We start from the raw sequence: 114,184 nt of genomic DNA, 5'->3' as shown, positions 1-114,184 counted from the left end.
GCCAACCGCCTGCTGCGTCGCGTGCGCGACTGGGCGGAGGTGCACGGCACCGGCCGCGCCAACCTCGAGGCGGCCCGGGAGGCGCTCGCCGTGTACGAGGTCGACGAGCGCGGCCTCGACCGGCTCGACCGCGCCGTGCTCAAGGCGCTGTGCACGCGGTTCGCCGGCGGTCCCGTGGGCCTGTCCACGCTCGCCGTCACCGTGGGCGAGGAGACCGAGACCGTCGAGACCGTCGCGGAGCCGTTCCTGGTCCGCGAGGGCCTCATGAGCCGCACCCCGCGCGGCCGCATCGCGACCGCCGACGCGTGGCTGCACCTGGGTCTCAAGCCGCCCGCGGACGCGATCGGCGGCGAATCGGGCGGCCGCCTCTTCGACTGACACGGCCCGGGGTCACCGGGTGCCGCGCCAGCCTGGCTAGAATCACTCGGGGCTCAAGCGAGCCGAGACCGTGAGGATTCCTGTGGCACGTGTGAAGAACGAGGCGCGTCGTGCGCTGACCTGGCTGGGCGCGATCATCGTCGTGCTCTACGGCACCCTGGCGCTGGGGGTGGTGTTCGGCAACGCGTCCTGGACGCCCAACCTGGCGCTCGACCTGGCCGGCGGCCGCGAGATCGTGCTCGCGCCCGTGCTGGCCGACGGCGCCGAGCAGACCATCGACCAGGCCGACCTCGACCAGGCCGTCGACATCATCCGCCGCCGCATCGACGCGTCCGGCGTCGCCGAGGCGGAGATCAGCACGCAGGGCCAGAACATCGTGGTCGCGCTGCCCGGCAACCCGTCCGAGGAGACGGTGGACCTGGTGCGCCAGAGCGCGCAGCTGCAGTTCCGCCCCGTGCTGGTCTCGGGCTCCCCGCTGCCGACCACCACCAGCGACGCCTCGGCCTCGGCCACGCCGGAGCCCAGCGCCTCGCCGTCCGCGGATGAGACCGCCGAGCCTGCCGGTTCCGCCACCCCCGAGCCGAGCGCCAGCGCGAGCGCCGACGCGGCGACCCCTGCCGAGGGCACCGACCCCTCGTCGCTCGAGTGGATCACCGAGGACGTGCAGGCGAAGTACGACGCGCTCGACTGCACCGCCGCCGAGAACCTCTCGGGCGTCACCCCCGGCGACCCGGCCCTCGCGGACGTCGCGTGCGACCAGGACGGCCTCGCGAAGTACATCATGGGCCCCGTCGAGATGGACGGCACCGACGTCGCCACGGCGACCTCCGGCCCCGAGTACAACTCGGCCGGCACGCTCACCGGCCGCTACGAGGTCCGCCTCGAGCTCACCAACGACGGCGCCAAGAAGTTCGCCGACACCACCGGCCGCATCAAGGACTTCGAGTCGCCCCGCGACCAGTTCGCGATGGTGCTCGACGGCGTCGTGATCTCCGCTCCCGCCGTGTCGACCACCATCACCGGCGGCCAGGCCTCGATCACGGGCAACTTCACGCAGGAGTCCGCCGAGCAGCTGGCCAACCAGCTGAAGTTCGGCGCGCTGCCCATGACGCTCGAGGTGCAGTCGGAGCAGCAGATCTCCGCGACGCTCGGCGCCGACCAGCTGCAGAAGGGTCTGATCGCCGGCGCGATCGGCCTGTTGCTGGTGGTCATCTACTCGCTGATCCAGTACCGCGCGCTCGGCTTCGTCACGGTCGGCTCGCTCGTCATCGCCGGAGCGATCACGTACGGGCTCATCGCGCTGCTGTCGTGGGTGATCGGCTACCGCCTGTCGCTCGCCGGCGTCGCCGGCCTGATCGTCGCGATCGGTGTGACCGCGGACTCCTTCATCGTGTACTTCGAACGCGTGAGGGACGAGCTGCGCGAGGGACGGTCGCTGCAGGCCGCGATCGATCACGGCTGGCGTCGCGCCCGCCGCACCATCCTCGCCTCGGACGCGATCAACGTGCTCGCGGCCGTGGTGCTCTACCTCCTCGCGGTCGGCGGCGTGCGCGGCTTCGCGTTCACGCTGGGTCTCACCACCCTGGTCGACGTCCTGGTGGTGTTCCTCTTCACCCACCCGATCCTCATGCTCATGGGGAAGCGGCCGTTCTTCGCCCGCGGTCACAAGTGGTCGGGCCTCGATCCGCGCCAGCTGGGACGCGACACCATGTACAAGGGCCGCGGACGCATCGTCACCGGCCAGCCCACGCTCGCCGAGCGCAAGGCCGCGGCCGCCGGCATCGTCGCGCCCGCGGCGGCCGCCACCGCGACCGACACCGACGACGACGCCCGCCCCGAGGGGGAGGAGACCCGATGAAGCTCAACCTGGCCGAGTGGGGCAACAAGCTGCACTCCGGGGAGAAGACCTACCCGATCGTCGCCCAGCGCAAGCGCTGGTTCATCGTGTCCGGCGTGCTCGTCGCGCTGTCGCTGGTGGCGCTGTTCACGAAGGGGCTCAACGCCGGCATCGACTTCGTCGGCGGCACCGAGTTCCGCGTCACCGAGACGTCGATCACCGAGCCCGCCGAGGCGCAGGCCGTGATCGAGGAGCTCGCGCCCGACGCCACCGCGCGCGTCACCATCCTCGGTGACAACGACGTCCGCATCCAGATCGGCGTGGTCGACATCGAGACCGGTCGTGAGATCACGTCCGCCCTGGCGGAGGCCTACGACGTCCCCGAGGACCAGGTCAGCTTCACGCAGATCGGCCCCACGTGGGGCGCGTCCGTGGGCAAGGCGGCGGTCCAGTCGCTGATCGTGTTCCTCGTGCTCGTCGGCATCGTGATGTCGCTGTACTTCCGCGCCTGGCGCATGGCGGTGGCGGCGCTCGTGGCGCTCGCGCACGACCTCATCATCACGGTCGGCGTGTACGCGCTGATCGGCTTCGAGGTCACCCCGGCGTCCGTGATCGGATTCCTCACCATCCTCGGCTACTCGCTGTACGACACGGTGGTGGTGTTCGACAAGATCCGCGAGAACACGCAGCACCTCACGTCGCAGCACCGCTACACGTACGACGAGCTCGCGAACCTGGGCCTCAACCAGACCCTGGTGCGCTCCATCAACACGTCCGTGGTGGCGCTGCTGCCGGTGTCCGCGATCCTGTTCATCGGCTCGTTCCTTCTCGGTGCGGGCACGCTCAAGGACATCTCGCTCGCGCTGTTCGTCGGCATGGCGGTCGGCACGTACTCGTCGATCTTCGTGGCGACGCCGGTCGAGGTCGCGCTGCGCGACTACGAGCCCAAGATCGTCGAGCACACGCGGCAGGTTCTCGCGCTGCGGGCCTCGGGCGAGACGGACGTGGCGATCTCCGACACCGGCGACGTGCGCGTGGGCGCGGTCAACCGCGGCAGCCACCAGGGCGCCGCGGCGCAGCCCAAGCGCAAGAAGCGCAAGGCCTGACACGGGGTCTCCACCCCGGCCGAAGGTGAGGGGGACGATGCGGCGACCGCCGCATCGTCCCCCTTCCGTCGTCTTTGGTACAGAATGCGGACGTGTCGGGGTGTCGGGCCGCGCGGATAGACTGTCGGTCTACCAGCCTCGGAGGTGCGCGTGACAGAGACCCGTCCCTCGACCGGCACGCTCGGGCTCGGATTCCTGCGCCGGGGGAGCCGGGAGGCCAGCGCGATCGACGGCGTGCTCGACACGTATCGCCGGATGTATCCGCGCGGACGGACGGGGCTGATCGAGCGCGCCTACAAGGTCGCCGAGGAGGCGCACCGCGGCCAGAAGCGCAAGAGCGGCGAGCCCTACATCACCCACCCGATCGCGGTGGCGCAGATCATCGCGGACCTGGGCATGACGGACTCGGTGATCGCGGCGGCGCTGCTGCATGACGTGGTCGAGGACACGGAGTTCTCGCTCGAGCGCATGCAGCAGGAGTTCGGCGACGAGGTCGCGATGATCGTCGACGGCGTCACCAAGCTCGACAAGGTCACGTACGGGGACGCCGCGCAGGCGGAGACCGTGCGCAAGATGGTCGTCGCGATGGCCAAGGACATCCGCGTGCTGCTGCTCAAGCTGTGCGACCGGCTCCACAACGCGCGCACCTGGAAGTACGTCGCGCCGGAGTCCGCGCGCAAGAAGGCGCAGGAGACGCTCGAGATCTACGCCCCGCTCGCGCACCGCATGGGCCTCAACGCGATCAAGTGGGAGCTCGAGGACCTCAGCTTCCAGACCCTGTACCCGAAGATCTACCAGGAGATCGTCGACGTCGTCACGGAGCGGGCGCCCGAGCGCGAGAAGTACCTCGCGCAGGTTCGCGCGGAGATCGAGAAGGACCTCCGCGGCATGAAGATCAAGGGCGAGATCACCGGTCGCCCCAAGCACTACTACTCGGTGTATCAGAAGATGATCGTGCGGGGTCGCGACCTCAACGACATCTACGACCTGGTGGGGATCCGCATCCTGGTCGAGACGGTCCGCGACTGCTACGCCGTGCTGGGCGCGATGCACGCCAGGTACCAGCCCGTCCCGGGCCGGTTCAAGGACTACATCGCGATGCCCAAGTTCAACCTGTACCAGTCGCTGCACACCACGGTGATCGGTCCCACGGGCAAGCCGGTGGAGCTGCAGATCCGCACCTACGACATGCACCGCCGCGCCGAGTACGGCCTGGCCGCGCACTGGCGCTACAAGGAGACCGCGAAGACCGGCGTCACGTCGCGCGGCGGCGGTGAGATGGGCTGGCTGCGCCAGATCGCGGACTGGCAGCAGGAGACCGCGGACCCGACCGAGTTCCTCGACAGCCTCCGGGGCGAGATCTCCAAGGCCGAGGTCTACGTGTTCACGCCGCGCGGCAAGCTGCTGTCGCTGCCCCAGGGCGCCACGCCGGTGGACTTCGCGTACGCGGTCCACACCGAGGTGGGCCACAAGACCATCGGCGCCAAGGTCAACGGCCGGCTGGTGCCGCTCGACTCGACGCTCGAGAACGGCGACACCGTCGAGGTGCTCACCACGTCCGACGAGAACGCGCACCCCAAGCGCGACTGGCTCGAGTTCGTGCAGTCCACGCGCGCCCGCAACAAGATCCGCCAGTGGTTCACGCGCGAGCGGCGCGAGGAGTCCATCGAGACCGGGCGCGACATGCTCGCCCGCGCGATCCGCCGTCAGCAGCTGCCCATGCAGCGCCTCATGAGCCGTCCCACGCTCCTCGCCCTCGCGAAGGAGATGCACTACGAGGACGTCGACTCGCTGTACGCCGCGATCGGCGAGCACAAGGAGCAGGCGGCCGACGTGGTCGCGCGGATGACCGATGCCGTGGGTGGTCAGGAGGGCGCGGACGAGGACCTCACCGAGATCACCCGCCCCGGGCTGCCGCCGGCACGCGCCGCGCGTCGTGGAGACCCCGGAGTGTCCGTGCACGGGCTCACCGACGTGGTGGTCAAGCTCGCACGCTGCTGCACGCCCGTGCCCGGCGACCCGATCCAGGGCTTCATCACCCGCGGCTCCGGCGTCTCGGTGCACCGTGCGGACTGCGACAACCTCGCGCAGCTGAACAACCAGAGCGAGCGGCTCATCGACGTCGAGTGGACCGGGCACTCCGCCGGCACGTTCCTGGTGCAGATCGAGGTCGAGGCGCTCGACCGCAACCGCCTGCTCTCGGACGTCACGCAGGTGCTGTCCGACCACCACGTCAACATCCTGTCCGCGAACGTGTCGACCACCCGCGACCGCGTCGCGATGTCGAGCTTCCAGTTCGAGATGGCGGACCCGTCGCACCTGGGCGCGATCCTGTCCGCGGTGCGCCGCATCGACGGCGTCTACGACGCGCGCCGCATCACGGGGACCAAGCGGCCCTGATCGCCTCCACCAGCCCGGCGACGCGCGCGTAGCCGGCGCTCGAGCGCGCGTCGTGACGCAGGGCCGCCTCGAGGTCCGCGGGGGCGAGGCGGCCGCGGGCGACCGCTCCGGCCACCGTGTGCAGCGCCGCGTGGGGCGGCTCCCACCGCAGCGCGTCGACGCATGCGCGCGCCGGGGGAGCGAGGCGCAGCCCGCCCTCGACCGTCGCTCCCAGGCGCGCCGTCGGGCCCGAGTGGAGCCGCACCGCGGTGCTCGCCGGGCGGTAGAGCCCCCGGACACCCACCGCGTGCCACCCGGCCGGGGCATCGTCCCTCCAGCAGTGCACCCACAGCGCCGCGAGGCCGGTCAGGACCACGTGCGTGGGGACCCGGTCGGCGGCGGCGAGCGCGCGCAGGCCGGGGGAGTCGGGGATGTCGGCGGGACGGGCGACCCCGGGCAGGAGGTGCGCCAGGTGACGGTCGCGCAGCAGGCGTGCGAAGGCGGCGGGACCGACGTCGTCAGGTCGCACCAGGATCATCACCCCAGGGTCCCGTGCCGGGGCCGGGCAGGCGACCCCCTGTGGACGGCGCCCGCTGCCGACGCCGGCTGCACTGATCCACACAGGAAACGCACTCATCCACCTAGATGCGCCAGATCCGCTTGAAGCTGTCTCGGTGAACGGTCACATCGCGGAGGCTGTGTGGATGAGCAATCGCGGAAGCGGGGAAGCAGCGAGGCCCGCCACCTTGCGGTGACGGGCCTCGGAGCCTGGACGATGCGCGGGTTGCGCGGGTTACGCGAGCCCCTCGATCTGGGTGAGCCACTGCCGGCGGGCCGCCAGCGACTCCTCGAGCTTCTTGGTGTCCTTGCCCTTGGCCTTCGCCTCGGCGATCTCGGCCTCGAGCGCCGCGATCGCGGAGCCCAGCTGCGCCGCCGCGCCCGAGGCGCGCGCCTCGAGCTCGGGGTTGCGCGAGTTCCACTCCGCGTCCTCGGCGTCTCGGACGGCCTTCTCGACGGCGCCCATGCGCTTGGACAGGCGCGCGATGTCGGCGCGCGGGACGCGGCCCGCGGCCTCGAAGCGGTCCTGGATGGGGCGGAGCGCCTGCTTGGTGGCGTTGAGGTCCTTGATGGGCAGAAGCGCCTCGGCCTCGGCCACGGCGGCCTCCTTGGCGTCGACGTTGCCCGACAGCGCCTCGTCCTCCGCGTCGGCCGCACCGCGGCGGGCCTCGAAGAACGAGTCCTGTGCGTTCTGGAACCTCTTCCACAGCGCGTCGTCGACGGAGCGGCGGCCCCGGCCGGCGGTGCGCCACTCGTTCATGAGGTCGCGGAAGCCGCGTGCGCCGGTGTCCCAGTCGGTGGTCTGGGCGAGCGACTCGGCCTTCGCGACCAGCTCCTCCTTGCGGCCCGCGACGTCCGCGTTGGACCGGTCGAGCTCCGCGAAGTGGTGCTTGCGGGCCTTCTCGAACGCGGACCGCGCGTGCGTGAAGCGCGTCCACAGGGCGCGCTCGACGTCCTTGGGGATGCGTGCGCCGGAGCGCTGCGCCTCCTTCCACGCGTCGAGCAGCCCGCGCAGGGTGGCGGTGTCGTTCTTCCAGTGGACCTGCGTCTCGGGCTTCGCGGCGAGCGCCTCGGCCGTCGACACGATCTCCTCGCGCGAGGCCACGGCGGCCTCGCGGGCCACGCGACGCTCCTCCTGGATGCGCGTACGCGTCTCCTCGGCTTCCGCCTTCACCGCGGCGTAGCGCTCGACCAGCGTGTCGAGGTCGCCCACCACGCTCACCGGGGTGAGGACAGCCTCGATCGAGGCGATCGACTCGTCGATGTCCTTGGGGGAGAGCTCCGCGGAGGACAGGCGGGCGTGGAAACGCTCCACCGACGCCTCGAGCTCGAAGAACGCGTGCGCGTAGGGCTTGAGGGCCTCGTCGTCCTCGGCGGGACCGACCTCGACGCGCTCCTCGGCGATGATCACGTACGCCTTGCCGTCCTCGACCAGGCCGTGCGCGAGCGCCTCCTCGAAGCGCTCCTCCGGCACCTCCGCGGCGACCGGCACCACCACGACCGTGTGCGTCGCCTGCTTGGCGACGGCGACCGGCGACGGGGCCTTGAACGCGCCCGGCTTGGGAGCGCGCGGCTTCGGGCCCTTCTTCGCGGGGGACGATGCGGCGGGCGCCTCCTCCTCGGCTGCGGGCTCCTCCGCGGGAGCCTCGGCCTCGGCAGGGGCGTCTGCGACCTCGGCAGGCGCCTCCTCGACGGGAGCCTCGGCGGCGACCTCGACGGTCTCGGTCACCTCCGCCACGGCCTCGGGGGTGGGCTGGGACGCGGCCTCGGGGGCCTCGGTCTTCGGCGCCGGAGCGTCGGACGACTCGGTCATGAGACGGATACCTCGTTCACGATGACGGACATTGCGGGGGCACCGTCGGTGTCCCCGGTGATGGTGCCTGCTTCGGCAACACGCTCAACACTAGCGTTTCCGGCCACCACCTGGCCGAGCACCGTATAGCCGCCCGCCGCGTCGGACGGGATGGTGGAGTCCTGGTAGACGATGAAGAACTGGCTTCCCATCGACTCGCCGTCGCCGCCCACGCGCGCCATCGCGACGGTGCCGGCGGGGTAGACATCGTCCGCCGGGGCGTTCTCGACGGGGCCGTAGCGGTAGCCGGGGCCGCCGGTGCCGGTGCCCGTCGGGTCGCCGCACTGGAGCACGTAGATGCCCGCGGTGGTGAGGCGGTGGCAGCCGGTGCCGTCGAAGTAGCCGTCCTCGGCGAGCTTGATGAAGCTCGCGACCGCCTGCGGGGCCGCGGCGCCGTCGAGCTCGATCTCGATATCGCCCTGGTTGGTCGCAAGGGTCGCGGTCCAGGTGCGGTCCTCCGCGTAGGACGGGTCCGGGGGCTCGGGGGAGACCGCCCAGCCGGACTCGAGCTCGACCTCGTCGTCGGTGGTCGCGGTGGCGGTCGACTCCGTGGCGGAGGCGGCCTTCTTCGCCTGCTGGTTGCTGTGGACCGCCGTGAGGATCACCGCGAGCCCGCCGCCGAGCACCAGCGCGACGATCGTGACGATCGCGGTGATGCGGATGGTCCGCTCGCGCTTGCGCTGCTTCGCGGCGATCCGTGCCTCGTACGCGTGCTGCTTCTTGGCCGCCTGCGCCTTGGCCTGCTTCTTGTTGGTCATCGAGTCGTCCTCATCCCGGTGATGTGCCAGGTCAGTCTAGGGCGGGCGCATGCGGAACAATGGCGGGCATGGCACGCGTGCAACCCCTCTCCGGATTCCCCGAATGGTCCCCGCAGGAGCGCCTTGTCGAGGCGCACGTCCTCGCGACGCTGCGCGAGGTGTTCGCGCTGCACGGCTTCGGTGAGATCGAGACCCGTGCGGTGGAGCCGGTGGACCGTCTCGCAGGCGATTCGGACGCGTCGAAGGAGATCTACGCGATCGGTCGCCTCAACGCCGACGAGCAGGCCGGTCGCGAGGCCAAGCTGGGCCTGCACTTCGACCTCACGGTGCCGTTCGCGCGGTACGTCGAGGAGAACCAGGGCCGCCTGCAGTTCCCGTTCCGGCGCTTCCAGATCCAGAAGGTGTGGCGCGGCGAGCGCCCGCAGGAGGGCCGATTCCGCGAGTTCTACCAGGCCGACATCGACGTGGTGGGGCGGGACACCCTGCCCGAGCACCTCGAGGCCGAGGTCGCGATCGTCATGGCCCGCGCCCTGCGCGCACTGCCGCTGCCTCCCGCGCGCATGCACCTCAACAACCGCGCGCTGGTCGAGGGCTTCTACCGGGGCGTCGGCATCGCGGACGTCGCGGGCGCGCTGCGCAGCGTCGACAAGCTCGACAAGATCGGCCCCGACGGCGTGCGCGAGGAGCTCCACGGCAAGGGCGTCAGCCCCGAGGCCGTCGACGCGATCCTCGAGCTCGCCGCGATCCAGACGCCCGACGGCTCCTTCCTCGACCTGGTCGAGGCGCTGTGGGACCACAGCCCGATCGTCGAGGAGGCGGACGATGCGCGGGCCCAGTTCGATCGCGGCGCCCGGTCACTCGCGGCGCTGGTGGACGCGGTCAACACCGCCGTCCCCGAGACCGCGATCGCGGACCTCCGGATCGCGCGCGGCCTCGACTACTACACGGGCGCCGTCTACGAGACCGTCCTGGACGGTCACGAGGACCTCGGCTCGATCTGCTCCGGCGGCCGCTACGACTCGCTGGTCGCCGGCGGCGGCTTCCCCGGCGTCGGCATGTCGATCGGCGTGAGCCGCCTGGTGAGCCGCATGCTCGGCGCGGGCCTCGCGACCGCGTCCCGCTCCGTGCCGCAGGCCGTCCTGGTCGCCGTCACCGACGAGGAGCACCGCGCCGCGTCCACGGCGATCGCGGATCGCCTCCGCGCCCGCGGCATCGCCACCGAGGTGTCGCCCAACGCCGCCAAGTTCGGCAAGCAGATCCAGTACGCGGACCGCCGCGGCATCCCGTTCGTGTGGTTCCCTGCCGCCGGCGACGGCACGTCGCCCGACGGCGAGGTCAAGGACATCCGCTCGGGCGACCAGGTCCCCGCCGACGCCGACGCCTGGGCGCCCCCGACCGAGGACCTGAACCCGCGCATCGTCCGCGGCTAGACTGAGGTCCGCTCTTCACAACCCCGCGCTACCCGCGCGTAAGAAAGGCAAGCAACTTGCTCCGCACGCATCTCGCTGGAAACCTGCGCGCCGCCGACGCCGGCGCCACCGTCACCCTCGCCGGGTGGGTGGGCCGTCGCCGCGATCACGGCGGCGTCGCGTTCATCGACCTGCGTGACGCGTCGGGCCTCGCGCAGCTGGTGATCCGCGAGGAGGTCGCGCACGCGCTGCGCACCGAGTACGTCATCCAGGTCACCGGCGAGGTGCGCCTGCGCCCCGAGGGCTCGTCGAACCCCAACATGCCGTCCGGCGAGATCGAGGTCGACGTCAAGGACGTGACCATCCTCAACGAGTCCGCGCCCACGCCGTTCCCGATCGACGAGCACGTCACCGTCGGCGAGGAGGCGCGCCTCAAGCACCGCTACCTGGACCTCCGCCGCCCGCAGCCGCGCGAGAACATCGTGCTGCGCTCGAAGGTCAACCAGGCCGCGCGCCGCGTGCTCGAGCGTCACGACTTCCTCGAGATCGAGACCCCGACCCTCACGCGCTCCACCCCCGAGGGCGCCCGTGACTTCCTGGTGCCCGCGCGCCTGTCGCCCGGCTCCTGGTACGCGCTGCCCCAGTCGCCGCAGCTGTTCAAGCAGCTGCTCATGGTCGCCGGTATGGAGCGGTACTACCAGATCGCCCGCTGCTACCGCGACGAGGACTTCCGGGCGGACCGCCAGCCCGAGTTCACGCAGCTCGACATCGAGATGAGCTTCGTCGACCAGGACGACGTGATCGCGCTGGGCGAGGAGCTGGTCCGCGAGCTGTGGTCGCTCATCGGCTACGAGGTGCCGCTGCCCATCCCGCGCCTCACCTACAACGACGCCATGGCCCGCTTCGGCTCCGACAAGCCGGACCTGCGCTTCGGGCTCGAGCTCACCGAGCTCACGTCCTACTTCGCCGAGACGCCGTTCCGCGTGTTCCAGGCCGAGTACGTGGGCGCCGTGGTCATGCCCGGCGGCGCCTCGCAGCCCCGCAAGACCCTCGACGCGTGGCAGGAGTGGGCCAAGCAGCGCGGCGCCCGCGGCCTCGCGTACGTGCTGGTGCAGGAGGACGGCACGCTCGGCGGCCCCGTCGCCAAGAACCTCTCCGAGGCGGAGCTTGCCGGCCTGGCGGAGGCCGTGGGCGCCAACCCCGGTGACTGCATCTTCTTCGCCGCCGGCAAGACCGGTGCCTCGCGTGCGCTGCTCGGCGCCGCGCGCAACGAGATCGCCAAGCGTGTGGGTCTGATCGACGAGGACCGCTTCGAGTTCTGCTGGGTGGTCGACGCCCCGCTGTTCAAGCCGGTCGACGTGGACGACGACGACGTGGCGCTCGGCCACTCCGCCTGGACCGCCGTGCACCACGCGTTCACGAGCCCCAAGCCGGAGTTCATGGACACCTTCGACACGGACCCGGGCCCGGCGCTCGCCTACGCGTACGACATCGTCTGCAACGGCAACGAGATCGGCGGCGGCTCCATCCGTATCCACCGTCAGGACGTGCAGCAGCGCGTGTTCACGGTGATGGGCATCGGCGAGGAGGAGGCGCAGGAGAAGTTCGGCTTCCTGCTCGACGCGTTCCAGTACGGCGCCCCGCCGCACGGCGGCATCGCGCTCGGCTGGGACCGCGTGACGGCGCTGCTCGCCAAGGCGGACTCCATCCGCGACGTCATCGCGTTCCCCAAGTCCGGCGGCGGCTACGACCCGCTCACCGCGGCCCCGGCGCCCATCACGCCGGAGCAGCGCAAGGAGGCCGGCGTCGACGCCAAGCCCGAGGCCACGGGCGAGAAGGCGGAGAAGGCCGAGGCCGTCGAGGCGTAGCCTTCGTCAGCCGTGCGCGAGGGCGGGATCCCGATCCGGGGTCCCGCCCTCGTCGCGTCTGCGGACGGTGCGCGGGTTCAGCGGGTCGGGAGAGGAGCGGGCACCCCGTCGGGCTCAGCGGCGGCGGGACGATGGGCGGGCGGAGTGTGAGTGGCGGTGCGGCCGTCGCGCGACGAGCCAGAAGGCCGCGACGCCCACAGCACCCCGCCGATCACCAGCACGCCGCCGGCGAGCTCGCCGAGCCCCGGCTGCTCGCCGAGCACCAGCCACGCGGTGGCGATGCCGACCACCGGGACGAGCATCGAGAACGGCGCCACGGTGCCCGCGGGGTAGCGGGCCATCAGCCATACCCAGATGCCGGAGCCCAGCAAGGTGCCGAGCAGCACCGTGTACGCGAGCCCGATCCACGCGGGCACGGCCGCGGCGGTGAGCGAGGTGGCCAGCGAGTCGCCGATCGCCTCCGGTCCCTCGAGCGCGAGGGACAGCGCAAGCATCGGCAGCGGCGGCACCACCGACATCCACAGCACCAGGTGCAGTGGCTTGGGTGCCCGCGCCTGACGGGAGGCGAGGTTGCCGAACGCCCAGCCGAGCGCGCCGAGCAGGACCAGGAGGAACGGGCCCACCGGTGCGGACGTGCCGTAGCTGAGGCCCACGGCGACGAGCCCGACCGTGGCGACGGCGACGCCCGTGAGGCTCCGTCCGCCCAGCCGCTCGCGCAGCAGCATCCCGCCCAGCACCACGGTGAACGGCGCAGAGGCCTGCAGGACGAGCGACGCGAGCCCGGTGGGGAAGCCCGCCTCCATCCCGAGGTAGAGGAACAGGAACTGCAGCGTCCCGAAACCGAGCCCGTAGAGCAGCAGCCATCGCAGCGGCACCTGCGGGCGGGGGACCAGCAGCACGGTCGGGATCGCGATGATCGCGAAGCGCAGCGCCACCAGGAACATCGGCGGGAACTGGCCGAGCGAGGCGTGGATCGCGAGGAAGTTGATCCCCCAGAGCACGGCGACGAGGACGGCGAGGGCGACGTGGCGGGCGGGCATGGCGCCAGTCTGGGATGACCTTCGTTGAAGAACAAGCGAGTAGTTGCGCACCCAAGGTTTAGGCTTCCTACATGGAGGTCCGTCATCTGGAGCTGCTGCGCGAGCTCAAGCAGCGCGGCACGCTGCTCGCCGTCGCGGAGGCGACGTTCCGCACGCCCTCGGCGCTGTCGCAGCAGCTGCGCACCGCGGAGAGGGAGCTGGGCGTGGCGCTGGTCGAGCCGGCGTCCCGCGGGCTGCGCCTCACGTGGGCGGGGGAGATCCTTGCCTCCGGCGCGGACGACGTGCTGGCCGCGCTCGCCCGCGTGCAGGCGACGCTCGACGCGGGACGGGGAGAGCCGAGCGGCCTGGTGCGGATCGGCACCCTGCCGAGCGCGGGCGCCGCGTTGCTGCCGCGCGTGTTGGCCCGGCTCGCCGGGACCCAGTTGCGGATCGAGGTCGAGGACTTCGACCTCGCCGAGGCGGACTACGCGGCGCGCACCCTCGACCACGACCTGGTGATCGCGCACAGCCTCGCGGCGGACGTGCCCCAGGGTGCCGAGGGGTTGTTCGCCCAGGTGGTCGCCCGCGAACCGATCGACGTCGCGGTGCCTGCCGCGCATCGGCTCGCAGGCCGCGCCCGGCTTGCGCCCGCGGACGTCGCAGACGAACGCTGGATCGCCGTGCCCCGCGGGTTCCCCTTCGCGACGGTCCTCGAGTCCGTCGAGGCCGCGACCGGTGCCACGCTCGAGCGGATGGTCGAGGTCCGCGACAACCGCCTGGTGGAGTCGCTGGTGGGCGAGGGGCTCGGCGTCGCGCTGCTGCCGCGCTTCTCGACACCCGACTCGGAGGCCTACCGGCTGATCCCGCTGACGGGCGTGCGGGCGACGCGTGCGATCGTCGCGATCGGCCGGCCGGACCGCGTCGAGCGCCGCGCCGTACGGGCGGTGCTGGACCTGCTTGCAGAGGTGGGTGGCGAACTCGGCTGAGGGACGCGTCAGTGCCGCACGCCGATGCGCGCGTGCAGGCGCCGCAGCGGGCCCGGCGCCCACCAGTTCCAGTCGCCCAGCAGCGTCATGGTCGCGGGGACCAGGAACATGCGCACCACGGTCGCGTCGAGCAGCACGGCGAAGGCGAGGCCCACGCCGACCTCCTTGATCATCAGCAGCTCGCCCAGCGCGAAGCCCAGGAACACCAGCACGATCACCGCGGCCGCAGACGTGATGATGCGCCCCGAGCGCTGCAGACCCTTGCGCACGGCGGCGTCGTTGTCCTCGCCCGCGTCGACGTACTCCTTGACGCGCGCGAGCAGGAAGACCTCGTAGTCCATCGCGAGCCCGAACCCGAACGCGGCGATGATGACCGCGACGTACGTCTCGATGCCGCCCGTCGAGCTGAATCCGAGCGTGCCCTCGAGGTGGCCCTCACCGAAGATCCATGTCACCACGCCCAGCGTCGCGGCGAGCGAGAGCGAGTTGATGAGCAGCGTCTTCACGGGCACCAGGAGGGACCCGGTCATGAGGAACAGCAGCACCAGCGTCGCGACGACCACCAGCGCGCCGGCGAGCAGCGCGCCCTCGATGATCGCGTCGAGGAAGTCGATCTGGGTGGCCGCGACGCCGCCCACGTGGACCTCGACGGGCGCCTCCAGCGCGCGGATGTCCTCCACCGCGGCCACCGCCTCCGGGCCCGAGGGGTCGGTGACGTCGAGCCGCACCCCGATGAACGTCTCGCCACCCTGGACCAGGGGCGCGTCGATCGCACGGACGCCGTCGACCGCCGCGACCTGGTCTAGGTAGCCGTCGAGCTCCCCGGCGTCCGACAGCGTGTGGATCCAGATCGCGGGCTCGCCCAGGTCCGGGAAGCCCTCGCGGAACGCGGTGACGAACTCCCGCCGCTCGTTGTCCGCGGGCAGCGCCTCGATGTCGGAGTTGCGCAGCGTGATGCCGAGCACGGGGCTCGCCAGCGCGAGCAGCAGCCCGACGGATGCGATCACCACCAGCCACGGCCGACGTTGCCCCCACGCCGCGAGGCGCGAGAACGCGCCCTCCTCGCGGTCCACGTTCGAGGTGGTGACGAGAATCCTGCGGAACCCGGGCACCCGCGCCAGCAGCCCCGGCTTCGCGATCCGGGGAGCGAGCAGGTACAGGACCGCGGGCACGATCGTGAGGGCCGCGACCATCGCCGTGGTCACCACGCCCACCGCGGCGCCGCCGATGCCCTCCATGATCACCGGGTCGAACAGCAGCAGCCCGCCCACCGAGATCGCGACCACGATCCCCGAGAACGTCACGGTGCGGCCGGCGGTCGCCATGGTGAGCTCGATCGCCTTGTCGCGCGCCTCGCGCGGGTCCCCGCCGATGCGGTGCAGCTCCTCGCGGAAGCGCGACACGATGAGCAGCCCGTAGTCGATCGACAGGCCGATGCCCAGCACGGACACCACGTTGACCGCGCTCTGGTCGAGGTCGAGCAGGAACGAGAACCCGTACAGCACCGCGAGCCCGCCCGCGATCGACGCGATGGCCCCGGTGAGCGGCGTGGCGGCGGCGAGGAAGCCCCCGAACACGAACACCATCACCACCAGCGCAGCGGGCAGCGCGATCATCTCCCCGGTGAGGAGGTCGTCCTCGAGCTGGCCGGTGAAGTCCTCGAACACCAGCGGGTTCGACGAGGTCGCCACGGTGACATCGGGGTTGCTGGCCCGCATCTCGTCGACACCGTCGGCGACGATCGCCGCGACGTCCTGGTGCGTCTCCAGCGGATCCTCGTCACCGAAGGACGTGAAGCCGACGTCGATGAGGAAGCCCGTGCCGTCCGCGTCGACCAGCGCGGCCGCCTGCGCGGCCGGGTCCGTATCACCGTCGCCTCGGGCGGACGATGCCGCGGCCGGGTCGAACGCGGGCCCCGGCACCGCGCCGAACGGCGAGGAGACCATCGTCACCCCGTCGATCTCGGCGATCCGCGCCGAGGCTTCCTCGACCGCGGAGGCGACCGCGGCATCGTCCATCGCCACGTTCATCACGTACGAGGTGACGCCCGGCCCCACCGAGGAGTCGGAGGTCCGCTCGAAGGCCTCGTAGACCTCCCACGAGTCGGAGCCGTCGACCAGCGGCGGGCCCGTGGTGACGCGCTGGAAGAGGCCCTCGCCGTTCACGCCGATGGTCGCGAGCGCGTAGAAGCCCAGCGTGCCCACCACCGCGAGCACGACCACCAGGCGTGGGGCCCGGGCGATCAGCCGCCCGACCCGAGCGAATCCCCCCATGGCACACAGGTTAGGCGGGCCCTCCGACAGCCGCGAGGGGCGCGACGTGAGATGCGTCTCTCTCGGGGTGTGAGGCTGGACTCGTCCGATTTGTCAGGCTACCTTCTCGAAACCAAGGGCCGGAGAGGGCGGCCCCCGCGAGACGCCAGGGGAGGGCTCAGGCGTCACAACGGAAGGAATCGATGTTGACCATCACCTCTGCACGCCCGACGCGCCACCGCGCGACCGGGCTGATCGCCGGCCTGCTGGTCACCGCCAGCCTCGCCGCCGGCACCAGCGCGACGGCCGCCGCCCCCGCGGCGACGCAGACCGGCACCCAGGCGGGCACCTCGGTGGCCTCCGCGGTGGTGCCCACCGTGAACAACGCGACCCTGACCGCGGGCCAGAAGGTCTGGGTCACGGGCACCGCGCTGAAGCTGCGTAACGGGCCGTCCAACGACAATCGCGTCAAGGTGGTCGCCTACAGGGGCGCGCAGGCCACCTTCACGGGCCAGACCAAGGGCCGCTGGACCCAGGTGCAGCTCGGCGGCACCAAGGCGTGGACGCCCGAGGCGTACCTCACCGCCAACCAGCCGAACCCCAAGAAGATCAAGGTCGGCGTGACCGCGCAGAACCTGGGCCTTCGCGCGGGACCGGGCAGCGGCTACGACGTCAAGGTCACCGCGAAGTTCGGCACCATCGGCAAGTTCACCCGCATCCAGCGCAACGGCTGGTGGCTGGTCAAGGTCAACGACACGTTCGCGTGGACCCCGCAGAAGTTTCTGAGCGTCGGCGGCGTGTTCAACGTCGACAAGATCATGAACGTCGCGCACAACGAGGTCGGCTACCGCGAGCCGTCGTGGCGCAACAACAAGTACAACACCTGGATCAACGGCGACTACGCGTGGTGCGCCGTCTTTGTCGAGTGGGTGTTCGAGCACGCCGACTACCCGGCTGGGGTGCCGTACAAGAAGCACTTCGACCAGTACGTCGCACGGCTCCGTGAGGCGGGCGTGCTCGACACGACGCCCACCGCGGGCGAGATCCGCAAGGGCGACGTGGTCCTGGTCGACTGGTATCCGTACAACGGGCCCACGCACACCGGGATCGTCGACCACGTGTCGGGCGACTCCATCTGGCTGGTCGAGGGCAACACCACCGACGGCACCGGCGCGACCGGTCGCGGCGTCTTCTACCGCCAGCGAGCGATGGTCGACATCCACGCCGTCTACCGTCCCACCGAGTTCGCGAAGTGGAACGCGCTCAAGTAACCGCGCTTCTCTGATCGGCGGGCGTCGCACCCTTCGGGGTGCGGCGCCCGTCGTCGTTCCGGGGGACGATGCGGTGGTCACCTGGCTGTCGGTGCCACCGCCTACGCTGGGCGCATGGATCTGTTCGACGCGGCGCGCACGGACGTGTCGGGCGTCCCCGTGACGCTCGGCAACGCGCCCCTCGCGGTGCGGATGCGGCCGCGCAGCCTCGACGAGGTGGTGGGGCAGACGCACCTGCTGTCCGACGGCTCGCCGCTGCGCAGGCTCATCGGGGAGTCCGCTCCCGCGACGTCCGTGGTCTTGTGGGGGCCGCCCGGCACGGGCAAGACCACGCTCGCGTACCTGGTGGCCGGCAATCGCCGGTTCGTCGAGCTGTCCGCCGTGACCGCGGGCGTCAAGGACGTGCGGGCGGTGGTAGAGGACTCGAAGCGCCGCATCGCGACCGGCGAGCGCGAGACCGTCCTGTTCATCGACGAGATCCACCGCTTCACGCGCTCCCAGCAGGATGCGCTGCTGCCCGCGGTGGAGAACCGTTGGGTCACGCTCATCGGCGCGACCACGGAGAACCCGAGCTTCTCCGTGGTGGGGCCGCTGCTGTCGCGCTCGCTGCTGCTGGTGCTGCAGCCGCTCGCGGCCGCGGACATCGCGGCGCTGATCGCGCGCGCCGTGGAGGACCCGCGCGGCCTGGATGGCTCGGTGACGGTGGACGATGCGGCGGTTCAGCACATCCTGCGCGTCGCCGGGGCGGACGCCAGGAAGGCGCTCACGCTCCTCGAGTCGATCGCGGGCGCCGCCGGCGCCGACGGTGTGGTGACCGCGGAGCTGGCTGAGGCGACCATGGACGCCGCGCTGGTGGCCTACGACAAGTCGGGCGACCAGCACTACGACGTCATCAGCGCCTTCATCAAGTCGGTGCGCGGCTCCGACGTCGACGCCGCGCTGCACTACCTGGCGCGCATGGTGGTGGCGGGGGAGGACCCCCGCTTCATCGCCCGGCGCCTGGTGATCCTCGCCGCCGAGGACATCGGCATGGCGGACCCCCAAGGGCTCGTGATCGCCCAGGCCGCCGCGGACGCGGTGAGCTTCATCGGGATGCCCGAGGGGCGCATCGTCCTGGCGGAGGCGACCACGTACCTGGCGAGCGCGCCCAAGTCCAACCGGTCGTACCGGGCCATCGACGCGGCGATCGCAGACGTGCGGGCCGGCAAGGCGGGCGTGGTGCCGGAGCACCTGCGCGACGCGCACTACGCGGGAGCCGAGCGGCTGGGCCATGGGCAGACGTACCTGTACGCCCACGACGCCCCGCACGGGGTGGCGGCGCAGGAGTACCTGCCGGAGTCGTTGCGCGGCTCGCGCTACTACGAGCCGACCGATCACGGTTACGAGCGGGCGCTGGGGGAGCGGCTGGGGACCATCCGCAGGCTGCTGGGGCGCGGTCAGTAGCCCTCGGGCTTGGAGTCCTTGCCGTCGAGCCAGAGGTGGTCCTTCGGGTCGGAGTGCGTGCCGCCCGAGTTCACGTGCTTGTCCGAGATCTGGGGGCCCTTGGTGATGACGTGCACCATCGCCATCGCGTGCCCGCGGCCCAGGTCGTAGTCCTCCTTGAGCCACTCGACTATCGGGGTGGCCTTGGTGCCGGGCCCGAAGCCCCTCTCGGTGGCGAGGTCCAGCAGCTGGCGGGGCGTGAGGCCCGTCTTGGTCTCGACCGCGTCGAGGTACGCCTGGAATGACATGGGAGGATCGTAGACACGTCGCTGACTTCCCCGCAGGATGTCGAGATGCCTGGAAACCGTCGGTGTGTTCCCCATAGCAGGGTGGCTGTGGTGCTGGTATAGTTGTGGAGCCCTCGCGGACGGTTGGCTGCTGTCGCCGCGAACTCAGCAAATAACGATCATTTCTCCGGTCGCATCCGCGCGCCCGGAGAGCTGTGAAGGAAATCATGACCTCTGTTCAGAAGGCACGTCGCCAGGTCCGCCTGTCGCGCAGCCTCGGGATCGCCCTGACCCCGAAGGCCGTCAAGCACTTCGAGAAGCGCCCGTACCCCCCGGGTGAGCACGGCCGCACCGCCCGCCGCAAGGAGAGCGACTACGCCGTGCGTCTGCGCGAGAAGCAGCGTCTTCGCGCGCAGTACGGCCTTCGCGAGAAGCAGATGACCTCGACCTACGCCGAGGCGAAGAAGGAGTCCGGTCTGACCGGTGAGGCCTTCGTCGAGCTTCTCGAGATGCGCCTTGACGCCCTCGTGCTCCGTGCGGGCTTCGCTCGCACGATCCTTCAGGCGCGTCAGTCGGTCCTGCACCGCCACATCCTCGTGGACGGCAAGATCGTCGACCGCCCGTCGTTCCGCGTGAAGCCCGGCCAGACCATCCAGGTCAAGCCCAAGGCCGTCACGCTGGAGCCGTACATGGCCGCCGCCGCCGGCGCGCACCGTGACGTGCTCCCGCAGGTGCCCGAGTACCTCGACGTCACGCTCGAGAAGCTCACGGCCCGCCTGGTCCGTCGCCCGAAGCGCGCCGAGGTCCCCGTGACCTGCGACGTGCAGCTGGTCGTCGAGTACTACGCTCGCTAAGGCGCACCGGTGAGGCCCTGACGGGCCCCACCAGCAGTGGCCGCGGTGCGCTGCCCCTCGGGGCCGTGCACCGCGGCTTTTCTGCACCACGCAGGGCATCTCGCAGAGGTGGGGCGCCGCAGCCCCCGGACAACGAAGGACACAGGACAGGCATGCAGACTGCTGAGATCGCGAAGCGGTGGGTCGACTACTTCGCGAAGTACGACCACCACATCCAGCCGAGCGCCTCGCTCGTGTCGCCCGACCCCTCCCTGCTCTTCACCGTCGCCGGCATGGTGCCGTTCATCCCGTACATCATCGGGACGGACACCTCCCCGTACCCGCGCATCGCCTCCGTCCAGAAGTGCATCCGCACCAAGGACATCGAGGAGGTCGGCAAGACCACCCGCCACGGCACGTTCTTCCAGATGCTGGGCAACTTCTCCTTCGGCGACTACTTCAAGGAAGGCGCCATCAACCTCGCCCACGAGTTCCTCACGGGACCCGAGAGCGAGGGCAACCTCGGCTTCGACCTCGACCGCTTCTGGGTCACCATCTGGAACGAGGACCAGGAGGCCTACAGCCACCTCGTCAACGTGGGCGTCGACCCCTCCCACATCGTGAAGCTCACGCGCGAGGAGAACTTCTGGGACACCGGCCAGCCCGGTCCCGCCGGCCCGTGCGCGGAGTGGCACTACGACCGCGGACCCGAGTTCGGCCCCGAGGCCGTGGGCGGCACCGTCGACCCCGGCGGCGACCGCTACCTCGAGATCTGGAACCTCGTGTTCGACCAGTTCCTGCGCGGCGAGGGCGCCGGCAAGGACTACCCGCTGATCCGCGAGCTCGACCAGAAGGCGATCGACACCGGCGCCGGCCTCGAGCGCATCGCGTACCTCAAGCAGGGCGTCGCTAACATGTACGAGATCGACGAGGTCTACCCCGTGATCGCCCGTGCCCAGGAGCTGTCGGGCAAGACGTACGGCGCGGACGGCACCGACGACGTCCGCATGCGCGTGGTCGCGGACCACGTGCGCTCCGCGCTCATGCTGATCGGCGACGGAGTCACCCCCGGCAACGAGGGCCGCGGCTACGTGCTGCGCCGCCTCATCCGCCGCTCCGTGCGCGCCATGAAGCTGCTGGGCGTCGACGAGCGCACCATGCCCGAGCTGCTGCCGCTGTCTCTCGACGCGATGAGCGCCACCTACCCCGAGCTCGCCGCGAACCGCGACAAGATCGAGGCCGTCGCCTACACCGAGGAGGACGCCTTCCGTCGCACCCTCGCGCAGGGCACCACCATCTTCGACGTCGCCGTCGAGAAGGCGAAGAAGGCGGGCACGCCTGCGCTGTCCGGCTCGGACGCGTTCACGCTGCACGACACGTACGGCTTCCCCATCGACATCACCCTCGAGATGGCGTCCGAGCAGGGCGTCCAGGTGGACGAGGCGAAGTTCCGCGAGCTCATGCGCGAGCAGAAGGAGCGGGCACGGGCCGATGCCAAGGCCAAGAAGGGCGGCCACGCGGACGTGGGCGTCTACCAGGGCCTCAAGGAGGACCAGGGCGCCACGGAGTTCCGCGCGTACCAGGAGCTGGTCACCGCCACGGAGATCACGGCCCTGATCAAGGACGGCGTGACCGTCCCGGTCGCGTCCGAGGGCGAGACCGTCGAGGTCATCCTTCCTCAGACCCCGTTCTATGCGGAGTCCGGCGGCCAGGAGGCGGACTCGGGCGTGATCCGCTCCGCGCACGGCACGCTCGAGGTCATCGACGTGCAGCGCCCCATCAAGGGCCTGATCGTGCACACCTGCAACGTGGTCGAGGGCCAGGTCGCCCAGGGCGACCAGGTGTCCGCCGAGGTGGACCCCGACTGGCGCATCGGCGCCCGTCAGGCGCACTCCGGCACGCACATCCTGCACGCCGCGCTCCGCGAGGTGCTGGGCCCCGACGCGCTGCAGTCCGGCTCCTACAACAAGCCCGGCTACCTGCGCCTCGACTTCTCCTGGCCCTCGGCGCTCACGGCCGAGACCCGCTCGGAGATCGAGGAGGTCACCAACCGTGCCATCCGCGCCGACCACGGTGTCAGCGCGCACTACATGAGCCTGCCCGAGGCCAAGGACTGGGGCGCCGTCGCGCTGTTCGGCGAGACGTACGACGAGACGGTCCGCGTCATCGAGATCGGTGGCCGCTGGTCGCGCGAGCTCTGCGGCGGCACGCACGTCGAGCACTCCAGCCAGGTGGGCATGGTCGCGCTGTCCGGCGAGTCCTCCGTGGGCTCCGGCTCGCGTCGCATCGAGGCGTTCGTGGGCATCGAGGCGTTCCAGAAGCTCGCCTCCGAGCGCGCGTTGGTGTCCGAGCTCACCACCACCCTCAAGGTGCAGCCGGGCGAGCTGCGCGGCCGCGTCGAGAAGCTCCTCGAGCGCCTCGCCGAGGCGGAGGGCCAGCTCAAGGGCTACCGCCAGCAGGCCATGGCGCAGGTCGCCGCCGAGCTCGTGGGCAAGGCCGCGGACGTCAACGGCACCCGCGTGGTCACCCACGTGTCCACCAACGCCGCCGACGCGGACGACCTCCGCACGCTCGTCACCGACGTGCGCGCCCGCCTGGGCGAGTCCACGCCCGCGGTGGTCGCCATCGCGGCGGAGATCGGCGGCCGGCCGCAGATCGTGATCGCCACGAACGCCCCGGCGCGCGACGCCGGACTGAAGGCGGGAGACCTGGTGAAGGGCGCATCGTCCCTTCTGGGCGGCGGTGGCGGCGGCAAGCCGGACCTCGCGCAGGGCGGCGGCCAGGACGTCACCCAGATCCCTGCGGCGCTCGAGGGCGTCACCGCGACCGTGGCGGCGCGTGGTTAGGGGCGCACGCCTCGGGGTCGACGTCGGCACCGTCCGCATCGGCGTGGCGGCGTCCGACCCCGACGGCCTCATGGCGTTCCCCGTCGACACGGTGAAGCGTGGCGACGGGGACGCCGAGGCCATCGCGGCGATCGCCGACGAGCGCGGCGTGATCCGCGTGTTCGTCGGCCTGCCGCGCAAGCTGTCCGGGCAGGAGGGGACCAGCGCGGAGGACGCGCGGGCCTTCGCCGCCCGGCTCGCGGAACTCACGTCCGCGGATGTTCGTTTGATCGACGAGCGTTTCTCCACCGCGACCGCGTCCCAGGCGATGCGCAGCGCGGGCCGCAATGCCAAGAAGCAGCGGCAGGTGATCGACCAGGCCGCCGCCGTGGTGATCCTGGAGAACGCCTTGGACGTTGACAAGAACGGTAACCTCGAGGCAGTGACCATCGAGGTTCCGCGCAAGGGGAATGATGACTGACCTTTTCGAGGCCGAGGCGACCACCACCACGTCTCTTGACCTGCGCCGGCTGCAGCGCCAGAAGCGCCGCGCCGCGCGCCGCCGGATGACGCTGCTGGTGACCGCCGTCGCCGTGGTGCTGTTCGCCATCGGCGGCTCGATCGCGTTCAACTTCCTGGGCAGCTTCGAGTCCACCGACACGGCCGTCGCCGACTACGAGGGCGCGGGCCAGGGCAACATCCAGGTGGTCATCGAGAGCGGCGCCACCGGCGCGGACATGGCCGCGACGCTGTACGACGCGGGCGTCATCGCCTCGGAGCAGGCGTTCCTCACCGCGTGGAACGACAACCCGGACTCGGCGTCGATCATCCCCGGCTATTACTTCATGCACAAGGAGATGAAGGCCGAGTACGCGCTCGCCGCGCTGCTCGACCCGACCAACCGCGACGTGCGGTCGATCACCATCCCCGAGGGCAAGGCGCTGGACTACTACTACCAGCAGATCGCGAACCTCACCGGCTCCTCCAAGGCCGACGTCAAGGCCGCCGCGAAGGACACCGACGCGCTGGGCCTGCCGGCCGAGGCCGAGGGCAACCTCGAGGGCTGGCTGTTCCCGTCCACGTACGAGTTCACCCCCGGCGTCACCCCGCAGGAGGTGATGGCGAAGATGATCCAGCAGACCATCACGGTTCTCGACAAGCACGGCGTGGCCGCCGAGGACCGCGAGCAGGTGCTCACCGTGGCATCGCTGGTGGAGCGCGAGGCGAAGCTGGACGAGGACCGCCCGATCATCGCGTCGGTCATCTACAACCGCCTGGACCAGGGCATGAAGCTCGAGCTCGACTCGACCGTCAAGTACCTCACGCAGACCGAGGGCGTGTGGACGTCGGACGACGAGCGCGCCACGGACTCGCCGTACAACACCTACATGTACGAGGGACTTCCCCCGGGCCCCATCGCGGGTGCCGGTGAGGCTTCCATCGAGGCGGCGGTCAACCCCGCCGAGACGGACTACCTGTTCTTCGTGACGGTCAACCTCGACACGGGTGAGACCAAGTACGCGTCCGAGTACTCCGACCACCTCGCGAACGTCCAGGAGCTCCAGGACTGGGCCGCGGCCAACTCCGACTCGTAGTGGGAGGGGTTCGCCGGGCCGGCGTGCTCGGCCACCCGATCGCGCATTCGCTGTCCCCGGTGCTGCACCGGGCGGCGTACGCGTCGCTCGGGTTGGAGTGGGAGTACGACGCGTACGACGTTCCCTCGGGTGGCCTCGCTTCGTTCGTGGCCGGGATGGACGATGCCTGGGCTGGGTTGTCGCTGACCATGCCCCTGAAGGTGGAGGCCTTGCCGCTCATGGACTTCACGGAGTCCATGGCGAAGCTGGTGGGCGCCATCAACACGGTGCTGGTGCAGTCCGTGGGCGGAGGCCGGCAGCTGGTCGGCGCCAACACCGACGTGTGGGGGATCCAGGCGGCGTTCAAGGAGGCCGGGGTCTCCGGTGCTGGTTCCGGGCTGATCATCGGCGGGGGAGCGACGGCGACCTCCGCTCTGGCCGCGTTCGGGGCCCTCGGCGTGACGGCGCCGTACGTGGCGGTGCGGTCGAGGGGTCGGGCCGGCGGGCTGTTGCGCGCGGCGACCAAGATGGGGGTCACCCCGCGGTTCGTGTCGCTATCCGATATTCCGGAGGTCATGCGCCTCGCGGACGTCGTGATGTCCACGGTGCCGGCCGAGGCCGGGGCGACCGTGGCATCGTCCCTTTCCGATATTCGCGAAGGCGCGGCGCTGCTTGACGCTATTTATCACCCGCTTATCACTCCGCTCGGGGAGCGATTCTCAGCGCTCGGCGGAATTCGCATCGGCGGTGAGCGGATGCTGCTCCATCAGGCCGCTGAGCAGGTGCGACTCATGACGGGTCGCGCGGCGCCTCTCGACGCGATGGAGAGCGCCCTCGCAGCTTCTTTGCGGAGTTAGTCACTTCAGCATTCGCGACGCTGTGCCGATGGTAGGTTCGGCACACTTTCCGTCGCGGCATGAGGGAGCATCGATGAAGCAGCTGGGGACCATCCTGCTCGAGGATGGTGCGCTCACCGAGGACCAGCTGGTCGACGCGATCGACGAGCAGAAGGAGCGGGGACAGTCCCTCGGGCGGACGCTCGTCGAGATGGGCTACATCTCCGAGGGCCAGTTGGTGCGCGCGCTCGCCACGCAGGTGGGCATGGAGTTCGTCGAGCTCGGGGACTACCCGGTGGACCGCGCGGCCGTCGCCCTGGTGCCGGGCGCGGTGTGCCGTCGCCACATGGCGCTGCCGATCGCGATGGGCGACGGGCTGATCCACGTCGCGATGTCGAACCCCGGCAACGTGGTCGCGGTGGACGACATCAGCACCATCACGAAGATGCGCGTCATCCCCGTGGTGGCCGCGCACGACGATGTCGCCGCGGCGATCGCGCGCTACGTGCGCTCCGACGCGGAGATGGAGGACCTGCAGGAGTCGATCGAGACCGAGGCATCGCTCGACAACGAGGACCTGAGCTCCGCGGCGGACGACGACGCGCCGATTGTGCGCTTCGTCAACCTGCTCATCACGCAGGCCGTGCAGGACCGCGCCTCGGACATCCACATCGAGCCGGCGGAGCACGATCTGCGCGTCCGCTACCGCATCGACGGCGTGCTGCACGAGATGCAGCGGGCGCCCAAGGCGATCACCGGCGGCGTGATCTCGCGCCTCAAGATCATGTCGGACATCGACATCGCCGAACGGCGCAAGCCGCAGGATGGCCGCCTCTCGGTCAACCACGAGGGTCGCAAGATCGACCTCCGCGTGGCCACCCTTCCCACGGTGTGGGGAGAGAAGGTCGTCATGCGAATTCTGGACAATTCGACCGCGCGGCTCGCGCTCGAGGACCTCGGAATTCGCGAGAACAACCAGCGGATCTACGCCGGCGCGTACCAGAAGCCGTACGGCATGATCCTTGTGACCGGGCCCACGGGTTCCGGAAAGTCGACCACGTTGTACGCGACGCTCAACCAGATCTCGAAGCCCGAGGTCAACGTCATCACCGTCGAGGACCCGGTCGAATACCGCATCCCGGGCATCAACCAGGTGCAGGTGAACCCCAAGGCGGGACTCACGTTCGCGGCCGCGCTGCGCTCGATCCTGCGTGCCGACCCGGACGTGGTGCTGGTGGGTGAGGTGCGTGACGGCGAGACCGCGCAGATCGCGATCGAGGCGGCGCTCACCGGTCACCTGGTGCTGTCGACCCTTCACACCAACGACGCGCCGTCGGCGATGACACGCCTGATAGAGATGGACATCGAGCCGTTCCTGGTGGGCTCCGCGATCGACTGCGTGGTCGCTCAGCGACTCGCGCGGCGCCTGTGCGACCACTGCGCGGTGGAGCACCGGATCGACCCGCACGACCTGCCGCCGGCGATCAAGTGGAACCCGAACCAGTCGATCCCGCCGATCCTGCGGCCAGAGGGCTGCCAGCGGTGCTCCAACACCGGCTACCGGGGACGTGTGGCGCTGCACGAGATCATGCCGATCAACGAGGAGATCGAGCGGCTCACGGTCGCGCGTGCGTCGTCGGCGGAGATCGCGAATGCAGCTGTCGATGCGGGCATGGAGACGCTCATCCAAGACGGCTGGGCGAAGGTGATGGACGGCACGACGTCCCTGGAGGAATTGCTCCGTGTCGTGAAATAAGTCACATCACTACAGACACGCGGGGAATGTGCCGATATTTCTATGCGAAGGAAGCGCTAGATTTTGCTTCCAGCTGAGGGAGGAAAAGTGAACGAGTTCACGCCTGGGGAGCCCTGGCGGCCCACGCCGCCGCCCGCCGCGCAGCCTGCTGTCCCGCCGGCCGCGGCGTCCGTTCCTCCTGTCGCGTCCGCTCCTTCCAACGGTCAGGGTGCGCCGAGTGTTCCCGCCCCCGCACTTTCTCCGCAAGCCGCTCCGGCTGCGCCCGTGCTTCCGACCGGACCGTCGCTCCACTCCGACTCCCGCGGGACCGCGACCCGCCGCGCGCCGTTCCTCGAGGAGCGTCGGCCGATGGCCGCGGCGCCCGGCGCATCGGCTCCGCAGTCGATGCAGCAGCCGCCGGCCCCGCAGACTCCTCCGATCCCGGCACCCGCGCCCGTGGGCGTCGCCGCCGGCGGCGCGTCCGACCCGGCAGCCGCGTTCGCCGCCGCCGCCCAGGAGCACCTGGGCGGTCCCCGGTCCTTCATGCCGATGGACGACTCTGTCCGCGAGCCGGAGGTCAAGCAGGCGCCCGAGCCCAAGAAGCCGGCGGCGCCCGTGACCCCGGGTGGCGCCCGTGTCGGCGCGAACAACCAGCGCCAGGAGGGCGACCTCGACATCAACGCCGCGCTGCGGGCGATGATCGCGGCGAAGGCCTCCGACCTTCACCTCACCACGGGTGTGCCGCCCATGATCCGCCTTGACGGCGGTCTCACGCCTCTCGAGGGCTTCGGGCGGCTGACGCCGGAGAGCCTGCACCGGTCGCTCTTCGGAATCCTGACCCAGGCGCAGCGCGAGAAGTTCGAGGAGGAGCTCGAGCTCGACTTCTCGTACTCGGTGGTGGGGGAGTCCCGCTTCCGCGTGAACCTGTACCGCCAGCGCGACTCTCTCGGTGCCGCGTTCCGCGTGATCCCCTACGAGATCAAACCGCTCGAGGCGCTCGGCATCCCCGAGGTCGTCTCGAACTTCGCGCAGCTGCCGCGTGGCCTGGTGCTCGTCACGGGTCCGACGGGTTCGGGCAAGTCCACGACGCTCGCGTCGCTGGTGGACCTCGCGAACCGGTCGCGTGCCGCGCACATCATGACGGTCGAGGACCCGATCGAGTTCCTGCACCGTCACAAGAAGTCGATCGTCAACCAGCGCGAGGTCGGCGCGGACACCCGGTCCTTCGGCAAGGCGCTCAAGCACGTGCTGCGTCAGGACCCGGACATCATCCTCATCGGTGAGATGCGCGACCTCGAGACCATCTCAGTGGCGCTCACCGCCGCCGAGACGGGTCACCTGGTGTTCGCGACGCTGCACACGCAGTCCGCGCCGCAGACCATGGACCGCATCATCGACGTCTTCCCGCCGGAGCAGCAGGGACAGGTGCGCACGCAGCTGGCCGCCGCCATCCAGGGCGTGCTGTGCCAGACGCTCCTCAAGCGCGCCGACGGCCCCGGCCGTGCGGTCGCCGTCGAGATCATGGTCGCCACCCCCGGCATCCGGAACCTCATCCGCGAGGGCAAGACGCACCAGATCTTCACCTCGATGCAGGGTGGCGCGTCGCAGGGCATGCAGACCATGGACTACCACCTCGCCGAGCTGGTGAAGTCGGGCAAGGTCGACTACGAGAACGCGGTCGAGATGGCGCAGTCCTTCGAAGAGTTCAACCGCCTCTGCGGCCGGCACGGACGGTAGGGGAGCGAGCCATGGCAACCGCGACCAAGTCCGCGACCCAGAAGTTCACGTACACGATCCGTGACGCGCAGGGGAAGACGCGCACCGACGAGATGGAAGCGCCGTCGTCGCAGGCGGTGGCTTCACGCTTGCGCGAGCGTGGGTTCACCGTGCTGCACGTCGAAGACGCAACGGCGAAGGGTCTCAACGCCGAGATCAAGATCCCCGGCCTCGGGGAGAAGATCGGCCTCAAGGACATCGCGATCATGTCGCGCCAGCTCGCGACCATGATCTCTGCGGGCCTGTCGCTGCTACGCGCGATGCAGATCCTCACCGAGCAGACTGAGAACAAGGCGCTGCAGAAGGTGTTGGGTGAGGTTCGTTCCGACGTCGAGACTGGAAAGTCGTTTTCCGTGGCGCTGGCGCGTCACCCGGAGACCTTCCCCCCGATCATGATCAACATGGTCAAGGCCGGCGAGCTTGGCGGTTTCCTTGACCAGGTGCTCGTGTCGATCGCGGTGAACTTCGAGAAGGAAGTGGCGCTCCGCGGCAAGATCAAGTCGGCGATGACGTACCCGGTGGTCGTGTTTTGCATCGCGATTCTCGCCGTTGCCGCGATGCTGCTGTTCATCGTGCCGGTGTTCGCCGACATGTTTGAAGGACTCGGCGGTGAGCTGCCGCTTCCGACGCAGATCTTGGTGTGGCTGTCGTCGATTCTCAAGATTGCCACAGTTCCGCTGGTCATCGGTTTGGTGGCGTTCTCGATGTGGTGGCGCAAGAACAAGCATCGTCGTGAGATCCGCGTGAAGGTCGAACCGGTTTACCTCAAGGTGCCCGTGTTCGGACCTCTGCTGCAGAAGATCGCCGTTGCTCGATTCACTCGCAACTTCGGGTCGATGATTCGCTCAGGCGTACCGATCCTGCAAGCGCTCGACATAGTCGGCCAAGCATCGGGCAACATCGTCATCGAGGACGCCACCAAGGCGGTTCAGGACTCCGTGCGACGCGGTGATTCGCTTGCAGGTCCGCTCACGCAGCACAGCGTGTTTCCTCCGATGGTGGTGCAGATGATCGCGGTGGGCGAGGACACGGGCGCGCTCGACGTGATGCTGGACAAAGTCGCGGATTTCTACGACCAGGAGGTCGAGTCGACCACCGAGCAACTGACGAGCCTGATCGAGCCGATCATGATTGCGTTCCTCGGCGGCATGATCGGCGGCATGGTGATCGCGCTCTATATGCCCATCTTCAAGGTCTTCGATCTGATCGGGTAACAAGCTTCCGTCCGGTTCGCCGAACGGTGGATGAGATGGCTCTGAGGGGTTATCTCGCATCAACAACTAGAGAAGACAATCAGAAAGGGAGGGAGCATCATGCTCGCTCGCATCCGCAAGGCAATGGAGGAGAAGGACGACAAGGGCTTCACCCTCGTCGAACTCCTCGTCGTCATCATCATCATCGGTATCCTCGCTGCCGTCGCGATCCCGCTGTACCTCAACCAGCAGGCAAAGGCCCGCGACGCGGCAGTCAAGTCCGACCTGAAGAACGCCCAGATCGAGGTCGCAAGCCAGCTCGTCGACCACCCGACGGCTGCGACGATCGACATCTCGTCGTTCAAGGAGTCGCCTGGCGTTTCTGTTGCCAACAGCGTGGCGATCACCTCCGCTAGCTTCTGCATCACGGGCTCCAACCCGCAGGGTGACAAGAAGAACTTCGCCATTGACGAGACCGGCACGCTGTTCGAGGGCGCGACGACCTGCGCGTAGTTCTTGGCAGTTGACTGTTGCGGGGGCTCGCGCTTCGGCCGAGCCCCCGCAACCCCACTAGATTCGAAAGTGGTGTGGCATGAGATCCCTATTGAGATCTGATCGTGGCCTGGGTTTGGCCGAAGTCATGGTCGCCATGCTCATCCTGATGATCATCATGCTCGCTATTCTTTCCCTGCTCATTAGTGCGTTCCGGGCCGTTGCTGAGAACTCGACGCATGCGACGGCTGCGGAGCTTGCCCAGCAGAGACTCGAGCTCGCGCGCACCCAGGCTGTCGCAGGTTCGTGTGCCAACCTCGAGACCGTTGTCGAGCCAGCGGTGACCACGACCGACGGTCGGGGCGTTCCGTTGACGGTGACGGCAACCGTGAAGGACGGCAAGAACCCCGCCAATGACTGTGTCCAAGTCGGAGACGTCAAACTCGATCCGAAGCTGACCCTCGTGACCGTCACGGTCACCACAACGGACCCCAACTTCACCAACCCGATTGTTGAGACTTCGTCCAACATCTATGTCAGGTTCGAGGAATGATGCGCCCGGAACCCCGCAACGAAGCGGGCTTTACCCTTGCCGAACTCATCATCTACATGATGCTGCTGATCCTCATGCTGGGTATCGGCGCAACTCTGCTTATTCGAACGATCACAGTCCAGCGTGACACTATGGGTGCCGCGGATGCCAACGAAGTTGGACAGTTGGCCTTCAAGGAGATCGAGACCGACATCCGCAACGCGCAATGGGCGACTATCGGACACGGCGGTTCTGTGCTGGTTCTGCAGACCGTCGTCGCCGACAGCGCAACCAGTCTGATTCCCCGGTGCGTGGGCTATTACGTCTCACCGGGCACGGGGGAGCTCCGCCGGACGGTGCTGTCCACCAACACTCAGACTCACGAGGCCCTGATCTCTGCGACGAGCGCCCTTGACACCGTCACCGCGGATTGGAGCCCGAAGCGGGACAGCTTCTCAAAGTCCGGTACGCGCGCGTTCGGTACGGTCGACGGCGTTGTCGCCGTCTCGAAACTCGTCTCGATATCGATGCAGATCGAAACCGGCAATAGTCATAAGCCCGTCGAGTTCAAGAAAAGCGTCGCGCTCCGGCCCAAGGCCGGCACGTCGATCTTCTGCGGATAGGACAACGGACATGTTGAGGAAACTGCGCGCGAGGGGTGCCGGTGAGAGCACCGAGAGCGGCATGGCCATGGTCATGGTGCTCGGCATCATGCTCGTCGGTGCGATCATCACCACCACGCTGGCGTTCGTCATCATGTTCAACTCTCAGCGCACGGTCATCAATCGTGCCGAGGAGCGTGCTCTCGCCAGCGCCGATGCAGCGATCGACCTAGTGCATTCGATGGTGGCCGGTGCGACATATGCGGAACTTCACAATGTGTGCGACCTGGCCGACCTCACCATCAACGGCGACACCGTCGCCATCGACCTCGAGTACGTCGTGACGCGCGGCACGTCTACGTACACGCTCGACTGCCCGCTCGCGACCGACATCACCAGCTATCTGACGGTGACAGCGGATGCCGTGACGGATCCCCAGGGCCTCGAGGAGGACTCGATCGAGCGCACGGTCGTCGCCCGATTCACCCCGACCCCGCCCGAGGTGACGCTCGACAAGGCGATCTTCTCCGAGTCGACCACGACCCTCCGCAACGGCAGCATGCTGATCGAGTCCTCGCCCGACAAGGCCGATGCCCACATCTATTCGAATGGCGGCATCACGTGCTCGACCAATGAGGAGATCGAGGGCTCCGTGATCGCGGCGCACGGTGATGTCAACCTCGACAACACGTGCAAGATCTACTCGAACGTGTGGGCCTCGGGCAAGGTCAAGCTCGCCTCTTCGTCGGCGTGGATCGATGGTGATGTGTACTCCGCGGACACGACCCCGGAGTGGGCGGTCGAGATCCGCAACTCGGGTGCGTACATCTCGGGCTCGGTGCTGGCCAACGGCGGGATCTACCTCACCAACAGCTCCGTTACGAATGGTGGCGCGATCTGGGGCAATGCCTACTCCTACCAGGGCGGCATCACGCTGAACAATGGCTCGGAGATCCGCGGCAGCGCTCTCGCCGCCACCAACCTCAACTTGGAGAACGGATCCAAGGTCGGCGTCTACGGGTGGGTGCGCAACGGCAACATCACGGGCGCGAACAACGGGAACACGATCGGCACCAGCGCCATCGCGTCGGGAACCATCTCGAACAAGGTGACGTCGCCGATTCTCAAGCCGAACACGACCACCTCGGTGCCCAACCCCATCTACCCGGCGGCGGTCTACCCCGACTCCGTCGGATACCCCGGCAAGATCCAGGTGCCTCCGCGCGAGGCCATGGCACGCGTCACGATGACGAGCGCCGACATCGCGCTGTGGGTCGCGGCCGGCTATCAGTACGAGCCGTACACCAACGCCTCGGATTGCACGGGCACACGTCCGGCGACCATCATCAACGGCGCGGCGCCCTCGGGCACGACCGGTCCACGCCTGATCTCCTTCGAGGGGTGCACGGGTCCCGTCCAGTTCAACAGCGCGGACCTGGTGCTCAAGTCCGACGTGGTGCTCGTGTCGAAGCAGGGCTTCAACTCGTCGAACCTCATGACGGTGCGCAGCTCCGTCGCGGACGAGGAGCGCCTCTTCTATCTGATCGTGCCCGCGGACTCTCCGAACGTGACGTGGTCGACCACGTCGACTTCGCAGGGGCAGCTGGTGCCCACCTGTGTGTCGGGCAAGTCGAACATCAGCGTCGACAAGTTGAAGTTCTTCGACATCGCGAGCTTCTTCTATACGCCCTGCACCTTCGAGTCCAAGAACGGCACCGATAGCGGCTCCGACGACCTCAAGGGCCAGATCTATGCCGGGTTCGTGGACATGAAGGTCGGGATGAACCTGCAGATGGATCCCATGCCTGTGCCGTCGCTCAAGACCAAGGACCCCGAGCCTGCGGACAAGACGAACATGCGTGTCGGGGCGCGGTTCGACGTTCACAACTGAATCAGCGATAGGGAATGACGGGAATCCTGACGGCGATCGCCGTCCTGTTCGGCCTGTTGCTCGGCTCGTTCGCGAACGTGCTGATCCACCGGGTACCGCTCGGGCTGTCGATCGTGTCGCCGCCGAGCGCGTGCCCGAGGTGCGGTACGCGCATCAAGGCGCGGCATAACGTCCCGGTGGTGGGGTGGCTGTGGCTGAGGGGACGATGCGCGGCTTGCGGCGCCCCTATCAGCGGCCGATACCCGTTGGTGGAGTTGGGCACCGGCGTCGCGTTCGGCCTCGTGACCTGGTTCTCGGGACCGGGTGCCACCACGTTCGCCCTGCTTGCTCTGGTGTATTTCGGGATCGTTCTTTCCGCGATCGATCTCGAGACGCGGCGGCTGCCGAACCCGTTGACCGCGGCGTTCGCCATCACAGCGTCGCTGGCGATCCTGGTGCCGGCGGCGTTCACCGGGGATTGGTCGCCGGCCCTCCGGGCGGTCACCGGAGCGGTGGCGCTCGGTCTGCTCTACGGGATCGCCTTCGTGGTCTACCCGAAGGGGATGGGATTCGGTGACGTCAAGCTCGCGCCCACCATCGGCGCGGTGCTCGCATTCCTGGGGTGGCCGCAGCTCGTGGTCGGCGCTTTCGCGGCGTTCGTCTGGGGAGCGGCGGTGGGCCTCGTGGTGATGGCGCGAAGCGGGCGGGGTCGAGGTGTCGCGATTCCATTCGGTCCGTGGATGTGCGTCGGTGCGGTGACGGGAGTGCTCGTCGGTCCGGCAATCGCAGAGTGGTATCTCGGGACAATTCTCGGGATCTGAGTTTGAGAAGGACCGCCCAACTGCCGATAGGCAGGGCGGTGGGAGAGGAAGGTGCAACATGGGGGCGAGAACTGTAGCGATTGACATCGGTACGGCGTCCGTTCGGGTGGTGGAGGTCGAGCTTGGCTCGGGCAAGGACCCGCGTGAGGGGGCGACGCTGCACGCGTTCGGCGAGGTGGCGGTGCCCGCGGGTGTGGTCCGCGATCGGACTATCCACGAGCCTTCCGCTCTCGCGGACGTGGTGCGCGAGGCGTTCGCCAAGGCGAAGCCGTCGACGAAGACGGTCACGATCGGTCTGGGACACCCCAGCATCGTGGTGCGCGAGGTGGACATCCCCGCCCAACCGATGCCTGAGATCCGACAGTCGCTCGCGTTCCAGGTCCAGGACCAGCTGCCCATGGCGGCCGACGAGGCGATCCTCGACTTCTATCCCACGCATGAATTCGACAGTCAGTCAGGTCCGACGCTGCGCGGACTGCTGATCGCCGCGCCCAAGGCGCTCGTGCGCGACGCCATCGAGGTCACCGAGAAGGCCGGCCTGGCCGTGTCCGTGGTCGACCACTCGGCGTTCGGGCTCTGCCGCGACCTGGTGCGCGGGCCAATGCTCGGCTCCAATGTCGCGATCGTCGACATCGGCGCGGAGACGACCACCGTGGTCATCGCTCAGTCGGGGGTCCCGCGCCTGGTGCGTGCGATCCCGCAGGCCGCGGGCGACGCGACCAAGGCGATCGCGCTGGCGCTCAAGGGCGCGGGCGCAGATGCCGAGATGGTGAAGCGCGAGATCGGCATGGACATGAACGTCCACCCCGAGCGGCGTGGTCTCGCCGAGGCGGCAGCGCACTCGCTTAACCCGCTCATCGAGGCCGTGCGCAACACGCTCGTGTACTTCGCGAGCTCCAACCCCGGCGGCGCCGTCGAGCGTGTGGTCCTGACCGGAGGCGGCAGCCAGCTGCGCGGCCTCGGTCAGTCGCTGGCTAGCGCCACGCGCCTTCCGGTCATGCTGGGCGAGCCGCTGGCCGGCATGAACCTGGGCAAGAAGGTCGATGCGACGCAGCTGCAGGGCCGCGAGTCGTCGCTGGCAGTGGCCGTCGGCCTCGGCATGAGGAGTGCGAAGTGAACGAGACCGCTCTCAAGTACGGTGCGCCCGGCCTCCCCGGCGTCAACCTGATCCCGGCGGAGATCGCCGAGCGCAAGAAGATGAACACCGTGCGAGGACTCGCGATCCTCGCCATCGTCGGCGCCGTCGCGCTGGCGGTGCTCGGCTATCTGGGTGCGCTTGCCGCAGCGGGGCTCGCTCAGGGTGAGCTCGACGATGCCGCCGCCACCGAGGCGACCTCGGTCGCGGCTCGCGACGCGAAGGCGTCGGTGTACACCGACGTCCTGGCGAGGGAGCAGCAGGAGTACGCGCTCGCCCAGGTGGGGTACGGCGAACTCAGCTACTCGGCCCTCACCGCCGCGTTCCAATCGGTCGCCAACGACTCGACGAGCTTCGACCAGATCGATGTCCTCGGCCCGAACGCCACGGCGCTCGGCACCGTCGACGACGACCTCTTCGGCGGAGGCGTGGGAGGCGTCACCTTCTCCGCGCGGGCCGAGAGCCTCGACGACGCCACCAAGCTGCTCGAGCGGCTCGAGGCGCTCCCGGGTATCGCGAACGTGCGTGGCACCTCTGAGGCCTACGAGGAGGACGGCGCAACTACGTACTACCGGGTGAGCGGCAGCGCGATCATCACCGACCTCAGGCTCACCGGGCGGCTCACTCCGGAGGGCTCGCTGTCCGGCGTCGACGCGGTGTCCATCGTCGCCGCGAACGGTAACGAGGCGACCGCCACGGCCGAGACCGAGGCTGCTGCCAGCGCCGAGCCGAGCCCCGCAGCCAGCACTGAGACCACGGAGGAGTGACATGCTGAACTCTCGTTACGCGCCCATCGTGATGCTCACCGTCCTGGGCATCATCGCGATCGGATTGCTCGCGTGGTTCCTCGCGATCAAGCCGCAGTTCGACAAGGCGTCGGACCTGCGGGCTCAGACGGACGCCGTCGTGGCCAATACTTCGCAGATCGACGCGCAGTCGGCGAAGCTCGACGAGTACGCCGCACTGCTCGCAGAGGATTCGGAGATCGAGTCGGCGGTCGCGCTCAACGCGCCCTCCGCAATCGACATCGATGGACTGCGCAACCGCGTGTGGGCCGCGCTCAAGTCGTCGAAGGCGGAGCTGGTGAGCTTCGAGCAGCAGCAATCCAGCGCCGTCGACGGCTGGCTCGCCGATTCCAGCGGGTTGGTCTCGACCCAGGTGGCGGCGCTGTTCAGCACCGGCCCTGTCGGGGCGACCGCGCCGGCGGAGACGGCCACCACGGACGCGCCCGATCCGACCGCCACGCAGGCCGCCACAACCACGACTACGTCGACGGGCTGGACCCCCGCCGTCACTGCGGTCGTCACCGACGGCCCGTTCGCCGGCGACATCCAGATGGTGCCGTTCACCATCGATATGGTCGGCAATCCGGAGGAGATCCGCAAGTTCATCGACGCGATGCAAGACCCGAAGGACCAGCTGTTCCAGATCTACGAGTACTCGTTGCTCGCGCGCCCCGCCGGTTCCGCCCCGATCCCCGGCGTGCATGACCCGGACGACGGTGACGTGCACGCGACCATCACGGCAGCGGTCTACGTCCTCAACCCCGACATGACCGTGGTGGACGAGGAGAAGCTGACCAAGCCGAACCCGGACAACGACGCGTTCTCGGAGAAGTCGGAAGCCAAGGAGCAGCCCGCGTCCTAGGACCCAGCTCATCGACGAAGGAGGGCCACCCAGCAGGGTGGCCCTCCTCCGCATCTCACCATCCGGACGGACCGTCCACTCGTGGAAGAATGACGCCCATGCTTCGATGGCTCACCGCAGGCGAATCCCATGGCCCCGCGCTGGTCGGCACCCTCGAGGGTCTGCCCGCCGGTGTCAACATCACCAGCAGCGAGATCCAGTCCGCGCTGGCCCGCCGCCGCCTGGGCGCTGGCCGCGGCGCGCGCATGCAGTTCGAGCAGGACCAGGTCACCATCCTCGGGGGCGTCCGCCACGGCGTCTCCCAGGGCGGTCCCGTCGCCGTCATGGTGGGTAACACCGAGTGGCCCAAGTGGGAAACCGTGATGAACGCGGACCCCGTGGACCCCGAGGAGCTCACCGGCGCCCGCGCCGCCGCCCTCACGCGTCCCCGCCCGGGCCACGCCGACCTGGTCGGCATGACCAAGTACGGCTTCGACGACGCCCGACCCGTGCTCGAGCGCGCCTCCGCTCGCGAAACCGCTGCGCGCGTCGCGCTCGGCCAGGTGGCGGAGAACTTCCTCGAGCAGGCCGCCGGCATCCGCCTGGTCGCGCACACGGTCCAGGTGGGCCCCGTCGCGGTCCCTGAGGACGCGCCGCTCCCGCCCGCCGACGCGACACCCGCGCTCGACGCCGACCCGATCCGCTGCTTCCACGCCGAGACCTCGCGCGCCATGCTCGCCGAGATCGACGACTGCCAGAAGGCTGGCGACACCCTCGGCGGCGTCGTCGAGGTCGTCGCCTACGGCGTGCCCGTCGGCCTCGGCAGCCACGTCCACTGGGACCGTCGCCTCGACGCGCGCCTCGCGGCCGCGCTCATGGGCATCCAGGCCATCAAGGGCGTCGAGGTCGGCGACGGCTTCCGCACCGCCGCCCGCCGCGGCTCCCAGGCCCACGACGAGATCGAGTACGGCGAGGACGGCGTCCAGCGCCGCACCAACCGTGCCGGCGGCGTCGAGGGCGGCATGACCAACGGCGAGCCCATGCGCGTCCGCGCCGCCATGAAGCCCATCAGCACGGTGCCGCGCGCGCTCGACACCATCGACACCGCGACCGGCGAGGCGGCCAAGGCCATCCACCAGCGTTCCGACGTGTGCGCGGTCGCGCCCGCGGCCGTCGTCGCGCAGGCGATGGTTGCCCTCACCCTCGCCGACTCGCTGCTGGAGAAGTTCGGCGGCGACTCGGTCGCCGAGGTGCGCCGCAACATCGACGCGTACGTCGCCCAGATCCCGGAGCACCTGAGCTGATGGCGCCCCGCGCGGTCCTGATCGGCCCGCCCGGCTCGGGCAAGTCCACTGTCGCCAAGGCGCTCGCGCGCCTGTGGCAGGTCGAGCGCCGCGACACCGACACCGACATCGAGCAGCGCGCCGGCAAGTCCATCCCCGACGTCTTCCTCGAGGACGGCGAGGCGACCTTCCGCTCCATCGAGCGGGAGGCCGTGGACGATGCGCTGCGCACCCACGACGGCGTCCTCGCCCTGGGCGGTGGCGCTGTTTTGGCGGCAGAGACCCAGGCGCTGCTCGAGGCGTACGCCGCGGAGGGCGGAGCGGTGGTGTTCCTCGACGTCTCCCTTGCCGCGGCTGCGCCGCGCGTCGGCCTCAACGCCTCCCGGCCGCTGCTCGTGGGAAACCCGCGCGCCCAGTGGGTTGCGCTCATGGACGCCCGCCGTCCCATCTACGAGCGCCTCGCGACCGTCACCATTCTCACGGACAAGACCAGCCCCACCGACGTCGCAGTCCGCATCGACGCGGAGCTGAAGGAGCGCGCATGAGCGTCCACCGCATCATCCCCGTCCCCACCAGCGCACCCTACGACGTGACGGTCGGGGAGAACCTGCTTCCTGACGTCGCCGCGGCGGTGCCAGAGACGGCCGCACGCGTGCTCGTGGTGACCGCCGCGCCGCTACGGCGCCATGTCGACAACCTCAAGGCGCTGCTCGACGCGCGTGGGCTCACCGTCGTCATCGCCGAGGTGCCCGACGCGGAGGAGGGCAAATCCGCCGAGGTGCTCGCGTTCTGCTGGGGCGTGCTCGGCAAGTCCGATTTCACCCGCAGCGATGTGGTGATCGGGTTCGGCGGGGGAGCGGTGACCGACCTTGCCGGGTTCGTGGCCGCCACCTGGCTTCGCGGTGTGGGCGTCATTCAGGTGCCCACCACGCTGCTCGCGATGGTCGACGCCGCGGTGGGCGGAAAGACCGGCATCAACACGACAGAGGGCAAGAACCTGGTGGGCGCGTTCCACGAGCCGCTCGCCGTGTTCTGCGACGTCCGCGCGCTCGACACGCTGCCGCGATACGACCTGGTCGCGGGCTTGGCCGAGGTGGTGAAGTGCGGCTTCATCAGGGATCAGCAGATCCTGGCGCTGGTCGAGGCGAACCTCGAGGCGCTGCGCGAGGGTGAGCTCGACGAGGTGCGCCCCGTGCTGGTCGAGCTGACCTCGCGAGCGATCCAGGTGAAGTCCGACGTGGTGGCGGCCGACCTCAAGGAGTCGTTCCTCCGCGAGATCCTCAACTACGGCCACACGTTCGGGCACGCGATCGAGTACACCGAGCGCTACCAGTGGCGCCACGGGTCCGCCGTGTCCGTGGGCATGGTCTTCGCCGCGGAACTCGCGCACCTGGCCGGGCGCCTGTCTGAGGACGAGGTCGAGCGCCACCGCGCGATCCTGTCCGGGCTTGGCCTGCCGATCAGCTACCCGGGCCACCGCTGGGACGCGCTGCTGACCGCGATGAAGCGCGACAAGAAGACCCGCGGCGACCTCCTGCGCTTCGTCATCCTCGCCGGGATCGGCAACCCGATCCGTCTCGAGGGCCCGGACCCGGCGCTCGTCCAGGGCGCTTACGCCGCCGTGTCCGACTGAACCGGGGCATCGTCCCCCGATAGGCTCGTCCGTATGAACGTCCTGGTGGTCAATGGTCCTAACCTGCGCAGGCTCGGCACGCGCGAGCCCGAGAAGTACGGCACCACCACCCACGACGAGCTCGCCGTCCTGGTGACCCAGTGGGGCGCGGACCTGCACCTCGACGTCGAGGTCCGCCAGTCCGACGACGAGGCCGACCTGGTCCACTGGATGCACGAGGCCGTCGACGCCGGCTGGCACGTGGTGCTCAACCCGGCGGCCTTCACGCACTACTCGTACGCCCTGCGCGACGCGTGCGCGCTCGTGTCCGCCGCGAGCCTGGCGCTGGTCGAGGTGCACCTCACCAACCCGCACACGCGCGAGGAGTTCCGCCACACGTCGGTGATCTCCGGCGTCGCTACCGGGACCATCGCAGGCTTCGGGGTCGAGGGCTACCGCCTGGCGCTCGAGGCCGTGGCGCGGCGCGTCGGCTAGAATCGTCTGCGGACTAATCCCAGAAACTTCTGTAAGGACACCCCTGTGGCGACTTCGAACGACATCAAGAACGGCTCCGTGCTCAACCTCGACGGCAACCTCTGGTCCGTCATCGAGTTCCAGCACGTGAAGCCCGGCAAGGGCGGCGCGTTCGTGCGCACCAAGCTGAAGAACGTGCTCACCGGCAAGGTGGTCGACAAGACGTTCAACGCCGGCGCCAAGGTCGAGTTCGAGACCGTCGACCGCCGCGACATGCAGTACCTGTACTTCGACGGCACGTCGTACATCTTCATGGACCCGCAGTCCTTCGACCAGATCCCCGTGTCCGCGGCCGTCATGGGCGACGCGACGGATTTCCTGCTCGAGAACGAGTCCGCGGTCATCGGCTCCAACAACGGCAACCCGATCTTCCTCGAGCTGCCTGCCTCCGTGGTGCTCGAGGTGACGTACACCGAGCCGGGCCTCCAGGGCGACCGCTCGTCGGGCGGCACCAAGCCCGCCACGCTCGAGACCGGCAAGGAGATCCAGGTGCCGCTGTTCCTCGAGCAGGGCACCAAGGTCAAGGTCAACACGTCGACCGGGGAGTACCTCGGTCGCGTCAACGACTGATTCGTTCGATCAAGCCCCCGCCGCGTGTATCCGTGCGGCGGGGGCTTGGTCGTCTCCGGGCGGCGTGCCGGTCCTAGCTCCCACTTCGCACGACGCTAGTGTCGCCGCATGTCTGTCCTGCCCATGCCTCTTGCGGACCCCGCCGCTCCAGATCGCCGCCGTCTCCTCGTGCGCCGACCTGACTTCGTCTGGGACCCGCCCACTTGGGTGCCGGTCCTCGCGGTTCTCGCGGCGATCGCGACCCATGTTTGGGTGACGTGGGGTGCCGATCATCCGATCATCGCGCTCGACGAGATCGTCATGCTCGGCAATTCTCGCGTCCTCGGCGGTGCGTCCCCCGACTGGGCCTTGTTCGGATCGGGCTACATGCCTGGTCTTGCGCTGCTCATGGCACCGGCATGGTGGTTCACCAGCGATCCGCTGCTCGTTTATCGGATCGGCGTGTGGATCACGGTGGCGCTTGCGGTCATCGCTATCGCCCCGATCTCCGCGCTCGTGCGGCGTTGTGGGATCAAGGGCAACGCCGCTGTGACCGTGTCCGCGGTCGTGATGATGGCGCCTGCGCGCGCGCTTATCTCGAACTATCTTTTCGCGGAGACACTCCTACTGACAGCCATTGCCTTGAGCCTCGTAGCTGCTGCACGCATGGCCGAGTCGCCCACGCTTGGACGCGGCTTGGTGTTCGGCTTGTCCGTGGGCGGAGTGATCCTGGCGCACGGTAGGGGTACCGCGATTGCCGTCGCGGCAGGACTCTGGTGTCTGATGAGGCTTCGACATCACTGGCGCTCGTCAATGGTCGCGGGCGTGACGGCAGTCGTGACGTCGCTCGGCTCGTACGCGGTCTACCTCGCGGTTTCCGATCGATTGCTTCTCGCCGACCATCGCGTGGACGCAACGTTTGGCGGACTTCTCGACCGACCGTGGGGTGCGACGCTCGGCGCGTTGGTAGGCGAGTTCTGGTACATGTGTTTGGCCTGGCCGGCAATCGCGGCCGCGGGCCTTGTATTCGCTGCAGCGCGTGGAAGGCGAGGGTCGGGCTTTGAGGCCTACCTGGTTCTCTCTGTTGTTGCTATGGCGACCATGAGTGCCATCGCCCTCAATATGCAGGCTCCGCGCCACGACGCTTGGTTCTACGGAAGGTACTGCGATCCGCTGTGGACCATCCTCGCCGCAATGGGCCTCGGTGTGATTGTCCGGCTCCGGTGGGGAGCCTTCTCCGCAACGGTCCTCGGAGTGGCAACGGTGATCTCAGCCACGTTCCTGCTGTTGACGGTGCCGATGATCTCGGTCGACACCGAATGGATCGACATGCACATCCTAGGTGTGTCGCCGTGGCTCAACCTCAATACCTTTGCCGAAGGCGGGCAGCAGGAATGGCCTCTGCTCGTGGGCGTGACGATCACGCTCACCGCCTTGGTCCTTGCGGTCGCGCACTTCCGCGCGATAGTTGTGCCCGTCGTCGCGGCTCTTTTCATGCTGCTCTCGATGGCGCACGACTCGATCGCGATCGATGTGCGTGATGGTTCGCGACCTGCTGATGCAAGCGTGAGCGGTCTTTCGGACCTTCCGGCTGCAGTGCCCATCGGAGCGTCTGCCGACCTCGGCACTCTCATCAATGGGCTGATATTCAATTCCGGCGATCACCCGGTAGAGGTCGTGGATGTGGATGACATTCCCGTCGGCATTGAAGTCGTCTACACGAGCAGTTCTGACGCACGTCCCTACTACGACGGCGCGGAGGCGCTGATTCCGAGCATCGGCGCATCGATGCTCGCCTGGGTTTACCCGGGCGAGGTGTTCGACGAGCTTGACCGACAAGGACTTCTGATGCCGCCTGCTACCGCAGAACAGGGTTAGCTGCCGTCGTTGAGCGCGGCTGGTCCGGGAGCGCCGGTATCCTTGGACATCATGACTGTTGACCACACACACTTTTCGGCCCTTTGGGCCGCGGCGTCCGTAGGTGCCGCCTGATGGGCGCCCGCAGCAAGGCCCGAAAGCGCGCACTCGACGTTCTGTTCGAGGCTGATCAGCGCGGCGACAACGTGCTCGCGGCCCTCGAGCGCCGCGTCACCGACTCCGGGCGCGAAACGCCTCTGCCGCCCTACTCCGAGCAGATCGTGCGCGGTGTGGTGCAGTGGTGGGTCGAGATCAACACCATCATCCAGGATGCGTCCCCAGACTGGACGCTACCCCGGATGCCCGCAGTCGATCGTGCGCTGCTGCGCATCGCGACGTGGGAGATCCTCTGCAATGACGAGGTGGACACCGCCGTTGCGATCGACGAAGCTGTGTCTCTCGCGGCTGACCTTTCCACCGACGACTCGCCGACGTTCGTCAACGGAGTGCTCGGAACCATCGCCCGCGAAGCGCCTGCGCTCGGGGATTAGCGCGAACCGCGACGGCAAGATCGACGCTATGCGAGCTGGCGTCTGTTGGCAAGGCCGAAGGGTTATTGCCGCCGGCTGATCTTCAGTACCTCGGGTTCCAGGACCGGTGCGAGCGCGCGCGCGAAAGTGGCGGTCAAGTGGTCGTCGTCTCTATACACCAGCACGTCGCCCAAGATGATCGGGCACGACGTGTCGTCACATAAGTATGGAGTCATATCGATCCATGCAGCTCCCGCATCCAGTGATGCCTGTTCAAGGGCAGAGTTCTGAGCTGCGGGAATGACCGACGCGGCGTCGCCCGTGCAGCCGGTGACATCGGCGTAAGCGCCGCTGGCACAGGATGCGGGCGAATCGGCGTACTTCGGAACGTCGGCTATCCAAGCGGCGCCTACAGGCATTTCAGCGAGGAGTTGCGGCACGCCTCCCGAGATTGCATCGAGCATGTCATGGTGATCCACTTCGTCGTAGGTCGTGCGCATGGAGAGCAGCACTAGAGACGGCTGGAGTGCGCGTATCCGCGCGAGTGCGCTCTGACGCCACTCGTTGCACTCGTCGCGGAGCCTAAGGCCCACCAGGTCGATAGGTGGGCACCCGCTTGCCGTTAGCACCACCATTTGCATCCTGCCGGTTTCGAATGCAGGTACGAAGGCATCGAACCACTGCGCCGCATGCGAGTCGCCGAATAGTACAACGATCGGACCACTTCGACCGTAGTGGCAATCGTGGAGCACAAAGTCCTCTGCGAAGAGGTCCGTATTGCAGCCGTCGGCCACGATGGAACTCTCGTCCTCGGCCGCAGCGAAGATCTGCGGACGCAAGTTTGACGGCACGACTACGGGTGCCTGCGACGCGCCCTCACCTACAGGCCGAGCGTCGTAGGTGGCCATCACGCCGCCATCGCCTTGGAGTTGGTCGAACGCGCGACCACCCACGGCGACGGACGCGACCATGACGCTCAGCAGAGCGCCCGCAGCGAGCAAGGAGGCCGACGCCGGGCGTCGGTGCGACACGCGTCTCATGAATCGCTGCTCGACCCACCGGTACGTCCAATGTGCAGCCAATAGCGTAGTAAATACCACGCCGGCCCCGACCGCCCAAGACTGCGCGTGCGAGGTCAAACGGTCAGCCGCGATGATGATCGGCCAATGCCAAAGATATATCGAATAGGAACGATCTCCCACCCATTGAAATACCGCCATGTTCACGATGCGACCCGGGCTTCGCGCGAGGCCAAGGGCCAGCAGCGCGACTGAGGCACCTACCGGAGCCAACGTCGGAAGTCCGGGCCACCCGCCCTCAAGCTTGAGCGAGAATGCAAGTGCGATGAGCGTTAGCCATGCAATGGAGGTCGCGACCGCCGATGGCGCTGTGTCTTTGCGCACTTCTCTGAGGCGTGGGGCCGCCATCGCCACGAGTATCCCGGCGCCAAATTCCCACGCTCGCGAGAGCGGATCGAAGAATCCGTCATAGGTGATGAGCCAAGGAACGGCCACACCAAAGATGAATCCCCAGACCACGAGTGCTGCGACGATTGCGGTGGCGTCCCGGCGACGCTTTCTTGCGGCAGCGACAACTGCGACAGCCATGAGCGGAGCGCCTAGGTAGAATTGTTCCTCGACGCCGAGTGACCAATAGTGGGTGAACGGAGAGGAAAGCGCTCCGATGTCGTATGCGTTCGCCTGCGCCCCGTGCCAAAGGTTTACGACCGAGAGCGACGCTGCGATTCCATCGCGAGAAACCGATGGCTCGTCCCATGTGGGGCCCAGCAATGTGTTCTGCAGCGGGCTAAGCAGCACCGACGCGATCGCGAGTGACGCAAGTGCAACTACAGTGGCGGCGGGGACGATTCGCCGGACCCGCCGTGCATAGAACGCGCGCCAGTTCACGTGCCCCGCGCTGAGAGCCTCGTTGATCAGACCCCCGCCCACGAGATATCCAGAAATGACGAAGAAGACATCGACCCCGATAAACCCGCCTGGCATGAGATCGGGCCGCAGGTGGTAGGCCACTACCACCACGACCGCGAACGCGCGCATCAACTGGATGTCGTTGCGACGCGGTTGTGAAGCCAGCACTGTCGAGTCGAACTTGGTGCGGACAGCGGGACCCGCGCTCGTCGCCATGCCAGCCTCCCGCCCGGCGCCCCGCGCCTTCACGCGCCGCAATCTAGCTGAACCACCTTGTGCCGGTGGCGCGCGCAACGCCGTGCGACGGAGTTTCGGCCGCAGGTCTCGCCGTAAGGCCGTTGGTGCGGCGCGGAGCTTGAGCCCTGCGTACGCCTCGCAGCGCAGCGCCGGTCACAGTCGCACTCGGTCAAATTCGCCGGTTTGGGTGCTGACCATGTGTGAAGGTGGGTGTTGGTCCGTGGTCGCTCGCACGACGGCGCTCACATCTGGCGGCTGGGCCGGACAATACGGCGACTGCAGCGTGCGAGCGCGGCACGGTCAAGGTCCCTATTTGCCGCGGCCTCGTCGCCTTCGACCCTGCTTGCGCGCGAGGTACCAGCCCCTACGGAGCAATAGGCGCGAAACGTGATCCTGGGCACGCGGGTGTGGCTCTAATTTGCATTGCTGGCGCTGTTTTGCGCGGCCCGCATGCCCGGCCAATTTAGTGGCACAGCTCGTCTGGCCGTCCGCAATGGCAGGCGCGAACCCGGCCAACCTGGTGTCTGATGAGCACGGGGGTACATCGCCAGCTCTGTCACCAAACGGATGGGCCGCTTATCCGGACTCAGAACGCGATGGGGGAGCGGTGACATTTGCTCGCGAACGCGTGAGGCGCGGGAGCGCCGGCCTCACGCTTGGCGTTCGCAAAAGTCCCAATCAACTACATCGGATCGCGTACGCAATGTCCGGCGGATGGTCGTTGCGAACAGCAACGCAACTCCTGGTCGACCGTGTGCGGCCGGCGGCACTATCCGATTGACCAATTGGGTCGTGCGCCAATATTGGCACGCTGCACAACGCGCGAAGATTAGGTACTGGAAGTGACCGTGATGGCTTGCAGCGTCGCGCAAGATCAAGCCGGCAGAGACGGTCGGTCGATCGCCTCACCCGGTCACGCGTGTCTGTTCGGCGGGGGCACGGCCAGCCTCGACAAGCCACCCCACCCCGGCGCCGTCGGGTAGGGTATCTACCGCAACCCAGACATCCTTTAAGGACCGTCCAGAGAGGCGGGGAAGGAGGTCGCCAGGTGACTGGCACCATCATGGGCGCGGCGGACATCTCGCGCGCGCTGACCAGAATCGCCCACGAGATCGTGGAGCGCAACGACGGCGCCGCCGATGTGGTCCTCATGGGGATCCCCACCCGGGGACTTCCCATCGCGCACCGCCTCGCCGCCCGCATCGCAGAGATCGAGCCCGCCTTCGACGCCGAGCTCGCCACGGGCGCCCTCGACATCACCATGTACCGGGACGATCTGTTCAAGAACCCGACCCGCGCCATCGGCACCACCTCGGTCCCCGACACCGGGATCGACGACGCCGTGGTGGTCCTGGTGGACGACGTGTTCCACACCGGCCGCACCATCCGCGCCGCGCTTGACGCCATCCGCGACCTCGGACGGCCGCGCGCCGTCCAGCTCGCCGCTCTGGTCGACCGCGGCCACCGCGAGCTGCCGATCCGCGCCGACTTCGTGGGCAAGAACATCCCCACCTCACGCTCCGAGCGCGTCGACGTGCGTCTCGAGGAGATCGACGGCGAGGACGCCGTGATCCTGAGGAAGGGGGAGTGACCATGCGCCACCTCCTCACCACCAAGGACCTCTCCAAGACGGACGCGCTGCGCATCCTCGACACCGCCACCCAGATGGCGGCCACCCAGGAGCGCGAGGTGCGCAAGCTCCCCACGCTGCGCGGCAAGACCGTGGTCAACCTCTTCTTCGAGGACTCGACCCGCACCCGCATCTCCTTCGAGGCCGCCGCCAAGCGCCTCAGCGCGGACGTCATCAACTTCTCCGCCAAGGGCTCGAGCGTGTCCAAGGGCGAGTCCCTCAAGGACACCGCCCTCACCCTCCAGGCGATGGGCGCCGACGCCGTGGTGGTCCGCCACTGGGCCTCCGGCGCCGCCTACCAGCTCGCGCACGGCGGCTGGCTCCACGGCAGCGTCCTCAACGCGGGCGACGGCACCCACCAGCACCCCACCCAGTCGCTGCTGGACGCCTTCACCATCCGCAAGCACCTCGCGCCCGGCGGGGACCTGGAAGGCGTGACGGTCGCGATCGTCGGCGACGTGCTCCACAGCCGCGTCGCCCGCTCCAACGTGTACCTGCTCACCACGCTCGGCGCGAAGGTGGTCCTGGTCGCCCCGCCCACCTTGGTCCCGGTCGGCATCGAGCCCTGGCCCTGCGACGTGGTCCACACGCTCGACCAGGCTCTCGACACCTACGAGATCGACGCCCTCATGATGCTCCGCGTCCAGCGCGAACGGATGACCGGTGGTGGGTTCTTCCCCAGCCCCAACGAGTACTCCCGCATCTTCGGCCTCGATGGGGACCGCCTGCGCCGCCTGCCCGACCATGCCATCGTCATGCACCCCGGCCCCATGAACCGGGGCCTCGAGATCTCGGCCGAGGCCGCCGACTCGCCCCGCTCCGTCATCGTGGAGCAGGTCGCGAACGGCGTCGCCGTCCGCATGGCCGCCCTGTACCTTCTGCTCGCCGGAGAGGAGGCCGCTCAGTGAGCCGCCCCATCGTCATCAAGAACGCCAACCTCTACGGCGACACCGTCGCCAGCCTCCTCATCGAGAACGGGGTGATCACCAAGGTCGCCGACACCATCGAGACCCCGGACGATGCCGTGGTCGTCGAGGCCGACGGCCTCGTGGTCCTCCCGGGCCTGGTGGACCTCCACACCCACCTGCGCGAGCCCGGCCGCGAGGACGCCGAGACCATCGAGACCGGCTCCCGCGCCGCCGCCCGCGGTGGCTGGACCGCCGTCCACGCGATGGCCAACACGAACCCCGTCGCGGACACCGCCGGCGTGGTCGAGCAGGTCTACAGCCGCGGCCAGGAGATCGGCCTGATCGACGTCTACCCGGTCGGCGCCGTCACCATCGGTCTCAAGGGCGAGCACCTGTCCGAGATGGGCGCCATGGCCAGCTCCAAGGCCCGCGTCCGCCTGTTCTCCGACGACGGCGTCTGCGTCTACGACCCGGTGATCATGCGCCGCGCCCTCGAGTACGTGAAGACGTTCGACGGCGCCGTGGTCCAGCACGCGCAGGACCTCCGTCTCACCGAGGGCGCCCAGATGCACGAGGGCGAGGTGAGCGCCGAGCTCGGCCTCGCCGGCTGGCCCGCCGTCGCCGAGGAGTCGATCGTCGCCCGCGACGCCCTCCTCGCCGAGCACGTCGGCTCCCGCGTCCACGTCCAGCACCTCAGCACCGCCGGCTCCGTGGAGATCATCCGCTGGGCCAAGGAGCGCGGCATCAAGGTCACCGCCGAGGCGACCCCGCACCACCTGCTGCTCACCGACGAGTCCGCGCGCACCTACGACCCGCTGTTCAAGGTCAACCCGCCGCTGCGCACCCAGGCCGACGTCGACGCGCTCCGCACCGCGGTCGCGGACGGCACCATCGACATCATCGCCACCGACCACGCCCCGCACGCGAGCGAGGACAAGGACTGCGAGTGGGCCGCCGCATCGTTCGGCATGCTCGGCCTCGAGACCGCGCTCGGCGTCATCCAGAAGGTCCTGGTCGACACCGGCGCCGCCACCTGGCGCGACGTCGCCCGCCTCATGTCGGAGGCGCCCGCGCGCATCGGCCAGGTGGACCACCTCCACGGCCGCCCCATCGCCGAGGGCGAGCCCGCCAACCTCACCTTGGTGGACCCGAAGGCCGCCTGGACCGTGACGCCCGAGGCCCTGGCCTCGCGCGCGTCCAATACCCCGTACGGTGGCATCGAGCTGCCGGGCCGCGCGGTGGCCACCTTCCTGCGCGGCGTCCCCACCCATCTCGACGCGCAGCTGGAAGGAGCGTTCGCATGAGCGACCGTGCAGTGTTGGTCCTGGAAGACGGCCAGACGTTCGAGGGCCGCGCGTACGGCGCGACCGGCGAGACGCTCGGCGAGATCGTCTTCAACACCGGCATGACCGGCTACCAGGAGACCCTCACCGACCCGAGCTATCACAAGCAGATCGTCGTGATGACGGCGCCGCACATCGGCAACACCGGCGTCAATGACGAGGACGACGAGTCCCGCCAGTACTGGGTCGCCGGCTACGTGGTCCGCGACCCCGCACGCCGCCCCTCCAACTGGCGCGCGCAGCGCAGCCTCGACGAGGACCTGGTGAGCCAGGGGATCGTCGGCATCTCCGGCATCGACACCCGCCAGCTCACCCGCGTCCTGCGCACGGCCGGCGTGATGCGCGCCGGCATCTTCTCGGGCGAGGCCCTCGCGGGGGACGATGCCCTGCTCACCCGGGTGCGCGAGTCCGCCCAGATGAAGGGCGCGCACCTCGCCGACGAGGTCTCGGTCACCGAGCCCTACGTGGTCGAGGCCGAGGGGCAGCAGGTCGCCCACGTGGTGGCAGTCGACCTCGGCATCAAGGCGATGACGCCCCAGCAGATGGCCCAGCGCGGGATCAAGGTGACGGTGGTCCCCTCGGTGACCCCCGCATCGTCCATCCTGGAGATGAACCCCGACGGCGTGTTCTTCTCGAACGGACCCGGCGACCCGGGCGCCGCCGACGCGACAGTCGCGACGCTGCGCGAGATCCTCGACGCGAAGGTGCCGTTCTTCGGCATCTGCTTCGGCAACCAGATCCTGGGCCGCGCGCTCGGCTACGGCACCTACAAGCTGGCGTTCGGCCACCGCGGCATCAACCAGCCCGTCATGGACCGCACCACCGGCAAGGTGGAGGTCACCGCGCACAACCACGGCTTCGCCGTCGACGCGCCGCTGGACGGCGAGTCCGACAGCCCGCACGGCTACGGCAAGGTGCTGGTGAGCCACGTGTGCCTCAACGACAACGTGGTCGAGGGCCTCGAGTGCCGCGACATCCCCGCGTTCTCGGTCCAGTACCACCCCGAGGCGGCGGCCGGTCCGCACGACGCCTCGTACCTCTTCGACCGCTTCCTCGACCTCATGAAGGGCCGTCATGCCTAAGCGCGACGACATCAAGTCCGTCCTCGTCATCGGGTCCGGCCCGATCGTCATCGGCCAGGCCTGCGAGTTCGACTACTCGGGCACCCAGGCGTGCCGCGTCCTCAAGTCCGAGGGCATCCGCGTCATCCTCATCAACTCCAACCCGGCCACCATCATGACCGACCCGGAGTTCGCCGACGCCACCTACGTCGAGCCCATCACCACCGAGGTGATCGCCCGGGTCATCGAAAAGGAGCGCCCCGACGCCCTCCTCCCGACCCTGGGCGGCCAGACCGCCCTCAACGCTGCCATCGCGGCCGCGGAGGCCGGCATCCTCGACAAGTTCGACGTCGAGCTCATCGGCGCCAACCTCGAGGCCATCCACCTGGGCGAGAACCGCGAGCTGTTCAAGGGCGTGGTCGAGCGCTGCGGCGCGGACTCCGCCCGCTCGCACATCTGCCACACCATGGAGGAGTGCCTCGCCGCCGCCGAGGACCTCAACTACCCGGTGGTTGTGCGCCCGTCCTTCACCATGGGCGGCCTGGGCTCCGGCTTCGCGTACAACGAGGAGGACCTCCGCCGCATCGCGGGTGCGGGCCTCCACTACTCGCCGACCACCGAGGTGCTCCTCGAGGAGTCCATCCTCGGCTGGAAGGAGTACGAGCTCGAGCTCATGCGCGACAAGCACGACAACGTCGTGGTCGTGTGCTCGATCGAGAACGTGGACCCCGTGGGCGTGCACACCGGCGACTCCGTCACCGTGGCCCCCGCGCTCACCCTGACCGACCGCGAGTACCAGCGCATGCGCGACGTCGGCATCGCGATCATCCGCGAGGTGGGCGTCGACACCGGCGGCTGCAACGTGCAGTTCGCGGTCGAGCCCGACACCGGCCGCCTCATCGTCATCGAGATGAACCCGCGCGTGTCCCGCTCCTCGGCCCTCGCGTCGAAGGCGACCGGCTTCCCGATCGCCAAGATCGCCGCGCGCCTCGCGATCGGGTACTCGCTCGACGAGATCCCCAACGACATCACCGGCTCCACGCCCGCGTCCTTCGAGCCCACGCTCGACTACATCGTGGTGAAGGTGCCCCGCTTCGCGTTCGAGAAGTTCCCCGCCGCGGACCCGGTCCTCACCACCACCATGAAGTCGGTGGGCGAGGCGATGAGCCTGGGCCGGTCCTTCACCGAGGCGCTGGGCAAGGCGCTCCGCTCGATCGACAAGAAGGGCGCGAACTTCCACTGGGACGGCCCGGTGCCGTCGGGCGCGGAGCTGGATGACCTGCTCGCCGCGATCGTGGTCCCCACCGAGAAGCGCTTCATCCAGGTCCAGCAGGTCCTGCGCGCCGTCGAGGCGGGGATCATCCCGCTCGAGACGGTGTTCGACGCCTGCAAGATCGACCCGTGGTTCCTCGACCAGATCCTGCTGATGAACGAGGTCGCCACGTCCGTCCGCACGGCCGCCACCCTCGACGCGGACCTCCTGCGTGACGCCAAGCGCCACGGCCTGTCCGACCAGCAGATCGCGGACCTCCGCAGCCTCCAGGTCAACGAGGTGTTCCAGATCCGCAAGGCGATGGGCGTGCTCCCGGTCTTCAAGACCGTCGACACCTGCGCCGCCGAGTTCGAGGCCCGCACGCCCTACCACTACAGCTCCTACGACGCGGAGACGGAGATCCAGCCGCGCGACCGCGAGGCCGTCATCATCCTCGGCTCGGGCCCCAACCGCATCGGCCAGGGCATCGAGTTCGACTACTCGTGCGTGCACGCGGCCCTCACGCTCAAGGACCGCTACGAGACCATCATGGTCAACTGCAACCCCGAGACCGTGTCGACCGACTACGACACCGCCAACCGCCTCTACTTCGAGCCGCTGACGTTCGAGGACGTCATGGCGGTCTACGAGGCGGAGAAGGCGGTGGGCCCGGTCAAGGGCATGTTCGTCCAGCTGGGCGGCCAGACCCCGCTGTCGCTCGCGCAGCGCCTCGCCGACGCCGGCGTGCCGATCCTGGGCACCAGCCCCGAGGCGATCGACAACGCCGAGGACCGCGCCGCGTTCGGGCGCGTGCTCGACCAGGCGAAGCTGCCCGCGCCCGCGTACGGCACCGCGCACGGCATCGACCAGGCGATCGAGATCGCCGAGTCCATCGGCTACCCGGTCCTGGTGCGTCCGTCGTACGTCCTCGGCGGCCGCGGCATGGAGATCGTCTACGACCGCGCCCAGCTCGAGGACTACGGCACCCGCATGGACTCGGTGGGCGATCACGCCACCGACGCGCCGCTGCTGGTGGACCGCTTCCTCGACGACGCGATCGAGATCGACGTCGACGCGCTGTACGACGGCGAGGAGATGTTCCTGGGCGGCGTGATGGAGCACATCGAGGAGGCCGGCATCCACTCCGGCGACTCGGCGTGCGTGCTGCCGCCGTTCTCGCTGTCCGCGGCGGAGCTCGAGCGCATCCGCGTCTCCACCGAGGCGCTCGCCAGGGGCATCGGCGTGCGCGGCCTCATGAACGTCCAGTACGCGCTGGTCTCCGACGTGCTCTACGTCCTCGAGGCGAACCCGCGCGCGAGCCGCACGGTGCCGTTCGTGGCCAAGGCGACCGGCATCCCGCTCGCCAAGGCCGCCTCAGAGGTGATGGCCGGTGCCACCATCGCGGAGCTGCGCGCCTCCGGCATGCTGCCCGAGCACGACGCCGCGACGGTGGACCCGACCCAGCGCATCGCCGTCAAGGAGGCGGTGCTGCCGTTCAAGCGCTTCCGTACCCACGAGGGCATCGCGGTGGACTCGGTGCTCGGCCCCGAGATGCGCTCGACCGGCGAGGTCATGGGCTTCGACGAGACCTTCCCGCTCGCGTTCGCCAAGTCGCAGTCCGCGGCGTTCGGCGGCCTGCCTACCGGCGGCAAGGTGTTCGTGTCGATCTCCGACCGCGACAAGCGCTCCATCACGTTCCCGGTGGCGCGCCTGCGCCAGCTGGGCTTCGACGTCCTCGCGACCGCCGGCACCGCGGTGGTGCTGCAGCGCATGGGCATCCCGTCCACCGTGGTGCGCAAGCACTCCGAGGGGCGCGGCCCGGCGGGGGAGCCGACCATCGTGGACCTCATCCACGAGGGCGCGGTCGATCTCATCGTCAACACGCCGTCCGGTCAGGGCGCGCGTGCGGACGGCTACGAGATCCGTGCGGCCGCCACCGCGGCCGACATCGCGATCGTCACCACCACGCAGCAGCTGTCCGCGGCGGTGCTCGCGATCGAGGCGCTGCAGGCCGGGCCGTTCGACGTGCTCAGCCTCCAGGACGCCGCGCGCTGAACCAACATCGCAGGTAGAGTGACTACGGCGGCCCGGACCGGGCCGCACTGAGGGAGGTAGGGATGGCGTTCGGCGCCCGTCTCGCGGCCGCGATGGACCAGTACGGTCCGCTCTGCGTGGGGATCGACCCCCACCCCGGGCTCCTCGCGGCGTGGGGCCTGGAGGACTCGGCGGGTTCGCTCGTCGCGTTCGGTGACGCGGTGCTCGAGGCGAGCGCCGGGAACGCGGCGGCGGTCAAGCCGAACGCCGCGTTCTTCGAGCGCCACGGCTCCGCCGGCGTCGCGGCCCTCGAGCACGTGCTGGGCCGGGCCCGCGAGCTCGGGATCCTCACGGTGCTCGACGCCAAGCGCGGGGACATCGGCTCCACCATGCAGGGCTACGCCGACTCCTACCTGCGCCCCGGCGCGCCACTCGAGTGCGACTCGCTCACCGTGTCGCCGTACCTCGGTTTCGGTTCGCTCACCCCCGCGCTCGAGCTCGCCAAGGAGCACGGCAAGGGCATCTTCGTGCTGGCCCTCACCTCGAACCCCGAGGGGCCCGAGGTCCAGCACGCCATCGCGCCGGACGGCCGAGCCGTCGCGGCCGTGGTCGCCGACGCGGCGGCCGCGCTCAACAGCGGTGCCAGCCCGATGGGCGACGTCGGCCTCGTGGTCGGCGCCACCGTGGGTGACGCGGTGCAGCGTCTCGGCATCGATCTCGACCGGGTCAATGGTCCCCTTCTGAGCCCCGGAGTGGGTGCTCAAGGGGCGGGACCAGCGGAATTGTCCCTGGTCTTCGGGAACGCGCGGGACCGCGTGCTCGTCAATCAGTCGAGGGGCGTGCTTCAGGCCGGCCCCACTGTCGAGAAGCTGCGCGAGGCCGTCATCGAGGCCTCGACCGCCGCCAGGACCATCCTGCGCTAGCCGCAGGGGAAAGGGAGAGGCCATGGCCACCCCGGAACTTACCGATGAGCAGCGCGCCGCAGCGCTCGTGAAGGCCACCGCCGTGCGTTCCGCGCGCCGCGTCTTCAAGGAGGAGCTGACCCGCGGAGAGATGAGCCTCGCCGAGGCCATCAAGCGGGCCAAGGCGGACGACGCCCTCGCGGGCATCCGCGTCCGCGACCTCCTGCAGTGCCTGCCCGGCATCGGGCCCAAGCGCGCGCAGATCGTCATGGAGGAGATCGGCATCTCCCTCGCCCGCCGCATCCGCGGGCTCGGCCAGCACCAGGTTGAGGCACTCATCGAGCGCGAGCGTCGATGAGCCGACTCGTCGTCCTTGCCGGCCCCACCGCGGTCGGCAAGGGCACGGTGGTGCGCGCCCTGCGCGACATGGCCCCCGAGGTGTACGTCTCGGTGTCCGCGACCACGCGCGACCCTCGCCCCGGCGAGGTGGACGGCGTGCACTACCACTTCATCACCCGCGAGGACTTCGACCGCCGGATCGCGGCGGGGGAGTTCCTCGAGCACGCCACCGTGCACGGCCAGAACAGCTACGGGACCCTTCGGGGACCGGTCGACGAGCGCCTCGCCCAGGGCGAGAGCGTGCTCCTCGAGATCGACCTGCAGGGCGCCCGCCAGGTCAAGCAGGCCATGCCCGACGCGCACTTCGTGTTCCTCGCGCCGCCGTCGTGGGAGGAGCTGGTGGACCGGCTCGTGGGCCGGGGCACCGAGGGCGAGGAGGAGCGCGGGCGCCGCCTCGCCACCGCCCGCCAGGAGCTCGCCGCGGTCGACGAGTTCGACCAGGTGATCGTCAACGACACCGTCGAGCGCGCGGCGCGCGAGCTGCTGTCCATCGTCACCCGGTAGAATGCCGGAAGTCTTTTCGATTCTTTGAAGGAGCAACCGTGGCCGGAACCGTCGCGAACCCCATCGGCATCACCAACCCCCCGATCGACGAGCTGCTCGACAAGGTCGACTCGAAGTACGCCCTGGTGATCTACGCGTCCAAGCGTGCGCGCCAGATCAACTCGTACTACGAGGCGCTCGGCGAGGGCCACTTCGAGAACGTGGGCCCGCTGGTCGAGGCCGACACCACCGACAAGCCGCTGTCCGTGGCGCTGCGCGAGCTCAACCAGGGCGACCTGCTCGAGCTCGGCGACTCGGCAGAAGAGCAGCAGTAACACCGGTGCGCGTCCTCCTGGGCGTCACCGGCGGCGTGGCGGCCTACAAGGCCGCCATCGTGCTGAGACGCCTCAAGGAGGACGGCCACACCGTCCGCGTCGTCCCCACGGCTGCAGCCTTGCAGTTCGTGGGGCGCGCGACGTGGGAGGCCCTGTCGGGCATGCCCGCGACGTCGGACACGTTCGACAACGTCCCCGCGGTCGAGCACGTCAAGCTCGGCCAGCAGGCGGACCTGGTGCTGGTCGCCCCCGCGACAGCCGACTTCCTCGCGCAGCTCGCCCACGGCGAGGCCCGCGACCTCCTGGGCAACGCACTCCTCGCGACACGCGCCCCCGTGGTGGTGGCGCCCGCGATGCACACCGAGATGTGGGAGAAGGCCTCCACCCGGGCCAACGTCGCCACCCTCCGCGAGCGCGGGATCACCGTCATCGAGCCCGCCGTGGGTCGCCTCACCGGCCCCGACTCCGGCCCCGGCCGCCTGCCCGAGCCCGACGACATCGTCGCCGCCGCCTACGCCGCCCTGGACGGGAAGTCGCCCGGAACCCGGGCATCGTCCACCCCCTGGGGCGACCTGGTGGGCACGCGCGTCCTCATCACGGCGGGCGGCACCCGCGAGCCCATCGACGCCGTGCGCTACCTCGGCAACATCTCCACCGGTCACCAGGGCTTCGCGCTCGCCGAGGCCGCGCGCGAGCGCGGCGCAGACGTCACGGTGATCGCCGCCAACGTCGCGCTGCCGGTCTCGGAGGGCGTCGCCCGCATCGACGTCCAGACCTCGCAGGAGATGGCCGACGCCGTGCGCGCGACCCCCTCCGACGTGGTCATCATGGCCGCCGCCGTCGCCGACTTCCGACCGCGCGAGACCACCGCCACCAAGATCAAGAAGGACGGCTCCGGCACCCTCACGCTCGAGCTGGTCGAGACCGAGGACATCCTGCGCGGGCTGGTCGAGGCCGGCGGCAGGTTCGTCGTGGGCTTCGCCGCGGAGACGGGGGACGATGCCGCGTCCGCCTTGGAGCACGCGCGCGCCAAGGCGCGGCGCAAGGGGGCGGACCTGCTGGTCTTCAACCCCGTGGGCGGCGGGCGCGGCTTCGGGGACGTCCCGAACGAGGTGACGATCCTCGACGCGCAGGGTGACGAGGTGGCGCGGGCCGCGGGCTCCAAGCTCGCCGTCGCGCATGCGGTGCTCGACGCCGTGGTCGGTGCCCGCCACTAGGCTGGCGCCCATGACCTCGCTCCGCCTGTTCACCTCCGAGTCCGTCACCGAGGGCCACCCCGACAAGATCTGCGACCAGGTCTCGGACGCCATCCTCGACGCGATGCTCTCCGACGATCCGCTGTCGCGCGTCGCCGTCGAGACCATGGTGACCACCGGCCTGGTGCACGTCGCCGGCGAGGTGACCACCGAGGCGTACGTCGACATCCCCGGCATCATCCGCGGCGTGGTCAACGACATCGGCTACACGTCCTCGCATGTGGGCTTCGACGGGGACTCGTGCGGCGTGTCCGTGTCGATCGGCGAGCAGAGCGCGGACATCTGGCAGGGCGTGGGGCACGCCACCGACTCCGACGAGGACGAGCTGGGCGCGGGAGACCAGGGCCTCATGTTCGGCTACGCGTGCCACGACACGCCCGAGCTCATGCCGCTGCCCATCCACCTCGCCCACGCGCTCACGTCGCGCCTGGCAGAGGTGCGACGCACCGGCGAGGTCGAGGGGCTGCGCCCCGACGGCAAGGCCCAGGTGACCGTCGGCTACGACGGCGACACGGCCGTCTCCGTCGACACCGTGGTGGTCTCGAGCCAGCACGCCGAGTCCGTCGCGACCCCGGACCTGCGCGCCGCCATCGAGCAGCACGTGATCGCGCCCGTGCTCGCGCGCTACGACCTCGACTCCTCGGCGCACCGCTCGCTCATCAATCCCACCGGCCGCTTCGAGATCGGCGGGCCCAAGGGTGACGCGGGCCTCACGGGCCGCAAGATCATCGTCGACACCTACGGCGGCATGGCCCGCCACGGCGGCGGCGCGTTCTCCGGCAAGGACCCGTCGAAGGTGGACCGCTCCGCCGCGTACGCGATGCGCTGGGTCGCCAAGAACGTGGTCGCCGCGGGTCTTGCGGACCGCTGCGAGGTGCAGGTCGCGTACGCGATCGGCACCGCGCACCCCGTGGGCCTCTACGTCGAGACGTTCGGCACGGGCACGCTGCCCGACGCGCGCATCGCGGACGCCATCCGCGAGGTGTTCGACCTGCGCCCCGGCGCGATCATCGACGCGCTCGACCTGCGCCGACCCATCTACCGCCAGACGGCCGCGTACGGCCACTTCGGCCGCGAGCTCTCCGACTTCACGTGGGAGCGCACCGACCGCGCCGCGGACCTGCAGAGCGCGGCCAGGTAGCGGTGGCTGTCGCGCGCGTCTGCGTCGACAGCGAGCTGCCCCACCTCGATCGCCCGTTCGACTACGAGGTGCCGGAGAAGCTCGCCGGCACGGTCGCGCCCGGATCGCGGGTGCGCGTGCGCTTCGCGGGACGGCTGATCAACGGCGTCGTGACCGCGCTGGAGGACTCATCCGGGTTCGGCGGGACCCTCGCGCCCCTGCAGTCGGCGTCCGCGGTGCCCTCGTACACGCCGGAGGCGATCCGCTTCGCCGAGCTGGTGGCGCGCCGCTACGGCGGCAGCCTGTGGGACGTGCTGCGCCTCATGGCGCCGCCCCGTGTCGCGTCCGTCGAGAAGCGCGACTGGTCCACCCTCGAGCACGACGAGCAGGCGTTCCGCGAGGCGCACGCCACGCTCGCGCCCGCCGCCGCCGCGGTCTCGCTTCCCGCCGACGCGGTGGCCGCGGGCGCCCGCATCGTGTGGGAGGCGGTGCCCGACCCCGCACGGCGCCACGGGCTCCCCATCGAGGCGCTCCTCGCGCCGGCCACCCGGGTGGCCGCGTCGGGCCAGTCCGCGATCGTGATCCTGCCCGACGCGCGTGCCGTCGCGGCAGCCACGGATGCATTGACGCGAGCCGGCCTCTCGCGCTGGACCGCGCGCTCGGGCGGCCACTTCACGGTCCTGCACGCCGAGGACGGCGCGGCGGTCCGCTTCGGGTCCTACCTCGCGGCCATGAACGGGCACGCGCGCATCGTGCTGGGGACGCGTCCCGCGGCGATGCAACCCGTGCCCCGCCTGGGCCTCCTGGTGATGTGGGACGAGGCCTCGAACGTCTACGAGGACCCCCACGCGCCCTACCCTCACGCCCGCACCGTCGCCGCGATGCGCGCGGACGAGGCCGGCGCCGGCGTGCTGTTCGCGGGCTACGCGCCCAGCGTGGACGCGATGGCGTTGGTCGCGCACGGCTGGGCCGAGCGCGCCGCCGTCCCGCGCGGCGACGTGCGCACCGCGACTCCGCTGGTCACCGTGATCGACGACCAGCGCCGCGAGGCCGAGGGCGCCTCGGGCTGGCACTGGATGCCCGGCGAGGTGTGGCGCCGCGCCCGCGCGGCGCTCGCTCAAGGTCCCGTGGGCATCGTGGTCCCGCGCGCCGGGTACGTGCGCGCCACGGCCTGCGCACGATGCGGGGAGTGGGCCGCGTGCCCGGCGTGCGGCGGCGCGCTGCGCCGGGAGGGTGCCACCAGCCCGCTCCACTGCGCCGACTGCGGAGCCGATCACCCGCACTGGCACTGTGCCGAGTGCGGCTCGCCCGCGACCAAGCAGCTGCGTCAGGGCGTCGAGCGGATCGCGGAGCAGGTGCGCGCGATGGCGGGCGAGGTGCCCGTGACGCTGTCCGCCGGCGCCGTGGGCACGGTCGCGGACGGCGCGGTGACCGGGGGCCTCGTGGTGGCGACCCCTGCCGCGCTGCCGGCCGTGGACGGCGGCTACGCGTGCATCGTCATCGTGGGCGCCGAGGTGCCAGCCGGCGGTGCGCTGGGCGCCGAGCTCCAGGCGATGCGCTGGTGGCTCTCGGTGGCCGCGCTCGCGCGGCCGCGCGGCGACGGGGGAGAGGTGATCGCCGTCGGCGAGCTGCCGCCCGTGGTGCGCGAGGGTCTGGTGTCCTGGGGTGCCGCGGAGGCGGCCTGGGACGCGTACGGCGAGCGCGCCGACCTCGCGCTGCCGCCCTTCCGCCGCGCGATCCGCCTGTGGGGCGACACCGCGGTCCTCACCCTCGCGCTGTCGGAGACCGTCGAGGGGGAGCGTCTCGAGCGGCACCGCGACGTCGCCGTCGTCGACGCGAAGGGCGGGGCGATCCTGCTCGCGACGAGGCGGGCCGCGCAGGGCGTGGTCGACACGCTCCGGCGCCGCCAGCAGGCATTCTCCAAGGCCGGCGACGGCGAGCTGCGCATGCGGGTGGACGCGCCACTCGACCCCGTGTCCTGACCGTAAAATGGCGGGATGCGCCTGATCTTCGCCGGAACGCCAGAGATCGCCGTCCCGACGTTGGCCGCCCTCGAGGGTGCGGGCCACGAGATCGTGGCGGTGCTCACCCAGCCCGACGCCCCCGGCAAGCGGGGCCGCACCCTGCACCCGTCGCCGGTGAAGCAGTACGCGCTCGAGCGCGGCCTCGACGTCTGGACCCCGGAGAAGGCCTCCGCGCCCGACATGGTCGCGCGCGTCAAGGAGCTCGACGTCGACGCCGCCGCCGTGGTGGCGTACGGGCAGATCCTGCGGCCCGCGCTGCTCGAGGCGGTGCGCCTCGCGTGGGTCAACCTCCACTTCTCCGTGCTGCCCACCTGGCGCGGCGCCGCCCCCGTCCAGCACGCGATCATGGGCGGAGACGAGATCACCGGCGCGACCACGTTCGTGATCGAGAAGGGCCTGGACAAGGGCCCGATCATCGGCACGCTGACCGAGCGCATCCGCGTCACCGACACCGCCGGCGACCTCCTCGAGCGACTCGCGACGCTGGGCGCCCCCCTCATGGTGCAGTCGCTCGAGCTGCTCGACTCCGGCGAGGCCCGCCCGCAGCCCCAGGCCGACGAGGACGTCAGCTACGCGGAGAAGCTCACCCGCGAGGACGCGTACGTCCGCTGGGACCTCGCCGCGCACGTGGTGGACCGCCGCGTCCGCGGCTGCACGCCCGCGCCGGGGGCGTGGACCACGCTCCCCGACGGTTCCGTGGCCAAGCTGGGGCCGGTGTCGCCGCGCCCGCAGCGCCGCGGCACGGCACCGGGCCAGCTGCGGCTCGAGGAGGGCGAGGTGCTGGTGGGCACCGGCACCGAGCCGGTCGCGCTCGGGTGGATCGCGCCGGCCGGCAAGAAGCCGATGGACGCCGCCGCCTGGTGGCGCGGCGCACGCCTGGGCGAGGGCGCCCAGCTGGGGGAGGCATGAGCCGCGCACGGGACGTCGCCTACGACTGCGTGATGGCGGTCTCCACCGAGGGCGCCTACGCCAACCTGCTCATGCCGACGCTGCTCGAGCGCATGCGGCTCGAGGGCCGCGACGCCGGGTTCGCCACCGAGCTCGCCTACGGCACGCTGCGCATGCGTGGGCTCTACGACGCGATCATCGAGCGCGCCTCCGGCCGCGACCCCCGCGACCTCGATGCCGAGGTCCGCGTGTCGCTGTGGCTGGGTGCGCACCAGCATCTCGCGATGCGCGTGCCGCCGCACGCCGCCGTCAACGAGACCGTCTCCCAGGTGCGCCGCGAGCGCAACGAGGGCGCCTCGCGCCTCGCGAATGCCGTGATGCGCCGCATCACCGAGCGCGACGCCGAGGAGTGGCTCGACCTCGTGGGCACCGACCTCGCGACCCGCCACTCCCACCCGGCCTGGGTGGTGAAGGAGCTCGAGGACGCCCTCGCCGCGGACGGGCACGAGGGCGAGGTCGCCGCGCTGCTCGAGTCCGACAACTCGCCCGCCCGCGTCACCCTGGTGGCCCGGCCCGGGCTGATCGACCGCGAGGAGCTCATCCAGCAGGCCGGCGGCGAGGCGGGGGAGTACTCGCCCTACGCCGTGGTGCTGCCCGGCGGACGTCCGGGAGACCTTGAGGCCGTCGCGGAGGGCACCGCCGCCGTGCAGGACGAGGGCAGCCAGGTGGTCGCCGCGGCACTTGCGGCCGCGCAACCCGTCGAGCCGGGCGAGAGGTGGCTGGACCTGTGCTCGGGACCGGGCGGCAAGGCCGCCCTGCTGGGCGCGCTCGCCGCCGACGGCGCCGCGACGCTCGACGCCGTCGAGCTGCACCCGCACCGCGCCGACCTGGTGCGCCGCTCCGTCCGCGCCGTGCCCGACGAGGTCGTGACCGTGCATACCGGGGACGGGACCACGTGGGGTGAGAGCGGGACGTACGACCGCATCGTCCTCGACGCCCCCTGCTCGGGGCTCGGCGCGCTGCGCCGCCGGCCCGAGTCGCGCTGGCGCCGGCAGCCCGAGGACCTTCCCGAGCTGGTCGCGCTGCAGCAGTCGTTGCTCGCCAACGCGGAGCGGCTGCTCGCGCCGGGCGGCCTGCTCGCGTACATCACGTGCTCGCCGGTGCTGGCGGAGACCAGGGAGATCGTCGCCGGCACCACGTTGCGTCAGCTCGACGCGCGCGAGGCCGTGGCCGCGGTGACGGGGACCACGGCGCGCATGTGGGGCGCCGGCCCGCACGTCCAGCTGTGGACGCACGTGCACGGCACCGACGCGATGTTCCTCGCGCTGCTGGAGAAGCCCGGCGCCTAGCCGGCCCGCCTACCCGGCGGCCTTCCGCACCAGGGCGCGGAGGGCATCGTCCACCTGGTCGTTCATCTCGATGATCGCGAAGGCGGTGGCCCACATGGGGCCGTCGTCGAGCTGCGCGTCCTCGTTGAAGCCCACGTGGCCGTAACGCGTCGCGAACTTGGAGGCGGGCTGGTAGAACACCACGACCTTGCCGTCGCGCGCGTAGGAGGGGAAGCCGTACCAGGTCTTCGGGTCGAGGCCCGGCGCCTCCTCGGCGACGATCATGTGCAGGCGCGACGCGACGTCGCGATCGACGCCGTCGAGCGCCTCGATGGCCTCGACGCACGCCTCGAGCTCCTTGGCCAGGCGCGCGGCGCCCTTGAGCCCCTTGGATGCGCGCAGCTCGTCGGCGCGCTGCTTCATGGCGGCGCGCTCGGCGTCGGAGAAGCCGCTAGACATGGTTGACCTCCTGGATTCGGATGAGGTTGCCCGCGGGGTCGCGGAAGGCTGCGTCGCGGACGCCGTACTCCTGGGCGATCGGCTCCTGGACCACGTCGATGCCGGCGGCCTCGAGCCGCGCGAACTCCGCGTCGAGGTCCTCGGTCGCGAGGTTGATGCCGAAGTAGCTGCCCTTGGCGATGACCTCGAGGAGGGTGTCGCGCTCGGCGTCGCTGAACTCGTGGCCCACGGCCGGCGGGTGGAGCACCACCGCGGTGTCGGGCTGCCCGACGGGTCCCACGGTGATCCAGCGCATCGCGCCGTGGCCCACGTCGAGGCGGACCTCGAAGCCGAGCACGTCGCGGTAGAAGGCCAGCGATGCCTCGGGATCGAGATGCGGCAGGAAGCTCGAATGGATGCTGATGGTCATGGTTGCCAGGCTACGGAGCCGGGGTGGGTTGCGCTTCTCGATTCCTGACCGGTCGTGTGATGCGCCGCGCGATGCAGGGCGCCATGCCCGGCAGGACCGGGGCCCCCTCGGCGCGGTAGACGCTCGGCGGGACGCCCACGAGCTCGGTGAAGCGCGCGCTGAACGTGCCGAGCGATTGGCAGCCCACCGCGAAGCAGATCTCGGTGACGGTGAGGTCGCCGCGCCGCAGCAGGGTCATCGCCCGCTCGATGCGCCGCGTCATGAGGTACTGGTAAGGCGTCTCGCCGTACGCGGCCTTGAACTGGCGGCTGAGGTGGCCGCTGGACACGTGGACGCCGCGGGCCAGGCTCTCGAGGTCGAGCGGGCGCGCGTACTCGCGGTCGATTCGGTCGCGCACGCGCCGCATCAGCACCAAGGTGTCGAGGTCCACGCCTCCGATCCTGCCACCGGCCACTAGGCTCGCGTTGCGTGGCACCGGCGTCGGCGCCGTGCAGGGATGAGGAGCATGCATTGCCGTACTTCGACCTGAGCCCGCAGGAGCTCGCCTCGTACCGGTCCGTGGCGTCCGAGCCGGACGACTTCGACGCCCGCTGGGCGGTCACGCTCGGCGAGGCCCGACGCCACGACCTCGGGCTCACGGTCACGCCGGTCGACTCGGTGCTGGCGACCGTCGACGTCGCGGACGTCACGTTCGCTGGCTTCGGTGGCGACCCCATCCGGGCCTGGCTGCTGCGCCCGCGCGCGTCCGCGGACGACCTGCCCGTGGTGGTCCAGTTCAACGGATACGGTGGCGGGCGTGGCCTCCCGCACGAGCGGCTCTTCTGGTCCGCGGCCGGGTATGCCCACCTGGTGATGGACACGCGCGGCCAGGGTTCCGCCTGGGGTTCGGGCGGGCACACGGACGATGCGTCGGGCGGGGGAGCGGCGGGCGGTCCGGCCCATCCCGGGTACATGACGCGGGGCATCGTCGACTTCGACAGCTACTACTACCGGCGCGTCATCACGGACGCGGTGCGCGCGGTCGAGGCCGCGCGCGCTCTCGACGGTGTCGACGCCGAGCGGGTCGTCGTCGCGGGCGCGAGCCAGGGCGGCGGCCTCGCGGTCGCCGCCGCGGGCCTGACGGAGGTCGCCGCAGTGCTCGCCGACGTGCCGTTCCTGTGCGACATCGAACGCGGCATGGACGTCGCCGACAGCGACCCGTACCAGGAGATCTGCCGCTACCTTGCGATCCACCGTCACCACGAGGAGCGCGCGCTCGCCACGCTCCGCTACGTCGACGGCGTCCACCACGCCGCCCGCGCGACAGCCCCAGCGCTGTTCTCCGCTGCGCTGCGCGACCCGATCACCCCGCCCTCGACGGTGTTCGCCGCGTTCCACGCGTGGGCGGGACCCAAGGAGATCGTGACGTACCGCTTCAACGGCCACGAGGGCGGCGACCAGTACCAGTGGGAGCGCCAGGCACGCTTCCTTGAGAACCTGTGGAGCTGACATGACAACCCCCGGTGACCCCACGTTCCTGGCCGCGCAGCGCGCGGACCTGCTGCGCTTCATGACCGGCGCGGTGCGCCCCGACGGCTTCGGCTGGCTGGACGAGGAAGGCCGCGTGGACACCTCGCATCCCGTCGAGCTGTGGATCACCTGCCGCATGACGCACGTCGCGGCGCTCGGCGCGCTCGCCGATGAGCCGCCCGCCGAGGGCGGGCCGGACCGGGAGGCGCTGCTCGCTCTCGCCGCGCACGGGGTGCGCGCCCTCGCCGCCGGCGCGCTCCGGGACGCGGTGCACGGCGGCTGGTTCGCCGCGGTCGAGGACGGCGTTCCCACGGTCACCGCGAAGCAGGCGTACGGCCACGCGTTCGTGGTTCTCGCCGCCTCGTCGGCGGTCGCGGCCGGGATCGAGGGCGCGGACGCGCTGCTCGCGGACGCGCTCGCGGTGTCGCTCGGCCGCTTCTGGGACGAGGCCGAGGGCCTGTCCGTCGAGGAGTGGGATGCGTCCTGGACCACGCTCGACACGTACCGCGGCGTCAACGCGAACATGCACACCGTCGAGGCGTACCTCGCCGCGGGCGACGTCACCGGCGACCGCGAGTGGCACGCGCGCGCCGCCCGCATCGCCGGCCGCGTCGCCGAGTGGGCCCGCGCCAACGACTGGCGCATCCCCGAGCACTTCGACGCCACCTGGACGCCGCTGCTCGAGCACAACCGCTCCGAGCCTGCCCACCCGTTCCGTCCCTACGGCGCCACCGTGGGCCACGGCCTCGAGTGGGCGCGCCTCATGCTCTCGGTCGACGCGAGCCTCGGTACCGACGCCCTGCGCGCGCCCGCCGCCGCCCTCTACGAACGCGCGGTCGCCGACGGCTGGGACGCCGACGGCGCGCCCGGGTTCGTCTACACCACCGACTGGCGCGGCGCGCCCGTGGTCCGCGAGCGCATGCACTGGGTCCTCGCGGAGGCCGTCAACGCCGCCGAGGCGCTGTGCCAGGTCACCGGCGACACCCGCTACGCCGAGGACGCGCGCGGCTGGTGGGCGTACGCCGATGCGCGTCTCATCGACCACGATCGCGGCTCCTGGCACCACGAGCTCGACACCGCGAACCTGCCCGCCGGCACGGTGTGGCCCGGCAAGCCGGACGTCTACCACGCCTATCAGGCCGCCTTGCTGCCCGAGCTGCCCATCGCGCCGTCCTTCGCCACCGCGCTCAGGGACGTCGGACGCCGCCACTAGGCTCGACGTATGGGCATCCAGATCGCGCCGAGCATCCTGTCCGCCGACTTCGCCAACCTCGAGCGGGACATCCTCGCCGTCAGCGACGCCGACTGGCTCCACGTCGACGTGATGGACGGGCACTTCGTGCCCAACCTCACGCTCGGGCTGCCCGTGGTCGAGCGCATCGCGCAGGTCTCGCCGCTGCCCATCGACGCGCACCTCATGATCGAGGACCCCGACCGGTGGGCGCCGCGCTACGCCGAGATCGGCGCGGCCTCCGTCACGTTCCACCTCGAGGCGGCCCGCGACCCGCGCACCATCGCCAAGGACCTGCGGAGCCTGGGGGCCCGGGCGTCGTGCGCCATCAAGCCCGGCACCCCCGTCGAGGACGTGCTGCCGCTGCTCGACACGCTCGACATGGTGCTCGTCATGACAGTGGAGCCCGGGTTCGGGGGACAGGCCTTCATGGCCGACATGATGCCCAAGCTGACCGCGCTCCGGGCGGCGGCCGACGCGGCAGGGCGTGACCTCTGGCTGCAGGCCGACGGCGGCGTGGCCCGCGACACCATCGCGACCGTGGTCGCGGCCGGCGGCGACGTCCTGGTGGCCGGGTCGGCGGTGTACGGCGCGGAGGACCGCGGCGCGGAGATCGGCGCGCTGCGCGCCCTGGCGCAGGCGGTGCACCATCGCTGAGCCCATGGACCGCGCCGTCGAGCTCGCCCTGCGCGGCCCGGCGCATGGACCCAACCCTCGAGTCGGCTGCGTGATCGTCGCCGAGGACGGCCGGGTGCTGGGAGAGGGCTGGCACCACGGCGCCGGCACCCCGCACGCCGAGCCCACCGCGCTGGACGATGCGCGGGCCAAGGGCCACGCCGATGTCACCGGGGCGACGGCGTACGTCACGCTCGAGCCGTGCTCCCACACCGGCCGCACCGGCCCGTGCACGGACGCCCTCACGCGCGCCGGGATCGCGCGGGTGCGCTATGCGGTCGAGGACCCCAACCCCGTCGCGGCGCGCGGGGGAGAGGTGCTGCGCTCGCGCGGCATCGACGCCGTGCACGTGCCGCACCATGGTGCGTGGGAGGTCAACCGCCGCTGGCTGGGCGCGGTCGCGCACGGCCGGCCCTGGGTGATCGCCAAGTGGGCGCAGACCCTCGACGGCCGCACCGCCGCCGCGGACGGCACCAGCTTCTGGATCACCGGCGAGGCGGCCCGCGGCCATGCGCACACGGTCCGTGCCGAGGTCGACGCGATCCTGGTGGGCACCGGCACCGTCCGCGCCGACGACCCCGCACTGTCCGCCCGCCCCGCCGGCGTCGATGACCCGCACCAGCCGCTGCGCGCGGTCATGGGCCTGTCGGACACGTTCGGCGCCAAGGTCTGGCGCGACGACAACGCCATCGCGATCCGCAGCCGCGACCCGCACGCCGCGCTCGCCGCGCTCGAGGCCCGCGAGGTGCGTACGGTGGTGGTCGAAGGCGGCGGCACCATCACCACCGCGTTCCTGCGCGCGGGGCTGGTCGACGAGATCCACGCCTACATCGCGCCCGCGCTGCTGGGCGCGGGCACGTCCGCCGTGGGAGACCTGGGAATCGCGACGATGGGGGGCGCGTTGAGAGGCCAGGATGTGACGGCGACCGCCCTGGGCGTCGATACGCTGGTCACCGCCTTCTTCCAGAGAGGACCGCAGTAGATGTTCACCGGCATCGTCGAGTCCCTCGGCACGGTCACCCACGTGGCCCGTTCCGAGGCGAGCGCTCGGCTCACCATCGAGGCCCCCGGCTTCACCGACCTTGTCCACGGCGAGTCGATCGCGGTCAACGGCGTCTGCCTGACCGTCGCCTCGCACGAGGGCTCCACCTGGGTGGCCGACGTCATGCGCGTCTCGCTCGAGACCACCGCGCTCGGCGACCTGGACGAGGGCGCCCATGTCAACCTCGAGCGCGCGACGCCCGCGGGCGGCCGCCTGGGCGGGCACATCATGCAGGGCCACGTCGACGGCGTCGCCACCCTGGTGGCGCGGGACTCGCAGCCCGAGTGGACCGACCTCACGTTCGAGATCCCCGAGGCGCTCACCCGCTACGTGGTGCGCAAGGGATCCATCGCGCTGGGCGGCGTGTCGCTCACCGTCGCGGAGATCGACGATGCCCGCGTCACCGTGTCGCTCATCCCCACCACCCTCGCGGAGACCACCTTCGGTGCCATCGCGGTGGGCGAGCGGGTCAACGTCGAGGTCGACGTGGTCGCGAAGTACGTCGAGAAGCTGGTGGGGGCCCACGCATGAGCGTCGACGTGATCGCGCTGGTCGAGCAGGCGCTCGAGGACCTCCGCCAGGGCAAGCCCGTCCTGGTGTCGGACTCGCGCGACCGCGAGGACGAGGCCGACTTCATCATGGCCGCCCAGACCACGACCGCCGACTGGGTGGCGTGGGGCATCCGCCACTCGTCCGGCTACCTGTGCGCGCCCATGCCCACCGAGCGCGCCGACGCGCTCAACCTGCCGCTCATGGTCCCCAGCAGCCAGGACCCGCGCCGCACGGCTTACACCGTGTCCGTCGACGCCGCCGTGGGCGTCACCACGGGCATCTCGGCGGTGGACCGCACCGCTACCCTCAAGGTGCTCGCGAACCCCGACGCGACCGCGGACGACCTGATCCGACCCGGCCACGTGCTGCCCCTGCGCGCCGTGCCCGGGGGAGTGCTGCATCGTCCCGGCCACACCGAGGCCTGCGTGGACCTCTGCCGCCTCGCCGGGCTCGAGCCTGTGGGCGTCATCGGCGAGATGGTCAACGACGACGGCACCATGATGCGCCAGGGCGACACGTCCGAGATCGCCGCGCGCGACGGCCTCACGTTCCTCACCATCCAGGACCTCATCGAGTACCGCCGCGCCGTGGGCGACCAGCCGCCGCCGGTCGCGGCGCGGCCCGAGCGGGTGCTGCACCGCGGCGAGGCCCGCCTGCCCACCGTGCACGGCGAGGTCACCGTCCACGGCTACCGCGACGCCCGCACGGGCGACGAGCACGTGGCCCTCGTGGTGCCCCCCAAGGACGGCATCGTGCCCGTGGTGCGCGTGCACTCCGAGTGCCTCACCGGCGACGCGTTTGGCTCGCTGCGCTGCGACTGCGGCCCGCAGCTCGACGCCGCGATCGCGCGGATCGTCGAGGACGGCGGCGCGGTGATCTACCTGCGCGGCCACGAGGGCCGCGGCATCGGCATCGCCGCGAAGATCCAGGCGTACGCGCTGCAGGACCAGGGCCTCGACACCGTCGACGCGAACACCCACCTGGGGCTGCCGGTGGACCGCCGCGAGTACGGCGCGGCCGCCGCGATCCTGCACGACCTGGGGCTGACGCAGATCCGTCTGCTCACCAACAACCCCGCGAAGGTCGAGGGCCTGCGCGCGTCGGGCGTGGAGTGCATCGAGCGCATCCCGCACCGCGTGGGCGCCCACCCCGAGAACGAGCACTACATCCGCACCAAGGTCGAGCGGATGGGACACCTGTTGGGAGACAACGCATGAGCGGAGCCGGAGCACCGGCCGTCGAGGTCGACGCGCACGGCCTCACCGTCGAGATCGTCGCGAGCCAGTGGCACACCGAGGTCATGGACGGGCTGGTCGCGGGCGCGATCCGTGCCGCCGAGGCCGCCGGCGCGAGCTACCGCGTCACCCGGGTGCCCGGCGCCTTCGAGCTGCCCGTGGTCGCGGAGGCCCTCGCCCGTCAGGGCGCGGACGCGATCGCGTGCCTCGGCGTCGTGATCCGCGGCGGCACCCCGCACTTCGAGTACGTGTGCGACGCCGTCACCCGCGGCCTCACCGACGTCGCCCGGGTCCACGCCACCCCCGTGGGCTTCGGCATCCTCACCACCGACGACGACGCCCAGGCGCTCGACCGCGCCGGCCTGCCCGGCTCGAAGGAGGACAAGGGCGCCGAGGCCGTCGAGGCGGCGCTCGCCACCGCGGTGGTGATCCGCGGGCTGTAGCGGCCCTAGGCTCGGTGGCATGGCTGACGACGTCGTGCACCTCCGCGCCTCCGGCGTGTCCCTCCTGCTCTCCACGGGTGGCGGGCGGCTGCCCCGCATCGCCCACTGGGGCGCCGACCTGGGCGACCTGCCGCACGATGCGCTGGCGGACCTGGTCCGGACCGGCCAGGGAGGCTTCGCGTTCGGCGGCGCCGACGAGGGCCACGCCCTCGCGGTGGTCCCCGAGCACACGTGGGGCTGGCTGGGCACGCCCGGTCTCGAGGGCTCGCGCGCGGGCGCGCACCCGTCGACGCGGTTCGTGGCGCGCACCGTCGAGGTGTCCTCGGAGGGCGACGGCGACGCCCGCGCCCAGTCCGTGGTCACCACCGCGGTGGACGAGGACGCGGCGCTCGAGCTGACCGTGACCGTGCAGCTGCTGGGCACCGGCCTGGTGCGCACGCGCGCGCGGCTCACCTCGCTCGGCGGCGAGGTCCCGTTCCAGGTGGGCGCCCTCGCGACCATGCTGCCCGTCCCGCGCGAGGCGCAGGACCTGCTCGACTTCACCGGCCGGTGGATCCGCGAGCGCACCCCCCAGCGCACCGACTTCACCGTGGGCACGCGCCTGCGCGAGTCGCGCGGCGGCAAGCCGGACCACGACAGCGCGTTCGTGCTCGCCGCCGGCACGCGGGGCTTCTCGTTCCGTGCGGGCGAGGTGTGGGCCACCCACGTCGCGTGGTCCGGCAACATCCGCACGCTCGCCGAGCGCGGCCGCATGGGCGACTCCGTCATCGGCGGAGGCGAGCTGCTCGCGCACGGCGAGGTCAGCCTCGCGGCGGGGGAGTCCTACGAGTCCCCGTGGGTCTACGGGGCGTACTCGGCCGCGGGACTCGACGCCGCATCGTCCCGCTTCCACCGCCACCTGCGCGCGACCCGCGCGCTGGGCCCGCGTCCCGTCACCGTGAACACGTGGGAGGCCGTGTACTTCGACCACGACCACGGCAAGCTGCTCGCCCTCGCGGACGCGGCGGCCGCGGTGGGCGCCGAGAGGTTCGTGCTCGACGACGGCTGGTTCCGCCACCGTCGCGCGGACAACGCCGGGCTGGGCGACTGGTACGTGGACGAGGGCGTGTACCCGGACGGGCTCGGCTTCCTCGCGGAGCACGTGCGGTCGCTGGGCCTCGAGTTCGGGCTGTGGGTCGAGCCCGAGATGATCAACCCCGACTCCGACCTCGCGCGCGCCCACCCGGAGTGGATCGCGCGGGCACCCGGACATCTGCCGGTGTCCGCGCGGAACCAGCAGGTGCTCGACCTCACCCACCCGGAGGCGTACGCGTACATTGAGGAGCGGCTCCACTCGCTGGTGGGCGAGCTGCGCCCCGGCTACCTCAAGTGGGACCACAACCGCGTGCTGGTCGAGGCGCAGTCGACGGCGACGGGCCGCGGGATCGTGCACGCGCAGACCCTCGCGTTCTACCGCCTGGTCGACGGCCTCAAGGTGGCGTTCCCCGGTCTCGAGATCGAGTCCTGCTCCGGCGGCGGCGCGCGCGTGGACCTCGAGGTGCTGTCGCGCACCGACCGCGTGTGGGCCTCCGACTGCAACGACCCCCTCGAGCGCCAGTCCATCCAGCGCTGGACGCAGCTGCTGGTCCCGCCGGAGATGATGGGCGCCCACATGGGCCCGCCGACGGCGCACACCACATACCGCACGGCGCGGCTCACGTTCCGCGCCGCCACCGCGCTCTTCGGTCACTTGGGGCTGGAGTGGGACGTGACGGCGGACGATGCGGTGGCCGCGCGGGAGGAGATCGCCGGCTGGGTGGCGCTGCACAAGACCTTCCGGCCGCTGCTGCACTCGGGCACGGTGGTGAACTCCGACCTGCCGGAGGACGCGTACGCGATCCACGGCGTCGTGGGGCTCGACGGCGCCGAGGCGTTGTACTCGGTGGCCTCCCTCGCGCTGCCGCTCGTGGGCGAGGTCGGGCTCGTGCGGCTCGAGGGCCTCGACCCGGACGCGACGTACGAGGTCGCGCCCGTCGCGCCCGAGGGCTACGGCGACGCGCCGGGCCGCGCGGTGCCCGCGTGGTGGCCCGGTCCGGTGCGTCTCACGGGCCGTGCGCTCGCCGTGCGCGGCGTGCAGGTGCCGGTGCTCGCGCCGGAGGACGCGGTGCTGCTCCACGCAGTCCGGGTCTGAGGTTTCCCACTAGGCTGGCGGGCGTGAAGACGTTCGAGAGCCTGTTCGAGGAGCTGCAGCGCCGCGCCGTGGAGCGGCCCGAGGGATCGAGCACCGTGGTGATGCTCGACAAGGGCGTCCATGCCATCGGCAAGAAGCTGGTCGAGGAGGCCGCGGAGTCCTGGATGGCCTGCGAGTTCCAGTCCGGCGAGGAGGCTGCCGAGGAGATCTCGCAGCTGCTGTACTGGGCCCAGGTGATGATGGTCGCCAAGGGCCTCACGCTCGACGACGTCTACAAGAACCTCTAGGGGAGAGAAGTGCTCCGCATCGCCGTGCCCAACAAGGGCTCCCTGTCCGACCCCGCCGTGCAGCTCCTCAAGGAGGCCGGCTACCAGCAGCGCCGCGACCCGCGCGAGCTGGTGCTCGTCGACGAGCGCAACAACGTCGAGTTCTTCTTCCTGCGCCCGCGTGACGTCGCGGTGTACGTGGGCGCCGGCACCGTGCACGCCGGCATCACCGGCCGCGACCTGCTGATCGACTCGGGCGCGAACGCGGTCGAGCACCTCGAGCTCGGCTTCGGCGGCTCGACCTTCCGCTACGCCGCAGCGCCCGGGGTCGCCACGTCCGTGGCGGATATCCAGGACAAGCGCGTCGCGACCTCCTATCCGCGCCTGGTCGAGGAGCACCTCGCCACGCACGGCGTCACCGCCAGCGTGGTGCGGCTCGACGGCGCCGTCGAGTCCTCGGTGCGCCTGGGCGTCGCGGACGTGGTCGCCGACGTCGTGTCCACCGGCACCACCCTCAAGGCCGCGGGCCTCGCGATCTTCGGCGACCCGATCCTCAGCTCCGAGGCGATCCTCATCCGCGCCCAGGACGCACCCGTCGAGGACATCGCGATCCTCACCGGCCGCCTGCGCGGCGTGCTCACCGCGCGACGGTTCGTGCTGGTCGACTACGACGTCCCGTCGGACCGGCTCGACGCGGCCATCGCCGTGAGCCCCGGCTTCGAGGCCCCCACCGTCACGCCGCTGCACGGCTCCGACTGGCACGCCGTGCGCGTCATGGTGCCGCGGAACGAGATGAACCAGGTGATGGACGCCCTGTACGCCGTGGGCGCCCGCGCGATCCTCACCACCGAGCTCCTCGCGGTCAGGGTCTGATGCCGGTCGAGAAGTCGCAGCGGCTGCTCAACCTCATCATCGGGCTGTCCTCCACCCGGCACCGCCTCACGCGCGACCAGATCCGCGACACCATCGAGGGCTACGAGCCCCTCCCGCACGGCGCCTCCGAGGACGAGGTCCGGAAGGCCGAGGCCAGCTTCGAGCGCATGTTCGAGCGCGACAAGAAGGAGCTGCGCGACCTGGGCGTCCCCGTCGAGACGGTCGAGGACCCCGTGCACGGCGACGAGATCGGCTACCGGATCCGCCCCGCCGAGGCGGCCATGCCCGCGCTGGACCTCACGGCCGCCGAGCTCGCCGTCCTGGGCATCGCGACGGACTACTGGCGCGGCGCCGTGCTGGGCTCCGACGCCACGCAGGCCGTCATGAAGCTCGCGTCCTCCGCCGAGCACGGTCCCCGCGTCGAGCTGCCCTTCGCCGCGCTGCCCGCGGTGGCCACGGACGCGTTCGCGACGCTGGTCGAGGCCGTCGCGGACCGCCAGGCCGTGCGCTTCGAGTACTCGTCGGTGAGCTCCGGCGCCGGCACCCGGACGGTCGAGCCGTGGCGCGTGGTGCTGCGCGCCGGCGTCGCGTACGTCATCGGCTTCGACCGCGACCGCGAGGCGCCCCGCACGTTCCGCGTGCAGCGCATCGGCGGACCCGTCACGCCGGTGGGCCCCGCCGTCGCGGACGTGCCGGAGGAGATCCCGCTCGGCGCGCTCGCGGCGAGCGCGGACGTGAGCACCGCTCGCGTGGCGCTGCGACCCGAGTCCGGCCACGCGCTGCGCCGGCGCGGCACGGCCGCGGGCGTCGACGGCGGCTGGGACCTGTACGACGTCGAGTACGCCCACGGCGACGCGCTCGTCGCGGAGGTGCTGGCGCTCGCCGGGGGTGCGCGGATCGTCGCGCCCACCGAGCTCGCGCAGGCCGTGGCGAAGGCCGCGTCCGCGGCGCTGGAGGTGGAGCGTGGCTGAGCAGGCGACCGACCGGCTGGTGCGGATGCTGGGCATCCTGACCTACGTCGAGCGCAACGGCGACACCCCCTTCGCGGAGCTCGCCGCGCACTTCGGGGTGAGCGTCGACCAGGTCCGCAAGGACATCGACGCGTTGTGGGTCGCCTCCGAGCCGGGCGACTCGTGGTCGCCCATCGACTTCTCGGCGGACGACTTCGATGCGGATGTCGCGGCGCTGGTGCGCAACGACGGGGTCTCCCAGGTGCGGCTGTCCCCGCGCGAGGCCGTCGCGCTGGTGGGCGCGCTGTCCACCATGGGCGCCGCCGGTGCGCTGCCCGAGGCCGGCACCCAGGTGCTGGCCAAGCTGCGAGACGCCCTCGCGGAGCCCGTCACGGTGCTCGGCGACGACCAGATCGCGCCGGAGATCCGCGAGTCGCTGCTCGAGGCGATCGCCCGCTACCGGATCGCCGAGGTCGAGTACGTCGACGCCCAGGACCGTCGCACCACCCGCACGGTCGACCCCCACCGTCTCGTGGTGATCGACGGGCACGGCTACCTCGAGTGCTTCTGCCGACGCGCGCAGGACTACCGCGTGCTGCGCCTCGACCGCATCGCATCGGTGACCGTGCTCGACGGGGCCGTCGAGCACCCGCCCACGGACACGGCCGGCTTCACGCTCACCCCCGCGTTCCGGGCCACCGTCCGCATCGCCCGCACCGGCCGCTACGCTCTCGAGGACATCCCCGGAGTCGCCATCGAGGATGCGGACGAGGACGTGATCGCCACGTTCGACGTCGCCGACGCGGCGTTCGTCGCGGGCCGCCTGCTCGCCGTCGCACCGCACCTGCGGTCCGTGAGCCCGGCGCGACTCGTCGACGAGCTCCACCGCCAGGCGAGGTCCGTCCTCTACGTCCAGCGCTAGACTGTGCGCCAGCCTTCCTAAGGAGCAACCTGTCATGGGACCCCGCGAGATCCTCATCATCCTGCTGATCGTGCTGCTGCTGTTCGGCGCGCCCAAGCTGCCGCAGCTCGCCCGCTCGCTCGGGCAGTCCCTCCGTATCCTCAAGGACGAGACCAGCTCGCTGACGGACGACAAGAAGTCCGACACGGACACCACCGCGACGTCGTCCTCGGACGAGCCGCGTGACAGCCAGAAGTAGCGCACGCGGGGGCAATCCCGATGCTCGGATGCCCCTCGCGGAGCATCTGAGGGAGTTCCGCAAGCGGATCGTGCTCGCGGCCGCCGGCATCGCCGTCGGCATGGTCGCGGGCTGGTTCGTCTACACGCCCGTGTTCGAGGCGATCCAGCGCCCCGTGCTCGAGGCCGCCGAGCGCGACGACGCGCTGGTGACCGTCAACTTCGCCGGAGTCGCGACCGCGCTCGACATGCAGCTGAAGATGTCGCTGCTCATCGGCCTGATCATCAGCGCGCCGTGGTGGCTGTACCAGCTGTGGGCCTTCATCGCGCCGGGCCTGCACAAGCGCGAGCGTCGCTACACGTTCGGCTTCCTGGGCGCCGCCATCCCGCTGTTCGCGGCGGGCGTCGCCTTCGGTGCCTGGGTGTTCCCGCGGGCGATCACCATCCTCACGGGCTTCACGCCCGAGGGTGCCGCGAACTTCCTCGACGCGCAGACGTTCATGACCTTCGCGATGCGGCTGATCCTCGCGTTCGGCATCGCGTTCGTCTTCCCCGTGGTGATGGTCGCGCTCACGTGGACCGGGCTCGTGCGCGCGCGCACGTGGCTGCGCGGCTGGCGCTGGGCGGTGTTCATCATCTTCCTCGCGGCCGCGATCCTCACCCCGACGCCCGACGCGGTCACCATGCTGTTCATGGCCGGGCCCATGGTGGTCCTGTACTTCGCCGCGGTGGGCGTGGGAGTGCTCCGCGAACGCTTCGCGCGCCGGAGCGTGCCCACGGAATGAGGACCGTCGGGATCATCACCAATCCGACATCGGGGTCGGGGCGGGGCGCGCGACGCGGCGCGGAGGCGAAGGCGGCGCTGGCGGCCGGCGGTCACCACCTCGTCGACCTGTCCCGTGGATCCTGGGCGGCCTCGTACGAGGCCGCCGTCGCGCATCGTCCCTCCCTCGACGCCCTCGTCGTGGTCGGCGGCGACGGGATGGCGCACCTGGGGATCCAGGTGTGCGCGGAGACGGACCTGCCGCTCGGGATCGTCGCCGCCGGATCGGGCGACGACATCGCGTCCTCGCTGGACCTGCCGCGCCACGACATCCCCGCCGCGATCGCCCGCCTCGAGGCGGGGCTGCGCGGCGAGACGGTGCGCATCGACCTGGGCAAGGTGACCGGCGGAGCGATCGAGGAGCCGGCGAGCCCGCGCTACTTCGGGGCGGTGCTGTCCGCCGGCCTCGATGCCGCCGTGGCCTCCTACGCCCGCGCCATCACCTTCCCCCGGGGCCCGCTCAAGTACAAGGTCGCGACCATGCGCGAGGTGCCGCGCTTCCACCCGTACGGCGTGCGGCTCACCGCCGACGGCCGCGAGTGGACGATGCCCTGCACCCTGGTCGCGGTGGCCAACGGCCCGGTCTTCGGCGGGGGTCTGGTGGTCTCTCCCGGGTCGAGGATCGCGGACGGACGGCTCGAGCTGGTGACCGCGGACGGCATGTCGCGGCGCGACATCCTGGGCCTGTTCCCGAGGCTCAAGGACGGCGGCCACCTCGCGGATCCGCGGGTGCGCGTCATCCAGGTCGAGCGGGTCACCATCGCCCCTGAGGGTGCCGAGGGGGCGCCGCTCCCGCCCGCATTCGCCGACGGGGAGCTGGTGGGCGCGGCCCCGCTGACCGTCGCCGTGGCGCCCGGGGCGCTCACCGTCCTCGGGGGTCGCGCACAGTAGCCTGGCGGCATGACCAGCCCCGCCGAGAGGTACGCCGCGTCGCGCGCGCGTGCCGCCCACGCCGACCTCGCCGAGTTCGAGGGCGAGCTGTCCTTCCCGCTCGACCCCTTCCAGAGGGAGGCGTGCGAGGCGGTGGCCGAGGGCCGCAGCGTGCTGGTCGCCGCCCCGACCGGCGCGGGCAAGACCCTCGTGGGCGAGTACGCCGTCAGGCACGCGTACCGGCGCGGCGAGAAGGCCTTCTACACGACCCCGATCAAGGCGCTGTCGAACCAGAAGTTCCACGACCTCGCGCGGGTCTACGGGCCGGAGAACGTCGGGCTGCTCACGGGCGACACCACGCTCAACCACGAGGCGGACATCATCGTGATGACCACCGAGGTGCTGCGCAACATGATCTACGCGGACTCCTCCGAGCTCGACCACCTCGGCGTGGTCATCCTCGACGAGGTCCACTACCTCGCTGACCGGTTCCGCGGCTCGGTGTGGGAGGAGGTCATCATCCACCTGCCGGAGCGCACGTCGATCGTGTCGCTGTCCGCGACCGTGTCGAACGCGGAGGAGTTCGGCGCGTGGCTCGCCGAGGTCAGGGGCGACACGCGCGTGGTGGTGAGCGAGCATCGTCCCGTGCCCCTGTGGCCGCACGTGCTCCTGCGCGAGGGGATCTTCGACCTCTACGCGCCCGGCGTCGATCCGCAGGATCCGGGGCTCACGCCGCGGCTCAACCCCGAGCTCGAGGCCATCACCAAGCGCTCCCGCTACGACGACCCGCGCGGCGGGCGCCCCACGCGCGGCGGACGGCGTCCTCAGGGGCGGCGCGCCCCGCCGCGCTTCGCCGTGGTCGACGTCCTCGACCGGCAGGGCCTGCTGCCCGCGATCGTGTTCGTGTTCTCGCGCGCCGGCTGCGAGGACGCGGTCGACCAGGTGCGGGCCGCGGGCATGATGCTCACCACCGAGGCGGAGCGGCGCGAGATCGCAGCGATCATCGAGGAACGATGCGCGGGCGTGCCCACCGAGGACCTCTCGGCCCTGGGCTACCACCGGTGGCGAGACCACCTCGAGGCCGGGCTCGCGGCCCACCACGCGGGCATGATCCCGCTGTTCAAGGAGGTGGTCGAGCAGCTGTTCGCCGCCGGCCTCATCAAGGTGGTCTACGCGACCGAGACCCTCGCGCTCGGGATCAACATGCCGGCGCGCTCCGTGGTGCTCGAGAAGCTGGTGAAGTGGGACGGGCAGGGCCACAAGGACCTCACCGCGGGGGAGTACACGCAGCTCACCGGCCGGGCCGGCCGCCGCGGGATCGACATCGAGGGCCACGCCGTCGTGGTCGAGCACCCCGGCTTCGACGCCCCGCAGCTGGGACGCCTCGCGTCGCGCCGCACCTACCCGCTCATCAGCTCCTTCCAGCCCTCCTACAACATGGCCGTCAACCTGGTCGCGCAGCTCGGGCTCGAGCGGGCGCGCGAGGTGCTCGAGATGTCGTTCGCGCAGTACCAGGCCGACCAATCCGTGGTGGGCAAGGCCCGCAAGGCGCGCGAGTTCGACTCGACGCTGCGGGGCTACGCCGAGGCGGCGAGGTGCGACAAGGGCGACTTCATGGAGTATGCCGCGCTGCGCGAGCGGCTCGCGCGGCTGCAGAAGCAGGCCGCGCGCGAGACGTCGCGCGCGCGCCAGGAGGCGACCGCGTCCACGCTGGCCGCGCTGCGTCGGGGTGACGTGGTGCGCGTCGGCGGAGGCCGTCGCGCGGGGCTCGCCGCCGTGGTCGAACAGGACGACAACCCCGTCGCGCCGCGGCCGCTCGTGGTGACCGAGCACGCGCGGGTGCACAGGCTCGCGATCTCCGAGCTCCACCACGGGCTCGAGACCGTGGGCGTGGTCAAGGTGCCGCGTCGCTTCGACGCGCGGAACGCGCGCAGCCGCCGCGAGCTCGCCCAGCTGATCGCAGACGGGCGGGGGTCGTACGACGCGACGCGTGCGAAGCGGCGGGGACCGGCCGCCGACGAGAACGCCGCGCAGGAGCTCGAGGTGCGGCGCCTCATGCGCGAGCACCCCTGCCACCAGTGCCCCGACCGGGAGGCGCACGCCCGCTGGGCCGAGCGCTACCACCGCACCCTGCGCGACAAGGATCGCATCGTGGGGGAGATCCAGCGGGCCACGGGATCGATCGCGCGGGTGTTCGACAAGCGGCTGCAGATCCTCGAGGCGCTGGGCTACCTCGACATGGTCGACGGCCGCCCCGAGCTCACCCGCGCGGGCGTCATGATGCGTCGCCTGTTCGCGGAGAACGACATCGTCATCGCCGAGGCGCTGCGCACCGGCGCCTGGGAGGGGCTCCACGCGCCCGCGCTCGCCGCCGCCGTCTCGACGCTGCTCTACCAGGGACGCCGCGACGACGAGTCGCGCACGCCACGGCTCCCGGGCGGCCCCGGCGGGGTGCTCGGGACCGCGCTCAAGGACACCGTCCGGCTGTGGTCCAAGGTCGACGACATGCAGCGGGAGCGCGGCCTGCCCGACCTGCCGGCGCCCCACTGGGGGATCGTCGCGCCCATCCACGGCTGGGCACAGGGCAAGAGCCTCGACACCGTGCTCAAGGGTGCGGAGCTCGCCCCGGGCGACATGGTGCGCTGGTGCAAGCAGGTGATCGACTCGCTCGATCAGATCGCGGAGGTGGCGCCCTCCGCCTCGGTGCGTGCCGCCGCCGTGCAGGCGATCAAGGCGATGCGCAGGGGAGTGGTGGCGTACTAGGTGGCGGCGCGTCGATTGCCAATGACAGATGTGTGCGAAGTGACCGATGGGGCGCGTGGGGCCGCCACATCCTTCACGTGAGAAGAGTTCCGTCACACACGCCATTGGAAGTCGACGGCGCGCGGCCGCCACCGTCTGCACGCCCATTTGACACGGGCCTCGACGCATCCGAGTATTGAACATCCATCAGCTGATGGAATTTCAATGTCGAGAGGGGCCGGGCGATGAACGGCGAGGACGCGGTCCCGAACGTCCTGCCGGGCTTCCCCCTCGCGGAGAGCACGGAGGCGACCACGGATCCGGGTCACGCCCCCGGCACCCGCGGCCCCTACAAGCGGTCCGAGGCGACCCGCGCCGCCATCCTGGGCGCCGCCATGGACGTCTTCGTGGAGCAGGGGTCCCGGGCCGCGTCGATGCGCGAGATCGCCCGGCGCGCCGGAGTCGACCAGTCCACCGTGCTGCACCACTTCCCGCACAAGTCCGCGCTGCTGCTCGCGCTCATGCGTGAACGCGACGCGCGCGCCGACGCACTCCTCGCCGCGGAGCACCCGGCCACCCCCGCCGACGTGCCCGCTGCGATGCTCGCGCTGGCGCGGAGCAACGCCGGCCGGCCCGACGTGCTCGCGCTGTACACGCTGCTCGCCGCGGAGTCCGTGACCGCGGACCATCCCCTCGAGGAGTTCTTCCACGAGCGCGTGGTGCGGGTCCGCGCCGGCTTCGAGGAGTGGTTCGCCGCGCTCGGCGCCGCGGGCATGCTCCGCGACGGCGTCACGCCCGCGTTCGCCTCCGCGTCGTTCTTCGCGCTGTGGGAGGGCGCCCAGCTCCACTGGCTCCTCGACCGCGACGGCGTCGACGTGGTCGCCCTCCTCGCACAGTTCCTGCACCTGATCACGCCCGACCCGAAGGACCAGCAATGACCATCCTGCCCCTCAACGACGCGTGGACCTGCCGCCGGCCGTCCGGCCCCTTCGCCGCCTTCTCCGGCGGACCCGAGGTGCTCGGCACCGTGCGCCTGCCCCACGACGCCCTGCGCGACGAGCAGCGCCGGCCCGACGCGCCCGCCAAGGGTGCGGCGGCGTACTACCCGAGCGGCGCCTACACGTACGAGCGCACCCTCGACGTGCCGCAGGAGTGGCACGGCCGGTCCGTCCGGCTCGAGGTGCAGGGAGCGTTCCGGCGCGCGCAGATCTTCGTCGACGACGAGCTCGCCGCGGTCCGCGCCGACGGCTACGCCCGCTTCTTCGCGGACCTCACGCCGTACCTGCGGTTCGGGGCCGCCCACCAGCTGCGCATCGAGGTGCGCTCGGGCGAGGACTCGCGCTGGTACTCCGGCGCGGGCCTGCACCGGCCCGTCCTGCTGCACGTCGACGAGCCCGTCCGGATCGTCGAGGACGGGATCCGCATCCGCACCGAGCGCATCGACGAGGACCAGGCCGTGATCGAGGTGGTCACCACCGTGCGCAACGACGAGCGCGTCAGCCGCACCGTCCGCGTCCACACCGTGATGAGGGACGATGCGGGGGTCACCGTCGAGTCCGACGTCACCCCGCTGACGCTGGCCCCGGGCGAGCAGGCCGACGCGCGCCAGCTCCTCTACGTCACCGAGCCCGCGCTGTGGGGCCCCGACAGCCCTCGCCTGCACACCGCATCGGTCTCCCTCGACGAGTCCGAGCCCGTCGTCACGACGTTCGGCATCCGCACCGTCACCGTGGACCCGCGCAAGGGCCTGCGCATCAACGGCGAGCCCGTCAAGCTGCGCGGCGCCTGCATCCATCACGACAACGGCCCGTTGGGCGCCGCGGCGATCGGGCGCGCCGAGGAGCGCCGCATCGAGCTGCTCAAGGCGGCAGGCTTCAACGCGATCCGCGCCGCGCACAATCCGCTGTCGCCGGCGATGCTCGACGCGTGCGACCGGCTCGGCATGCTGGTGATGGACGAGGCCTTCGACATGTGGACCCGCTTCAAGACGCCGTACGACTACGCCGCGGACTTCCCCGTGTGGTGGGAGGCCGACCTCGAGGCGCTGGTCGCCAAGGACCGCAACCACCCGTCCGTGATCATGTACTCGATCGGCAACGAGATCGTCGAGGTCGGCACGCCCCACGGCGCGCGCTGGGCGCGCCGCCTCGCGGAGAAGGTGCGGGCGCTCGACCCGACGCGTCCCGTGACCAACGGCGTCAACGCGCTGCTCGCGATCATCGACGAGATGCCGCGGATCGTCGAGGAGCTGGGCGGCCTCAACGCGCTGATGGCGGACAAGAACGCGATGGCCACCGTCGGGGCGACGGACACGGCGACCGCACGCATCGAGGAGTCCTCCGCGGCGCTCGACGTGCTCGGCCTCAACTACGCGGAGTCGCGCTACGCCGCGGACCGCGACGCGTTCCCTCACCGCGTCCTGGTCGGCTCCGAGACCTTCGGCCCCGAGATCGGGCGGCTGTGGCCGATGGTCCTCGCCAGCCCCCACGTCATCGGCGACTTCACGTGGACGGGCTGGGACTACCTGGGCGAGGTCGGCATCGGCTCCACCATGTACGCAGACGACGACAAGGCCTCGGGCCAGCTCGAGCGCGAGTTCCCGTATCTCACCGCGTGGTGCGGCGACATCGACATCACGGGCCACCGCCGGCCGCTGTCCTACTACCGCGAGATCGTGTTCGGGCGGCGCGCCGAGCCGTACATCGCCGTGCGCAGGCCCGCCCACCACGGCGTGGAGGTGGTCAACCCGTCCATGTGGGCGTGGAGCGACTCCGTGTCCTCGTGGACCTGGAACGGGCACGTGGGCCGGCCCGTGACCGTCGAGGTCTACGCGGACGCAGACGAGGTCGCGCTGCTGCTCGACGGCGAGGAGATCTCGCGGGCGAGGGTGGGGGAGGAGCGGCCCATGCTCGCGGTGCTCGAGACCACGTACCGGCCCGGCACGCTCGAGGCCGTCGCCTACTCCGACGGCGTCGAGACCGGCCGGACCCAGCTGACCACCGCGGGGGAGGCGACGCTCACCGCCACGGCGGACCGCACCCGCCTGGCCGACACGGACGACGACCTCGCCCACGTCGCGATCGAGCTGCGCGACGCCGCGGGGACCCTGGTGCCCGACGCGGACCGCGACGTCACGGTGACCGTCGACGGCGCCGCCGTGCTCGCGGGCATGGGCAGCGCGAACCCCATCACCGAGGAGCGCTTCGATGCCGCGACCTGGCGCACCTTCGACGGGCGCGCGCTCGCCGTGGTGCGACCCCGAGGCGCCGGCGCGGCGACGGTGACCGTGACCGCCGAGGGCCTCGACCCTGTCGTGATCGCCCTGGAGGTGGCAGCGCGACCGTAGCCGCGGAGCGCCTGCGCGGCGGGCGCGCGCGGCTCGCATACAGTTGCGGGGTGCTGACCGGACTGAGGAACCTCGCCATCGCGATCCTCGGCGGGGTCGGGCTCAACCTCGCGTTCCCCGACACCGGCTGGTGGTACCTCGCGCCGGTATCCGTCGCGCTGCTGTGGTGGGCGCTCGAGGCGGCCACCGGGCGCGCCGCGTTCCTCATCGGCTGGGCCTACGGCGTCGCCTTCATGCTCCCGCACCTGTGGTGGGCCGACGTCGCCGTGGGACCCGTCCCGTGGGTCGCGCTCAGCGTCGCCGAGGGGCTCGCGTGGGCCGCGGTCGCCGTCGCGTGGGCGCATGTGCGCCGCTCCGGGATGCTCGACACCCATCGGTGGGCCGAGACCGTGGTGTTCGCGGGCCTGTGGGTCGCCGCGGAGCAGCTGCGGGGCATGGTGCCGTTCGGCGGCTTCCCGTGGGGCCGCGTCGGCTACGCGCTCGTGGATGCGCCCGTCGCGCGCCTGGCCTGGCTCGGCGGCATCCCGCTCGTGTCCTTCGCGGTGGTGCTCGCCGGGGCGCTCCTGGGCCTCGCATGGGAGCGGGCCCGCACACGTCGCGCGGTCACGGCCGCGCTCGCGCCCGTGCTCGCCCTCGCGGTCATGGGCGTCGGCTACCTGGTCCCCATCGACAACCAGGCGCAGGACGGGACGATGCGCGTGGGCGCGGTCCAGGGCAACGTCCCCGACCTGGGTCTGGAGGCGTTCTCGCAGGCGCGCCTGGTCACCGAGAACCACCTGGCCGAGACGCTGCGGATGGCGGAGGAGACGGCCGACAACCCGGTCGACCTGGTCGTGTGGCCCGAGAACGCGGCGGACCTCGACCCCCGCGTCGACGACCAGACGCTCGCGGCCGTCGAGGAGGCGCAGGCGGCGACCGGCGCGCCGCTCCTGCTCGGCACGGTCGACTACTCGCCTCCCGAGGGGCGCTACAACACGATGCTGCTGTTCGGCGGCAACGGCGCCATCCTCGACACCTACTCGAAGCAGCGGCCCGCCCCGTTCGCCGAGTACATCCCGCTGCGCAGCCTCGCCCGCGAGGTCGCGCCCATCGTCGACAACGTCACCGACATGCTCGCCGGCACCGGCGCCGCCGTGATGAACGTGCCCGTCGCGTCCCTCGACCGCACGGTGCCCGTGGCGACGCCCATCTGCTTCGAGGTCGCGTACGACTCGATCGTCCGCGAGGCCGTCGCGAAGGGTGCCGAGCTCATCATCGTGCCCACCAACAACGCCTCGTTCGGCCACACGGCCGAGAGCACGCAGCAGCTCCAGATGACGCGGATGCGCGCGATCGAGTCGGGGCGCTGGGCGATCCAGATCTCGACCGTGGGCGTCAGCGCGGTGATCGATCCCGCGGGCCGCGTCATCGACGGCACCGAGCTGTTCACCGCCGACCACCTGGTCGAGCGCGTCGGGCTCCGCAGCGACATCACGCCCGCCGTGAGCCTGGGCTGGTTCATCGGGTGGGGATTCCTCATCGTGCCCACCGTGGTCGCGCTGCTCGCGATGCGTCGGCGCGTCGCCGAGAGGTACGACTGGTGACCCGCACGCTCGTCATCGTCCCGACGTACAACGAGCGGGAGTCGCTGCCGCGCCAGCTCGCCGCGGTCCATGCCTCCGCGCCGGAGGTCGACGTCCTGGTCGTGGACGACGGTTCGCCCGACGGCACCGGGGAGTGGGCGGCGGCCCGCGCCGCGGAGGACCCGCGCGTCCACGTGCTGCGCCGCACCGCCAAGAACGGGCTGGGCGCCGCGTACCTCGCCGGCTTCGCGTGGGGTCTCGAGCGTGGCTACGACCTCCTGTGCGAGATGGACGCCGACGGCTCCCACCGCGGGGCCGACCTTCCGGCCCTGCTCGCCCGCGCATCGTCCGCGGACCTGGTGATCGGGTCGCGCTGGGTGCCCGGGGGAGAGGTGGTGAACTGGCCCCGCCACCGCCTGGTGCTGTCCACGGGCGCCAACACGTACGTACGCCTCGCGCTCGGGATCGGGGTGCACGATGCGACGGCAGGGTTCCGCGTCTACCGCGCCGAGATGCTGCGCCGGCTGTCGCTCACGGACGTCGAGTCGCAGGGGTACTGCTTCCAGGTCGACATGGCGTGGCGCGTGATCCGTGCGGGCGGCACGGTGGTCGAGGTGCCCATCACGTTCGTCGAGCGGGAGGCGGGCACGTCGAAGATGAGCGGCGCCATCATCCGCGAGGCGCTCGTCAAGGTCACCGCGTGGGGCGTCGCGCACCGGGTGCGACAGCTCGCGGACCTGCTCCCGGGCCGCACGCGGGCATGAGAAAGGCGCCCCCGCCGTCGCGGCGAGGGCGCCTTCCGTTCGAGGTCTAGCGGCGGCTGGCGCGGAGCAGCTCGAGACGCTCCTCCAGGAGCTCCTCCAGCTCGGGGATGGTCCGACGCTCGAGCAGCATGTCCCAGTGGGTGCGCTGCGGCTTGACGTCCTTGGGCTCGGGGCGGTCGCCGTCCCGCAGGAGCGCGAGGGCTCCGCAGTGGCATTCCCACGAGAGGGGGACGTCGGCCTCGACCGAGAACGGCATCGCGAGCACGTGACCGTTGGGGCAGTCGTAGTGCACCTCGACGCGCTCGGCGAGCTCGGCGTTGTGGATCGATTCCATCGACTGGGTCCCCAGTCGCATTCCTCGAAGCGCGCGATCGGCCATGGGCGTCCTCCTTCCGGCAGGCGGGCGCCTGCACTCGGACATAACGAGCGTAGCGCGTGAGTTGTTCCTGGTTCCTGCCGGAAATCAGGTGTGCACCAGGACGCGCTCGGGCGACTTCACGGGCCCCGGTGCGACGGGACGATGCGCGGGCCGGCCCGCGTACGCACCCACGCCCACGGCGACGAGTATCAGCGCGCCGCCCGCGAGCTGAAGGGGCGCGAGGGACTGGCCGAGGATGGCCCATCCGAGGGCGCCTGCGGTGAGCGGGGTGAGGAAGCTGAGAAGGCTTACGCGGCTCGCGGGGAGCCGCAGGATGCCGGAGAACCAGGCCAGATACGCGAGCGCGGTGCCGGGGATCGCAAGCCAGGCGTAGCCCAGCACGTTCATGGGGGTCAGGAGGGGCGGCGTTCCCTCGATCAGCAGGGTGGGGACCAGGAGGACCAGCCCGCCGGCCAGCAGCTGCCAGCCCGTGAACGCGAGGATCGGGGCCGGGCGGCCCCAGCGCTTGGTGAGCAGCACGCCCGCGGCGGTGGCCGCCGCGGACCCGAGTCCGGCGAGGACCCCCCACGCGTCGAGGCGGGCGCCGGGGGTGAGCACCAGGAGCGCGACGCCGACCACGCCGGCGCCGGCCGCGGCGCGCGCCAGGGGAGTGACGCGCTCGCCCAGGGTGCGCGACGCGAGGGCGGTCACCAGCAGCGGGTGCACGGCGGCGAGTGTCGCGGCCACCCCGCCCGGCAGGCGATACGCGGCGACGAACATGAGCGCGAAGAACGCTCCGATGTTGAGCGTGCCGAGGATCGCCGCCTTCCACCACCAGTCGCCGCGGGGGAGGACCCGGGTGATGGCGAGCAGGATGAGGCCGGCCGGCAGCGCGCGCAGGGTCGCTGTGAGGAGGGGCCGGTCCGCCGGGAGGAGCTCCGTCGTGACGAGGTACGAGGTTCCCCAGGTGATCGGGGCCAGCGCGGTGAGCGCGAGGGTGCGGGTGGTGTTCATGAGAGCCGTCCAAAAATCTTGATATCAAGATATCAGACAAATCTCGACGTCAAGATATTCCGCTGGCAGGATGGGCGCATGGACACGCTGGACCGGATCCTCGGCGAGTGGGAGCGGGAGCGCCCCGACCTGGACGTGAGCGCCCTCGCGGTGATCGGGCGCTTGTCGCGCTACGCGGACCTGGTCCAGGCGCGCCTCGACGCGGTGTTCGCCGAGCACGGGCTGCAGAGCTGGGAGTTCGACGTGCTGTCGGCGCTCCGGCGTGCCGGGTCGCCGTACGAGCTGACGCCCGGCGAGCTGGATCGCGCGCTGCTCATCACGTCGGGCACCACCACGCATCGGGTCCAGCGGCTCGAGTCCCGGGGGTTCGTCACGCGCCGACGCGACGAGGACGACCGGCGCGTGGTGCGCGTGCGGCTCACCGATGCGGGCCGCGCGGCGCACGAGGTCGCGCATGAGGCGCATGCCGAGAACGAGACCCGGATCCTGTCCGGCTTGAGCGAAGGCGAGCGCGAGGAGTTGCTGAGCGGGCTCACGGCGCTCGGCCGCGTCCTGGGCGACACGGTCGAGACTGAGCGCGCGTGACCCCAGCGGCCGTCGGCGGCCGCGTAGCGATCGCGCGCAGCGAAACGTCACGCACCCGATCCGAGGCCATACGTCGACACGCTCAATGCAGCGACGGCCGCGGAGAACGGCCCGCGGGCCGCGCCCTGAGACGGTCCAGACGCGCGCATCGTCCAACCGCGAAGCAACGCCGATAATGCGCATTATGACAATACGCGTGCGGAGGCCGACGGAAGGGGCCTCCCCTCGGCGGCGGTGACAGCCTCAGGTCGCGGTGCGGCAAGGCGCTCCCTGGTGCCAGGTCAGCGGTACTTCGCCGCGTAGAACCTCTCGGGGATGCGGTTGTTCAGGTACGGCGCGACCGTGGACATGTAGGTGCGCGTCAGGTGTCCCCGGTCGCGGTAGACCGTGATCGATCCGATCGCGGACGGGCAGAACCCGTCCTTGCAGAAGTAGCTGTTGAGGTTGACGGCCTTGACGCCGTCCACCTGCTGCGCTGCCATGGCCATCACGTTCGCGCGCGTCAGCGCGTCCCTGCGCTTGGTCCCGCAGTTCCGCGTCTCCGGATGCGAGCGCGCCATGCATGCCAGCGCGGTGTCCGATGTCCACGGGGTGTCCACGATGGGGACCACGGCCGAGCCCGCGGTCTTCAGGCGCTGCCAGTTGGTCGCATAGCCCGCGACCGCGGTCTGCACCCCCTGCTCCCCTGCTCCGAACTGGTTGTCGACCAGCGCGGTGGTGATGATGAGACCGGGCGGGTCGGCCAGGAGGGCCTTCGTCACGCGCGTGTTCCACGACGCGCAGCTCTCGAGCTTGGCTGTCCCCTTCCACGTGAGGGCCTTCGCGTTCCACGTGCATCCGGCCTTGAAGTGGACGGTGAGGTCCCAGCCATGCTTCTTGGCGAGCCGGTGGACGGCCGGGAACCAGTTCGCCGCGTGCGAGTCTCCGATGAGCACGGCCTTCACGGTGCCCTTCGGATCGCCGAACGTGCACGCCTTCACGCGGGCCTCTGAGCCGCCGCTGCGGCACGCGTCGGCGTAGATGGCTGCGGGGACGTCGTCCTCGGCCTTCGACGGCGAGGGCGTGAGTGCGCGGCTCGTGTCCGTCACGCACGCGTTGTAGGGCGACATCGCCTGGGCGCCGACGCACACGTCGGCGGCAGCCGCCGACGGTGCGGGAAGGAACGCGACCGCGACGGCGGCGACCGCCGTCATGCTCGTCGCGACGATCGCACGGTGCCTGGTGAGCGCGCCCACGCGCATGAGGTCCTCCTGACGTGGCTGCCGGGGTGCGCCTTCTGGCGTCACCGGTCAGCGGGATGCTGCGGGATGAGAGTCTGTCGACCAGGTGCGGGCGGTGGGGCCCATGGCGCGATGAGGCGTCGCCGCTCCCCTGCCACCAGGGTCAACGGTACTTCGCGGCGTAGAACTGGTCGGGGATGCGCTTGTTCAGGTAGGGCCCGAGCGTCCGCTGGTACGTCGCGGTGAGGTGGCCGCGGTCGCGATAGACGGTGACGGAGCCGATCGCGTACGTGCAGAACGTCGAGGTGCAGAAGAAGCGGTTGAGATTGATGGGAGCGACACCGTCGACCCGCCTGGCCGCGAGGCCGATCACGGGCGGGTCGTTGAGAGCCGTCGTCCGCGGCGTGCCGCAATTCCGGGTCTGCGGACTGCTCTTCGTGATGCACTGCTGAGCCCTGCCGGACATCTGCGGTGTGTCCGCGATCGGGAGCACCGTCGAGCCCGCCTCCGTGAGCTGCTGCCATGACGTCGCGTATCCGTCGACGGCCGCCTGAACCCCGGCGTCACCCGATTCCCACTGACGGCCGAAGAGTGCCGAGGTGATGATGAGGTTCGGCGGGTCGTCGAGCAACGCTGCGGTCACGTCGACGTTCCATTGCGCGCAGCTGTCGCGGGAGACCGAGTCCGTCCATGCCTGCGCGGTGGCGTTCCACGGGCACGACGCCTTGAAGTAGACCGTGAGGTCCCACCCGTGCCTCTCGGCGACGAACTTGACCGCAGGGAACCAGTTCGCCGCGTGCGAGTCGCCGATGAGGACGGCCTTGACCTTGCCCGTCGCACTTCCGAAGGTGCACGGCTTGACCGCCGCCTCCTGCGGGGCGCTCCGGCACTCGTCGGTGTAGATCTCCGGCACGTCCTCGGCCGCGACCCACGGCCTTGGGGAGAGCGCCTTCTTCACGTCGGTCACGCAGGTCGCACGGTGCGCCATCGCCTGGGCGCCGAAGCAGGTGCGGGTCGTGGTGGCCGTCGCCAGCGCCACCACGGCGGTCGCGGTCGTCTGCGACGTCGCGGCCGTGGCGCCGGGCGTGGTCGCCGAGGCCGGCGCGAGGGACGCGCTTGTGGCGATGAGCACGCCAGCGAACGCGACAGCGAGCGACCGTCGGCGGGCGAGCCTGGTGAGCGTGGTGAGACGCAAGCGAACCTCCGCGAGGTGCAGGGTAGGGTCCGGCGGCGCGGCTGCGCCGTCGAGCAGAAGGATGGGGCGGACGGATGAGGTGAGGCGCGCGCCTTACGGGACGGTGCCGATGGGGACGTAGAGCTTGTCCGCGATGCGCTGGTCGAGATACGGGGCGAGGGTGGTCGCGTACGTCTGCGTGAGGTGCCCGCGGTCGCGGTACACGGACACCGAGCCGATGGCCGAGGGGCAGAAGTCGGCGGTGCAGAAGTAGTCGTTGAGGTCGATCGCCTCGACGCCGGGCACGCGCGCAGCTGCCAGGCTCATGATGTCGGGACCGTCCAGCGCCGCCGCGCGCGGCGTGCCGCACCCGTAGGGATCCGTCGGGCTCGCCAGGAGGCACTCCTGCGCCTCCGCGGAGGTCTGCGGGGTGTCCGCGATGGGGATCACCGTAACGCCCGCGTCGGCGAGCCGCTGCCATGCCGTCGCGAACCCGTCGATCGCGGTCTGCTCCCCCGCCGTGCCGGGACCCCACTGGTTGTCGTAGAGCGCGGAGGTGATGACCAGCCGCGGCGGATCGGCGACCAGCTGGTCGAGCACCGCCTCGTTCCACGCGGCGCAGGTGGTCCGCTGCTCGGTCTCGGTCCAGGCCTGCGACGCGACGTTCAGCGCACACCCCGCCTTGAAGTAGACCGTGAGGTCCCAGCCCTGATTCTCGGCGACCAGCTTCACCGCAGGGAACCATGACGCGGAGTGGGAGTCGCCGACCAGCACGGCCTTGACGGCGCCGGCGGGATCGCCGAAGCGGCACGGCTTGAGCATCGCCTCGCGCATGTCCGTGCGGCACTCGTCCGTGTAGAGCTCGGGGATGTCCTCACCCGCGACCGCGGGATCGGGGATGAGCGCCCTCTGCGGATCCGTCTCGCAGGTCGCGTCGGGGTCCATCGCCTGGGCGCCGACGCACGTGACCGACTCCGCGCCTGACTCGGCGAGGTCCTCGACGGAGGCCTCGATCCGGGCGCGCTCGGCCTCGAGCTCGGCGACCTTGGCGTTCATGGTCGAGATGCCCCACGCTGCCGGCGCGATGACCGCGGCCATCCCGGCCGCGGTGACGGCGAACGTCAACGCGACGGAGCGCCGGCTGGTGAGCCGGGTGAGGCGGAGGCGATCCTCGACGAGGTGCTTGGTCAGCGACGCGAGGGCGACGGTGACGACGAGCAGCGCGAGCTTGTCCCCCCAGGCGAGCTCGCGGCCGATCACCATGGGCACGATGATGATGAGGGGCCAGTGCCACAGGTACACGGAGTACGAGATGTCCCCGAGGTACTGGACCGGGCGCCACCGGTACAGGCTCGCGGTGCCGAGGGTGCCGGAGGCGTGGCCGGCGGCGATCACGACGACGGTGCCGACCACGGGCAGCAGCGCCGATGCCCCGGGGAACGGCGTCGCGGAGGTGAAGGTGGCCGCGGCGGCGAGGATCATCGCGAAGCCCGCCCAGGAGACCGCCCGCTGCCAGCCCGCACTGCGCCACGCGGGCGCCGCGAAGAGCCCCAGGAGGCCGCCGGCGGCGAACTCCCACGCCCGCACGAACGTGGAGAAGTAGGCGACCGCAGGGTCGGTGGACACCTGCACGATGCTCCACACGAGCGATGCGATCAGCAGGGCCGCGAGCACCGCACGCATCGCGGCGGTCGCGCTGACGCGCCTCGCGCGTCGCGCGACCACGACCGCGAGCACGATCAGCAGCGGCCAGACCAGGTAGAACTGCTCCTCGGTCGACAGCGACCAGAAGTGCTGGACCGGGGACGCGGTGTTCTCCGCGGCGAGGTAGTCGATCGCGCTCGTCGCGAGCTGCCAGTTCTCCACGTACAACGCGGACGCGACGATCTCGCGCAGGTACTGGAGCCAGTACGCCTGCGACACCAGCGTCAGCACCGCGATGGCCGAGGCCAGCAGCACCAGCAGCGAGGCGGGCAGCAGGCGCCGGATGCGGCGAGCCCAGAACTGCCCGATCCGTACGGAGCCGGTGGCCGCGACCTCCTTCGCGAGGTGCGACGTGATGAGGAAGCCCGAGATGACGAAGAAGACGTCCACGCCGACGAACCCGCCCGTGAGCTGGTCCGGCCACAGGTGGTAGAGCACCACCAGCGCGACCGCGAGGGCGCGGAGCCCCTGGATCTCGGGGCGCACGCCTCCGCGCTTGGGCGTCTCGGCGGCGGACGAGCCGGGTGCCGCGCTGTTCGCCGAGACTGCAACGGTCATGCGCGGTCGTCCCCCTGGATCTGCGGCAGCGCCGCGCTGCCGCGGGAGGAGCCTACCCCAGCGATGGGGTGACGTCGGCGCGGTCAGCGACGCAGCGAGACCGCGCGGCGGCAAGCCCACGCCACACCACCGACCGCCGCGGCGACGATGACCACCGACTGCACGGTGTCGACCGCCGACACCCCGGTGCACGGATCCGCGCCCGAGGCGCAGGAGCCGCCCGAGGCGAACCCGAGCACCACGGCTCCCAGCGCGGCGATGCCGAGCGCCACGAGCATCCATCCCCAGCGCACGGTGACAGCGTTCTGCCTGGTCATGAGGCCATGATGCCTCCCTCTCCCCCGGCGCGCCAGCAGCCTCGCCGGATCCTCACCCAGTAGTCTCGTCTCACCGGCGCACCGCGCACACCACCCTGAGAAGGCTGGAGGACACTGCGATGATCCCTGGAACGGACACCGTGACGGAGCCGACCGCGGCGGACGTGGTCGACCTCACCGCAAGGTGGCGCGAGCTCGACGCGCGGTTCGGCAAGGCCCGCAAGCGCGCTCGCAAGCGCGTCGACGACGGCGATCCGGCGCTCCTGACGGACCGCGGCAGCGCGGTGGTGCTCACCGCACCGCACGGCACCCGCCACTACCGGGCCGGCGCGATGAAGGCCGCGGACCTCCACACCGGTTCCCTCACGCTGCTCGCGGGCGAGGTGGCGAACGTCTCGACGGTGGTGTCCGCGGGAGCCCGTGCCGAGTGGGACACCTGGGACGAGCGCGACGACGCGTTCGCCCGCCACCTGCGCGACCTCCGCGATCCTGCCCGCATGCTCATCGACATCCACGGCATGGGCGACCACCACGGCCCCGACTTCTGCCTGGGCACGGGGCCGCGCCCCGGTCCTCTCGAGGCGCTCGCCGTCGAGATCCTGCGCACCGAGCTCGAGCCGTTCGAGGTCGCGGTCGACGCACCGTTCGACGCCCGCCCCCACTACACCGTGACCAGCCTCGCGCAGCGGCACCTGGGCCTCGCGGGCCTCCAGATCGAGGTGGCCGCCCGCTGGCGCAGCCCGCACGACGACGCCTCGACGCCCGCGGTCGCGGCGCTGTCGACCGCGCTCACCGTGGTGGAGGAGCAGCTCCGCGAGGCGGCCTGAGCGCCGTCACAGCCTTCTGAGGCGCATCCGCCACTGGATCAAGGAGACGGCGACGACCAGCACCAGGACCACGGTGCCGAGCGTCGATCCCGACCACAGCGCCAACGCGCCCGTGCCGACGAGGGCCGCCGCGAGCACCGCGTCGATCTGCCACACCACGGTCCCGACCACCGACATGTCGCCCATGGGCGTGACGACGGGCGCCGTGAGCCACAGCGGCGGGAAACCCTTGGCGGCCGCATCCAGCCGCACCACCGTGAGGATTCCGACCACCAGCACCGTCATCGCCAGCGCCGGCCCCCACGCGTCGCCACGGGCGGCGGCACCCGCGGAGGCGCACGTCCCCGCGACCACGGCTCCCCCGACGAGCGGCGCCCACGCGCGAGACAGGACCAGCGCATCGTCCGACACCCCGAACAGGCGGGGCGTCGTCACCGCCAGCACGGCGTGCCGCAGCCCGTCCGACAGGGGCCCGAGACCGGTGAAGATCAGCAGGGACGATGCGCACGCCAGGGCCCAGCGCAGCAGTCCGGGGGCGTCGGGCGCGGCCGCCAGCACCCATCCGCCCCCGCCGAGGGCGAGCACCGCGACGAGCGCTCGGAGCGGCATGCGCAGCGTCGCGGCAAGGTCGGCGCGCACCACCGCGAGCGCGAACGACGCGCCGCGCACCACGCGCCACCGTCGTCCCAGCGACGGGGTGGCGCGGAAGCTGCCCATCGCCGTCGTGAGGTCGCCCGTGGTGGCGGCGATCGTCGCGCCCTCCCAGCGGCGTGCCTGTTCGATCAGCGGCGGCCCGGAGAGCCCGCCCAGGAGCCGGGGCACCGCGGCGACCGCGGCGACGGCGAGCACCGCCAGCCCGGCGAGCGGGAGCAACGGGGCGGTGCTCGAGCCGTCCGGCCACGTCGACGCCGCCCACGTCCACGGCAGCAGCCTGCCCAACGCGGGCCACGCCAGGCCCGCGCCGATCGCCACGACCAGCGCCGTGGGCACGACCCATGTCGCGATCCCCGTCGCCGCCTGGCCCGCGAGCCACACGACCACGAGCACCAGCCCGTAGAGGGCGGCGGCGACGAGTCCGGCGCCGAGCGCTCCCCAGCTCATCGCGTCGGCGTCCGCGAGCGGCACCAGCAGCACCGCGGCGAGCAGCACCGACAGCGCGATCACCGCGAGGGTGGCGCGCAGCATGGGACGCGCGAACACCCGCCTGCGCGGGATGTCCGACGTCACGAGCGCGTGGACGACGAAGGGCCGCATCACGGCCGGGCCGCGCGTGGTGCCGATGGTGAAGGAGGCGACGAGCACCGCACCCAGCACGCCCGCGAGCGAGGTGACCGTCGCGGGCTCGACGAGGGACGTCACCACGTCGGGGCTGTGGAGCGCGGAGCCGAGTCGCCTCACCGCGGGCCCGCCGTAGATGAGCACGGCGAGCGAGGTGACGTAGATCGCGTAGACCACGCCGCCGGCACCGGTGCCGGACTGGCGGTGCCGGTACTGGCGCCAGAACGCGCTCAGCGCATCAGGCCTGGTCATGCTGGGTCCGCACCTCGGTGAGGGAGACGGTCGGTCCCTCGAGCGCGTCGCGGAGGACCGTGCTGTGGCTCGCGACCACCAGAGTGGCGCCATCGCGGCGCTCCGCCTCGAGCAGCTCCGCGAGGATCAGCACGCGGTCCGCGTCGAGGCGCTGCTCGGGTTCGTCGAGGAGGATGACGTCGCACGGGCGCGTCAAGGTGAGGGCCAGCGTCGCCATCTGGGCCTGTCCCGACGACAGCTCGTGCGGGAACCGGGAGGCCAGCGCACCCACCCCGAACGCATCGAGCACACGCCCGCCCCGGGCACGTGCCTCCTCCGATCCGAGGCCCCAGGACAGGCCGACCAGGGCGAAGTGCTCCGCGAGAGTGAGATTGTGGGCGAGCGGAGGGGTGCCGATGAGGGCCGCGACGAGCGCCCTGAACGTCGGGTCCTTCTCGTCCGCGGGAGCGCCGCCCACGAGCGCCGTACCGGTCTTGGGCGCGAGCGCGCCCGCGAGCACCCGCAGCAGCGTCGTCTTGCCCGCGCCGTTCGCGCCCACCAGCTTCACCGCCTGACGCTCGCGTGCAGTGAACGACACCTTCGCCAGCACAGGCACGTCGCCGATCTCCGCGGTCACGCCCTTCACCTGGATCACCGCGTCCGCGACGGGTGCCTGCGCCCTGCTCTTCTTCTTGGCCACGACTCCTCACCCTAGGCCCCGCGCTACCCTGCACCGGTGACCTTCAGCCCCCTCCCGAGCACCATCGCGGCGCCGGTCGAGCACACGCTGGAGATCAAGAGGTCGGTGTTCCTCACGCACCTCGCGCCGGTCGCGTCCATGGACGAGGCCGACGAGGTCATCGCGCGCATCCGCAAGCAGCGCTGGGACGCCCGCCATCACTGCACGGCCCTCGTGGTGGGCACGCACGCCGACCGGCAGCGCTCCAGCGACGACGGCGAGCCCGCCGGCACCGCGGGCGTGCCCATGCTCGAGGTGCTGCGGCGACGCGGCGTCACCGACGTGGTCGCGGTGGTGAGCCGTTGGTTCGGCGGGACCAAGCTGGGTGCGGGCGGGCTGGTCCGGGCGTACGGCAACGCGGTCGCCGAGACGCTCGATCTCGCCGGCATCGTGCGGCGCACCGTGCGCACCCGGGTGCTCATGGACGTCCCCCACGCGGAGGCGGGCCGCGTCCTCGCATTCCTCCACCAGTGGGCGGACGAGCACGATGCGGTGCTCGAGCCGCCCCTCTACGGCGGGCGTGCGACGCTCGCCGCGTGGGTCGCATCCGCGGACGTCGCCCTGCTCGACGCCGACGTCGCGGCGCTCACCGCCGGCGCAGTCACCCCGCGCACCGGGGATATCCGTGTGGTCGACGTGCCCGCTCGGTAGGGTGAGCAGCATGCGACGTGCCCTGCTGGTGCTCCCGATGCTGGCGCTCGCAGCGTGCTCCCCGACCCCCGCGAGCGACATGCCGCCGGAGGTGGCCGAGCGCTTCGACCAGCTCACCGTCGCGATCGACGGCTGGGAGGACGCCGGCTCGATCGAGGAGGCGCGCGCGAACGCCGAGGCGGCGCGCAACCTCGTCATGGGCGCCCACGGCCCGCTGTACGGGGACGGGGACGAGGACGGCGAGATCGCCGGATCGTCCTCCACCGGCTTGCTGCCGGGCTACGGCGGCGAACCCGGCCTGGTCCACGACCCGGCGGTCAACCCGTGCGTCGAGGCCGACGTGCTGGGCGGGAGCTGGGAGACGCCCGCGGCGCGGTGGGACGAGGTCACGAGCGCGATCGACGCGTGGGACGTGACGGAGAACACCTTCCCGTCGCTCGCCTCGCACCCGCAGAGGATCGTGGGATGGGCGACCCTCACTCTCGAGACCGACACCCTCGACGCGGCCCTCGAGTACGCGGGCCACGCGCGTCTGCACCTGGACGCCTCGACGTACGCCTACGAGGGCTGCGCCCTCGACGCCTGACCGGCGCGCCGCATCGTCCTCCTGTCAGACCTCCGTGCGAAAGTACCAAGATGTACCAACGCGCAACCAGGAGGCGCTGATGACGGTCAACCCGTTCAAGCCGACGGCGGGCGCGGTCCCTCCCCTGCTGGTGGGTCGCGACGCGCTGCTCGCCGAGGTCGACGAGGGCATCCAGTCCGGCCCGGGCCACCCGGCCCGCATCACCATCTTCACCGGCGCCCGCGGCACCGGGAAGACCGTCATGCTCACGGAGTCGGGCGATCGCGCGATGGCCCACGGGTGGCTCGTCATCGACGAGTCCGCGTCCCCCGGCATGCTGGCGCGCATCGGCGAGGCGGTCGACAGGCTCCTCGAGGGCGTGAACCCGCGGGCGCGGCGCAGGGTGACGGGCGTCTCGATCGGCGGGATCGGCGGCGTCGACACGGAGCTCACGCCGCAGCTCGCGGAGGGCGTCCGGCACCGCATCGGCCGCCTTCTGGACACGCTGGAGAAGGACGGCACGGGCCTGCTCATCACGGTCGACGAGGTCCAGGCCCGCTCCGACGACCTGCGCGAGCTGGCCCTCATCACGCAGCATCTGGTGCGCGAGAACCGGGAGTTCGCGATCGTCATGGCGGGACTTCCCTCGGCCGTGTCCGACCTGTTGCGCTCCGACGCGCAGGGCCGCGTCCTGACATTCCTCCGCCGCGCCGACAAGCACGTGCTCGCCGACGTCGCCACCGACGAGGTCCACGACGCCCTGGTCGCGACCGTGACCGCGAACGGCCGCACCATCGCGACGGACGCCGCCCGCGCCGCGGCCGAGGCGACGCACGGCTACCCGTTCCTCATCCAGCTGGTCGGCTTCCACGTGTGGCGGGCGGCGCCCGACGGCGCGATCTCCCTCGCCGACGTGGCGACGGGCGTCGAGGCCGCGCGTGAGCGGCTCGGCACGCTCGTGACCGACACGGCCCTCGCGGACCTGTCCCCACGTGACCTCGAGATGCTCCGCGCCATGGCGGTCGACGACGGGCCCTCCCGGATGGTCGACCTCGGCACCCGCACGGGCATGTCGCGTCAGAACGCCGACACCTACCGGCGCCGCCTGCTCGACGCGGGCGTGATCGAGCAGGTCGCGCGCGGGCACGTGGACTTCGCGTTGCCGTACCTGCGCGAGCACCTGCGGTCGCGGTAGCGCCAGGGACGATGCCCGGGCCGGGTCAGCGAGCGGCGGCGGCCTCGTCGTGGGGCACCACGACGTCGTCGGCCGCCTCGCCGGCCCCCGGGTAGAACGCGAGCACCAAGGACACGCCGACGACGAGGCCCACGAGCTGCGCCCCCACGAACGGCGCGACCGAGGCCGGCGCGATCCCGGCGAACGTGTCCGAGAACACGCGTCCGACGGTGACCGCGGGATTGGCGAACGACGTCGAGCTGGTGAACCAGTACGCGGCGCCGATGTACGCGCCCACGGCCGGCGCGGCGAGCGCGCCGCGACCCGAGCGTGCGAGCGCGAAGATGACGAGCACCAGGCCCGAGGTCGCCACCAGCTCGGCGAGCAGGTGCGGACCGGTGGCGCGAGCCGTGGTCGACAACGTGGTGGGGACGTCGAACATGAGGTTCGCGAGGATCGCGCCCGCGATGCCGCCCACGACCTGCGCTGCGGAGTACGCGCCTACCTCCCCGAGCGAGAGCCCGTGACCCGAACGTCGGCCCAGGAACCAGTCCGCAAGCGACACGACGGGGTTGAAGTGGGCGCCGGAGACGGGGCCGAACATGAGGATGAGGACGGTGAGTCCGAGCGCGGTCGCGATCGCGTTCTCCAGCAGCTGGAGGCCCACGTCCTCCGGCGAGAGCGCGGCGGCGGCGATCCCGGAGCCCACCACCACCGTGACGAGCAGCGCGGTGCCGAGCAGCTCGGCGGCCAGCGCGCGGGCGCCGACGGCGGTCATGCGGCGCCCAGCGCGCGCGAGACGCGGTCGAGCGCACCCGGGACCAGGGCGTAGTACGCCCAGGTGCCGCGCTTGGAGCGGCTGAGGAAGCCCGCCTCGGTCAGCACCTTGAGGTGGTGCGAAACCGTGGGCTGGCTGAGGCCCACGGGCTCGGTGAGGTCGCATACGCACGCCTCTCCCCCGGCGGACGCCGCGACGATCGACAGCAGCCGGAGCCGAGCCGGATCGGCGAGGGCCTTCATGGTGTGCGCCAGCTCCTCGGCCGCGTCGGCGCTCAGCGGCTCTCCCACCAGCGAGGTCGCGCATGACGCGCTGACGTCCGTGAGCTCGAGGCCGGTGATCTCCGTCATGACATTGACAGTAGTCGATATTGACGAGTATCGATAGAGGCTGGCACAACCCAGGAGCTCCCCATGACCCTCATCGACCTCACCGCGGCCCCCTTGGCCCGTCCCACGAACGCCCACCTCCCCGTCGCCATCATCGGCGCGGGCCCGGTGGGGCTCGCCGCCGCCGCGCACCTGCTCGGGCGCGGGATCGACTTCGTGGTGCTCGAGTCCGGCCCGTCGGTGGGCGCGAACGTCCGCGCGTGGGGCCACACACGGCTGTTCTCGCCGTGGAGGCACCTGGTCGATCCCGCGGCGCGACGCCTGCTCGAGTAGACGGGCTGGGAGCTGCCCGACCCCGACCGCGCCCCGACGGGCGCCGAGCTCGTGGCGCGTTACCTCGAGCCGCTCGCGGCGCTCGACGGCATCGCCTCCCGCATCCGGCTGGGGATGGCGGTCACCGACGTCTCGCGGGAGGGCATGGACCGCACCCGCACCGCCGGGCGCGATGCCGCCCCCCTGGTGGTGCGCAGCCGCGGCGCCGCCGGCACGGTCGAGGACCGCACCTTCCGCGCCGTGATCGACGCCTCCGGCACCTTCCGTTCGGCGAACTCTCTCGCGAGCAACGGACTCACGCTGCCCGGCCTGGCCGAGGTCGCGGACCGGGTCATGCCCGCGCTCCCCGACGTGCTCGGCCGCGACCGCGCCGTGTTCGCGGGCCGGCACACCACCGTGGTGGGTGCCGGGCACTCGGCCGCGAACACCGTGATCGCCCTCGCGTCGCTCGCACGCGACGAGCCGGGCACGCGGGTCACCTGGGCGATCCGCACCGCTTCCCCCGACCGCGTGACCGACGCCGAGACCGACGGCCTGCCCGGGCGTGCCTCGCTGGGCGTGCGCGCGCGCCGCGCGGTCGCCGACGGACGCGTCACGTTGCTCGACGGCTTCGAGACGGTGGGGGCCCGGTGGGACGGCGACGCGGTCGCGCTCGCCGGCCGCCGCGGCACCGGGGTCACCACCCATCGAACCGACGTGCTGGTGAACGCGACCGGCTTCCGCCCCGACCTGAGCATGTACCGCGAGATCCGGCTTGACCTCGACGACGTCGTCGAGGCGCCGCGCCGCCTTGCGCCGCTGATCGACCCCAACGTGCACTCGTGCGGCACGGTCGAGCCCCACGGGTACCGCGAGCTCGCGCACCCCGACCAGGGCGTGTTCCTGGTCGGCATGAAGTCGTACGGCCGCGCGCCCACGTTCCTCCTCACGACCGGCTACGAGCAGGTGCGTTCGGTGGTCGCCTGGATCGCCGGCGACGTCGCCTCGGCGCGCGCGATCGAGCTGGTGCTGCCCGCGACGGGCGTGTGCTCGACCGACGGCGGCGAGTGCTGCTGATCAGCGGTGGCGACGGCGGTGGTTCTGCCAACCGACCGTGACGGTGCCGACCACCCCACCCAGGAGCACGAGGATCATGAAGAAGAAGCCGGGGCCCACGCCGTCGGCGGGGGCGGGGCTGGCGGCGCTGAGGGTGACGGCCGCCGCGGTTGCGGTGAACATGAACTCTCCATCGAGTCGTTCCGCGAGGACCGGCGGATCGCGCCAGCCTCGCTACCAGGCGGGGACCTGATCCCAACCTACCCCCGTCGCGCGGGGACGATGCGCGCCACGCCCGGCCGCCGCATCGTCCCTCCGTACGGGGCGGCTACGCCGCCGCGATGGACTCCAGCTCGTTGGCGACGCCCTCGGCCCACTCGCGCACGGCGGTGAAGTCGCGGAAGTCGCCCTTGGGCGGGTTGAGGACGCGGATGAGGGCCTTCTCGCCCACGTTGAGCTTGTCCCAGTCGAGGGCGCCGGGGAACCGCGCGTGGTCGCGGGCCTCGATGTCCGCGGCGAAGCCGTCCGCCTCGTCGAGGGGCTGACCCGGCTGCACCACGGTCTCCATGCCCACGGAGAACATCCACACGTCCTTGTCGCGCAGCTCGTCGCGGTGCTCGCGCACCAGCTCGGACGCGTCGCGGCGCCACAGACCGCCGTACACCGCGGAGCCGATCACCACGGCCTCGTAGTAGTGGATCCCGTGCACGTCGCACGCGTCCTCGAGGTCCACCTCGAAGCCGTGCGAGCGGATCTGCTCCGCGACATGCTGCGCGACCTCGCGCGTCGCGCCGTACTTCGAACCGACCGCTACCAGCACCTTCATGGTGACCTCCTCCGGGGTGAACGGCACCATAGTCCCGTGGCACGGCGTCGCACCGACGGGACGATGGTCCCCGACCATGGGTCTATTCGACCACGAGCACCAGGTCGCCGCCCGCGAGGGACTGCGATCCGCCGATCACCACGCGCGCGACCGTGCCCGCCACCGGCGAGGTGATGGAGGACTCCATCTTCATCGCCTCGATGACGGCGACCGTCTGGCCGGCCTCGACCTGGTCGCCCTCCGCGACGCGCGGCGTCACCAGGCCGGTGAACGGCGAGGCGATGTGGCCCGGCCGCCCCGTGTCCGCCCGCTCCCGCTCGACCACGTCCACCTTCGCGGACAGGTCGCGCACCTGGATGGGCCGGATCGATCCGTTGAAGTTGAAGATCACCGTGCGCTCGCCGTGCGAGTCGGGCTCTCCGACCGCCTCGATCGCCGCGATGATCTTCACGCCGCGGTGCAGCTCGATCACCGCCTCCTCGCCCGAGCCGACCGAGAGGCCGTACAGGTAGTGGAAGGTGTCGATGACGGAGATGTCCCCGTACTTGTCGATCGCCTGGTCGAACTCCTTGGCCGGGCCGGGGAACAGCAGGTGGTTGAGGCGGCGGCGGCGCGGCTCGCCCTCCTGCGTGAGGACGTGACGGTCGTCGTCGGTGAGCTCCGCCATCTTGCGCTCCACCGTGCGGCCCTGCAGGGCCTTGGTGCGGAACGGCTCGGGCCAGCCGCCGGGCGGGTCGCCCAGCTCGCCGGCGAGGAAGCCGATGACGGAGTCCGGCAGGTCGTACTTGTCGGGGTTCTCCTCGAAGTCGACCGGGTCCGCGTCGTTCGCCACCAGGTGCAGGGCGAGGTCGCCCACCACCTTGGACGAGGGCGTCACCTTGACCAGGTTGCCGAGGATGCGGTTGGCGGCCGCGTACATGTCCTCGATGGCCTCGAACTTGTCCGCGAGGCCCAGCGAGATCGCCTGCTGGCGCAGGTTGGACAGCTGGCCGCCGGGGATCTCGTGGTGGTACACGCGACCCGTGGGACCCGGCAGGCCGGACTCGAACGGCGCGTAGAGGCGGCGCACCGACTCCCAGTACGGCTCGAGGTCCTGCGCGGCCGCGAGCGACATGCCGGTGTCACGCGTGGTGTGCTCGAGCGCCGCGATGAGCGCGGACATGGGCGGCTGCGACGTGGTGCCGGCCATCGAGGCGCTGGCGACGTCGACCGCGTCCACGCCGGCCTCGGCGGCCGCGAGGAGCGTCCCGATCTGGCCGCCGGCGGTGTCGTGCGTGTGCAGGTGGACCGGGAGGTCGAACTTCGCGCGCAGCTGCGACACGAGGATCGCGGCCGCGGCCGGACGCAGCAGGCCCGCCATGTCCTTGATGGCGAGCATGTGGGCGCCCGCCTCGACCAGCTGCTCCGCGAGGCGCAGGTAGTAGTCGAGCGTGTAGAGCTTCTCCCCCGGCGAGATCATGTTGCCCGTGTAGCAGAGCGTGGCCTCGGCGATCGCGGTGCCGGTGCCCCGGACCGCCTCGATCGCGGGGCGCATCTGCTCGACGTCGTTGAGCGCGTCGAAGATGCGGAAGATGTCGATGCCGGTGGCCGCGGCCTCCTCGACGAACGCGACGGCGACCTCGTCGGGGTACGGCGTGTAGCCCACGGTGTTGCGGCCGCGCAGCAGCATCTGCAGCGCGACGTTCGGCATCTTGCGACGCAGGTCCTCGAGGCGGATCCACGGGTCCTCGGACAGGAAGCGCATGGCCACGTCGTAGGTCGCGCCGCCCCAGCACTCGACCGAGAGCAGCTCGGGCGTCATCCGCGCGACGTGCCCGGCCGCGGCCAGCAGGTCGTAGGTGCGCACGCGGGTCGCGAGGAGCGACTGGTGCGCGTCGCGCATGGTCGTCTCGGTGATCGCGAGGGCGTTCTGCTCGCGCAGCGCCTTCGCGAAGCCCTCGGGGCCCAGCTCGAGCAGCCGCTGGCGGGACCCGGCGGGAGGCTCGACGCTCAGGTCGATCGCGGGCAGCTTGTCCGCGGGGCGCACGAACACCTCCGCGTGCTCGCCGTACGGGCGGTTCACGGTGGTGTGGCCCAGGAACGCGAGCAGCTTGGTGGAGCGGTCGGGCGTGGTGGCGACCTCGAGCAGCTCCGGGTGGCGCTCGATGAACGCGGTGGTGACGCCGCCGGCCTGGAACTCGGGGTTCGACAGCACGGCGCGCAGGAACTGGATGTTCGAGGTGACGCCGCGGATGCGGAACTCGGCGAGCGCGCGCAGCGCGCGACGGTTCGCGGTCGCGAAGTCGTGGCCGCGGCAGGTCAGCTTGACCAGCATCGAGTCGAAGTGACCCGTGATGACGTTGCCGGCCATGCCCGTCGCGCCGTCGAGACGGATGCCGGCGCCGCCCGGCGAGCGGTACGCGACGATACGGCCGGTGTCGGGCAGGAAGCCGTTCGCCGGGTCCTCCGTGGTGATGCGCGTCTGGATCGCGAAGCCCGAGACGCGGATGTCCTCCTGGCGGATCCCCATGTCCGCGAGCGTCTCGCCCGACGCGATGCGCAGTTGCGAGCTCACCAGGTCGATCCCGGTGACCTCCTCGGTCACCGTGTGCTCGACCTGGATGCGCGGGTTCATCTCGATGAACACGTGCTGGCCGGCGCGTTCACCCTCGGTGGCCAGCAGGAACTCGACGGTGCCGGCGTTGACGTAGCCGAGGCTCCGGGCGAACTTGACGGCGTCCGCGCACAGCGCGTCGCGGATGGCGGGGTCGAGCGCTGGCGCCGGCGCGATCTCCACCACCTTCTGGTGGCGGCGCTGCAGCGAGCAGTCGCGCTCGAACAGGTGCACCACGTCGCCCGCGGCATCCGCGAGGATCTGCACCTCGATGTGACGCGGTCCCAGCACCGCCTGCTCGAGGAACACGGTCGGGTCGCCGAACGCGTTCTCCGCCTCGCGCATCGCGGCCTCGAGCAGCTCGACCAGGTCCTCGCGGCGCTCGACGCGGCGCATGCCGCGGCCGCCGCCGCCGGCGACAGCCTTGACGAACACGGGGTAGCCGATGCGGTCGGCCTCACCCACCAGGAAGTCGACGTCGCGGGACGGCTCGGACGAGTCGAGGACGGGGACGCCGGCCTCGCGGGCCGCCTTGAGCGCCGCGACCTTGTCGCCGGCCTTCGCAAGCACCTCCGGAGGCGGGCCCACGAACGTCACGCCCTCCTCGGCGCAGCGCTTCGCGAACTCGACATTCTCCGACAGGAAGCCGTAGCCCGGGTAGACGGCGTCGGCGCCGGCCTGCTTCGCGACGTCGAGGATGGCCTCGATGTCGAGGTACGCCTTGACCGGGTGGCCCTCCTCGCCGATCTGGTACGACTCATCGGCCTTGACGCGATGCTCGGACATGCGGTCCTCGTAGGGGAACACCGCGACCGTCTCGGCGCCGTTCTCGACGGCGGCCCTGAAGGCTCGGACGGCGATCTCTGCGCGGTTTGCCACGAGGACTTTGGCGAACATCTGCTTCCCTTCGTCGTTGGGGACATCCTGCCAGGTTTCGGGACGGCAGTCAGCCGCCGTCCACCAGGTGAGACGCCAGGTGTTGCGACACGTCGTGCCCCCGCCAGATTCCACACGAAGGAGCCGATGAATCGTTCAAACGGCGCCAACCGCTGCGCGTCTCCCGGGACGCGCGCGACCACCTGCAGATTCCGTGTGGAACTCGGTCGCGGAGGGACGATGCGGCGGTAGCGGCAGGCGCATCGTCGCCCGCACGCGCGTGAAGGGTGGCTTCAGCCGGCCTGGCTGCGTCGCTGGCGACGTTCGGCGAGCTCGTCCACGCCGGTGACCGCGAGGTCGTCCGCGCGGTCGGCGGGCAGCGACGAGAGCGAGCCCTCGAGCTCGCGCCAGACCTTGCCGAGCGCGATGCCGAAGACGCCCTGGCCGCCCTGGACCAGATCGATGACCTCGTCGTCCGAGGTGCACTCGTACACCGAGGCGCCGTCGGACATCAGGGTGATGTTCGCGAGGTCCTCGACGCCGCGCTCGCGCAGGTGCTCCACCGCGGTGCGGATCTGCTGCAGCGACACGCCCGAGTCGAGCAGGCGCTTGACCACGCGGAGGACGAGGATGTCGCGGAAGCCGTAGAGGCGCTGCGTGCCCGAGCCGGTCGCGGACCGGACGGTAGGCTCGACCAGCCCGGTGCGGGCCCAGTAGTCGAGCTGGCGGTAGGTGATGCCGGCGGCCTTGCACGCGGTAGGTCCGCGATAGCCCGCATTCTCGTCGAGCGGCGGCAGCCCGTCGTCGAAGAGCACGCCCTGATCGAGCCGGGGAGGCATGCGGTGGCCGGATCCGTCGGTCATCAAACTCCTCCTAGGTTCAACCTTCACTCAAACGTTAGGGCTGGCGAGGGGCCGGGTCAACGACCGCGCGCACGTGTCGCGCGACGCCGTCCCTATCCTCCCACCTGATGGCGCACCACGGCGGAGAACGCGGCGATGGCGGCCTCACCGAAGTCGCCGGCGGCGGCCTCCGCCTCTCCCCCGCCCTTGCGGCGCAGCGGCGCGGAGATGGCCTCGGCACGGTCCGCCTCGCGGCGGGCAGCCAGCACGAGCGTGCGCAGGGCGCGGACGTCCCCGCCGGCCTGGAGGTAGGCCGCGGAGGCGACCACCACGGGCAGCACCGCGGGCTCGAATCCGTCGGGGACGGAGCGCGCCACGATCCCGGCGTCCTCGAGCGCCGCGAGCGTGTCGGGCGACACTCCCCCGCGCTCGGCGACGGCGGCGGAGGTCAGGTAGTCGTCGGGAGTCTCGCCGATCTCGGTGAGGGTGACCGGCTCGTGCAGGCGGCCGGAGTCGAGCGCCTCGAGCTGCTCGCGGATCACCGTGAGCGGACGGTAGTGGTCGCGCTGCTGACGCAGGACGAACCTCAGCCGCTCGACGTCGGCCGGCGAGTACTGGCGGTAGCCCGACGCGGTGCGTCCGGGGGTGACGAGGCCGTGCGAGTCGAGGAACCGCAGCTTCGACGGGGTGAGCGTCGGGAACTGCGGCTGGACCAGCTGCAGCACGTCGCTGACACGGAGCATCGGCTCATGCGACAGCGCGTGAGGCCAGGTGCCCGAGAGCGCCTCGAACGAACGTGCGTCCCGGCTCTCCGCACCGACGGACGAGGAGGACGCCGCCGTGCGACGCGCGGCCTGCGCCATGCGTCAGGCCTGCGTGCCGGGGTGGAACGTGAGGCGGTACTTGCCGATCTGCACCTCGTCGCCGGCGGCGAGCCTGCGCTCCGAGACGTTCTCGCGATTCACGTAGGTGCCGTTGAGCGAGCCCTGGTCGCGCACGAAGAAGTCATGACCGTCGCGGATGAACTGGGCGTGCTCGCGGCTGACCGTGACGTCGTCGAGGAAGATGTCGGACTTCACCGAACGGCCCGCGGTGGTCACGTCGACGTCGAGCAGGAACCGCGCTCCGAGGTTGGGGCCGTGGTGGACGATCAGCAGGGCGTGGTCGGGGCCGAGCGCCTGGATGGCCGCCTCATCCTGTCCGCTCGGCGCGGCCGGGGTGGACTCGTCCAGGGGTGCCGCGGAGTCGAGCGACATGGTCCGCTCGACGGGGCTCTCGTCATACGTCATGACGCCTCCTTCGGGTCGATCGGTCGCTGCTCATCCTAGGCCCGCCGGGCCCTCTTCCGACACCTCGCCACGCGCGCGAACCGCGGCCGTACGGGCGCGGATGTCCCTCACGTAGCCGATCCCGGAGTACCAGTACAGGACCGCGGCGCACGCGGCGCCCACGATGGCGATGCCGTGCAGCGAGCCCCACTCGGGGAACGCGACGCGGACCAGGTAGGCCATCGGGAGGAACACGTAGAGCATGGCCGTCGCGACCTTGCCCACGTAGGTCACCTGCGGCGACTCGAGGTGATGGTGGTGCGCGACCAGCAGGAAGGCGCCCACCATGAGGTCGCGCGCCAGCAGCACCGCGACCAGCCACCACGGGATGATGTCCCGGAACGCGAGCCCGAGCACCACCGCGACCGTGAGGAGACGGTCCGCCGCCGGGTCGAGGAGCCGACCGAGGCGCGTCACCTGTCCCCAGCGACGCGCGAGGAACCCGTCGAGGAAGTCGCTGATGCCCGCCGCGGCGAGCGCGACGATGGCCCAGCCATCCTTCTCCGCGCCCAGCAGCGCGCCGAAGACCGCGATCAGGATGAGGCGCAGCGCGCTGATGGCGTTCGGGACCGTCCAGACCGCGGTCGACGGGACCGGGTGCACGTGCCCGTGCCTGGGGTGTTCGACGGCTTCCACGCGGCTCAGTCTAGGGGGAGGTTCTCACCGGGGATCATGTTGGACCCGCGTCAGGAGGAGGACTCCTGCTCCATCACCTTGTCCACGGTCTCCGCGGCGATCCTCGTGGCCTCGTCCTCGCTCGCCCCGCGCGCGAGCTCCTTGGCCTTGATCTGCTCGAACTTGTAGTGGCGAGTGTCGCGCACGCTGTCGTCGTTCATGATCCACCTCCGTCGCTGGTTCAGGGGACTCCTCCAGCCTAGGTGGCACCGGACGTCGGTGCGAGCGCGCCGCGGGCCTCCGTGACACCGTCTGCGGCCGCCTCTACCATGGGGGCGTGACCAGCACCGCTCCCGCGCCTCGCGACCTCGCGCTGTGGCGCGCCCTCGCGCTGATGGGACGCCGCCTCGTCATGGGTCTCGAGCAGCGGCTCCAGGGTGCGGTCGGCATCTCGGTGCCCGATCTCGACATCCTCATGGCGCTCGACGCGTCGCCCGACGGGCGCCTGCGAGCGGGCGAGCTCGGCGAGATGCTGGGCTGGGAGAAGTCACGCATCTCGCATCACGTGTCGCGCATGGAGGCCCGCGCGCTCGTGCGGCGCGTGACCTGCGCGGAGGACCATCGCGGCACCTGGGTCGAGATGGGTGCCGCGGGGCGCGGCGCGCTCGACGCGGCGCTGCCCGTGTTCGCCAGCCACCTCAAGCAGAGCCTGGTCGACGTCCTTCCTGCCGAGGAGTCCGAGGCGATCGGACGGTTCGCGCTCCGCGTCCTGGACGCCTCGCCGGCCACCAGCTGCCGGGCCGAGATCGACCGCCTGGGCATCGAGTTGGGGCTGCGCGCGGACGTCGCTGCGACCGCCGCATCGTGACCCGTCGCGCCTGACCTGACCCGGCACGCGAGCCCGTACTGTAAACCCATGCCCGACCCGTCGAACCTGTCCGCCGACGTCGTCGTCATCGGGGCCGGCCAGGCCGGCCTCGCCGTGGCGTACCACCTGGGCCGCAGGGGCCTGGCAAGCGGGAGGGACCTGGTGGTGCTCGACCGCGGACCCGGCCCGGGCGGCGCCTGGCAGCACCGCTGGAGCTCGCTGACGCTCGGCGGCACGCATCACCTCCACGACCTTCCCGGCATGTCCGACACGGGCCTGTCCTTCACGACGGCACCCGGAGACCGGCCGGCCCGCGAGGTGGTCTCGGAGTACTACGGCAGCTACGAGGAGCGCCACGGCATCGACGTGCTGCGTCCCGTGACCGTCACGCGCGTCACCCGGTGGGGCGACGGGTACCGTGTCGACGCCGCCACCGGGTCGGCGGTCGCCTCCGTCACCGCGCGAGTGGTGGTCTCCGCCGCCGGCACATGGACCAGCCCGCGCGTCCCGTTCATGCCCGGTCGCGACCTGTTCCGCGGCCTCCAGACCACCACCGCGGACTATCCCGGCGCCGCCGCGTTCGCGGGGATGCGCGTCGCGGTGGTGGGTGGCGGGACCTCGGCGCTCACCTTCCTCGACGAGGTGGGCGACGTGGCCGCCGACGTGAGGTGGTTCACGCGTCGCAACCCGACGTTCCACGACGAGGAGGACGAGCTCTCCCCCGAGCGTGGCCGCGTCGCCGTCGCCATCCAGGACGAGGCGGCACGCGAGGGTCGCCCGCTGCCGTCGATCGTCTCCGTCACCGGACTGCCCCGGTCGGCCCTGGTGCGCCGGCTCGAGTCCGCCGGCCGCCTCGAGCGGCTGCCGATGTTCGCCGAGATGACGGAGACCGGCGTCATCACGCGCGAGGACCAGACGATCGACCTGGACGCCGTCATCTGGGCCACGGGCTTCCGTCCCGAGGTGGCGCACCTGCGTCCCCTGGGCGTGGTGAACGATGCCGGGGGCATCGTGGTCGAGGACGGCCGGGTGCGCGGCGAGTCGGGACTGTTCCTCGCCGGCTACGGCCCGCAGGCCTCCACCATCTCCTCCAACCGCGCGGCCCGCGTCACCGCGAAGGCGATCGCCGAGCTGCTCGGCCGGTAGGCCGCCGCCGCACGCCCTGCTACAGGCCAGCGACCACCGCGTCGGCGACCGGCCACGGCGTGCCGAACCGGTGCATCGTCACCGCGACCGCCTGCTCCCGCACGAACGGCAGCAGCTCGACCTCGGGCGCTCCCGTCACGGGGGCGTCGTAGACCGCCAGATCGGGCCGCTGCGCGGGCGCGACGCCCACCGCGCGCACGCGCGCGCCGTCCCCAGCGATCCGCTCGATCAGCTGGGTCTCCGTCTCGACCCGCCACGGCACGCCGGCCTCGTCGAGGCGACGCGTGAACGCCGGGGTGAGCTCGACCGCGCTCGACACACCGCCGGTGCCGCCCGCGCGGATGCGCGCGGCCAGCACCCGGACCAGGTCCCACTTGTCGACGCCGTCCCAGCGGATCTCGGTGGTCGCGGGCGCGTAGCGGAGCGCGTCGTGCTCGGCGGCGAGACCGCTGCGGTCGATCGCGGCGCCGAACCCTACGCGCCACGCACGCGCGTCGGCGGCGGCCGCCGCCCGCACCCATGCCGGCGCGTCGCGCACCACGGCGAGGACGGGCGGGTCCTCGCGATCGACCGCCACGCGCTCCCACCCGGTCAGGCCGACGAGGTACGACGGCCCGCCCGCCTTGGCGGTGGGACCCACGACCGAGCGCTTCCAGCCGCCGAAGGGCTGGCGTTGCACGATGGCCCCGGTAATCCCGCGGTTCACGTAGAGGTTGCCGGCCTCGACGGCCGCAAGCCACCGCTGGACCTCCTCGGCGTCGAGCGAGTGGATGCCGGCGGTGAGGCCGTACGCGACGGCGTTCTGCAGCGCGATCGCCTCGTCCAGCGTGCGCGCGGTCATGATGCCCAGGACGGGCCCGAAGCATTCCGTGAGGTGGAACCACGATCCGGGCGCGACGCCGGTGCGCACCCCGGGCGTCCAGACGCGGCCGTCCGCGTCGAGGCGGCGCGGCTCGACCAGCCACCGCTCCCCCGCCTCCAGCGTGGTGAGCGCCCTCAGCAGCTTGCCGCACGCGGGCTCGATCACCGGTCCCATCTGCGTGTCCTCGCCCTGCGCGTCGCCGACGGTGAGCGAGCGCACCGCGTCCTCGAGCTGTGTGAGGAAGCGCCGCGATGTGCCCACCGAGCCGACGAGGATCACGAGCGAGGCCGCGGAGCACTTCTGGCCCGCATGGCCGAAGGCCGACTGCACCACGTCACGGGCGGCGAGGTCGAGGTCGGCGCTCGGGGTCACCACGATCGCGTTCTTGCCCGACGTCTCCGCGAACAGCCGTAGGCCGGGCCGCACGCGGTGGAACAGCTCGCCCGTCTCGTACGCGCCGGTGAGGATCACCTGGTCGACCGCGGGGTGGCGCAGCAGCGTGTCGCCCAGCCCCGCCTCGATCCCGGGCTCGTCGATGTCCACCAGCCGCAGGGCGTCGCGCGGGATGCCGGCGTCCCACAGGATCTCCGCCAGGAGGGCGCCGCAGCGGGCGGACTGCTCGGCGGGCTTGAGGACCACGGACGATGCCGCGGCGAGGGCCGCGAGCGTCGAACCGGCGGGGATCGCCACCGGGAAGTTCCACGGCGGGGTGACGACGGTGACGTCGCGCGGCACGGGCCGGGCGCCCTCGAGGCGGTGCAGCTCGAGCGACCGCTCCGCATAGTAGTGCGCGAAGTCGACGGCCTCGGACACCTCGGGGTCGGCCTGGTCGATGGTCTTGCCCGCCTCGGCCATCATGACCGCGACGAGGTCGCCGCGGCGAGCCTCGAGCGCGCGGCCGGCGGCGTGGAGGAGCCGCGCGCGGCTCTCGGGGTGGAGGGACTGCCACCGGCGTGCGCCCGCCTTGGCGGCGTCGACGTGCGCGGCGACCGCCGCATCGTCCTCCGCGTGCGCGGCGCGGAGGGTGGCGAGGCCGGCGTCCGTGGACGCCGCGCGCCGGCGCACGTCGCGCGCCCAGGAGCGGCTCGCGGGCAGCGAGGCGTCCGTGTCGGGCGTGTTGGCGAACCTGTCGCCGGCCGGGGGGCGCGGCACCGCGCGATGCGAGGCGGGGACGTCGTCGTGGAGGCGCGCCAGTGACGCGCGGAACCGGTTCTCCTCGCGGTCGAACGTCAGGACGTCCTCGAGATCGAACAGCGCCGACATGAAGTTGGCCGGGCTCGCGACCTCCTCGAGGCGGCGCACCAGGTACGCGAGGGCGACGTCGAACTCCGCCGGATGCACCACGGGCGTGTAGAGGCGCAGCGGGCCGGCGTCCTTCGCGACGGCCGCGGCCACGTGCTCGCCCATGCCCAGGAGCATCTCGAAGTCGAGGCCTCGCGCGACGCCGCGGTCGCGGGCGGTGAGCAGCGCGTGCGCGATGTCGAAGAGGTTATGGCCGGCGACGCCGAGGCGGACGTGAGCGATGCGCTCGGGGGTCAGCGCGTAGTCGAGGATCCGCTTGTAATGCGCGTCGGTCTCCTCCTTCGAGTGCCAGGTGGCGAGCGGCCAGCCGTGGAGCTCGGCGTCGACGCGCTCCATCGAGAGGTTCGCGCCCTTGACCAGGCGGACCTTGATGGGCGCTCCCCCGCGTGCCACGCGCGCCGCGGCCCAGTCCTGGAGGCGATGCATCGCGCCCAGCGAGTCGGGGAGGTAGGCCTGCAGCACGATCCCGGCGGTGAGTCGCTCGAGACCGGGGCGCTCGAGCAGGCGTGTGAAGACCGCGACGGTGAGGTCGAGGTCGCGGTACTCCTCCATGTCGAGGTTGACGAACGCGCCGTCCTTGACGGCGGCGAGCTCGTACAGCGGCGCGAGACGGTCGACCACCGCGTCGACGGTCGCGTCGAAGGCCCAGGGGCTGTGGGGCGCGACGGCGGCGGAGACCTTGAGCGAGACGTAGTCGACGTCCTCGCGGCGCAGCAGCGCGAGGGTGCGCGCGAGGCGGCGGTCGGCCTCGGCAGCCCCCAGGACGGCCTCCCCCAGGAGGTTGAGGTTGAGCTCGCTGCCGCGACCGCGCAGGCGGGCGAGCGCGGCGCCCAGCCGCTCCTCCGTGGCGTCGACCACCAGGTGGCCGACCATGCCACGCACCACGCGTCGGCATGCGGCGACCACCAGGTGCGGCGCGACGTGCGAGGCGAGCGCACCCGCCCGCAGCGCGACCCGCTGGTACGCGGGCAGGAAGCCGTGCTCGCGGCGCACCAGGCGGCGCAGGCTCGCGGCGGCCACATCCGTGTCCTCGGGGCGCACGATGCCGTCGACGAAGTCGGTGAGGAACGGCAGCCCCTCGGGGTCGCGCAGCATGCGCGCGAGGAGCCGCGCCGAGCCGTCGATGCGGTGGTGACGGGCGGCCTCGAGCCAGGCGCGCACCTGGGCGACCGTGTCGTCGGCGGTGTGCGTGCGCTGGGGAGCGACGGGGGACGTTGTCATGGGGCTCCTTACGGTGACGAGACAGTGTGGACCGCGTTGACCCCACAGCACCAGCGCGGTGGCCTTACGAATATTCGTAAGTCGTGCTTATGCTTGATGGGTGCTCGATCTCACCCGTCTGGTGGCCCTCCGGGAGCTCGCGCTGCGCGGCACCATCGCCGCCGCCGCCGACGCGCTCGGCTACACCGCGTCCGCCGTGTCCCAGCAGCTCGCCGCCCTCGAGCGCGAGGCGGGCGTGCCTCTCACCATCCGCGCGGGCCGCGGCGTGGTGCTCACACCGGCCGGCGAGCGCCTGGTCGCACGCACCCATGAGCTGCTCGACACCATGGAGGTCGCGGAGGCGGAGCTCCACGCGGACTCCGCACGGCTCACAGGAACGGTGCGGCTGGCCGTGTTCCAGTCCGCCGCGCTCACCCTGGTGACAGGCGCCCTCCTGCGCCTGCGGGAGAGCCACCCCGACGTCCGGGTGGTGGTGACCCAGACCGAGCCCGAGGAGGCGTTCGCGGACACATGGGCACGGGAGTACGACCTGGTGGTCGCCGAGGAGTACCCGCAGCACTCCGCCCCTCACTACCCCGGCGTGGTCCGCCGCCCGCTGGTCCGGGACGAGCTCCTGCTGGCCGTCGGCGGGGACTGGGCCGGCGCATCGTCCGTGCGCGACCTCTCCCAGGCGGCCTGGGTGATGGAGCCGCACGGCACCGCCACGCGCCACTTCGCGGAGCAGACCTGCCGGCTCGCGGGCTTCGAGCCGGATGTCCGCTTCGCAAGCTCGGACCTCCAGGCCCACGTGCAGCTGGTCGAGAAGGGCCTCGCGGTCGCGATCCTGCCGGGCCTGATGGTCGCGTACTCCGGGATCGACGCGCGGCTCATGCCGCTGGAGGGCGGGCCCCGGCGCACGGTGTTCGCGGCGATGCGCGCGACGTCACGGCTGGATCCCGCGGTCGAGGCGGTGCGGCTCGCGCTCGAGGCCGAGGGCGGCCCCGCCGGCGCGTGATCGCTTCGCTGCGCACGGTCCTGCTCGCGACACGCCGTCCCAGACACGTTCACCCCC

The 114,184-nt window shown here is 71.1% G+C and carries 105 protein-coding genes (1 of these 105 cut by a window edge); 76 read left to right on the top strand and 29 right to left on the bottom strand.

Features of this window, described 5'->3' with window-relative positions; all coding sequences use genetic code 11:
* The 4 genes from ruvB to AOM01_RS14445 form a co-directional block, all read left to right on the top strand.
* Positions 1-378 carry the 3' end of a Holliday junction branch migration DNA helicase RuvB gene (ruvB, locus tag AOM01_RS11270; RefSeq protein WP_062293444.1) on the top strand. 666 nt of this gene lie to the left of the window's left edge, so 378 of the gene's 1,044 nt are visible here — the last part of the coding sequence; its start codon lies off the left edge, out of view; it ends in the stop codon at positions 376-378.
* Between the two features lie 82 nt (positions 379-460).
* Complete coding sequence (secD, locus tag AOM01_RS11265) at positions 461-2,236, top strand: protein translocase subunit SecD (RefSeq protein ID WP_228374292.1); 1,776 nt, start codon at positions 461-463, stop codon at positions 2,234-2,236.
* Positions 2,233-3,321 carry a protein translocase subunit SecF gene (gene secF, locus AOM01_RS14450; protein ID WP_062293442.1) on the top strand — a complete coding sequence of 363 codons (1,089 nt, stop codon included), beginning with the start codon at positions 2,233-2,235 and terminating at the stop codon, positions 3,319-3,321. Before secD ends, secF begins: the two co-directional genes overlap by 4 nt.
* A gap of 150 nt (positions 3,322-3,471) precedes the next feature.
* The gene (locus AOM01_RS14445; RefSeq protein ID WP_228374291.1) at positions 3,472-5,721 is read left to right on the top strand and encodes a RelA/SpoT family protein; all 2,250 of its coding nucleotides are present in this window, start codon (positions 3,472-3,474) and stop codon (positions 5,719-5,721) included.
* Here the strand turns inward: AOM01_RS14445 and AOM01_RS11250 are convergent.
* From AOM01_RS11250 to AOM01_RS11240, 3 genes are all read right to left on the bottom strand, one after another.
* Positions 5,699-6,238, bottom strand: coding sequence for a hypothetical protein (locus AOM01_RS11250; RefSeq protein WP_156155954.1), 540 nt, complete (start codon positions 6,236-6,238; stop codon positions 5,699-5,701). The two genes, AOM01_RS14445 and AOM01_RS11250, sit on opposite strands and share 23 nt — an antisense overlap.
* Before the next feature lie 255 nt (positions 6,239-6,493).
* Entirely contained in the window at positions 6,494-8,071 is a 1,578-nt protein-coding gene (locus AOM01_RS11245; RefSeq protein WP_062293434.1) for a DUF349 domain-containing protein, read from the bottom strand.
* Positions 8,068-8,868: a peptidylprolyl isomerase gene (locus AOM01_RS11240; protein WP_062293431.1), complete on the bottom strand. Its 801-nt coding sequence runs from the start codon at positions 8,866-8,868 to the stop codon at positions 8,068-8,070. The genes AOM01_RS11245 and AOM01_RS11240 overlap by 4 nt, the downstream gene beginning before the upstream one ends.
* A 68-nt stretch (positions 8,869-8,936) precedes the next feature.
* Between AOM01_RS11240 and hisS the strand changes: the two genes are divergently transcribed.
* Both hisS and aspS read left to right on the top strand, forming a co-directional pair.
* Complete coding sequence (hisS, locus tag AOM01_RS11235; RefSeq protein ID WP_062293721.1) at positions 8,937-10,298, top strand: histidine--tRNA ligase; 1,362 nt, start codon at positions 8,937-8,939, stop codon at positions 10,296-10,298.
* Positions 10,299-10,354: 56 nt separating this feature from the next.
* Positions 10,355-12,145, top strand: coding sequence for an aspartate--tRNA ligase (gene aspS / locus AOM01_RS11230; protein WP_062293428.1), 1,791 nt, complete (start codon positions 10,355-10,357; stop codon positions 12,143-12,145).
* Positions 12,146-12,222: 77 nt separating this feature from the next.
* On the opposite strand, the gene AOM01_RS11225 is transcribed toward aspS, so the two are convergent.
* Positions 12,223-13,185 carry an EamA family transporter gene (locus tag AOM01_RS11225; protein WP_062293425.1) on the bottom strand — a complete coding sequence of 321 codons (963 nt, stop codon included), beginning with the start codon at positions 13,183-13,185 and terminating at the stop codon, positions 12,223-12,225.
* A gap of 71 nt (positions 13,186-13,256) precedes the next feature.
* Here AOM01_RS11225 and AOM01_RS11220 point away from each other — a divergent pair, with 71 nt between their 5' ends.
* Positions 13,257-14,150, top strand: a complete 894-nt coding sequence (locus tag AOM01_RS11220; protein WP_062293422.1) for a LysR family transcriptional regulator — start codon at positions 13,257-13,259, stop codon at positions 14,148-14,150.
* Positions 14,151-14,158: 8 nt separating this feature from the next.
* On the opposite strand, the gene AOM01_RS11215 is transcribed toward AOM01_RS11220, so the two are convergent.
* Positions 14,159-16,423: an MMPL family transporter gene (locus tag AOM01_RS11215; protein WP_062293419.1), complete on the bottom strand. Its 2,265-nt coding sequence runs from the start codon at positions 16,421-16,423 to the stop codon at positions 14,159-14,161.
* A 185-nt stretch (positions 16,424-16,608) separates the two neighbouring features.
* On the opposite strand from AOM01_RS11215, the gene AOM01_RS11210 reads away from it, so the two are divergent.
* Positions 16,609-17,673, top strand: coding sequence for a CHAP domain-containing protein (locus AOM01_RS11210; protein WP_156155953.1), 1,065 nt, complete (start codon positions 16,609-16,611; stop codon positions 17,671-17,673).
* A gap of 114 nt (positions 17,674-17,787) precedes the next feature.
* Positions 17,788-19,116 (top strand): replication-associated recombination protein A, encoded by a 1,329-nt coding sequence (locus AOM01_RS11205; protein ID WP_062293413.1) that lies wholly within the window; start codon positions 17,788-17,790, stop codon positions 19,114-19,116.
* Here AOM01_RS11205 and AOM01_RS11200 read toward each other — a convergent pair.
* Complete coding sequence (locus AOM01_RS11200) at positions 19,110-19,403, bottom strand: DUF4287 domain-containing protein (RefSeq protein WP_062293409.1); 294 nt, start codon at positions 19,401-19,403, stop codon at positions 19,110-19,112. The genes AOM01_RS11205 and AOM01_RS11200 overlap by 7 nt on opposite strands.
* 206 nt (positions 19,404-19,609) lie before the next feature.
* Between AOM01_RS11200 and rpsD the strand changes: the two genes are divergently transcribed.
* The 23 genes from rpsD (at position 19,610) to nusB (ending at position 43,618) form a co-directional block, all read left to right on the top strand.
* Positions 19,610-20,236 (top strand): 30S ribosomal protein S4, encoded by a 627-nt coding sequence (gene rpsD, locus AOM01_RS11195; RefSeq protein WP_062293406.1) that lies wholly within the window; start codon positions 19,610-19,612, stop codon positions 20,234-20,236.
* 152 nt (positions 20,237-20,388) lie between these two features.
* Positions 20,389-23,061: an alanine--tRNA ligase gene (gene alaS / locus AOM01_RS11190; protein ID WP_062293404.1), complete on the top strand. Its 2,673-nt coding sequence runs from the start codon at positions 20,389-20,391 to the stop codon at positions 23,059-23,061.
* 43 nt (positions 23,062-23,104) lie between these two features.
* Positions 23,105-23,521 (top strand): Holliday junction resolvase RuvX, encoded by a 417-nt coding sequence (gene ruvX, locus AOM01_RS11185; protein ID WP_439645126.1) that lies wholly within the window; start codon positions 23,105-23,107, stop codon positions 23,519-23,521.
* On the top strand, positions 23,514-24,635 hold the full coding sequence (gene mltG, locus AOM01_RS11180) for an endolytic transglycosylase MltG (RefSeq protein WP_062293398.1): 1,122 nt from the start codon (positions 23,514-23,516) through the stop codon (positions 24,633-24,635). Before ruvX ends, mltG begins: the two co-directional genes overlap by 8 nt.
* Complete coding sequence (locus AOM01_RS11175) at positions 24,635-25,471, top strand: shikimate dehydrogenase (RefSeq protein WP_062293396.1); 837 nt, start codon at positions 24,635-24,637, stop codon at positions 25,469-25,471. Before mltG ends, AOM01_RS11175 begins: the two co-directional genes overlap by 1 nt.
* 73 nt (positions 25,472-25,544) lie before the next feature.
* The gene (locus AOM01_RS11170) at positions 25,545-27,206 is read left to right on the top strand and encodes a GspE/PulE family protein (RefSeq protein WP_062293393.1); all 1,662 of its coding nucleotides are present in this window, start codon (positions 25,545-25,547) and stop codon (positions 27,204-27,206) included.
* A 264-nt stretch (positions 27,207-27,470) separates the two neighbouring features.
* On the top strand, positions 27,471-28,922 hold the full coding sequence (locus AOM01_RS11165) for a type IV pilus twitching motility protein PilT (RefSeq protein ID WP_228374290.1): 1,452 nt from the start codon (positions 27,471-27,473) through the stop codon (positions 28,920-28,922).
* An 11-nt stretch (positions 28,923-28,933) separates the two neighbouring features.
* On the top strand, positions 28,934-30,175 hold the full coding sequence (locus AOM01_RS11160) for a type II secretion system F family protein (protein ID WP_062293390.1): 1,242 nt from the start codon (positions 28,934-28,936) through the stop codon (positions 30,173-30,175).
* A gap of 99 nt (positions 30,176-30,274) precedes the next feature.
* Positions 30,275-30,667, top strand: a complete 393-nt coding sequence (locus tag AOM01_RS14805; RefSeq protein ID WP_062293388.1) for a prepilin-type N-terminal cleavage/methylation domain-containing protein — start codon at positions 30,275-30,277, stop codon at positions 30,665-30,667.
* Positions 30,668-30,746: 79 nt separating this feature from the next.
* Positions 30,747-31,199, top strand: a complete 453-nt coding sequence (locus AOM01_RS11150) for a prepilin-type N-terminal cleavage/methylation domain-containing protein (RefSeq protein WP_500778324.1) — start codon at positions 30,747-30,749, stop codon at positions 31,197-31,199.
* On the top strand, positions 31,196-31,801 hold the full coding sequence (locus AOM01_RS11145) for a PulJ/GspJ family protein (protein ID WP_169746555.1): 606 nt from the start codon (positions 31,196-31,198) through the stop codon (positions 31,799-31,801). Before AOM01_RS11150 ends, AOM01_RS11145 begins: the two co-directional genes overlap by 4 nt.
* A 61-nt stretch (positions 31,802-31,862) precedes the next feature.
* Positions 31,863-33,671 carry a hypothetical protein gene (locus AOM01_RS11140; RefSeq protein WP_062293379.1) on the top strand — a complete coding sequence of 603 codons (1,809 nt, stop codon included), beginning with the start codon at positions 31,863-31,865 and terminating at the stop codon, positions 33,669-33,671.
* A gap of 14 nt (positions 33,672-33,685) precedes the next feature.
* Complete coding sequence (locus tag AOM01_RS11135; RefSeq protein ID WP_156155951.1) at positions 33,686-34,471, top strand: prepilin peptidase; 786 nt, start codon at positions 33,686-33,688, stop codon at positions 34,469-34,471.
* A 58-nt stretch (positions 34,472-34,529) separates the two neighbouring features.
* Entirely contained in the window at positions 34,530-35,588 is a 1,059-nt protein-coding gene (gene pilM / locus AOM01_RS11130) for a type IV pilus assembly protein PilM (protein WP_082110204.1), read from the top strand.
* Positions 35,585-36,373, top strand: a complete 789-nt coding sequence (locus tag AOM01_RS11125; RefSeq protein WP_062293375.1) for a hypothetical protein — start codon at positions 35,585-35,587, stop codon at positions 36,371-36,373. Before pilM ends, AOM01_RS11125 begins: the two co-directional genes overlap by 4 nt.
* 1 nt (position 36,374) lies before the next feature.
* Positions 36,375-37,253 (top strand): hypothetical protein, encoded by an 879-nt coding sequence (locus tag AOM01_RS11120; protein WP_062293372.1) that lies wholly within the window; start codon positions 36,375-36,377, stop codon positions 37,251-37,253.
* Between the two features lie 98 nt (positions 37,254-37,351).
* Positions 37,352-38,536, top strand: a complete 1,185-nt coding sequence (aroC, locus tag AOM01_RS11115) for a chorismate synthase (RefSeq protein ID WP_062293370.1) — start codon at positions 37,352-37,354, stop codon at positions 38,534-38,536.
* Positions 38,536-39,060, top strand: coding sequence for a shikimate kinase (locus tag AOM01_RS11110; RefSeq protein WP_062293367.1), 525 nt, complete (start codon positions 38,536-38,538; stop codon positions 39,058-39,060). Before aroC ends, AOM01_RS11110 begins: the two co-directional genes overlap by 1 nt.
* Entirely contained in the window at positions 39,057-40,148 is a 1,092-nt protein-coding gene (gene aroB / locus AOM01_RS11105; protein WP_062293364.1) for a 3-dehydroquinate synthase, read from the top strand. Before AOM01_RS11110 ends, aroB begins: the two co-directional genes overlap by 4 nt.
* 33 nt (positions 40,149-40,181) lie before the next feature.
* The gene (aroQ, locus tag AOM01_RS11100; RefSeq protein WP_062293361.1) at positions 40,182-40,622 is read left to right on the top strand and encodes a type II 3-dehydroquinate dehydratase; all 441 of its coding nucleotides are present in this window, start codon (positions 40,182-40,184) and stop codon (positions 40,620-40,622) included.
* A 45-nt stretch (positions 40,623-40,667) separates the two neighbouring features.
* The gene (gene efp / locus AOM01_RS11095; RefSeq protein WP_062293358.1) at positions 40,668-41,231 is read left to right on the top strand and encodes an elongation factor P; all 564 of its coding nucleotides are present in this window, start codon (positions 40,668-40,670) and stop codon (positions 41,229-41,231) included.
* Positions 41,232-41,339: 108 nt separating this feature from the next.
* Positions 41,340-43,088: a glycosyltransferase family protein gene (locus AOM01_RS11090; RefSeq protein WP_062293356.1), complete on the top strand. Its 1,749-nt coding sequence runs from the start codon at positions 41,340-41,342 to the stop codon at positions 43,086-43,088.
* Positions 43,089-43,201: 113 nt separating this feature from the next.
* Entirely contained in the window at positions 43,202-43,618 is a 417-nt protein-coding gene (gene nusB / locus AOM01_RS11085; protein ID WP_062293355.1) for a transcription antitermination factor NusB, read from the top strand.
* 62 nt (positions 43,619-43,680) lie between these two features.
* On the opposite strand, the gene AOM01_RS11080 is transcribed toward nusB, so the two are convergent.
* Entirely contained in the window at positions 43,681-45,741 is a 2,061-nt protein-coding gene (locus AOM01_RS11080; RefSeq protein ID WP_156155950.1) for an acyltransferase family protein, read from the bottom strand.
* 1,084 nt (positions 45,742-46,825) lie between these two features.
* On the opposite strand from AOM01_RS11080, the gene pyrR reads away from it, so the two are divergent.
* From pyrR to AOM01_RS11010, 14 genes are all read left to right on the top strand, one after another.
* Positions 46,826-47,353: a bifunctional pyr operon transcriptional regulator/uracil phosphoribosyltransferase PyrR gene (gene pyrR / locus AOM01_RS11075; RefSeq protein ID WP_062293336.1), complete on the top strand. Its 528-nt coding sequence runs from the start codon at positions 46,826-46,828 to the stop codon at positions 47,351-47,353.
* Positions 47,354-47,355: 2 nt separating this feature from the next.
* Positions 47,356-48,300 carry an aspartate carbamoyltransferase catalytic subunit gene (locus AOM01_RS11070; protein WP_062293712.1) on the top strand — a complete coding sequence of 315 codons (945 nt, stop codon included), beginning with the start codon at positions 47,356-47,358 and terminating at the stop codon, positions 48,298-48,300.
* Entirely contained in the window at positions 48,297-49,604 is a 1,308-nt protein-coding gene (locus AOM01_RS11065; protein WP_062293333.1) for a dihydroorotase, read from the top strand. The genes AOM01_RS11070 and AOM01_RS11065 overlap by 4 nt, the downstream gene beginning before the upstream one ends.
* Positions 49,601-50,725 (top strand): glutamine-hydrolyzing carbamoyl-phosphate synthase small subunit, encoded by a 1,125-nt coding sequence (carA, locus tag AOM01_RS11060; protein WP_062293330.1) that lies wholly within the window; start codon positions 49,601-49,603, stop codon positions 50,723-50,725. Before AOM01_RS11065 ends, carA begins: the two co-directional genes overlap by 4 nt.
* Positions 50,718-54,011 carry a carbamoyl-phosphate synthase large subunit gene (carB, locus tag AOM01_RS11055; protein WP_062293327.1) on the top strand — a complete coding sequence of 1,098 codons (3,294 nt, stop codon included), beginning with the start codon at positions 50,718-50,720 and terminating at the stop codon, positions 54,009-54,011. The genes carA and carB overlap by 8 nt, the downstream gene beginning before the upstream one ends.
* A 62-nt stretch (positions 54,012-54,073) precedes the next feature.
* On the top strand, positions 54,074-54,913 hold the full coding sequence (pyrF, locus tag AOM01_RS11050; RefSeq protein WP_062293323.1) for an orotidine-5'-phosphate decarboxylase: 840 nt from the start codon (positions 54,074-54,076) through the stop codon (positions 54,911-54,913).
* A 22-nt stretch (positions 54,914-54,935) separates the two neighbouring features.
* Positions 54,936-55,250 carry an integration host factor, actinobacterial type gene (mihF, locus tag AOM01_RS11045; protein ID WP_062293320.1) on the top strand — a complete coding sequence of 105 codons (315 nt, stop codon included), beginning with the start codon at positions 54,936-54,938 and terminating at the stop codon, positions 55,248-55,250.
* On the top strand, positions 55,247-55,795 hold the full coding sequence (gmk, locus tag AOM01_RS11040; protein WP_062293317.1) for a guanylate kinase: 549 nt from the start codon (positions 55,247-55,249) through the stop codon (positions 55,793-55,795). Before mihF ends, gmk begins: the two co-directional genes overlap by 4 nt.
* Before the next feature lie 38 nt (positions 55,796-55,833).
* A complete protein-coding gene (rpoZ, locus tag AOM01_RS11035) occupies positions 55,834-56,109 on the top strand; it encodes a DNA-directed RNA polymerase subunit omega (RefSeq protein WP_062293314.1) in 276 nt (91 codons plus the stop codon).
* Positions 56,110-56,114: 5 nt separating this feature from the next.
* Entirely contained in the window at positions 56,115-57,326 is a 1,212-nt protein-coding gene (coaBC, locus tag AOM01_RS11030) for a bifunctional phosphopantothenoylcysteine decarboxylase/phosphopantothenate--cysteine ligase CoaBC (RefSeq protein WP_062293312.1), read from the top strand.
* 10 nt (positions 57,327-57,336) lie between these two features.
* Positions 57,337-58,506 (top strand): methionine adenosyltransferase, encoded by a 1,170-nt coding sequence (gene metK / locus AOM01_RS11025; RefSeq protein ID WP_062293711.1) that lies wholly within the window; start codon positions 57,337-57,339, stop codon positions 58,504-58,506.
* 2 nt (positions 58,507-58,508) lie between these two features.
* Positions 58,509-60,467 (top strand): primosomal protein N' family DNA-binding protein, encoded by a 1,959-nt coding sequence (locus AOM01_RS11020; protein ID WP_062293309.1) that lies wholly within the window; start codon positions 58,509-58,511, stop codon positions 60,465-60,467.
* 15 nt (positions 60,468-60,482) lie between these two features.
* The gene (gene fmt, locus AOM01_RS11015) at positions 60,483-61,418 is read left to right on the top strand and encodes a methionyl-tRNA formyltransferase (RefSeq protein WP_062293306.1); all 936 of its coding nucleotides are present in this window, start codon (positions 60,483-60,485) and stop codon (positions 61,416-61,418) included.
* On the top strand, positions 61,415-62,746 hold the full coding sequence (locus AOM01_RS11010; protein ID WP_062293303.1) for an RsmB/NOP family class I SAM-dependent RNA methyltransferase: 1,332 nt from the start codon (positions 61,415-61,417) through the stop codon (positions 62,744-62,746). The genes fmt and AOM01_RS11010 overlap by 4 nt, the downstream gene beginning before the upstream one ends.
* 9 nt (positions 62,747-62,755) lie before the next feature.
* On the opposite strand, the gene AOM01_RS11005 is transcribed toward AOM01_RS11010, so the two are convergent.
* From AOM01_RS11005 to AOM01_RS10995, 3 genes are read right to left on the bottom strand one after another with little or no spacing between them, the layout of a single operon-like run.
* On the bottom strand, positions 62,756-63,184 hold the full coding sequence (locus AOM01_RS11005; RefSeq protein WP_062293300.1) for a hypothetical protein: 429 nt from the start codon (positions 63,182-63,184) through the stop codon (positions 62,756-62,758).
* The gene (locus AOM01_RS11000; RefSeq protein ID WP_062293297.1) at positions 63,177-63,593 is read right to left on the bottom strand and encodes a VOC family protein; all 417 of its coding nucleotides are present in this window, start codon (positions 63,591-63,593) and stop codon (positions 63,177-63,179) included. The genes AOM01_RS11005 and AOM01_RS11000 overlap by 8 nt, the downstream gene beginning before the upstream one ends.
* 10 nt (positions 63,594-63,603) lie before the next feature.
* Positions 63,604-63,999 (bottom strand): helix-turn-helix transcriptional regulator, encoded by a 396-nt coding sequence (locus AOM01_RS10995; protein ID WP_228374296.1) that lies wholly within the window; start codon positions 63,997-63,999, stop codon positions 63,604-63,606.
* A 104-nt stretch (positions 64,000-64,103) separates the two neighbouring features.
* On the opposite strand from AOM01_RS10995, the gene AOM01_RS10990 reads away from it, so the two are divergent.
* From AOM01_RS10990 to AOM01_RS10895, 20 genes are all read left to right on the top strand, one after another.
* Complete coding sequence (locus tag AOM01_RS10990; protein ID WP_062293290.1) at positions 64,104-65,081, top strand: acetylxylan esterase; 978 nt, start codon at positions 64,104-64,106, stop codon at positions 65,079-65,081.
* Position 65,082: 1 nt separating this feature from the next.
* A complete protein-coding gene (locus AOM01_RS10985) occupies positions 65,083-66,315 on the top strand; it encodes an AGE family epimerase/isomerase (protein ID WP_062293287.1) in 1,233 nt (410 codons plus the stop codon).
* Between the two features lie 9 nt (positions 66,316-66,324).
* Positions 66,325-66,990, top strand: a complete 666-nt coding sequence (gene rpe / locus AOM01_RS10980; RefSeq protein ID WP_062293284.1) for a ribulose-phosphate 3-epimerase — start codon at positions 66,325-66,327, stop codon at positions 66,988-66,990.
* A gap of 4 nt (positions 66,991-66,994) precedes the next feature.
* On the top strand, positions 66,995-67,990 hold the full coding sequence (ribD, locus tag AOM01_RS10975) for a bifunctional diaminohydroxyphosphoribosylaminopyrimidine deaminase/5-amino-6-(5-phosphoribosylamino)uracil reductase RibD (RefSeq protein ID WP_062293281.1): 996 nt from the start codon (positions 66,995-66,997) through the stop codon (positions 67,988-67,990).
* Positions 67,991-68,581, top strand: a complete 591-nt coding sequence (locus AOM01_RS10970) for a riboflavin synthase (protein ID WP_062293279.1) — start codon at positions 67,991-67,993, stop codon at positions 68,579-68,581.
* Positions 68,578-69,819, top strand: coding sequence for a GTP cyclohydrolase II (ribA, locus tag AOM01_RS10965; RefSeq protein ID WP_174441893.1), 1,242 nt, complete (start codon positions 68,578-68,580; stop codon positions 69,817-69,819). Before AOM01_RS10970 ends, ribA begins: the two co-directional genes overlap by 4 nt.
* Positions 69,816-70,280, top strand: a complete 465-nt coding sequence (gene ribH / locus AOM01_RS10960; protein WP_062293278.1) for a 6,7-dimethyl-8-ribityllumazine synthase — start codon at positions 69,816-69,818, stop codon at positions 70,278-70,280. Before ribA ends, ribH begins: the two co-directional genes overlap by 4 nt.
* Before the next feature lie 19 nt (positions 70,281-70,299).
* Entirely contained in the window at positions 70,300-72,450 is a 2,151-nt protein-coding gene (locus AOM01_RS10955; RefSeq protein WP_062293275.1) for an alpha-galactosidase, read from the top strand.
* Positions 72,451-72,473: 23 nt separating this feature from the next.
* Complete coding sequence (locus tag AOM01_RS10950) at positions 72,474-72,737, top strand: phosphoribosyl-ATP diphosphatase (protein ID WP_062293272.1); 264 nt, start codon at positions 72,474-72,476, stop codon at positions 72,735-72,737.
* A 9-nt stretch (positions 72,738-72,746) separates the two neighbouring features.
* Entirely contained in the window at positions 72,747-73,589 is an 843-nt protein-coding gene (gene hisG / locus AOM01_RS10945; protein WP_062293269.1) for an ATP phosphoribosyltransferase, read from the top strand.
* Complete coding sequence (locus AOM01_RS10940; protein WP_062293267.1) at positions 73,589-74,560, top strand: helix-turn-helix transcriptional regulator; 972 nt, start codon at positions 73,589-73,591, stop codon at positions 74,558-74,560. Before hisG ends, AOM01_RS10940 begins: the two co-directional genes overlap by 1 nt.
* Positions 74,553-75,461, top strand: coding sequence for a helix-turn-helix transcriptional regulator (locus AOM01_RS10935; protein ID WP_062293265.1), 909 nt, complete (start codon positions 74,553-74,555; stop codon positions 75,459-75,461). Before AOM01_RS10940 ends, AOM01_RS10935 begins: the two co-directional genes overlap by 8 nt.
* A 34-nt stretch (positions 75,462-75,495) precedes the next feature.
* On the top strand, positions 75,496-75,699 hold the full coding sequence (gene tatA / locus AOM01_RS10930; protein WP_062293261.1) for a twin-arginine translocase TatA/TatE family subunit: 204 nt from the start codon (positions 75,496-75,498) through the stop codon (positions 75,697-75,699).
* A gap of 28 nt (positions 75,700-75,727) precedes the next feature.
* Positions 75,728-76,462 carry a twin-arginine translocase subunit TatC gene (gene tatC / locus AOM01_RS10925; protein WP_062293258.1) on the top strand — a complete coding sequence of 245 codons (735 nt, stop codon included), beginning with the start codon at positions 75,728-75,730 and terminating at the stop codon, positions 76,460-76,462.
* Entirely contained in the window at positions 76,459-77,391 is a 933-nt protein-coding gene (locus tag AOM01_RS10920; RefSeq protein WP_062293255.1) for a diacylglycerol/lipid kinase family protein, read from the top strand. The genes tatC and AOM01_RS10920 overlap by 4 nt, the downstream gene beginning before the upstream one ends.
* A 9-nt stretch (positions 77,392-77,400) precedes the next feature.
* Entirely contained in the window at positions 77,401-80,133 is a 2,733-nt protein-coding gene (locus AOM01_RS10915) for a DEAD/DEAH box helicase (RefSeq protein ID WP_062293252.1), read from the top strand.
* A 224-nt stretch (positions 80,134-80,357) separates the two neighbouring features.
* Complete coding sequence (locus tag AOM01_RS10910) at positions 80,358-81,050, top strand: TetR/AcrR family transcriptional regulator (protein ID WP_062293249.1); 693 nt, start codon at positions 80,358-80,360, stop codon at positions 81,048-81,050.
* Positions 81,047-83,458 (top strand): glycoside hydrolase family 2 TIM barrel-domain containing protein, encoded by a 2,412-nt coding sequence (locus AOM01_RS10905; protein WP_062293246.1) that lies wholly within the window; start codon positions 81,047-81,049, stop codon positions 83,456-83,458. The genes AOM01_RS10910 and AOM01_RS10905 overlap by 4 nt, the downstream gene beginning before the upstream one ends.
* Positions 83,459-83,508: 50 nt before the next feature.
* Positions 83,509-85,041, top strand: coding sequence for an apolipoprotein N-acyltransferase (gene lnt / locus AOM01_RS10900; RefSeq protein WP_062293243.1), 1,533 nt, complete (start codon positions 83,509-83,511; stop codon positions 85,039-85,041).
* Positions 85,035-85,784 carry a polyprenol monophosphomannose synthase gene (locus AOM01_RS10895; protein WP_062293706.1) on the top strand — a complete coding sequence of 250 codons (750 nt, stop codon included), beginning with the start codon at positions 85,035-85,037 and terminating at the stop codon, positions 85,782-85,784. The genes lnt and AOM01_RS10895 overlap by 7 nt, the downstream gene beginning before the upstream one ends.
* Positions 85,785-85,830: 46 nt before the next feature.
* Here the strand turns inward: AOM01_RS10895 and AOM01_RS10890 are convergent, their stop codons facing one another.
* Both AOM01_RS10890 and AOM01_RS10885 read right to left on the bottom strand, forming a co-directional pair.
* Positions 85,831-86,163, bottom strand: coding sequence for an RNA polymerase-binding protein RbpA (locus AOM01_RS10890; protein WP_062293240.1), 333 nt, complete (start codon positions 86,161-86,163; stop codon positions 85,831-85,833).
* A gap of 84 nt (positions 86,164-86,247) precedes the next feature.
* Entirely contained in the window at positions 86,248-87,156 is a 909-nt protein-coding gene (locus tag AOM01_RS10885) for an EamA family transporter (protein ID WP_082110202.1), read from the bottom strand.
* A gap of 78 nt (positions 87,157-87,234) precedes the next feature.
* On the opposite strand from AOM01_RS10885, the gene AOM01_RS10880 reads away from it, so the two are divergent.
* Complete coding sequence (locus AOM01_RS10880) at positions 87,235-87,741, top strand: MarR family winged helix-turn-helix transcriptional regulator (protein WP_062293237.1); 507 nt, start codon at positions 87,235-87,237, stop codon at positions 87,739-87,741.
* Between the two features lie 281 nt (positions 87,742-88,022).
* On the opposite strand, the gene AOM01_RS10875 is transcribed toward AOM01_RS10880, so the two are convergent.
* The 4 genes from AOM01_RS10875 to AOM01_RS14630 all read right to left on the bottom strand — a co-directional run bounded on the left by AOM01_RS10875 (position 88,023) and on the right by AOM01_RS14630 (position 92,714).
* Positions 88,023-88,982, bottom strand: coding sequence for an SGNH hydrolase domain-containing protein (locus tag AOM01_RS10875; protein ID WP_062293230.1), 960 nt, complete (start codon positions 88,980-88,982; stop codon positions 88,023-88,025).
* Between the two features lie 142 nt (positions 88,983-89,124).
* Positions 89,125-90,156, bottom strand: a complete 1,032-nt coding sequence (locus AOM01_RS10870) for an SGNH hydrolase domain-containing protein (protein WP_062293225.1) — start codon at positions 90,154-90,156, stop codon at positions 89,125-89,127.
* A 93-nt stretch (positions 90,157-90,249) separates the two neighbouring features.
* A complete protein-coding gene (locus tag AOM01_RS10865; RefSeq protein WP_062293223.1) occupies positions 90,250-92,397 on the bottom strand; it encodes an acyltransferase family protein in 2,148 nt (715 codons plus the stop codon).
* Positions 92,398-92,480: 83 nt separating this feature from the next.
* A complete protein-coding gene (locus tag AOM01_RS14630; RefSeq protein WP_062293220.1) occupies positions 92,481-92,714 on the bottom strand; it encodes a hypothetical protein in 234 nt (77 codons plus the stop codon).
* A gap of 119 nt (positions 92,715-92,833) precedes the next feature.
* Here AOM01_RS14630 and AOM01_RS10855 point away from each other — a divergent pair, with 119 nt between their 5' ends.
* Entirely contained in the window at positions 92,834-93,541 is a 708-nt protein-coding gene (locus AOM01_RS10855; RefSeq protein ID WP_062293217.1) for an N-formylglutamate amidohydrolase, read from the top strand.
* 6 nt (positions 93,542-93,547) lie between these two features.
* Here the strand turns inward: AOM01_RS10855 and AOM01_RS10850 are convergent, their stop codons facing one another.
* Together AOM01_RS10850 and AOM01_RS10845 are read right to left on the bottom strand one after the other, a co-directional pair.
* Positions 93,548-95,071 carry a hypothetical protein gene (locus tag AOM01_RS10850; RefSeq protein WP_062293214.1) on the bottom strand — a complete coding sequence of 508 codons (1,524 nt, stop codon included), beginning with the start codon at positions 95,069-95,071 and terminating at the stop codon, positions 93,548-93,550.
* Entirely contained in the window at positions 95,058-95,750 is a 693-nt protein-coding gene (locus tag AOM01_RS10845; RefSeq protein WP_228374289.1) for an ABC transporter ATP-binding protein, read from the bottom strand. Before AOM01_RS10845 ends, AOM01_RS10850 begins: the two co-directional genes overlap by 14 nt.
* 36 nt (positions 95,751-95,786) lie before the next feature.
* On the opposite strand from AOM01_RS10845, the gene AOM01_RS10840 reads away from it, so the two are divergent.
* The 3 genes from AOM01_RS10840 to AOM01_RS10830 all read left to right on the top strand — a co-directional run bounded on the left by AOM01_RS10840 (position 95,787) and on the right by AOM01_RS10830 (position 98,200).
* Positions 95,787-96,440 (top strand): IMPACT family protein, encoded by a 654-nt coding sequence (locus tag AOM01_RS10840; RefSeq protein WP_062293210.1) that lies wholly within the window; start codon positions 95,787-95,789, stop codon positions 96,438-96,440.
* A 10-nt stretch (positions 96,441-96,450) separates the two neighbouring features.
* The gene (locus AOM01_RS10835) at positions 96,451-97,026 is read left to right on the top strand and encodes a hypothetical protein (protein ID WP_062293206.1); all 576 of its coding nucleotides are present in this window, start codon (positions 96,451-96,453) and stop codon (positions 97,024-97,026) included.
* Between the two features lie 79 nt (positions 97,027-97,105).
* Positions 97,106-98,200 (top strand): ATP-binding protein, encoded by a 1,095-nt coding sequence (locus AOM01_RS10830; RefSeq protein ID WP_062293203.1) that lies wholly within the window; start codon positions 97,106-97,108, stop codon positions 98,198-98,200.
* 25 nt (positions 98,201-98,225) lie between these two features.
* Here AOM01_RS10830 and AOM01_RS10825 read toward each other — a convergent pair whose 3' ends face one another.
* Together AOM01_RS10825 and AOM01_RS10820 are read right to left on the bottom strand one after the other, a co-directional pair.
* Positions 98,226-98,957, bottom strand: a complete 732-nt coding sequence (locus AOM01_RS10825) for an aquaporin (protein ID WP_062293200.1) — start codon at positions 98,955-98,957, stop codon at positions 98,226-98,228.
* A complete protein-coding gene (locus AOM01_RS10820; protein WP_062293197.1) occupies positions 98,954-99,307 on the bottom strand; it encodes an ArsR/SmtB family transcription factor in 354 nt (117 codons plus the stop codon). The genes AOM01_RS10825 and AOM01_RS10820 overlap by 4 nt, the downstream gene beginning before the upstream one ends.
* Positions 99,308-99,370: 63 nt before the next feature.
* Between AOM01_RS10820 and AOM01_RS14745 the strand changes: the two genes are divergently transcribed.
* Positions 99,371-99,619 carry an FAD-dependent oxidoreductase gene (locus AOM01_RS14745; RefSeq protein ID WP_228374288.1) on the top strand — a complete coding sequence of 83 codons (249 nt, stop codon included), beginning with the start codon at positions 99,371-99,373 and terminating at the stop codon, positions 99,617-99,619.
* A 51-nt stretch (positions 99,620-99,670) separates the two neighbouring features.
* On the top strand, positions 99,671-100,675 hold the full coding sequence (locus tag AOM01_RS10815) for an NAD(P)/FAD-dependent oxidoreductase (RefSeq protein ID WP_228374287.1): 1,005 nt from the start codon (positions 99,671-99,673) through the stop codon (positions 100,673-100,675).
* On the opposite strand, the gene AOM01_RS14440 is transcribed toward AOM01_RS10815, so the two are convergent.
* The 8 genes from AOM01_RS14440 to AOM01_RS14435 all read right to left on the bottom strand — a co-directional run bounded on the left by AOM01_RS14440 (position 100,676) and on the right by AOM01_RS14435 (position 107,955).
* Positions 100,676-100,837, bottom strand: coding sequence for a hypothetical protein (locus AOM01_RS14440; RefSeq protein ID WP_156155949.1), 162 nt, complete (start codon positions 100,835-100,837; stop codon positions 100,676-100,678). It abuts the gene before it with no gap.
* 145 nt (positions 100,838-100,982) lie between these two features.
* A complete protein-coding gene (locus tag AOM01_RS10810; RefSeq protein ID WP_169746553.1) occupies positions 100,983-101,480 on the bottom strand; it encodes a flavodoxin domain-containing protein in 498 nt (165 codons plus the stop codon).
* 82 nt (positions 101,481-101,562) lie between these two features.
* Positions 101,563-104,970, bottom strand: coding sequence for a pyruvate carboxylase (locus AOM01_RS10805; RefSeq protein WP_062293191.1), 3,408 nt, complete (start codon positions 104,968-104,970; stop codon positions 101,563-101,565).
* A 272-nt stretch (positions 104,971-105,242) separates the two neighbouring features.
* Positions 105,243-105,812, bottom strand: a complete 570-nt coding sequence (locus tag AOM01_RS10800) for a MerR family transcriptional regulator (RefSeq protein ID WP_062293188.1) — start codon at positions 105,810-105,812, stop codon at positions 105,243-105,245.
* A 92-nt stretch (positions 105,813-105,904) separates the two neighbouring features.
* The gene (gene ftsR / locus AOM01_RS10795) at positions 105,905-106,534 is read right to left on the bottom strand and encodes a transcriptional regulator FtsR (RefSeq protein WP_169746552.1); all 630 of its coding nucleotides are present in this window, start codon (positions 106,532-106,534) and stop codon (positions 105,905-105,907) included.
* Between the two features lie 123 nt (positions 106,535-106,657).
* Complete coding sequence (locus AOM01_RS10790; protein WP_062293184.1) at positions 106,658-107,080, bottom strand: FHA domain-containing protein; 423 nt, start codon at positions 107,078-107,080, stop codon at positions 106,658-106,660.
* Between the two features lie 30 nt (positions 107,081-107,110).
* Positions 107,111-107,755, bottom strand: coding sequence for a CDP-alcohol phosphatidyltransferase family protein (locus tag AOM01_RS10785; protein ID WP_082110199.1), 645 nt, complete (start codon positions 107,753-107,755; stop codon positions 107,111-107,113).
* A 50-nt stretch (positions 107,756-107,805) separates the two neighbouring features.
* Positions 107,806-107,955, bottom strand: a complete 150-nt coding sequence (locus AOM01_RS14435; protein WP_156155948.1) for a hypothetical protein — start codon at positions 107,953-107,955, stop codon at positions 107,806-107,808.
* Positions 107,956-108,071: 116 nt separating this feature from the next.
* Between AOM01_RS14435 and AOM01_RS10780 the strand changes: the two genes are divergently transcribed.
* Together AOM01_RS10780 and AOM01_RS10775 are read left to right on the top strand one after the other, a co-directional pair.
* On the top strand, positions 108,072-108,602 hold the full coding sequence (locus tag AOM01_RS10780; RefSeq protein ID WP_062293180.1) for a MarR family winged helix-turn-helix transcriptional regulator: 531 nt from the start codon (positions 108,072-108,074) through the stop codon (positions 108,600-108,602).
* A 48-nt stretch (positions 108,603-108,650) separates the two neighbouring features.
* Positions 108,651-109,748, top strand: a complete 1,098-nt coding sequence (locus tag AOM01_RS10775; RefSeq protein WP_062293177.1) for an FAD-dependent oxidoreductase — start codon at positions 108,651-108,653, stop codon at positions 109,746-109,748.
* A 19-nt stretch (positions 109,749-109,767) separates the two neighbouring features.
* Here the strand turns inward: AOM01_RS10775 and AOM01_RS10770 are convergent, their stop codons facing one another.
* Positions 109,768-113,133: a bifunctional proline dehydrogenase/L-glutamate gamma-semialdehyde dehydrogenase gene (locus tag AOM01_RS10770; protein ID WP_062293174.1), complete on the bottom strand. Its 3,366-nt coding sequence runs from the start codon at positions 113,131-113,133 to the stop codon at positions 109,768-109,770.
* 100 nt (positions 113,134-113,233) lie between these two features.
* Here AOM01_RS10770 and AOM01_RS10765 point away from each other — a divergent pair, with 100 nt between their 5' ends.
* Positions 113,234-114,127, top strand: a complete 894-nt coding sequence (locus AOM01_RS10765; RefSeq protein ID WP_062293171.1) for a LysR family transcriptional regulator — start codon at positions 113,234-113,236, stop codon at positions 114,125-114,127.
* The last annotated feature ends 57 nt before the right edge of the window (positions 114,128-114,184 follow it).

The sequence above is a fragment of the Demequina phytophila genome, from assembly GCF_000971135.1.
In the GTDB taxonomy this organism is placed as follows: Bacteria; Actinomycetota; Actinomycetes; order Actinomycetales; family Demequinaceae; genus Demequina; species Demequina phytophila.
The sequence above is the reverse complement of the archived record's forward strand: the minus strand, read 5'-3'. Positions and strand labels throughout refer to the sequence as shown.

Bases quoted from the DNA above. Each gene is read 5' to 3' on its own strand.
- pilM (WP_082110204.1), top strand. From the start codon at position 34,530: ATGGGGGCGAGAACTGTAGCGATTGACATCGGTACGGCGTCCGTTCGG.
- AOM01_RS10855 (WP_062293217.1), top strand. From the start codon at position 92,834: ATGATCCCTGGAACGGACACCGTGACGGAGCCGACCGCGGCGGACGTG.
- AOM01_RS10820 (WP_062293197.1), bottom strand. From the start codon at position 99,307: ATGACGGAGATCACCGGCCTCGAGCTCACGGACGTCAGCGCGTCATGC.
- AOM01_RS10790 (WP_062293184.1), bottom strand. From the start codon at position 107,080: ATGACGTATGACGAGAGCCCCGTCGAGCGGACCATGTCGCTCGACTCC.
- AOM01_RS10890 (WP_062293240.1), bottom strand. From the start codon at position 86,163: ATGGCCGATCGCGCGCTTCGAGGAATGCGACTGGGGACCCAGTCGATG.
- mihF (WP_062293320.1), top strand. From the start codon at position 54,936: ATGGCCACCCCGGAACTTACCGATGAGCAGCGCGCCGCAGCGCTCGTG.
- AOM01_RS10970 (WP_062293279.1), top strand. From the start codon at position 67,991: ATGTTCACCGGCATCGTCGAGTCCCTCGGCACGGTCACCCACGTGGCC.
- tatA (WP_062293261.1), top strand. From the start codon at position 75,496: ATGGGACCCCGCGAGATCCTCATCATCCTGCTGATCGTGCTGCTGCTG.
- pyrF (WP_062293323.1), top strand. From the start codon at position 54,074: ATGGCGTTCGGCGCCCGTCTCGCGGCCGCGATGGACCAGTACGGTCCG.
- AOM01_RS10910 (WP_062293249.1), top strand. From the start codon at position 80,358: ATGAACGGCGAGGACGCGGTCCCGAACGTCCTGCCGGGCTTCCCCCTC.
- AOM01_RS10835 (WP_062293206.1), top strand. From the start codon at position 96,451: ATGCGACGTGCCCTGCTGGTGCTCCCGATGCTGGCGCTCGCAGCGTGC.
- rpsD (WP_062293406.1), top strand. From the start codon at position 19,610: ATGACCTCTGTTCAGAAGGCACGTCGCCAGGTCCGCCTGTCGCGCAGC.
- ribH (WP_062293278.1), top strand. From the start codon at position 69,816: ATGAGCGGAGCCGGAGCACCGGCCGTCGAGGTCGACGCGCACGGCCTC.
- AOM01_RS10805 (WP_062293191.1), bottom strand. From the start codon at position 104,970: ATGTTCGCCAAAGTCCTCGTGGCAAACCGCGCAGAGATCGCCGTCCGA.
- AOM01_RS10800 (WP_062293188.1), bottom strand. From the start codon at position 105,812: ATGACCGACGGATCCGGCCACCGCATGCCTCCCCGGCTCGATCAGGGC.
- AOM01_RS11090 (WP_062293356.1), top strand. From the start codon at position 41,340: ATGTCTGTCCTGCCCATGCCTCTTGCGGACCCCGCCGCTCCAGATCGC.
- AOM01_RS14435 (WP_156155948.1), bottom strand. From the start codon at position 107,955: ATGAACGACGACAGCGTGCGCGACACTCGCCACTACAAGTTCGAGCAG.
- nusB (WP_062293355.1), top strand. From the start codon at position 43,202: ATGGGCGCCCGCAGCAAGGCCCGAAAGCGCGCACTCGACGTTCTGTTC.
- AOM01_RS11250 (WP_156155954.1), bottom strand. From the start codon at position 6,238: ATGATCCTGGTGCGACCTGACGACGTCGGTCCCGCCGCCTTCGCACGC.
- AOM01_RS11205 (WP_062293413.1), top strand. From the start codon at position 17,788: ATGGATCTGTTCGACGCGGCGCGCACGGACGTGTCGGGCGTCCCCGTG.
- AOM01_RS11170 (WP_062293393.1), top strand. From the start codon at position 25,545: ATGAAGCAGCTGGGGACCATCCTGCTCGAGGATGGTGCGCTCACCGAG.
- AOM01_RS10955 (WP_062293275.1), top strand. From the start codon at position 70,300: ATGGCTGACGACGTCGTGCACCTCCGCGCCTCCGGCGTGTCCCTCCTG.
- tatC (WP_062293258.1), top strand. From the start codon at position 75,728: ATGCCCCTCGCGGAGCATCTGAGGGAGTTCCGCAAGCGGATCGTGCTC.
- ribD (WP_062293281.1), top strand. From the start codon at position 66,995: ATGGACCGCGCCGTCGAGCTCGCCCTGCGCGGCCCGGCGCATGGACCC.
- aroC (WP_062293370.1), top strand. From the start codon at position 37,352: ATGCTTCGATGGCTCACCGCAGGCGAATCCCATGGCCCCGCGCTGGTC.
- AOM01_RS11070 (WP_062293712.1), top strand. From the start codon at position 47,356: ATGCGCCACCTCCTCACCACCAAGGACCTCTCCAAGACGGACGCGCTG.
- mltG (WP_062293398.1), top strand. From the start codon at position 23,514: ATGACTGACCTTTTCGAGGCCGAGGCGACCACCACCACGTCTCTTGAC.
- aroQ (WP_062293361.1), top strand. From the start codon at position 40,182: ATGAACGTCCTGGTGGTCAATGGTCCTAACCTGCGCAGGCTCGGCACG.
- pyrR (WP_062293336.1), top strand. From the start codon at position 46,826: ATGGGCGCGGCGGACATCTCGCGCGCGCTGACCAGAATCGCCCACGAG.
- AOM01_RS11220 (WP_062293422.1), top strand. From the start codon at position 13,257: ATGGAGGTCCGTCATCTGGAGCTGCTGCGCGAGCTCAAGCAGCGCGGC.
- hisS (WP_062293721.1), top strand. From the start codon at position 8,937: ATGGCACGCGTGCAACCCCTCTCCGGATTCCCCGAATGGTCCCCGCAG.
- AOM01_RS11145 (WP_169746555.1), top strand. From the start codon at position 31,196: ATGATGCGCCCGGAACCCCGCAACGAAGCGGGCTTTACCCTTGCCGAA.
- AOM01_RS11160 (WP_062293390.1), top strand. From the start codon at position 28,934: ATGGCAACCGCGACCAAGTCCGCGACCCAGAAGTTCACGTACACGATC.
- AOM01_RS10880 (WP_062293237.1), top strand. From the start codon at position 87,235: ATGGACACGCTGGACCGGATCCTCGGCGAGTGGGAGCGGGAGCGCCCC.
- AOM01_RS11225 (WP_062293425.1), bottom strand. From the start codon at position 13,185: ATGCCCGCCCGCCACGTCGCCCTCGCCGTCCTCGTCGCCGTGCTCTGG.
- ftsR (WP_169746552.1), bottom strand. From the start codon at position 106,534: ATGCTCCGTGTCAGCGACGTGCTGCAGCTGGTCCAGCCGCAGTTCCCG.
- AOM01_RS10915 (WP_062293252.1), top strand. From the start codon at position 77,401: ATGACCAGCCCCGCCGAGAGGTACGCCGCGTCGCGCGCGCGTGCCGCC.
- AOM01_RS10770 (WP_062293174.1), bottom strand. From the start codon at position 113,133: ATGACAACGTCCCCCGTCGCTCCCCAGCGCACGCACACCGCCGACGAC.
- alaS (WP_062293404.1), top strand. From the start codon at position 20,389: ATGCAGACTGCTGAGATCGCGAAGCGGTGGGTCGACTACTTCGCGAAG.
- AOM01_RS10825 (WP_062293200.1), bottom strand. From the start codon at position 98,957: ATGACCGCCGTCGGCGCCCGCGCGCTGGCCGCCGAGCTGCTCGGCACC.
- fmt (WP_062293306.1), top strand. From the start codon at position 60,483: ATGCGCCTGATCTTCGCCGGAACGCCAGAGATCGCCGTCCCGACGTTG.
- ribA (WP_174441893.1), top strand. From the start codon at position 68,578: ATGAGCGTCGACGTGATCGCGCTGGTCGAGCAGGCGCTCGAGGACCTC.
- carB (WP_062293327.1), top strand. From the start codon at position 50,718: ATGCCTAAGCGCGACGACATCAAGTCCGTCCTCGTCATCGGGTCCGGC.
- AOM01_RS10920 (WP_062293255.1), top strand. From the start codon at position 76,459: ATGAGGACCGTCGGGATCATCACCAATCCGACATCGGGGTCGGGGCGG.
- AOM01_RS10885 (WP_082110202.1), bottom strand. From the start codon at position 87,156: ATGAACACCACCCGCACCCTCGCGCTCACCGCGCTGGCCCCGATCACC.
- AOM01_RS10995 (WP_228374296.1), bottom strand. From the start codon at position 63,999: ATGCGGCGCGTGCGCGACCGAATCGACCGCGAGTACGCGCGCCCGCTC.
- aroB (WP_062293364.1), top strand. From the start codon at position 39,057: ATGAGCGTCCACCGCATCATCCCCGTCCCCACCAGCGCACCCTACGAC.
- metK (WP_062293711.1), top strand. From the start codon at position 57,337: ATGACCTCGCTCCGCCTGTTCACCTCCGAGTCCGTCACCGAGGGCCAC.
- AOM01_RS10775 (WP_062293177.1), top strand. From the start codon at position 108,651: ATGCCCGACCCGTCGAACCTGTCCGCCGACGTCGTCGTCATCGGGGCC.
- secF (WP_062293442.1), top strand. From the start codon at position 2,233: ATGAAGCTCAACCTGGCCGAGTGGGGCAACAAGCTGCACTCCGGGGAG.
- AOM01_RS11080 (WP_156155950.1), bottom strand. From the start codon at position 45,741: ATGGCGACGAGCGCGGGTCCCGCTGTCCGCACCAAGTTCGACTCGACA.
- AOM01_RS10810 (WP_169746553.1), bottom strand. From the start codon at position 101,480: ATGAAGGTGCTGGTAGCGGTCGGTTCGAAGTACGGCGCGACGCGCGAG.
- AOM01_RS10830 (WP_062293203.1), top strand. From the start codon at position 97,106: ATGACGGTCAACCCGTTCAAGCCGACGGCGGGCGCGGTCCCTCCCCTG.
- carA (WP_062293330.1), top strand. From the start codon at position 49,601: ATGAGCGACCGTGCAGTGTTGGTCCTGGAAGACGGCCAGACGTTCGAG.
- AOM01_RS10875 (WP_062293230.1), bottom strand. From the start codon at position 88,982: ATGCGCGTGGGCGCGCTCACCAGGCACCGTGCGATCGTCGCGACGAGC.
- AOM01_RS14805 (WP_062293388.1), top strand. From the start codon at position 30,275: ATGCTCGCTCGCATCCGCAAGGCAATGGAGGAGAAGGACGACAAGGGC.
- AOM01_RS11240 (WP_062293431.1), bottom strand. From the start codon at position 8,868: ATGACCAACAAGAAGCAGGCCAAGGCGCAGGCGGCCAAGAAGCAGCAC.
- AOM01_RS11110 (WP_062293367.1), top strand. From the start codon at position 38,536: ATGGCGCCCCGCGCGGTCCTGATCGGCCCGCCCGGCTCGGGCAAGTCC.
- AOM01_RS11005 (WP_062293300.1), bottom strand. From the start codon at position 63,184: ATGTCTAGCGGCTTCTCCGACGCCGAGCGCGCCGCCATGAAGCAGCGC.
- AOM01_RS11245 (WP_062293434.1), bottom strand. From the start codon at position 8,071: ATGACCGAGTCGTCCGACGCTCCGGCGCCGAAGACCGAGGCCCCCGAG.
- AOM01_RS11135 (WP_156155951.1), top strand. From the start codon at position 33,686: ATGACGGGAATCCTGACGGCGATCGCCGTCCTGTTCGGCCTGTTGCTC.
- AOM01_RS11120 (WP_062293372.1), top strand. From the start codon at position 36,375: ATGCTGAACTCTCGTTACGCGCCCATCGTGATGCTCACCGTCCTGGGC.
- AOM01_RS14440 (WP_156155949.1), bottom strand. From the start codon at position 100,837: ATGTTCACCGCAACCGCGGCGGCCGTCACCCTCAGCGCCGCCAGCCCC.
- gmk (WP_062293317.1), top strand. From the start codon at position 55,247: ATGAGCCGACTCGTCGTCCTTGCCGGCCCCACCGCGGTCGGCAAGGGC.
- AOM01_RS14630 (WP_062293220.1), bottom strand. From the start codon at position 92,714: ATGACCAGGCAGAACGCTGTCACCGTGCGCTGGGGATGGATGCTCGTG.
- AOM01_RS11215 (WP_062293419.1), bottom strand. From the start codon at position 16,423: ATGGGGGGATTCGCTCGGGTCGGGCGGCTGATCGCCCGGGCCCCACGC.
- rpe (WP_062293284.1), top strand. From the start codon at position 66,325: ATGGGCATCCAGATCGCGCCGAGCATCCTGTCCGCCGACTTCGCCAAC.
- AOM01_RS10865 (WP_062293223.1), bottom strand. From the start codon at position 92,397: ATGACCGTTGCAGTCTCGGCGAACAGCGCGGCACCCGGCTCGTCCGCC.
- AOM01_RS11200 (WP_062293409.1), bottom strand. From the start codon at position 19,403: ATGTCATTCCAGGCGTACCTCGACGCGGTCGAGACCAAGACGGGCCTC.
- AOM01_RS11000 (WP_062293297.1), bottom strand. From the start codon at position 63,593: ATGACCATCAGCATCCATTCGAGCTTCCTGCCGCATCTCGATCCCGAG.
- AOM01_RS11150 (WP_500778324.1), top strand. From the start codon at position 30,747: ATGAGATCCCTATTGAGATCTGATCGTGGCCTGGGTTTGGCCGAAGTC.
- AOM01_RS14745 (WP_228374288.1), top strand. From the start codon at position 99,371: ATGACCCTCATCGACCTCACCGCGGCCCCCTTGGCCCGTCCCACGAAC.
- AOM01_RS10850 (WP_062293214.1), bottom strand. From the start codon at position 95,071: ATGACCAGGCCTGATGCGCTGAGCGCGTTCTGGCGCCAGTACCGGCAC.
- AOM01_RS11140 (WP_062293379.1), top strand. From the start codon at position 31,863: ATGGCCATGGTCATGGTGCTCGGCATCATGCTCGTCGGTGCGATCATC.
- AOM01_RS10940 (WP_062293267.1), top strand. From the start codon at position 73,589: ATGCCGGTCGAGAAGTCGCAGCGGCTGCTCAACCTCATCATCGGGCTG.
- AOM01_RS10985 (WP_062293287.1), top strand. From the start codon at position 65,083: ATGACAACCCCCGGTGACCCCACGTTCCTGGCCGCGCAGCGCGCGGAC.
- AOM01_RS11010 (WP_062293303.1), top strand. From the start codon at position 61,415: ATGAGCCGCGCACGGGACGTCGCCTACGACTGCGTGATGGCGGTCTCC.
- AOM01_RS10905 (WP_062293246.1), top strand. From the start codon at position 81,047: ATGACCATCCTGCCCCTCAACGACGCGTGGACCTGCCGCCGGCCGTCC.